Source organism: Pseudarthrobacter woesei, from assembly GCF_055412745.1.
Genome location: NZ_JBVAYU010000003.1, coordinates 343,610 through 431,123, shown reverse-complemented (window position 1 = coordinate 431,123; position 87,514 = coordinate 343,610). Strand labels below are relative to the sequence as shown.

At 66.2% G+C, this 87,514-nt stretch carries 75 protein-coding genes, 1 tRNA gene, 1 other RNA gene, 3 pseudogenes and 1 riboswitch (1 of these 81 only partly in view); of the genes and pseudogenes, 29 read left to right on the top strand and 51 right to left on the bottom strand.

All coding sequences use genetic code 11. From position 1 onward, the window contains the following. Both ACZYZE_RS07405 and rnpB read right to left on the bottom strand, forming a co-directional pair. Positions 1-217, bottom strand: a pseudogene (locus ACZYZE_RS07405) (hypothetical protein); the annotation flags it as partial. Between the two features lie 241 nt (positions 218-458). Next, positions 459-852, bottom strand: an RNA gene (gene rnpB, locus ACZYZE_RS07400) — RNase P RNA component class A. Between the two features lie 131 nt (positions 853-983). Between rnpB and ACZYZE_RS07395 the strand changes: the two genes are divergently transcribed. Genes ACZYZE_RS07395 through ACZYZE_RS07385 form a run of 3 tightly spaced genes read left to right on the top strand, consistent with a single transcriptional unit; the run spans position 984 to position 3,575 of the window. Beyond that, positions 984-1,805 (top strand): slipin family protein, encoded by an 822-nt coding sequence (locus ACZYZE_RS07395; RefSeq protein ID WP_459317624.1) that lies wholly within the window; start codon positions 984-986, stop codon positions 1,803-1,805. Between the two features lie 42 nt (positions 1,806-1,847). Continuing rightward, positions 1,848-2,744: an alpha/beta hydrolase gene (locus ACZYZE_RS07390; protein WP_463907137.1), complete on the top strand. Its 897-nt coding sequence runs from the start codon at positions 1,848-1,850 to the stop codon at positions 2,742-2,744. 48 nt (positions 2,745-2,792) lie between these two features. Beyond that, positions 2,793-3,575 carry a YaaA family protein gene (locus ACZYZE_RS07385; protein ID WP_459317622.1) on the top strand — a complete coding sequence of 261 codons (783 nt, stop codon included), beginning with the start codon at positions 2,793-2,795 and terminating at the stop codon, positions 3,573-3,575. Here ACZYZE_RS07385 and ACZYZE_RS07380 read toward each other — a convergent pair. Together ACZYZE_RS07380 and ACZYZE_RS07375 are read right to left on the bottom strand one after the other, a co-directional pair. Continuing rightward, positions 3,550-4,287: a zinc ribbon domain-containing protein gene (locus ACZYZE_RS07380; RefSeq protein ID WP_463907135.1), complete on the bottom strand. Its 738-nt coding sequence runs from the start codon at positions 4,285-4,287 to the stop codon at positions 3,550-3,552. The two genes, ACZYZE_RS07385 and ACZYZE_RS07380, sit on opposite strands and share 26 nt — an antisense overlap. Before the next feature lie 122 nt (positions 4,288-4,409). Continuing rightward, a complete protein-coding gene (locus tag ACZYZE_RS07375) occupies positions 4,410-5,357 on the bottom strand; it encodes a Nif3-like dinuclear metal center hexameric protein (RefSeq protein WP_459317620.1) in 948 nt (315 codons plus the stop codon). 79 nt (positions 5,358-5,436) lie between these two features. Here ACZYZE_RS07375 and msrA point away from each other — a divergent pair, with 79 nt between their 5' ends. The 3 genes from msrA (at position 5,437) to epsC (ending at position 7,585) form a co-directional block, all read left to right on the top strand. Continuing rightward, on the top strand, positions 5,437-5,961 hold the full coding sequence (gene msrA, locus ACZYZE_RS07370; protein WP_459317619.1) for a peptide-methionine (S)-S-oxide reductase MsrA: 525 nt from the start codon (positions 5,437-5,439) through the stop codon (positions 5,959-5,961). A 67-nt stretch (positions 5,962-6,028) separates the two neighbouring features. Further along, positions 6,029-6,964 carry a cysteine synthase A gene (gene cysK / locus ACZYZE_RS07365; RefSeq protein ID WP_463907132.1) on the top strand — a complete coding sequence of 312 codons (936 nt, stop codon included), beginning with the start codon at positions 6,029-6,031 and terminating at the stop codon, positions 6,962-6,964. Between the two features lie 36 nt (positions 6,965-7,000). Then, the gene (gene epsC / locus ACZYZE_RS07360) at positions 7,001-7,585 is read left to right on the top strand and encodes a serine O-acetyltransferase EpsC (RefSeq protein ID WP_459317617.1); all 585 of its coding nucleotides are present in this window, start codon (positions 7,001-7,003) and stop codon (positions 7,583-7,585) included. A 21-nt stretch (positions 7,586-7,606) separates the two neighbouring features. Here the strand turns inward: epsC and ACZYZE_RS07355 are convergent, their stop codons facing one another. Both ACZYZE_RS07355 and gnd read right to left on the bottom strand, forming a co-directional pair. Then, complete coding sequence (locus ACZYZE_RS07355; RefSeq protein ID WP_459317616.1) at positions 7,607-8,440, bottom strand: oxidoreductase; 834 nt, start codon at positions 8,438-8,440, stop codon at positions 7,607-7,609. Positions 8,441-8,546: 106 nt separating this feature from the next. Further along, positions 8,547-9,983: an NADP-dependent phosphogluconate dehydrogenase gene (gnd, locus tag ACZYZE_RS07350; RefSeq protein ID WP_463907131.1), complete on the bottom strand. Its 1,437-nt coding sequence runs from the start codon at positions 9,981-9,983 to the stop codon at positions 8,547-8,549. 841 nt (positions 9,984-10,824) lie between these two features. On the opposite strand from gnd, the gene ACZYZE_RS07345 reads away from it, so the two are divergent. After that, complete coding sequence (locus ACZYZE_RS07345) at positions 10,825-11,553, top strand: FadR/GntR family transcriptional regulator (protein ID WP_463907129.1); 729 nt, start codon at positions 10,825-10,827, stop codon at positions 11,551-11,553. A gap of 65 nt (positions 11,554-11,618) precedes the next feature. Then, positions 11,619-12,674, top strand: a complete 1,056-nt coding sequence (locus tag ACZYZE_RS07340) for a D-2-hydroxyacid dehydrogenase (protein ID WP_459317613.1) — start codon at positions 11,619-11,621, stop codon at positions 12,672-12,674. 202 nt (positions 12,675-12,876) lie between these two features. Here ACZYZE_RS07340 and ACZYZE_RS07335 read toward each other — a convergent pair whose 3' ends face one another. Together ACZYZE_RS07335 and ACZYZE_RS07330 are read right to left on the bottom strand one after the other, a co-directional pair. Continuing rightward, a complete protein-coding gene (locus tag ACZYZE_RS07335) occupies positions 12,877-13,155 on the bottom strand; it encodes a hypothetical protein (RefSeq protein ID WP_463907127.1) in 279 nt (92 codons plus the stop codon). Between the two features lie 193 nt (positions 13,156-13,348). Then, complete coding sequence (locus ACZYZE_RS07330) at positions 13,349-14,452, bottom strand: tyrosine-type recombinase/integrase (protein ID WP_463907125.1); 1,104 nt, start codon at positions 14,450-14,452, stop codon at positions 13,349-13,351. Positions 14,453-15,307: 855 nt separating this feature from the next. Between ACZYZE_RS07330 and ACZYZE_RS07325 the strand changes: the two genes are divergently transcribed. After that, positions 15,308-15,922, top strand: a complete 615-nt coding sequence (locus ACZYZE_RS07325; RefSeq protein ID WP_463907124.1) for a hypothetical protein — start codon at positions 15,308-15,310, stop codon at positions 15,920-15,922. A 272-nt stretch (positions 15,923-16,194) separates the two neighbouring features. Here the strand turns inward: ACZYZE_RS07325 and ACZYZE_RS07320 are convergent. The 4 genes from ACZYZE_RS07320 to ACZYZE_RS07305 all read right to left on the bottom strand — a co-directional run bounded on the left by ACZYZE_RS07320 (position 16,195) and on the right by ACZYZE_RS07305 (position 18,208). After that, positions 16,195-16,270: transfer RNA gene (locus ACZYZE_RS07320), tRNA-Val, on the bottom strand. A gap of 81 nt (positions 16,271-16,351) precedes the next feature. Then, positions 16,352-17,245: an NAD-dependent protein deacetylase gene (locus ACZYZE_RS07315; RefSeq protein WP_463907122.1), complete on the bottom strand. Its 894-nt coding sequence runs from the start codon at positions 17,243-17,245 to the stop codon at positions 16,352-16,354. 43 nt (positions 17,246-17,288) lie between these two features. Next, positions 17,289-17,795, bottom strand: coding sequence for a peroxiredoxin (locus tag ACZYZE_RS07310; RefSeq protein WP_459317610.1), 507 nt, complete (start codon positions 17,793-17,795; stop codon positions 17,289-17,291). Beyond that, positions 17,792-18,208 (bottom strand): DUF3052 domain-containing protein, encoded by a 417-nt coding sequence (locus tag ACZYZE_RS07305; protein ID WP_459317609.1) that lies wholly within the window; start codon positions 18,206-18,208, stop codon positions 17,792-17,794. The genes ACZYZE_RS07310 and ACZYZE_RS07305 overlap by 4 nt, the downstream gene beginning before the upstream one ends. Positions 18,209-18,634: 426 nt before the next feature. On the opposite strand from ACZYZE_RS07305, the gene aceE reads away from it, so the two are divergent. The 6 genes from aceE to fabF all read left to right on the top strand — a co-directional run bounded on the left by aceE (position 18,635) and on the right by fabF (position 26,681). Beyond that, on the top strand, positions 18,635-21,385 hold the full coding sequence (gene aceE, locus ACZYZE_RS07300) for a pyruvate dehydrogenase (acetyl-transferring), homodimeric type (RefSeq protein WP_463907119.1): 2,751 nt from the start codon (positions 18,635-18,637) through the stop codon (positions 21,383-21,385). Between the two features lie 223 nt (positions 21,386-21,608). Continuing rightward, complete coding sequence (locus ACZYZE_RS07295) at positions 21,609-22,853, top strand: PucR family transcriptional regulator (protein ID WP_463907118.1); 1,245 nt, start codon at positions 21,609-21,611, stop codon at positions 22,851-22,853. A gap of 87 nt (positions 22,854-22,940) precedes the next feature. Continuing rightward, positions 22,941-23,870 carry an ACP S-malonyltransferase gene (locus ACZYZE_RS07290; protein ID WP_463907116.1) on the top strand — a complete coding sequence of 310 codons (930 nt, stop codon included), beginning with the start codon at positions 22,941-22,943 and terminating at the stop codon, positions 23,868-23,870. Continuing rightward, complete coding sequence (locus ACZYZE_RS07285; RefSeq protein WP_463907114.1) at positions 23,867-24,928, top strand: beta-ketoacyl-ACP synthase III; 1,062 nt, start codon at positions 23,867-23,869, stop codon at positions 24,926-24,928. The genes ACZYZE_RS07290 and ACZYZE_RS07285 overlap by 4 nt, the downstream gene beginning before the upstream one ends. A gap of 120 nt (positions 24,929-25,048) precedes the next feature. Continuing rightward, entirely contained in the window at positions 25,049-25,294 is a 246-nt protein-coding gene (locus tag ACZYZE_RS07280) for an acyl carrier protein (RefSeq protein WP_137323090.1), read from the top strand. Between the two features lie 151 nt (positions 25,295-25,445). Beyond that, on the top strand, positions 25,446-26,681 hold the full coding sequence (gene fabF, locus ACZYZE_RS07275; protein ID WP_463907112.1) for a beta-ketoacyl-ACP synthase II: 1,236 nt from the start codon (positions 25,446-25,448) through the stop codon (positions 26,679-26,681). Between the two features lie 135 nt (positions 26,682-26,816). Here the strand turns inward: fabF and ACZYZE_RS07270 are convergent, their stop codons facing one another. The 5 genes from ACZYZE_RS07270 to ACZYZE_RS07250 all read right to left on the bottom strand — a co-directional run bounded on the left by ACZYZE_RS07270 (position 26,817) and on the right by ACZYZE_RS07250 (position 31,816). Next, positions 26,817-27,320: a DUF3145 domain-containing protein gene (locus ACZYZE_RS07270; protein ID WP_024368243.1), complete on the bottom strand. Its 504-nt coding sequence runs from the start codon at positions 27,318-27,320 to the stop codon at positions 26,817-26,819. A gap of 302 nt (positions 27,321-27,622) precedes the next feature. Then, positions 27,623-28,549 carry a tyrosine recombinase XerC gene (locus ACZYZE_RS07265; protein WP_463907111.1) on the bottom strand — a complete coding sequence of 309 codons (927 nt, stop codon included), beginning with the start codon at positions 28,547-28,549 and terminating at the stop codon, positions 27,623-27,625. Between the two features lie 89 nt (positions 28,550-28,638). After that, positions 28,639-29,835: a DNA-processing protein DprA gene (gene dprA / locus ACZYZE_RS07260; protein ID WP_459317602.1), complete on the bottom strand. Its 1,197-nt coding sequence runs from the start codon at positions 29,833-29,835 to the stop codon at positions 28,639-28,641. An 82-nt stretch (positions 29,836-29,917) separates the two neighbouring features. Further along, positions 29,918-31,459 carry a YifB family Mg chelatase-like AAA ATPase gene (locus tag ACZYZE_RS07255; RefSeq protein WP_463907108.1) on the bottom strand — a complete coding sequence of 514 codons (1,542 nt, stop codon included), beginning with the start codon at positions 31,457-31,459 and terminating at the stop codon, positions 29,918-29,920. Continuing rightward, positions 31,460-31,816: a YraN family protein gene (locus ACZYZE_RS07250; RefSeq protein ID WP_463907106.1), complete on the bottom strand. Its 357-nt coding sequence runs from the start codon at positions 31,814-31,816 to the stop codon at positions 31,460-31,462. Between the two features lie 215 nt (positions 31,817-32,031). On the opposite strand from ACZYZE_RS07250, the gene ACZYZE_RS07245 reads away from it, so the two are divergent. Beyond that, the gene (locus ACZYZE_RS07245; protein WP_459317599.1) at positions 32,032-32,244 is read left to right on the top strand and encodes a hypothetical protein; all 213 of its coding nucleotides are present in this window, start codon (positions 32,032-32,034) and stop codon (positions 32,242-32,244) included. 13 nt (positions 32,245-32,257) lie between these two features. Here the strand turns inward: ACZYZE_RS07245 and ACZYZE_RS07240 are convergent, their stop codons facing one another. The 12 genes from ACZYZE_RS07240 to ACZYZE_RS07185 form a co-directional block, all read right to left on the bottom strand. Next, complete coding sequence (locus ACZYZE_RS07240) at positions 32,258-32,584, bottom strand: DUF2469 domain-containing protein (RefSeq protein ID WP_459317598.1); 327 nt, start codon at positions 32,582-32,584, stop codon at positions 32,258-32,260. A gap of 95 nt (positions 32,585-32,679) precedes the next feature. Further along, on the bottom strand, positions 32,680-33,357 hold the full coding sequence (gene rnhB, locus ACZYZE_RS07235) for a ribonuclease HII (protein WP_459317597.1): 678 nt from the start codon (positions 33,355-33,357) through the stop codon (positions 32,680-32,682). Positions 33,358-33,370: 13 nt separating this feature from the next. Continuing rightward, the gene (gene lepB / locus ACZYZE_RS07230; RefSeq protein ID WP_459317596.1) at positions 33,371-34,240 is read right to left on the bottom strand and encodes a signal peptidase I; all 870 of its coding nucleotides are present in this window, start codon (positions 34,238-34,240) and stop codon (positions 33,371-33,373) included. Beyond that, a complete protein-coding gene (lepB, locus tag ACZYZE_RS07225) occupies positions 34,241-34,924 on the bottom strand; it encodes a signal peptidase I (protein WP_459317595.1) in 684 nt (227 codons plus the stop codon). It lies immediately after the preceding gene. Positions 34,925-35,029: 105 nt separating this feature from the next. After that, positions 35,030-35,389: a 50S ribosomal protein L19 gene (rplS, locus tag ACZYZE_RS07220; RefSeq protein ID WP_459317594.1), complete on the bottom strand. Its 360-nt coding sequence runs from the start codon at positions 35,387-35,389 to the stop codon at positions 35,030-35,032. Between the two features lie 232 nt (positions 35,390-35,621). Beyond that, positions 35,622-36,461: a tRNA (guanosine(37)-N1)-methyltransferase TrmD gene (trmD, locus tag ACZYZE_RS07215; RefSeq protein WP_463907101.1), complete on the bottom strand. Its 840-nt coding sequence runs from the start codon at positions 36,459-36,461 to the stop codon at positions 35,622-35,624. Then, a complete protein-coding gene (gene rimM, locus ACZYZE_RS07210) occupies positions 36,462-37,076 on the bottom strand; it encodes a ribosome maturation factor RimM (protein WP_459317592.1) in 615 nt (204 codons plus the stop codon). Between the two features lie 130 nt (positions 37,077-37,206). Beyond that, positions 37,207-37,449: an RNA-binding protein gene (locus ACZYZE_RS07205; RefSeq protein ID WP_326965451.1), complete on the bottom strand. Its 243-nt coding sequence runs from the start codon at positions 37,447-37,449 to the stop codon at positions 37,207-37,209. Between the two features lie 4 nt (positions 37,450-37,453). Further along, positions 37,454-37,873 (bottom strand): 30S ribosomal protein S16, encoded by a 420-nt coding sequence (gene rpsP / locus ACZYZE_RS07200; RefSeq protein ID WP_459317591.1) that lies wholly within the window; start codon positions 37,871-37,873, stop codon positions 37,454-37,456. A gap of 206 nt (positions 37,874-38,079) precedes the next feature. Beyond that, positions 38,080-38,517 carry a hypothetical protein gene (locus ACZYZE_RS07195; RefSeq protein WP_463907100.1) on the bottom strand — a complete coding sequence of 146 codons (438 nt, stop codon included), beginning with the start codon at positions 38,515-38,517 and terminating at the stop codon, positions 38,080-38,082. A 615-nt stretch (positions 38,518-39,132) separates the two neighbouring features. Further along, the gene (locus tag ACZYZE_RS07190) at positions 39,133-40,008 is read right to left on the bottom strand and encodes a VOC family protein (RefSeq protein ID WP_463907097.1); all 876 of its coding nucleotides are present in this window, start codon (positions 40,006-40,008) and stop codon (positions 39,133-39,135) included. 82 nt (positions 40,009-40,090) lie between these two features. Next, the gene (locus tag ACZYZE_RS07185) at positions 40,091-41,194 is read right to left on the bottom strand and encodes an amidohydrolase family protein (RefSeq protein ID WP_463907095.1); all 1,104 of its coding nucleotides are present in this window, start codon (positions 41,192-41,194) and stop codon (positions 40,091-40,093) included. Between the two features lie 75 nt (positions 41,195-41,269). Further along, positions 41,270-41,377: riboswitch (TPP riboswitch) on the top strand. Between ACZYZE_RS07185 and thiC the strand changes: the two genes are divergently transcribed. Further along, positions 41,372-43,207, top strand: coding sequence for a phosphomethylpyrimidine synthase ThiC (thiC, locus tag ACZYZE_RS07180; protein WP_463907093.1), 1,836 nt, complete (start codon positions 41,372-41,374; stop codon positions 43,205-43,207). (Overlaps the previous riboswitch by 6 nt.) Here the strand turns inward: thiC and ACZYZE_RS07175 are convergent. Together ACZYZE_RS07175 and ffh are read right to left on the bottom strand one after the other, a co-directional pair. Continuing rightward, entirely contained in the window at positions 43,204-43,956 is a 753-nt protein-coding gene (locus ACZYZE_RS07175; RefSeq protein WP_463907091.1) for an alpha/beta fold hydrolase, read from the bottom strand. The two genes, thiC and ACZYZE_RS07175, sit on opposite strands and share 4 nt — an antisense overlap. A 60-nt stretch (positions 43,957-44,016) precedes the next feature. Continuing rightward, entirely contained in the window at positions 44,017-45,603 is a 1,587-nt protein-coding gene (gene ffh / locus ACZYZE_RS07170; RefSeq protein ID WP_463907088.1) for a signal recognition particle protein, read from the bottom strand. A gap of 151 nt (positions 45,604-45,754) precedes the next feature. On the opposite strand from ffh, the gene ACZYZE_RS07165 reads away from it, so the two are divergent. After that, positions 45,755-47,143, top strand: coding sequence for a glucose-6-phosphate dehydrogenase (locus ACZYZE_RS07165; protein ID WP_463907086.1), 1,389 nt, complete (start codon positions 45,755-45,757; stop codon positions 47,141-47,143). Between the two features lie 99 nt (positions 47,144-47,242). Here the strand turns inward: ACZYZE_RS07165 and ACZYZE_RS07160 are convergent, their stop codons facing one another. Then, positions 47,243-47,581, bottom strand: coding sequence for a P-II family nitrogen regulator (locus ACZYZE_RS07160; RefSeq protein ID WP_459317583.1), 339 nt, complete (start codon positions 47,579-47,581; stop codon positions 47,243-47,245). Next, positions 47,578-48,939: an ammonium transporter gene (locus ACZYZE_RS07155; protein WP_459317582.1), complete on the bottom strand. Its 1,362-nt coding sequence runs from the start codon at positions 48,937-48,939 to the stop codon at positions 47,578-47,580. The genes ACZYZE_RS07160 and ACZYZE_RS07155 overlap by 4 nt, the downstream gene beginning before the upstream one ends. Before the next feature lie 250 nt (positions 48,940-49,189). Between ACZYZE_RS07155 and ACZYZE_RS07150 the strand changes: the two genes are divergently transcribed. Together ACZYZE_RS07150 and ACZYZE_RS07145 are read left to right on the top strand one after the other, a co-directional pair. Beyond that, on the top strand, positions 49,190-50,446 hold the full coding sequence (locus ACZYZE_RS07150) for an MFS transporter (protein WP_459317581.1): 1,257 nt from the start codon (positions 49,190-49,192) through the stop codon (positions 50,444-50,446). Between the two features lie 154 nt (positions 50,447-50,600). Further along, positions 50,601-52,289: a hypothetical protein gene (locus ACZYZE_RS07145; RefSeq protein ID WP_463907082.1), complete on the top strand. Its 1,689-nt coding sequence runs from the start codon at positions 50,601-50,603 to the stop codon at positions 52,287-52,289. A 119-nt stretch (positions 52,290-52,408) separates the two neighbouring features. Here the strand turns inward: ACZYZE_RS07145 and ftsY are convergent, their stop codons facing one another. The 7 genes from ftsY to coaD all read right to left on the bottom strand — a co-directional run bounded on the left by ftsY (position 52,409) and on the right by coaD (position 60,677). Continuing rightward, a complete protein-coding gene (gene ftsY / locus ACZYZE_RS07140; RefSeq protein ID WP_459317579.1) occupies positions 52,409-53,620 on the bottom strand; it encodes a signal recognition particle-docking protein FtsY in 1,212 nt (403 codons plus the stop codon). 76 nt (positions 53,621-53,696) lie between these two features. Next, positions 53,697-57,293 (bottom strand): chromosome segregation protein SMC, encoded by a 3,597-nt coding sequence (gene smc, locus ACZYZE_RS07135; protein WP_463907080.1) that lies wholly within the window; start codon positions 57,291-57,293, stop codon positions 53,697-53,699. Between the two features lie 184 nt (positions 57,294-57,477). Then, complete coding sequence (gene mutM / locus ACZYZE_RS07130; protein WP_463907079.1) at positions 57,478-58,443, bottom strand: bifunctional DNA-formamidopyrimidine glycosylase/DNA-(apurinic or apyrimidinic site) lyase; 966 nt, start codon at positions 58,441-58,443, stop codon at positions 57,478-57,480. 9 nt (positions 58,444-58,452) lie between these two features. Next, positions 58,453-59,217: a ribonuclease III gene (gene rnc / locus ACZYZE_RS07125; protein WP_463907077.1), complete on the bottom strand. Its 765-nt coding sequence runs from the start codon at positions 59,215-59,217 to the stop codon at positions 58,453-58,455. Positions 59,218-59,238: 21 nt separating this feature from the next. After that, a complete protein-coding gene (gene rpmF, locus ACZYZE_RS07120; protein ID WP_009356569.1) occupies positions 59,239-59,442 on the bottom strand; it encodes a 50S ribosomal protein L32 in 204 nt (67 codons plus the stop codon). Between the two features lie 36 nt (positions 59,443-59,478). Beyond that, entirely contained in the window at positions 59,479-60,003 is a 525-nt protein-coding gene (locus ACZYZE_RS07115; protein ID WP_463907167.1) for a YceD family protein, read from the bottom strand. Between the two features lie 173 nt (positions 60,004-60,176). Further along, positions 60,177-60,677 (bottom strand): pantetheine-phosphate adenylyltransferase, encoded by a 501-nt coding sequence (gene coaD, locus ACZYZE_RS07110; protein WP_459317575.1) that lies wholly within the window; start codon positions 60,675-60,677, stop codon positions 60,177-60,179. 48 nt (positions 60,678-60,725) lie between these two features. Here coaD and ACZYZE_RS07105 point away from each other — a divergent pair, with 48 nt between their 5' ends. The 5 genes and pseudogenes from ACZYZE_RS07105 to ACZYZE_RS07085 form a co-directional block, all read left to right on the top strand. After that, positions 60,726-61,628 carry an SDR family NAD(P)-dependent oxidoreductase gene (locus ACZYZE_RS07105; protein ID WP_463907075.1) on the top strand — a complete coding sequence of 301 codons (903 nt, stop codon included), beginning with the start codon at positions 60,726-60,728 and terminating at the stop codon, positions 61,626-61,628. Further along, positions 61,625-62,833 carry an aminotransferase class I/II-fold pyridoxal phosphate-dependent enzyme gene (locus tag ACZYZE_RS07100; RefSeq protein ID WP_463907072.1) on the top strand — a complete coding sequence of 403 codons (1,209 nt, stop codon included), beginning with the start codon at positions 61,625-61,627 and terminating at the stop codon, positions 62,831-62,833. The genes ACZYZE_RS07105 and ACZYZE_RS07100 overlap by 4 nt, the downstream gene beginning before the upstream one ends. Positions 62,834-62,835: 2 nt before the next feature. Then, positions 62,836-63,621 (top strand): spermidine synthase, encoded by a 786-nt coding sequence (locus tag ACZYZE_RS07095; protein ID WP_463907070.1) that lies wholly within the window; start codon positions 62,836-62,838, stop codon positions 63,619-63,621. A 163-nt stretch (positions 63,622-63,784) separates the two neighbouring features. Then, complete coding sequence (locus ACZYZE_RS07090; protein ID WP_463907068.1) at positions 63,785-65,410, top strand: HNH endonuclease signature motif containing protein; 1,626 nt, start codon at positions 63,785-63,787, stop codon at positions 65,408-65,410. Between the two features lie 213 nt (positions 65,411-65,623). Next, positions 65,624-65,755: pseudogene (locus ACZYZE_RS07085) on the top strand (IS5/IS1182 family transposase); the annotation flags it as partial. 94 nt (positions 65,756-65,849) lie between these two features. On the opposite strand, the gene rsmD reads toward ACZYZE_RS07085, so the two are convergent. Genes rsmD through ACZYZE_RS07065 form a run of 4 tightly spaced genes read right to left on the bottom strand, consistent with a single transcriptional unit; the run spans position 65,850 to position 70,984 of the window. After that, complete coding sequence (gene rsmD, locus ACZYZE_RS07080) at positions 65,850-66,482, bottom strand: 16S rRNA (guanine(966)-N(2))-methyltransferase RsmD (RefSeq protein ID WP_463907066.1); 633 nt, start codon at positions 66,480-66,482, stop codon at positions 65,850-65,852. Positions 66,483-66,512: 30 nt separating this feature from the next. Further along, positions 66,513-68,801, bottom strand: a complete 2,289-nt coding sequence (locus ACZYZE_RS07075) for an ATP-dependent DNA helicase RecG (protein ID WP_463907166.1) — start codon at positions 68,799-68,801, stop codon at positions 66,513-66,515. Positions 68,802-68,832: 31 nt separating this feature from the next. Beyond that, positions 68,833-69,894: a DAK2 domain-containing protein gene (locus ACZYZE_RS07070; protein WP_463907165.1), complete on the bottom strand. Its 1,062-nt coding sequence runs from the start codon at positions 69,892-69,894 to the stop codon at positions 68,833-68,835. A gap of 22 nt (positions 69,895-69,916) precedes the next feature. Continuing rightward, complete coding sequence (locus ACZYZE_RS07065) at positions 69,917-70,984, bottom strand: thiamine-phosphate kinase (protein WP_463907064.1); 1,068 nt, start codon at positions 70,982-70,984, stop codon at positions 69,917-69,919. A gap of 123 nt (positions 70,985-71,107) precedes the next feature. Between ACZYZE_RS07065 and ACZYZE_RS07060 the strand changes: the two genes are divergently transcribed. Continuing rightward, complete coding sequence (locus ACZYZE_RS07060) at positions 71,108-71,695, top strand: YdcF family protein (RefSeq protein ID WP_463907063.1); 588 nt, start codon at positions 71,108-71,110, stop codon at positions 71,693-71,695. A 21-nt stretch (positions 71,696-71,716) separates the two neighbouring features. On the opposite strand, the gene ACZYZE_RS07055 is transcribed toward ACZYZE_RS07060, so the two are convergent. From ACZYZE_RS07055 to ACZYZE_RS07040, 4 genes and pseudogenes are all read right to left on the bottom strand, one after another. After that, on the bottom strand, positions 71,717-72,985 hold the full coding sequence (locus ACZYZE_RS07055) for a glycosyltransferase family 4 protein (RefSeq protein ID WP_463907061.1): 1,269 nt from the start codon (positions 72,983-72,985) through the stop codon (positions 71,717-71,719). A gap of 6 nt (positions 72,986-72,991) precedes the next feature. Then, the gene (locus ACZYZE_RS07050; protein ID WP_463907059.1) at positions 72,992-73,552 is read right to left on the bottom strand and encodes a hypothetical protein; all 561 of its coding nucleotides are present in this window, start codon (positions 73,550-73,552) and stop codon (positions 72,992-72,994) included. Positions 73,553-73,600: 48 nt separating this feature from the next. After that, on the bottom strand, positions 73,601-73,744 hold the full coding sequence (locus ACZYZE_RS07045) for an LCP family glycopolymer transferase (RefSeq protein WP_498049663.1): 144 nt from the start codon (positions 73,742-73,744) through the stop codon (positions 73,601-73,603). Positions 73,745-73,773: 29 nt separating this feature from the next. After that, positions 73,774-74,952: pseudogene (locus ACZYZE_RS07040) on the bottom strand (DDE-type integrase/transposase/recombinase); the annotation flags it as partial. Between the two features lie 530 nt (positions 74,953-75,482). Between ACZYZE_RS07040 and ACZYZE_RS07035 the strand changes: the two are divergent. From ACZYZE_RS07035 to ACZYZE_RS07025, 3 genes are all read left to right on the top strand, one after another. After that, positions 75,483-75,755: a hypothetical protein gene (locus ACZYZE_RS07035; protein WP_463907058.1), complete on the top strand. Its 273-nt coding sequence runs from the start codon at positions 75,483-75,485 to the stop codon at positions 75,753-75,755. Positions 75,756-75,907: 152 nt separating this feature from the next. Continuing rightward, complete coding sequence (gene wecB, locus ACZYZE_RS07030; protein WP_463907057.1) at positions 75,908-77,080, top strand: non-hydrolyzing UDP-N-acetylglucosamine 2-epimerase; 1,173 nt, start codon at positions 75,908-75,910, stop codon at positions 77,078-77,080. A gap of 3 nt (positions 77,081-77,083) precedes the next feature. After that, a complete protein-coding gene (locus tag ACZYZE_RS07025; RefSeq protein ID WP_463907055.1) occupies positions 77,084-78,811 on the top strand; it encodes a DUF6270 domain-containing protein in 1,728 nt (575 codons plus the stop codon). Positions 78,812-79,339: 528 nt separating this feature from the next. On the opposite strand, the gene ACZYZE_RS07020 is transcribed toward ACZYZE_RS07025, so the two are convergent. The 3 genes from ACZYZE_RS07020 to ACZYZE_RS07010 form a co-directional block, all read right to left on the bottom strand. Further along, complete coding sequence (locus ACZYZE_RS07020) at positions 79,340-82,024, bottom strand: FG-GAP repeat domain-containing protein (protein ID WP_463907053.1); 2,685 nt, start codon at positions 82,022-82,024, stop codon at positions 79,340-79,342. Between the two features lie 354 nt (positions 82,025-82,378). Next, positions 82,379-83,818 (bottom strand): hypothetical protein, encoded by a 1,440-nt coding sequence (locus ACZYZE_RS07015; protein ID WP_463907051.1) that lies wholly within the window; start codon positions 83,816-83,818, stop codon positions 82,379-82,381. Next, positions 83,760-87,514, bottom strand: the 3' portion of a protein-coding gene (locus tag ACZYZE_RS07010; protein WP_463907049.1) for a glycosyltransferase. The gene runs 682 nt beyond the window's last position; 3,755 of the gene's 4,437 nt are visible here — the last part of the coding sequence; the start codon falls outside the window, past its right edge — the gene reads right to left on this strand; it ends in the stop codon at positions 83,760-83,762. Before ACZYZE_RS07010 ends, ACZYZE_RS07015 begins: the two co-directional genes overlap by 59 nt.

Genomic DNA, 87,514 nt, shown 5'->3' with positions numbered 1-87,514 from the left:
GGGCCTTGGCGAAGGAGGCATCGAGCTTCACCGCGGTGGACACACCCGTCAGGGCCGGGATGGACGCCAGCGGCTTGGCCTTCTCAGCCGGTGCCGACGACGCGGAGGAGGCCGCCGGTGCCGAGGAAGCGGTGTTGGCCGGGCTGCACGCGGCAAGGGAGAACATCAGCGAACCGGCAGCGGCAACGCTCAGGAAAGTCTTAGTTGATGTACGCATGGCGGTACTCCTTGAAATCAGTGGGGGTGTCCGTTCCCGACGGTGGTGCTTACCGAGTGACTCGGGCGGGGCCGGTGCTTGTCTGTCAGGAGTACTTCGGCAACAGCGACGTCCCGGATGGGTCACCCCGGCACCGTCACCAATCCGTTACCTCGCGCCCCCGGGGCGCGGCCGCATTGCAGCGGGAAGTCAGCATCGCATAGCGCGGCGGGCTCTTCCGGCCAGATGATCCCTGCGTGAATGGATGGGTTGACCGATACGCCGGGTTCTGTGTTCCCGCGCCGTTACCGGCGCGGGAGTAGCGGCCATCCATCTACGAACGCCGTTGCCGACGCCCTCCAGCAGCCTACCCGGACACTCGGGCGAGCAGCCCTCAAACGTGCCCTGTCTGGCCTTGCTCCGGGTGGGGTTTACCTAGCCTTCCCGGTCACCCGGGAAGCTGGTGGTCTCTTACACCACCGTTTCACCCTTACCTGCCCTGCCGCCTGTGCAAGCACACACGGCACGCAGGCGGTCTATTCTCTGTGGCACTGGCCTGCGGGTTACCCCGAGTGGGCGTTACCCACCACCCTGCCCTGCGGAGCCCGGACGTTCCTCGAGCCACTTGCATGACGCGCGGCCGCCTGGTCAACCCATCCGCCGTCCATTCTACGGTCCCCCGCAGGCCCGCTGACACCGGGATCCATTTGCCGCCCCCGGTGGGAGAATTAGAGCAGCGACGGGGCCAATCGGGTACCCGGTTTCCGGCCGGACCAGGAAGTGATCCATGGATCTCACCACCATCATCGTGCTTGTCGTCGTCGTGGTTCTGCTGCTTATGCTGGCAAGGATGGCGGTCCGGATTGTCCGCCAGTACGAACGCGGTGTCCTGTTCCGGCTCGGCCGGGTGGTGGGCGTCCGGATGCCCGGCCTGCGTTTCATCATCCCGTTCATCGACAAGCTCTTCCCCGTCAGCCTGCGGATCGTGACCATGCCGATCCAGTCACAGGGCATCATCACCCAGGACAACGTCAGCGTCGACATCTCCGCGGTGGCCTACTACCGGGTGGTTGACGCCGTGAAGTCCGTCGTCGCGATCGAAAACGTGGCGGTGGCCATCAACCAGATCGCCCAGACGACGCTGCGGAAAGTCGTCGGCCGGCACAGCTTGGACCAGACGCTCTCCGAGACGGAGCGCATCAACACCGACATCCGCGAAATCCTGGACTCGCTCACCCTCGAATGGGGCGTCGAGGTCACCCTCGTGGAGCTCAAGGACATCCAGCTTCCCGAGAGCATGAAGCGCGCCATGGCCCGCCAGGCCGAGGCCGAGCGGGAGAAGCGCGCCAAGATCATCGCCGCCGAGGGCGAGTCGATCGCGGCTTCGGCACTCGGCGACGCATCCGACATCATGATGGCCCACCCGCTGGCGCTGCAGCTGCGGAACCTGCAGTCCCTCATGGAAATCGCGGTGGACAAAAATTCCACGGTCGTCTTCCCGGCGCCGCTGATGAGCACCATCGGAGAGCTGGCTGCTTTCCTCGCCCGCGAGAACCAGGCGGCGCAGGCATTTGCGCCGCCGTCGAGTGCGCCAATCAAGGCGGCCTGAAGGGTTGCCGCCGCGGACCGGGCCAGCGCCTAAGATCGTGGCATGGACCAGTCCGCTCTGACCCGGCGCCGCCTGCTGCGGCTGGCAGGTGTAGGCCTTTGCACAGCCGGGATCGCGGCGTGCTCGAACACGCCGATGCCCTTCCCCGCTTCGGGACCGCCGACGACGGCGGCTGCCGTACCCCCGGCCCCGGCTCTCCCCTCTGCTCCCCTCACGGTCGCCACCACAACAGGCTCGTTCGTCTCCGCCTTCCGGCCGGGAGTTTCCTGCAACTGGTCGCTGGCCGCACCCGAACTGCCGCCCGGCGGTGTACCGCCCCGGCTGCCCGTGGCGGTATTCCTGCACGGACTTGGCGGGGACCATAGTGATCTGCTGGAGGGCATGGCGGCCCGGGAGGCACTCCAGCGGCACCTCGACGCCGGCGGCACGCCGTTTGCCATCGCCGCTGTGGACGGCGGAAACACGTGGTGGCATCCGCGCGCGGACGGAAGCGATGCGCAGTCGATGCTGGTGAAGGAGTTCGTCCCCTTGCTCGGCAGCCAAGGCTTCGACCTCGGGAGGGTCGGGCTCTTCGGCTTCTCGATGGGGGGCTTCGGATCCCTGCTGCTCGCTTCCCAGGGCAGGCTGCCCGGGCTGCGGGCGGTGGCCGCCATGAGCCCTGCGGTCTGGGAACGGTATGAGGATCGGATCGAAGGCGCTTTCGACAGCGCAGCGGACTTCGCCGCCCACGATGTCTTCGCGCTCCGGCCCAGACTCGCCGCGGTACCGAAGCGGGTGGACTGCGGCACCGGGGACGAACTCCTCGCTACGGTCCGGGCTTACGCCGGGGATCTCCCAGGTGACGTCGAGGTCGGCTTCCAGCCCGGCGGCCACGACTACGCCTACCTGCGCTCGATCCTCCCCGCGGTACTGTCCTTCCTGGGCATGCACCTCAGCTGACCCTGTGCGGGAAAGAACGGGACTCCGCGCCGCCGGTAAGATTGGACGGTGCTAATCCTGCTGCCGCCCTCCGAAGGCAAAACCCCCGCCGTCGGCGGTGACGCCGTCGACTGGACCACCCTCAGCTTCCCCGGGCTGAACGGCCACCGGGCGAAAGTACTGGAGGCGCTCGGTACGGTGAGCGCCCACGAAGACGCCCTGGCGCTCCTGGGCGTCGGCGCTACGCTGCGGGCCGACGTCGAACGCAACACGCGGCTGCACGCCGAACCGGCGGCACCGGCACACCAGGTCTATTCCGGGGTGCTCTACGACGCGCTGGACTACAACTCCCTCACCCCGGCGCAGCGGAAGAAAGCGGATGTGTCGGTGCTGGTCGTTTCGGCGCTCTGGGGCGCCATCCGCTTCGCCGACCGCGTGCCTGCCTACCGGCTGTCGATGGCGACGGCGCTGCCCGACGTCGGCCGGCTAGCGACCTTCTGGAAGCCGCAGCTGAAGCAGGCCCTCGCGGCCGCCACGGAAGGTGAGTTGCTGGTGGATTGCCGCTCCAGCACCTACACCGCGGCCTGGACTCCCCCGCCGTCGCAGACCGTCGCAGTGAACGTCTTCACCGAGGTCAACGGTATGCGGAAGGTGGTCAGCCACTTCGCCAAGCACACCCGCGGGGAACTGGCCAGGCATCTGCTGAGCCGCCGGGGCAAGGCACCGCAGACGCCCGCGCAACTGCAGAAGGCGGCGGCCGAGAAGTGGACTGCCGAGCTCGTGGAGTGCACGCCCAAGAGGCCGCACACCCTCAACATCATCCTGCTCAGACCCACTCGGCGGAGCGGATGAGGATGCAGCCGGAATCCGGGCAGAACACAACGTCGTCCTCGGCCGCGGCCTTGATCTCGGCGAGGTCGCCCGGGCTGAGCTGCATGCCCGAGCCCTCGGAGGTTCCGTGGAACAGCCGGGCCGCGCCGACGCCGCGTCTGGCCAGGGTCTTTTCGTAGATCGCGAGCAGGCCGGTGTCCATTCCCTCGGCGAACTCGGCACGCTTTCCGCGCACCACGGTGGCCTCCGCGGCGATCTCGGCCAGCTGCTCGTCCAGTTCGGAGCGGATGGAGCCGAAGGAAGCCTGGATGTCATCGACGATCTGCTGCTGCGTGGCCTGGCGCAGGCGCAGGGAGTCCTGCCGCTCGAGGACTTCCAGCTCGACGTCCTCGAGGTCGGAGCGGCGCTTGTTGAGGGACACGAGATCGCGCTGCAGGGCGACGAGGTCCTTGGACAGGCCGGTGCCGCTGTTGAGCTTCGCTTCGTCACGTTCGATCCGGGAGGCAACCTGCTCGACGTCGGCCTCGGCACGCTTGAGCTCGAGTTCGGCGTCGTGGACGGCCACCTTCGCGGCACCGAGCTCACCGTTGGCAATGCCGAGGGCAGCCTCGAGATCGGTGATCCGGGGGTCGCTTTCAAGGCTTCGGCGGCGGTTGGACAGGGACTTGAGCTTCGCATCAAGACCCTGCAATTCGAGCAACTTCAACTGTTCCGCCGGTGCTGCCTTGGCCACTATTACCTCCGCTTGTTCCCTGCCGGCCGGAGCCGGGCACCTAATCGGCGCTCCCTAGACTCTAGCGCCTAGCGTGCTCCCCAGCCTCGCTACGCTCACCCGGTGCCCCTCGCACGCCAGGCTTAGCCCGGAGTCAGAATGAAGTCCCACGGATCGCTGTTGGTGGTGCTGACCCGGATCTCGACGTCGTGCCCCTGATCGGCCAGCACATTGCCCAGCGCCTCGGCAGCCGCCGGCAGCCAGAGCCACTCGCTGGCGAAGTGCGACACATCGATCAGGTACGGCCGGTCATTGACGGCCGCTTCGCGGGCTTCCGACGCCGGATGGTGCCTCAGATCCGCTGTCAGGTAGACGTCCGCGTTACTGGCCCGCACCTCACCGAAGAGGGAATCGCCGGCGCCGCCGCACAGCGCAACGCGCCGGACGAGGCCGTCCCGGTCCCCGGAAACCCGCACCCCCCCGGCAACCGACGGAAGGATGCCGAAGACGCGGGCGGCGAAGTCGCCCAGGGTGATGACTTCCTCGAGGTCGCCGACCCGTCCGATGCCCTCTTCCGGCAAGCCGTTCACGGCCGGCGTCAGCGGCGCAACATTCTGCAGGCCCAGCGCATCGGCGAGGACATCCGATACACCGCCGACGGCGGAGTCCCCGTTGGTATGAACTGTCAGCAGCCCGGTCCCGGACTCGATGAGACGGTGTACGGCCTTGCCCTTGGCGGTGTTCGCCGCGACCGAGGTGACGCCCTTGAGCAGCAGCGGGTGGTGGGTGATGAGCAGTGCGGCGCCAAACCCGATGGCCTCCTCGATCACTTCCAGGGTCGGATCGACGGCGAAGAGGATCCTGCTCACTTCGGCGGAGGGGTGGCCTGCCACAAGGCCCACTTCGTCCCATTCCTCGGCGAGGGATTCGGGCCAGAGCTCCTCCACGGCGAGCAGGATCATGCCCAGGGTGGGGGCGGCAGCGGCTTCAGCGGGGTCCCCGGCGCCGGGGCCGGCGCCGGTCGCAGCGACGGTCCCGATCCGTCGGTCGTCGTCGGATCCGGCTGAAACGTCGGTGTTTACAGGTTCCATACCCTCATTTTTACCCTATCGGCCGGCCGGTCCCACCGGCCTCGGGAATCATCGGGGCCTCCCGACCATTGAACAGAGCATGAGAACTTTTGTCCTCGGCGGAGGCTGCTTCTGGTGCCTCGACGCCGTTTACCAGAAAACCAAGGGTGTCAGCTCGGTAGTGTCGGGCTACACCGGAGGCCATGACCGCACCCCCGACTACTACTCCGTGTGCTCGGGAACCACCGGCCATGCGGAGGTGGTGGCGGTGACATTCGATGAGGAGGTTGTCCCCCCGGAGATCATCCTGGACATGTTCTTCGCGCTCCACGACCCCACGACCCTCAACCGGCAGGGTTACGACGTCGGAACGCAGTACCGCTCGTCGATGTTCTACCAGACGACGGAGGAGAAGATCCTTTATGAGGAAGCCATCGGCCGGAACCAGGAGCTGTGGGCGCATCCGATCGTGACCGAGGTGAGCCGGCTGCCGGTGTTCCATGCGGCCGAGGAGATCCACCAGGACTTCTACGGCAAGTATCCGGAACAGGGCTACTGTCAGGTGATCATCAACCCCAAGCTGGCGAAGGCCAGGAAATATTACTCTGCATGGCTTAATGCTTAGCTAGGGCCTGCGCGCGCTCGTTAGGCTGACCTCAGCAATCCCTCTTGAGAGACAGGCACAGACACACATGGCACGGATCTATGACGATGTTACCCAGCTGGTTGGCGGCACTCCGCTGGTGCGGCTCAACCGGCTGACCGAGGGTCTGGATGCCACGGTGGCGGTCAAGCTGGAGTTCTACAACCCGGCTAACAGCGTCAAGGACCGGATCGGCGTCGCCATTGTTGATGCGGCCGAGAAGTCCGGTGCACTCCAGCCGGGCGGCACCATCGTCGAAGGCACCTCAGGCAACACCGGAATCGCCCTGGCCATGGTCGGCGCGGCCCGCGGCTACAAGGTCATCCTGACCATGCCGGAAACCATGTCCACCGAACGCCGTGTCATGCTCCGCGCCTACGGCGCCGAGATCGTGCTGACGCCCGGCTCCGAAGGCATGCGCGGCGCCGTGGAGAAGGCCCAGGAGATCGTTGCCAACACGGAGAACTCCATCTGGGCCCAGCAGTTCGCGAACGAGGCCAACCCCGAGATCCACCGCCAGACCACGGCCGAGGAAATCTGGTCCGATACCGACGGCAAGGTCGATATCTTCATCGCCGGCGTTGGCACCGGCGGAACCGTCACCGGCGTCGGGCAGGTCCTTAAGGAGCGCAAGCCCGACGTGCAGATCATCGCCGTCGAACCGAAGGACTCCGCCATCCTCAACGGCGGCGCCCCCGGCCCGCACAAAATCCAGGGCCTCGGCGCGAACTTCGTTCCGGAGATCCTGGACACCAACGTCTACGACGAGGTCATCGACGCCAGCCTGGAAGACTCGGTGCGCGTGGCGCGCGAGCTGGGCGTCAAGGAAGGCATCCTCGGCGGCATTTCCTCCGGCGCGATCGTCTGGGCGGCCCTGGAGCTCGCCAAGCGCCCGGAGAACGCCGGTAAGCTCATTGTTGCCATTGTCTGCGACTTCGGTGAGCGCTACATTTCCACCGTGCTGTACGACGACATCCGCGGCTGAGTCCAGCCTGTCCACGATTTTCGTAGAAAGGTCTTTGTGAGCTTCTTCGCAAGACTGAAGGAAGACCTCGACGCCGCCCGGTCGCACGACCCGGCGGCTCGAGGCTCTTTTGAGAACTTCTTTGCCTACTCCGGGCTGCATGCCATCTGGTACCACCGCGTGACGCACCGGATGTGGCAGAACCCGGCGCTGCGGTTCCCGGCCCGGCTGATCTCCCAGCTGGCCCGGTTCTTCACCGGAATTGAGATCCACCCCGGCGCCACGATCGGCCGCCGCTTCTTCATCGACCACGGCATGGGAGTCGTCATCGGCGAGACCGCCGAGATCGGCGAAGACGTGATGATCTACCACGGTGTCACCCTCGGCGGCCGCTCCCTGGCCAAGGTCAAGCGCCACCCCACCATCGAGGACCGAGTAGTGATCGGCGCCGGCGCCAAAGTCCTGGGCCCCATCACCATCGGGCGGGACAGTGCCATCGGCGCCAACGCCGTCGTCGTCAAGGACGCCCCGGCAGAGTCCATCCTCACCGGCGTGCCTGCCACGTGGCGGCACCGCGACGCGCAGCGCGAGACCAAGCCCGCCGTCGACCCCGCCGAGTATGAGATCGAATACCGGATCTAACGCTCAGCGGTTCCCCGCCAATCAGGCGGGAAACCGCTTGTAGATATTCCAGATCACGACGTCGAACACGCGGTCCGGCAGTAGGCGGCGCAGCAGCAGGATCCCCCGTGCCCCCTTGCCGACCGGATACCGGGTCCTGGGTTTCGGGGAGGTCGCGGCGTGCACGATGGCGTCGGCAATCACGTCCGGATGGGTGGACTTCGACGAGCCGTCGGTGGAAGCCAGCGCCGCCGCCACGATCTTCGCCTGGTCCATGTAGGGTCCGCGGCCGGACGTGGCCAGCAGGCTTTCCCCGGAGATGGCGCCCCACTCGGTCTGGGTGCCGGCGGGTTCAATGATTGAGACCTCGATGCCGTGCGGCTTGAGCTCCAGCCGCAGGGAATCGCTCAGGCCCTCCACCGCGAATTTTGTGGCGTGGTACCAGGCGCCCAGCGGCTCATACATCTGCCCGCCGATGGAGGACACGTTGATGATCCTCCCCCGGCCCGCCGCCCGCATGGCGGGCAGAGCCAGCTGTGTCATCCGGGCCAGGCCGAACACGTTGACGTCGAACTGGCGCCGGCCTTCGGCCAGTTCAACCTCTTCCAGGGAGCCGTAGGAACCGTAGCCGGCGTTGTTGACCAGGACGTCGATCCGCCCGTGCGCGGCCATGACCGCGCCGACGGCGGCGCTCATCGAGTCCTCGTCCGTCACATCCAGCGACACGACGTTGACACCGTGCGCCTTCAACGGCTCCATCTTGTCGACGCGGCGCGCCCCGGCGTAGACCGTGAACCCGCGCGCGGCAAGTTTCTTGGCGGTTTCAAAGCCGATCCCGGTGGACGCACCGGTGACGAATGCTACTGGCTGGGACATCTGCTGCACTCCTGGGACGGATTCTGGGACGGGTTCCGGCCGGATACACGAACGGCCGGCGCTCCCAGCGTATCGGGGAGAGCCGGCCGGCGTCGTCGGGCCGGGACTAGTGGGTGTCCACTGCCTCGATCTCGGACTTGTCCTCGCCCCAGAGGGTGTGGAAGGTGCCCTCGGCGTCGACACGGCCGTAGGTGTGGGCGCCGAAGAGGTCACGCTGTCCCTGGATGACGGCCGCGGGCAGGCGCTTGCGGCGCAGTCCGTCGTAGTAGGCCAGCGAGGAGGAGAACACCGGCACCGGGATGCCGAGCTGGACCGCGGTGGAGACCACGCGGCGCCAGGCCGGAAGGACATCGGCGATCGCCTTGGTGAACGCCGGGGCGAAGAGCAGGTTGGCCGGCTTCTCAGCCGCGGCGTAGGCCTTGGTGATTTCCTTGAGCAGTTCCGCACGGATGATGCAGCCGCCGCGCCACAGCGAGGCGATCTCGTCCAGCTTCAGGTCCCAGCCGTATTCCTTGGCCGCGGAGGTGAGCATGTCCAGTCCCTGGGCGTAGGAGACCAGCTTGGAGGCGTACAGCGCCTGCCGGACATCCTCGACGAAGCTCTCGGGGATCTCGACGGCGGCCTCGCCGCCCGCCAGGAGTTCCTGGGCCAGCACGCGCTGCTCCGTCTGGGAGGACAGGGCCCGGGCAAAGACGGACTCTGCGATGCCCGACGTCGGGGATCCCAGCTCGAGCGCGGAGATGACCGTCCAGCGGCCGGTGCCCTTCTGGCCGGCGGCGTCCACAACGACGTCGACAAACGGCTTGCCGGTCTTCGCGTCAACGTGGCCGAGGACCTCGGCGGAGATTTCGATCAGGAACGAGGCGAGATCGCCCTTGTTCCACTCCGTGAAGATCTTCGCCTGTTCGGCCGGTTCGATTCCCGCGCCGGAGCGCAGCAGGTCGAAGGCTTCGCCGATGACCTGCATGTCGGCGTATTCGATGCCGTTGTGGACCATCTTGACAAAGTGGCCGGCGCCGTCGGTGCCGATCCAGGCGCAGCACGGCCTGCCGTCCACGTGGGCGGCGATCTTTTCCAGGAGCGGTCCGAGGGCGTCGTAGGACTCCCTGGAGCCGCCGGGCATGATCGAGGGGCCGTTGAGAGCGCCTTCCTCGCCTCCCGAGACGCCGATGCCGACAAAGTGCAGGTCCTTCTTGGCCAGCGAGGCTTCGCGGCGGCGGGTGTCCTCGTAGTGCGAGTTGCCGGCGTCGATAATGATGTCGCCCGGTTCCAGGAGCGGCTCGAGCTGCTCGATCACGGAGTCGACCGGTTTGCCGGCTTTCACCATGATCAGCACGCGGCGCGGCTTCTCCAGCGAGTCAACGAGTTCCCGGAGCGTCTCCGTCCGGACAAAGTCGCCGTCGTGGCCGTGCTTGGCCAGAAGTGCGTCGGTCTTTTCGACGGACCGGTTGTGCAGGGCAACGGTGAAGCCGTTCCGGGCCAGGTTGCGGGCAAGGTTGGCCCCCATCACCGCAAGGCCGGTGACACCGATGTGTGCTGACATCAAAACTCCAATTCATTCTGTGCAACGAGTGCAGTTCGTCCCGCGCTTGGCTGCGGAACACGCTTCATGGGAACAGTGGCTGTGAATAAACCATATGTATTTCTGCGGGCTACGGGAAAGCGGTGCCCACGTTGCGGAATCCGGCGCGTCACAAACAGTCTATGATTCCCGGCGACCTCCCCTCCGACCAGGGCTGGTGCAAGGTCGTAGGTAGTGGCTTGATTCTGGCGAGCTTGAGGGTGCTGTTGGCGTTCCGGCCAACGGCCTACTACCACCATCACCGTCTGATGGCTTTGGCGATGCTGGTGGTTTTGGCTATCCGGTAGAGGCTGATGGCGGGCGCCACGTACGCCCATTCGACAGAGATGGCCGGTATGAGGCCGCCATCCCGGCCATCTACGGCGACCCGTTGGCATGGTGGCCGCTCATCTGCCACCATGTCCCGAAGAATCTGCCGGCCCGCAACCACGAAACCCCGCCGCGCAGGCCGCCAAGCCGGAAACTCTACCCGGGGTGGGGCCAAAACAAGCGACGACACCGGGGCCAATCAAGTTCCTATTCCCGCTCCCCCGGGTGACGACGTTCCAGCCCAGTTGCCCGGTTCCGGAACCCGTTCCAGCCCCAGGGAACCGCGGGATTCCTCGGCATTCCGCGGGTGCCGGCCGGCGGGCATGGAAGCAACTGGGCGGGAGCGTCGTGCCGGAGCCCCGGGACAGCGCGGCTTGCCGCCGTCATCTGCCGGACACGCCCACGACTATGCCTCAGCCCTCCCCGCAGTTGTGTCCTGGACCTGGGCGGGCACGGCGGCCGGATGGATGTCCGCCGCATTATGCTTACGACTATGTCAACCAGCCTCCACCACCGCGCCATCGAGCACCTCGGCACCCGCATCGTCGCGGGCGAGCTCCCGGCCGGCCACATCATGCTGGCCGAGCACCTCGAAGACGAACTCAAAGTCTCCCGCTCGGTGGTCCGGGAGGCGGTGCGTGTCCTGCAGTCCCTCGGCCTGGTCGAAACGACCAAGCGCGTCGGCATCCGGGTGCTCCCGGCGAACCGCTGGAACCCCTTTGATCCCCAGGTGATCCGCTGGCGCCTGGCCGGCGAAGGCCGCGGAGCCCAGCTCCGATCCCTCGCCGAGCTGCGCACCGCCGTCGAGCCCGTGGCCGCCGAACTGGCCGCAACCAATGCCCCCGAGGAGCTGCGACGCGAGCTGGTTGAAATCTCCCATGCCATGCGCGACGCCGGCCAGGCCGGGGATGTTCCGCGGTTCCTGGAACTGGACATCCATTTCCACTCGCTGCTGCTGACCGGATCCGGCAACGAAATGTTCGCCAACATGGTGGGACAGGTCGCCGAAACGCTGACCGGGCGCACCGTGCACGGGCTGATGCCCGACCACCCGCGTGAAACAGCCCTGCAATGGCATGTGGACGTGGCCGAGGCGATTGCCGCCGGAAACGCCGCCGCGGCCCGTGAAGCATCCGACAGGATCATGCGCGAGACCATCACCGAGATGGAGCCCGAGTGGCAGAACCAGCCGAGAGTCTTCGTCCCGGTCCAGCACCACTAGCCGGACCGGCGAATACCGGACCGGCGAATACCAGGCAGCTCGGCACCAGTCCATAGGATGGTTCCATGACCCCTGTTGAGACCATCGTCGCGATCGCCGTCCCCCTTGAAGCTGAGCAGGTGGAGCGCATCCGCGCCCTAGATCCATCCGTGACGGTGCTCTACGAGCCCGAGCTGCTCCCGCCGGAACGCTACCCCGCGGACCATACCGGTGACCCGGCCTTCCGCCGCACCCCGGAGCAGGAGGAGCGTTACTGGGAGCTGCTGAACCGGGCGCAGGTACTCTACGGCTTCCCAAACGAGAACCCGGACGGCCTGGCCAGGATCGCCCGCAGCAATCCGCACCTGCAGTGGATCCACGCGATGGCTGCCGGAGCCGGCGGTACCGTTAAGGCATCGGGGCTCGACGCCGAAACCATCGCCGGGCTCAAGATCACCAGCTCCGCGGGCGTGCACGCGCTGCCGCTGGCGGAGTTCTCCGCGCTCGGCATCCTCAACGGCTTCAAGCGAAGCGCCGAACTGGCCCAGGACCAGGCCGCGAAGGTGTGGCCGGAAGTGCGCACCCCCACGAGGCTGGTCAACGGCTCGCATCTGGTCATCACCGGACTCGGAGAGATCGGACTGGAGACGGCCCGGATCGCCCGCGCCCTGGGCATGACGGTCAGCGGCACCAAGCGCACGGTGGAGGCGATCGACGGGATTGAGGCAGTGACGGACAACGCCGGCCTGGCCGGGCTGCTCCCGATGGCGGACGCCGTCGTTAACACCCTGCCCGGGACGCCGTTCACGGAGAAGCTGTTCAACCGCGAGGTCTTCGCTGCCATGAAGCCGGGAACCGTATTCGTGAACGTGGGGCGCGGCACCGTGGTGGATGAGGAGGCCCTGCTGGAGGCGCTGGATAATGGCCAGGTGTCCTACGCCTGCCTGGACGTGTTCGCCGTCGAGCCGCTCCCGGCGGACAGTCCGTTGTGGACCCACCCCAGGGCGATGGTCTCCCCGCACACCTCTGCCCTGAGCGCGGCGGAGAACCGCCTGATCGCGGAACGATTCCGCAGCAATCTGCGGGCGTTCCTCGACGGCGGCGAGCTCCCGCACCTTGTGGACCCGATCCACTTCTACTAGGCACGCCCGGCCGGGGGCCCGCGATTTAGCCATCGATTAGGCCAATTGCCGGCGGTGAAACAGCCCCTGGACGTTTCACATTTCCAAATATTCACGGTATATTCATTACAAGCCTTCCACCGCGGCATCCCCCAATAGTCGCGGTGGAAGGCTTTTCCATTGCCCGATCCGGTCCGGTATTGCCCGATCGGGTCCTGCGCCGCTACGCCGCGTCCGCTACGGCCTCCCGTAGCCGCCAGCCGCCGCCCAGCCCGTCCCGAATGATTTCCATGGTGGTCAGGGCCGAACCCGGGTTTCGGCCTAGCCTCGCCTGGACCTGCCAGACCTCTACATCGACGCGGCTCAGGCCCTTCGGCATCCGCCGCTCGGCTTCCCACCAGCTCACCCGCTCAAACCAGCGGACCGGCTCGGCGCCGACCATCCATTCGCGGCCGCCGCGGACCACCGCCACTGGCCTGCCGTCGGCACCAGTCTTCACCATCACATGTTCCATGACCGCCACATTAGGGCGGGGCTGTGACAGTTTTGATGGAGCCGCGATGCTCCAAGCGACAAAGCAAGACCCCGCCGTGCTGGCTTCTGGGCCGGCACTGACGGGGCTGCGTAACTTGGTGGGTCCTACCGGGATCGAACCGATGACATCCACGGTGTAAACGTGGGAGTATTCGCCTACATCACGCGGACTTTTCAGGGGTCAGGGAGATTTCAGGGAGGGTCAGCTTCCGGTGGGTCTGAATGAGGGAGTCCATGCGGGCGGCGACGTCGGAGAGTTCCTGGTCGAAGAGGCCGGCGTAGACGTCGAGGGTGATCTTCGCTGAGGCGTGGCCGAGCATGCGCTGGACGGACTTCACTGAGGCGCCGGAGTGGATGGCGAGGGACGCGGCGGTGTGCCGGAGGTCGTGGACCCACAGCTCGGACGGTAGCCCGGCGGCGGTGACAGCGGGGTCATAGTCGCGGCGCTTGAAGTTGTTCGAGCGCATGGCCTTCCCTCTCGGCGTCGGGAACACGAGGTCGTCCCGGGCCTTCCCCTGCAGCCGGTTCTGCAACTGCTCGGCGACGAAGGCTGTCATGGGCACGTCGCGCTCCAGTCCGTTCTTCGGTGGGCCGATGATCATGCGGCCGCCGACATCGGTGATGGAGCGGGCCACGCGGAGCCGCTGGCGCCTCAGGTGGATGTCCTTGGTCCGGAGCTCGGCGGCCTCCCCGAACCGGAGTCCGGTGGTGGCGAGGAACCAGACGAGGTCGCGGTAGTGCGGGGCGATGGAGCCGGCCGGCCGCTCGACCTCGGCGACGGTGAGGTAGATGTGTTCCCGCTTCACCCCCTGCGGGAGGTTCACGCCTTTGGCTGGGGACGCGACGATCCTGCCCTCTTCGACGCACCAGTTCAGGAAGGAACGGAACCGGCCGTAGATGGTGTCGACGGTCCGGGCGGCCTTCCCCATCCCGGACACCCACGCCTGGACGTCGGCGCGGCGGATGTCGGCGAGGATCTTGTCACCCCAGTAGGGGCGGATGGTGGCGCGGACGTCGGACTTGGTCGCGGCGAGCGTGGAGGGTTTCAGGTGCGCCTGGGCGTCGACCCATTCGGGGAGGAGGTCCCGGACGAACACCCTTCCCCGGTCTTGGGACACGTAGGTCCCGGCGCGCTGGTTGTGCTCGACCCAGGTGAGGTGCGCTTTCGCGGCGTCCTTGATCTCGAAGGACTTCTTCTGCCGTACCCCCTGACCAGACCTCGGTTCAGGTGTACGACACCCGGGAGTGACCCAGCGAGTAGACACACGAAAGCCCCGCATCATCTCACGGTGGTGCGGGGCTTTTCGGTTGTGTCAGGGGTTGGTACGCGGTTGGCCACTGAAGAATTCACCGAGATGCTGCCCCTGAAAAGAGTCGATCCAGAATTCTGTGGAGCTTGGAATCCCCGGACCGTCTGAACACAGGGTCATGAGTACACCTGGGCTGCTGCCGGTGGTCTGGGACAGGTTGGACGAAGTGATCACAATCGGCAGGTCCGATCCCATGCGGACGGTGTACCCGCCCCCTGTGGTTGAACCGTCTCCAGTCGGTACACCGAAGTCGCCGTCCATGAGCCATTGAGCTCCGCTTTTTACGGCAACATCATGAGCTTGGCACAGCGGAATTTTGAAGGCCTCGTGCTCCGGGTGGGGCAGGAGTGTTGCCGCGGCCTCGCCTGTGCATCGCAAAACTTTACAATTCGTCATTGCCGAGAATACAAGACCCCGGCCGAGGGCGCTGCATCGGCCCTGCAAGCTGGCTCCATAGTGTTGAGACCGTGGAGCCAGCCTGTTGCAGGGACCGGCGTGACGCGCACGCCGTGTGGCCTGCCCCCAACTTTGGTTGCCCGGGCCACACCCCAATTCAGAGTATGTGCAGGTCAGTGAGCTGACAACGCCTTCGGTTGACTTGAAATTCGTACCCAACTATGCTCACCAGGTCCGGTTGCAACCCCCAATAGCGGCCGGACGTCCGGAATCGCCCCCGTGCTGTGGTCCCCCCGACCACGGCACGGGGGCGCTTTGTTGTGTGGACACGATGACCCCATGTCATCGTTTCCTACCGAACGGTTAGGATGCTGTCGGAGCCGCCGCCCGGTGGCCAGCGGATGGGGGAGTCTCATGTCCAGCGTTCAACGTCCACTCACGGCAGTCCTTGGGGAGCCGGGCCAGCGTGATGCGCAGGGCTTCAGCAACAGCAGCGCATACACCCTGACAACGGCGGTGATCCGGCCCATCAGCATCACCGACGCAGCCGGCGCCATCGTCTATCAGAAGCAGACAGCAGACAATCAGAAGGCTGCAGACAGTCACGTCCGGAACGCCGGCTTCCGCCGGGTCGGCGAGTGGTCCAGCGGTGTGGCCACGGTTGAGCGCATCCCGCTCGGCGCGAAACTCAAGAAGCCGCTCATCGCACTCGGCGTCCTTGCCGTGGTCGTTGCAGGGTTCTCAATATCCCAATCCAGATACGAAGCGGCAGGTCCGCAGGCGGCAGAGGACGCCTGCCACCAGGCGGTTAAGACAAAGCTCCCGGCTGAGGCAACCCCGGAGTTCAAGTCCACCGCGGTCCTTAAGAACAGCACACAGGCCTATGGTGGCTCCCTCTACGTTGTCGCCGGCGACCTTCGCTCGCTCGACGTCGGCGGCCAGATCAGGGAGATGACCTACCGGTGCGAGGCCTACGTTGACAGTAGTGGGGGCGTGCACAAGGTCACCGACGGCACGACCTGGAAGTAGGGAAACTGTAGAGGCGCAGCTTGGTCTGCGGGTCCTCATACCCTAATAGGGCCTGCACGACGTGGTCAGGCACTGGCTGCCCGAATTCCTTCCCGCTTGAACGGCCAGGGAGGATTCAGGGAGCATCAGCCCCCGCAGGCCGTTGGATGCCACTGTAATTCTACAGAATTCATCGGAAGAGTAGGCAAGAACTCTACGGAAGTCGACACGCCCGGAACCACGCAAAAGCCCCGCCGTTCCGGGGATCTCCAGAACAACGGGGCTGCGTAACTTGGTGGGTCCTACCGGGATCGAACCGATGACATCCACGGTGTAAACGTGGCGCTCTACCAGCTGAGCTAAAGACCCAAACCGCTGGTTCTGCGCTTCCACGCTTCAACCAACGAACAGTTACTGTACCGGATATACCCGGCTGAACGCCAATCGGACTTAGAGCGGTGGAAGCTCCCCGGCAAGCCAGCCCAGGGACTCGCTGACGCCGGCGTCGAGCTTAATCGTGGCGAGCTCATCCCCGCGGGTCTGGCCCCGGTTGATGATGACCACCGGCTTGCCGTGCTTGGCTGCGTGCCGGACGAACCGCAGTCCGCTCATCACCGTCAGCGAGGAACCCGCCACCAGGAGGGCGCCCGCGTCATCGACCATGGCGTAGGAGCGCTCCACCCGGTCCTTGGGGACGTTCTCGCCGAAGTACACGAAGTCGGGCTTGAGGGTGCCGCTGCAGGCCGGGCAGCGTGCCACCACAAAACTTTCGATCAGCCCGGTGTCCTCGATGGCCGCGTCGGCGTCCGGAGCCATCTCGACGGCGCCGGCGGCCAGGGCGCGCTCTAGGAAGCCGGGGTTGAGTTCTTCCAGCACGCCCGCCAGCAGCGTCCTGCTGTAGCGGCGGTGGCAGGCGAGGCACACCACCTGGTCGAAGCGGCCGTGCAGGTCCACCACGTTGATGCTGCCGGCGTCCTCATGAAGCCGGTCCACGTTTTGGGTGATCAGTCCGGTGAGCAGGCCGCGGTGTTCCAGCCGGGCGGCGGCGGCATGGCCGTCGTTGGGCTCCGCCCGGCGCAGGTGCGACCAGCCGATGTGGTTGCGGGCCCAGTAGCGGCGGCGGTTGTCCGCTTCGCCGATGAATTCCTGGTAGGTCATGGGCGCCCGGAGTGCGGCCCCTAGCCCGCGGTAGTCCGGAATGCCGGAGTCCGTGCTGAGGCCGGCGCCGGTCAGCAGGGCGAAACGCCCGCCGGCCAGCACCGCGTGAATTTCCTGCAGGACCCGGAGTTCATCGCGGGCAGGCTCCGCGGCCGCAACCGGGGGAAGACTGGCGAAGCCAGTCATGCCGATCCCCGGACGCCGCTGCATCACCCTGTCTGTCCCGCCGTCAGTTCCCGGCGAGTCCCGCCAGGGCGGCACGGTATTCGGTGAAGTCCCGGGCCTGGCCGCGGGGATTCACCACCACGAAGCGCACGATGCCGTCCGCGTCGATGATGAACGTACCCCGCCGGGCCATGCCGCTTTCGGGATCAAACACGCCATACTGTTCGGCGACTGCGCCGTGCGGCCAGAAGTCGGCGAGGAGGTCGAAGGCATAGCCTTCCTTCTCCGCGTACGCCCGCTGGGCGAACTTACTGTCCACAGAGATGCTTAGCACGGTGGCGCCGGAGTCCTCGAAGAGTGCCAGGTTGTCCCGGATCTCGCACAGTTCGCCCGTGCAGATGCCGGAGAACGCGAAGGGGAAGAAGACGACGACGACGCTGCGGCCGCGCAATGCGGAGAGCCGCACGGGTTCGCCGTACTGGTTCAGCAGTTCGAAGTCAGGGGCCGGCTCGCCGACGGCGGGCACGCCCGCTTCGACGGCCTGCTGCACCGCTGTGCCCGCTGGGGTCACTTGTTCTTCCGCGTAACTCGGGTGGCGCTCCAGTCCTTGGAGACGCCGGCGGAGGTGGTGTAGTGCAGGCCTGCGGTGGGTGCGGCATCCTGGATGTCCGCCGGTGAAACATAGCCCACCCGGCCGGACTTCGGGGTCAGCACCCAGATAACGCCGCCCTCAGCCAGAGTGGTCAGCGAGTCAACCAGCGTGTCAACGAGGTCACCGTCGCCGGTACGCCACCAAAGAATGACGGCATCGACTACTTCGTGGTCATCCTCATCGAACAGTTCGGAGCCCGTGAGGTCTTCGATGTCGTCGCGCAAGTCGAAGTCGACGTCGTCGTCATAACCGAATTCCTGAATCAGATCCCCGGTTTTGAAACCCAGTTTTTCCGCCACATTTACCGAAGTGGCGGCGTCGGCCTCGCTCACGTGTTGCTCCTATGCTTAGTGTTTTCAATAGCTCTAGTGATTTCCATTACTCCAAGCCAACACCCTTTGAGCCTGCGCTTCAAGCTGTTGGCACCGCGATCCGCCATATTCTGCGTCACACAGGGCGATCCGAACACCACCGGGCGGTTCTTCGTCACACAACCAGTATGCCCGTGAAATACGGCAGTGCCTTCATGCGTCCCGCTACGCATCCTCAAGCTCCCGCGGCTAGAGTGGCTGGTGACGACTACGCCCGCTCGGGCGGCCGCCCTGCCGAAACCGGCAGGCATAGTTGTGATTGGACCTTGCCCGGCACACATGACCGGGCTGTTGTAACCGAAATGTCGCACGCGTCGCGTTCACGCCGGGCAGTTACCCTGCCAGGAGCTGAGGGCGCCGCTGGATGCGCTCAAAGAGAGGTTGGACGTGGCTGCAGGAGATACCTCCCATATCCTCAGCGGGTTGACAAACCAGCTGCCTGATCGTGATCCGGAAGAGACCGCCGAATGGCTGGAGTCCCTGGATGACCTGATTCAGGAACAGGGCACGGAACGTGCCCAGTACATTATGCGCAGCCTGCTCCAGCGGGCCGGGGCGCAGAGCGTGGGCGTACCGATGGTCACCACCACGGACTATGTGAACACGATCCCCGTGGACCAGGAAGCACCGTTCCCCGGGGATGAGGAAATCGAGCGCAAGTACCGCGCCTGGCTGCGCTGGAACGCCGCCATTATGGTGCACCGGGCCCAGCGCGCCGATATAGGCGTCGGCGGGCACATCTCCACCTATGCCGGTGCCGCGACGCTCTACGAGGTCGGCTTCAACCACTTCTTCCGCGGCAAGGACCACCCCGGCGGCGGGGACCAGGTCTTCTTCCAGGGCCACGCCTCCCCCGGCATGTACGCCCGCGCCTTCATGGAAGGCCGGCTGTCCGAAGAGGACCTCGACGGTTTCCGGCAGGAGAAGTCCAAGGAAGGCCACGCCCTTTCCTCGTACCCGCACCCGCGCCTGATGCCGGAGTTCTGGGAATTCCCCACCGTCTCCATGGGCATCGGCCCGATGAACGCCATCTACCAGGCGCAGTCCAACCGGTACCTGGCCAACCGCGGCATCAAGGACACCTCGGACCAGCAGGTCTGGGCGTTCCTGGGCGACGGCGAAATGGACGAGCCCGAGTCCCGCGGCCTGCTCCAGCTCGCCGCGAACGACAAGCTCGACAACCTCAACTTCGTCATCAACTGCAACCTCCAGCGCCTCGACGGACCCGTCCGCGGCAACGGCAAGATCATGCAGGAACTCGAAGCCTTCTTCCGCGGTGCCGGCTGGAACGTCATCAAGGTGGTCTGGGGCCGTGAGTGGGACAAGCTCCTGGCCAAGGACGAGGACGGTTCGCTGGTGAAGATCATGAACGAGACGGTCGACGGCGACTACCAGACGTACAAGGCCGAGTCCGGCGCGTTCGTCCGCGAGCACTTCTTCGGCCAGACCCCGCAGACCAAGGAAATGGTCCAGGACCTCACCGACGACGAGATCTGGAACCTCAAGCGCGGCGGCCACGACTACAACAAGGTCTACGCCGCATACAAGGCCGCCACTGAGTTCAAGGGCAAGCCGACGGTCATCCTGGCGCACACGGTCAAGGGCTACGGCCTGGGCACCCACTTCGAGGGCCGCAACGCCACGCACCAGATGAAGAAGCTCACCATGGCGGACCTCAAGGCCTTCCGCGACCACCTGCGCATCCCGATCACGGACGAGCAGCTCGACGCCGACCTGTACCGGCCCCCGTACTACCACCCCGGCATGGACTCCCCCGAGATCCAATACCTCATGGGCCGCCGCAAGGAACTCGGCGGCTTCGTCCCCGAACGCCGTTCCCGGCACAGCGAGATCACCCTCCCGGAGGACAAGGTCTACGAAGTGGCCAACCGCGGCTCCGGCAAGCAGCAGGCCGCCACCACCATGGCCTTCGTCCGCCTGCTCAAGGACCTCATGCGGGACAAGGAGTTCGGCCAGCGGATTGTGCCGATCATCCCGGATGAGGCACGCACCTTCGGCATGGACGCGTTCTTCCCCACCGCCAAGATCTACAACCCGAACGGCCAGAACTATCTCTCCGTGGACCGCGAACTCGTCCTGGCGTACAAGGAGTCCATCTCCGGGCAGATCGTGCACGCCGGCATCAACGAGGCCGGTTCCGTAGCGGCGTTCACTGCTGCGGGTACGTCCTACGCCACCCACGGCGAACCGCTGATCCCGATCTACGTCTTCTACTCGATGTTCGGTTTCCAGCGCACCGGCGATTCCTTCTGGGCCGCGGCAGACCAGATGACCCGCGGGTTCATCATCGGCGCCACCGCGGGCCGCACCACCCTGACCGGCGAGGGCCTGCAGCACGCCGACGGGCACTCCCCCATCCTGGCCTCCACCAACCCGGCCGTCGTCTCGTACGACCCGGCCTACGGCTATGAGATCGGCGTCATCATGCGCGACGGCCTCAACCGTATGTACGGCCCCGGCCCTGCCGACAACGACCCGTCGCGGAACCTGATGTACTACATCACGGTCTACAACGAGCCGATCGTGCAGCCGCCGGCACCGGCGGAACTCGACGTCGAAGGCATCATCAAGGGCATCTACCTGCTCGCACCGGCCAAGATCGACGGCCCGCGCACGCAGATCCTGGCCTCCGGTGTCTCCGTCCCCTGGGCCCTCGAAGCCCAGCGGGTCCTCGCCGAGGACTGGGGCGTCTCCGCGGACGTCTGGTCCGTGACGTCCTGGACCGAACTGCGCCGCGACGCCATGGCCGCCGAGGAAGACGCCTTCCTCAACCCCGGCCAGCCCGCCCGCGTCCCGTTCGTCACCGAACAACTCGCCGGCGCCACGGGGCCGATCGTGGCCGTCACCGACTATATGAAGGCCGTGCCGGACCAGATCCGCCAGTTCCTCCCGAACGAGTTCGCCTCGCTCGGTGCCGACGGCTTCGGCTTCTCCGACACCCGCGCCGCAGCCCGCCGCTTCTTCAAGAACGACATCCACTCCGTGGTGGTCCGTTCCCTGCAGATGCTGGCCCGCCGCGGCGAGGTGGATGCCCAGGCTCCGGCGCAGGCCATCGAGAAGTACCGCCTGCACAACGTCAACGCCGGCACCACCGGCAACGCGGGCGGCGACTCCTAAGCCCGGTCCCAGACCGGGCCGTGAGGCAAGAACACGGTACGACGGCGGTTCCCTTCCGGAAGGTGGGGGCCGCCGTCTGCGCTTAAGCCCATGGAGGCGCCCGGCGCGGCACTGATCCGGCATTGTGATCCGGCGCCGTGATTTGGGACTGTGATCCAGCCCAAGGCGGGTTGTAGCCTTTGCACAAATGGAGCTTGGGCGGCGGGCACCGTATGCTCGATGCATGTCCGAGCCGATCACCACTCCCGCAAAACGCAGCCCCGCCTCGAGGGCGATGTCCCCGGAAAAGGTCGAGACGCTCAAGAAGCTCCGGGGAAGCGTGGGCCAACTGTCCACCACGACGCTGCGCCAGCTGGAGAAATCGCTGCCGTGGTACAGCCGGCTGAACTCCGACGAACGCTCCGCCCTGGGCATGGTGGCCCAGAACGGCATTGCGGCCTTCGTTACCTGGTACGAGCGTCCCAGCTCGCCGTCGTGGATCCTTTCCGACGTCTTCGGCACCGCGCCGACCGAACTCACCCGCTCCATCAGCCTGCAGAAAGCCCTCCAGCTCATCCGGATCGTCGTGGAAGTGGTTGAGGACCAGGTGCCCATCATCGCCCCGGAGGCGGACCAGTCCGCCCTGCGGGAAGCGGTGCTGCGCTACTCCCGCGAGGTCGCCTTCGCCGCGGCCGACGTCTACGCCCGCGCCGCGGAATCCCGCGGATCCTGGGACACCCGGCTGGAAGCGCTTATTGTTGACGCCATCCTGCGGGGCGAAAACACCGATGCCCTGCGGTCCAGGATCGCCGCCCTGGGCTGGAAGGCACAGGAACGCTTTACCGTGATGGTGGGAAATTCCCCGTCAGAACCGAGTGCCAGCTACGTCAGCGAACTGCGCCGCACGGCGGGGCGCTTCGCCGAGGACGCCCTCGTCGGTATCCAGGGCGACCGCCTCATCCTTATCCTCGGCGGAGTCCATGACCGTGAGACCGCCTACCTCAAACTTGCCGAACTCTTCGCCCCGGGACCGGTTGTTTACGGCGCCGAGGCGGGCTCCCTGCTGGAGGCCAGCAGTTCCGCCCAGTCCGCCTTCGCGGGGCTGACCGCGGCCCGGGCGTGGCCCGCCGCGCCGCGCCCGGTAGCAGCGGACGACCTCCTGCCCGAACGGGTGATCTCCGGCGACGACGCCGCCCGGCGCTCCCTGGTCAAGAACATCTACCGGCCCCTGCTGGCCGCCTCCAACGGACTCGTGGAGACCCTCGGGACCTATCTGGAACTTGGCCATTCGCTCGAGGCGACGGCCCGGGAACTCTTCGTCCACGCCAACACGGTGCGCTACCGGCTCAAGCGGGTCTGCGACGTGACCGGGTGGGATCCGCTCCTGCCCCGGGAGGCCTTCGTACTCCAGACGGCCCTTGTGGTGGGCAGGCTCGCGGCCCCGCCGAAGCCCGCTACGGAACGCCAACCGTCCCGCAACAACTCCTGATCAGTTGTAGACTTCCTACAAAGTGACCCTGTGAGCTTGGTGCATGAATACACCGATAATCACGCAGTAGTTTGGAAAGCTGGATACGTGCTTGCAATCGTTTGCCCTGGACAGGGCTCCCAGACCCCCGGTTTTCTGGCCCCCTGGCTGGAACTGCCTTCCGTCGCAGGCCACTTGGCCTCCCTCAGCGAAATCGCAGGCATCGACCTCACCGCCCACGGCACCACCTCCGATGAGGAGACCATCAAGGACACGGCCGTTGCGCAGCCCCTGATCGTCGCCGCCGGGCTGGTCGCCGCGAAGTCGTTGTTCGACGTCGAACTCGGCACCCTTCCGGTGATCCTCGCCGGCCACTCCGTCGGTGAAATCACGGCCTCGGCCCTGGCCGGCGTCCTGACCGACACCGAAGCCATGACGTTCGTCCGCGAACGCGCCAACAGCATGGCCGCCGCGGCTGCGGCCACCCCCACCGGCATGAGCGCCGTCGTGGGCGGGGACCCGGCCGAGGTCCTGGCCTCGATTGAGGCCTGCGGTGCCACCGCGGCGAACGTCAACGGCGCGGGCCAGACCGTCGCCGCCGGGACACTGGACCAGCTCCGGGCCCTCGCCGGGAACCCGCCGGCGAAGGCCCGGGTGATCCCGCTGAAGGTTGCAGGCGCTTTCCACACCTCGCACATGTCCCCCGCTGCGGCGGCGCTTCGGGCCCTCCGGCCCTCGCTGCACCCGCGGACGCCGCAGGTTCCCCTGCTCTCCAACTTCGACGGCGCGGAAATCACCGACGGCGACGCCGTCGTCGACAGCCTGATCGCCCAGGTGTCCCGCCCGGTCCGCTGGGACCTCTGCATGGAGACCCTGGTGCACCGCGGCGTGACCGGCCTGATCGAACTGGCCCCGGCCGGAACGCTGGCCGGCCTGGCCAAGCGCGCCATGCCCGGCGTAAAGACCGTCACCGTCAAGACCCCGGACGATCTGTCCGCCGCCCTGGCCCTATTCGCAGAACTGGAAGGACAGGCATGAGCGTGCCCACTTTGAAGCAGCTGCCCCTGCACGAGAACACCCGTGTGATGGGAGTCGGCGCCTACCGGCCCAGCGTGATCGTCACGAATGATGATGTGTGCCAGTGGATCGACTCCTCCGATGAGTGGATCCGCCAGCGCACCGGCATCATCACCCGGCACCGCGCCCCCGCCGAGGTCAGCGTCATCGACATGGCCGAGGGCGCCGCCCGCGAGGCCCTGCAGAAGGCCGGAATCGAGGCATCCCAGCTCGGCGCCGTGATCGTCTCCACCGTGACCCACCCGTACGCGACGCCGTCCGCCGCCGCCAGCCTCGCCGACCGCCTCGGCGCGACGCCGGCCCCGGCCTTCGACATCTCCGCCGCCTGCGCCGGCTACTGCTACGGGATCGCCCAGGCCGACTCCCTGGTCCGCTCCGGCGCGGCCGACTACGTCCTGGTGGTCGGCGCGGAGAAACTCTCCGACGTCATCGACAACACCGAGCGCACTATCTCCTTCCTGCTCGGCGACGGCGCCGGCGCCGTCGTGATCGGCCCTTCAGACACCCCGGGCATCGGCCCGTCGGTCTGGGGCTCGGACGGCAGCAAGTGGGATGCGATCGGGATGACCCACTCCATGCTGGACCTCCGCGAGCTCGCCACCACCGGCAAGCACGGCGGCGCGCTCAGCGAAGAAGAGGCCGCCGTGACCGACGCCGCCGTCTGGCCGACGCTGCGCCAGGACGGCCAGACCGTGTTCCGCTGGGCCGTGTGGGAGATGGCCAAGGTTGCCCAGCAGGCCCTGGACGTCGCAGGCATCACCGCCGACGACCTCGCGGCTTTCATCCCGCACCAGGCGAACATGCGCATCATCGACGAGATGGCCAAGAAGCTCAAGCTCCCGGAGTCGGTCATCGTTGCGCGCGATATCGCCGACGCCGGCAACACCTCCGCCGCGTCCATCCCCCTAGCAACCCACCGCCTGCTGCAGGAAAACCCGCAGCTCAGCGGCGGGCTTGCACTGCAGATCGGCTTCGGTGCCGGACTGGTCTTCGGTGCCCAAGTGATCGTGCTTCCCTAGGCGCCCACCGCTTTCCCGTCTTCAAATCCCACACCAAGCCGAACCCTCGGTTTGAATCATTTCCGCCCGAAGCGGCCGGCACACCGGCCGTCCAGGGCATAACAAGAAAAGGAGCCATCAATGGCTAGCAACGAAGAGATCCTGGCCGGCCTGGCCGAAATCGTCAACGAAGAGACCGGCCTCGCCACCGAAGCCGTCGAACTGGACAAGTCCTTCACCGAGGACTTGGACATCGACTCCATCTCCATGATGACGATCGTCGTCAACGCAGAAGAGAAGTTCGGCGTACGCATCCCGGACGAAGAGGTCAAGAACCTCAAGACCGTCGGCGACGCCGTCAGCTTCATCGCCAGCGCACAGGCCTAATCTCGGCCCGGGCCGGTCCGGGGCGCAACTGCACCCCGGACCGCGCCATTTGCAGGAACAGCAAGTACAAGACCCCATAGTTTTCCAAACGCAAGCCCGGCCACCTTCCCAGGTTCCCGATACGGCGGGCGCACCGACAGAGAGTGATCCCATGGCACGCAAAGTAGTCATTACCGGTCTGGGTGCCACCACACCCATCGGCGGCGATGTCCCCACGATGTGGAAGAACGCGCTCAAGGGCGTCTCCGGCGCGCACACCCTTGAAGATGACTGGGTGGCCAAGTACGAACTGCCCGTCCACTTTGCCGCACGCGCTTCCACCCCCGCGACTGAAGTCCTGAGCCGGGTCGAAGCCAAGCGCATGGATCCGTCCACGCAGTTCGCCGTCGTCGCCTCCCGCGAGGCCTGGGCCGACTCCGGCATCACCGACGTTGACCACGACCGGCTCGCCGTGGCCTTCGCCACCGGCATCGGCGGCGTCTGGACCCTCCTGGATGCGTGGGACACACTGCGCGAGAAGGGCCCCCGCCGTGTCCTGCCGATGACCGTCCCCATGCTGATGCCCAACGGCCCGGCAGCGGCGGTAAGCCTTGACCTGGGTGCCCGCGCCGGCGCCCACACCCCCGTCTCCGCCTGCGCCTCCGGCACCGAGGCCGTCCACATGGGCCTGGACCTGATCCGCTCCGGCAAGGCCGACGTGGTCGTCTGCGGCGGCGCGGAAGCCGCCATCCACCCGATGCCGATCGCCGCGTTCGCCGCGATGCAGGCACTCTCGCGCCGGAACGACGATCCCGAGCACGCGTCCCGGCCCTACGACCGTGACCGCGACGGCTTCGTCATGGGTGAAGGCGCAGGTGCTCTGGTGCTCGAAGCCGAGGAACACGCCCTGGCCCGCGGCGCCCGGATCTACGCCGAACTGGCCGGCACCTCGGTCACCGCCGACGCCTACCACATCACCGCCCCGGATCCCCAGGGCCTGGGCGCCACCCGCGCGCTGAAGGCTGCCATGTTCGACGGCCGCATCCAGGCCGAAGACGTGGTGCACGTCAACGCGCACGCCACCTCGACGCCGGTCGGCGACAAGCCGGAGTACGCGGCCCTCAAGGCGGCCCTGGGCAAGCAGGTGGACAACGTGGCAGTCTCGGCTACCAAGTCGCAGATGGGCCACCTGCTGGGCGCCTCCGGTGCGGTGGAAGCGGTGCTGACCGTGCTGGCCGTGTACGAGCGCAAGGCACCGGTGACCATCAACCTGGAGAACCAGGATCCGGAGATCCCGCTCGACGTCGTCACGAGCGCCCGCGACCTGCCCTCCGGCAGCATCGTGGCGCTGAGCAATTCCTTCGGCTTCGGCGGCCACAACGCCGTCATCGCCGTCCGCAGCAACTAGTTTTCCTTGGGGCGCGCCTTTGCCGGCGCGCTCCTCGCCAAATGCCAGATGGCGGCAATGTCCCGTGGACATTGCCGCCATCTGGCATTTTGCGTAGCTATGGAGTGTTGTGGGGGTGAGCCTTGGGCCCGGCGCTTAGCCGACCTGGTGGAGCCAACGGACCGGGGCGCCTTCGGCGGCGTGCCGGAAAGGCTCGAGTTCCTCGTCCCAGGCTTCGCCGAGGGCAAGCGAGAGCTCGTGATAGACCGCGGACGGATCGCCGGCGCCGGATTCGTAGGCGTAGCGGATGCGGTCCTCGGAGACCATGATGTTGCCGTGCACGTCCGTGGCGGCGTGGAAGATGCCAAGCTCCGGCGTATGGGACCAGCGGCCGCCATCAACGCCCTGGCTGGGCTCTTCCGTAACTTCATAGCGCAGGTGCGCCCAGCCGCGGAGTGCGGACGCCAATTGAGCCCCCGTGCCCGGATTTCCGGTCCACGACAGCTCGGCCCGGAACATTCCGGGCGCTGCTGGCTGAGCAGTCCACTCAAGATCCGTCCGCTTGTCCACGACAGAACCTATGGCCCACTCAACGTGGGGGCACAGGGCAGTCGGGGCCGAGTGAACGAACAACACACCGCGGGTCAGTGCAACAGACATTCCATCCTCCATAGCTGTAGGTACGTCTTCCCCAACGACCTCTTGCCTGGATGTCTGTCTGTTGCGCGGGTCCGTAGTGATGCCGGTGGTCCTTGCCAGACTATTAAGTTACTGCCCGGTTCCTGGGTGGGACTTGATGCTCAAGAGCTTCAAGCAACACTTGAAAGTTGCCGGGCGTGAGTCTCATTCTGCCGTACGCCACCTAATTACGCCAGTGCAATTCGGCGCGTCTTTCCCGGCGCGCCGCGCGGGCCCACAGAGTGGCCCGATTCGGGTAGCGGGCACGGCTTGAATCGCTGCTTTCAGGCCCTCGGATGGGCCTGCTGGTAGCTCTGGCGGAGCCTCTCGACGGAAACATGCGTGTAGATCTGGGTGGTGGCCAGGCTGCTGTGGCCCAGGATTTCCTGCACGGCGCGTAGGTCCGCACCGCCGTCGAGCAGGTGCGTGGCGGCAGAGTGCCGCAGGGCGTGCGGGCCGGTGGCGGCGGTGTCCCCGAGCGCCTCCAGCAGATCGTGGACTACGCTCCGGACCTGCCGCTGGTCGACGCGTTTCCCGCGGGCTCCGAGGAACAGCGCGGGGCCGGAGCTGTCCAAGGCGAGGGCGGGCCGCCCGCGGCGGAGCCAGTCGTCGACGGCGAGCGCGGCCGGGAGCCCGTAGGGCACAGTCCGTTCCTTGTTGCCCTTGCCCAGCACACGCAGGGTCCGGCGGTCGGGGTCGAGGTCATCCACGTCCAGGCCGGCCAGTTCGCCGACCCGGATGCCGGTGGCGTAGAGGAGTTCGACCATGGCCCGGTCACGCAGGGGCAGGGGCCCGCCCCCGGCCGCGGCGGATTCCGCGCCCTCAACGAGCCGAAGGACCTGCGCCTGGTGCAGGACGCCGGGCAGGGTCTTCTCCCGCTTCGGTGCCTTCAGCCGCAGGGCGGGGTCCGCGTCGATGAGTTCCTCACGGACGGCCCAGGCCGTGAAGGCCCGGGCGGTGGCGGAGCGGCGGGACAGGGTGGCCCGGGACATGCCCGCTTCACTCTGGGAGCCGAGCCAGCGCCGCAGGGTGCCGAGCTCCAGCCCGTCGAGACCTTCCACACCCTCGGACGCCGCATGGGCCAGCATGCTGCCGACATCCGAAAGGTAGGCGCGCACGGTGTGGGCCGAGCGTCCGCGTTCCGCCTCGAGGTAGCGGCCAAAGCGCTCGGCGGCGGTAGCCAGCGCGGCCGGGATCTGCTGGGTAGACACGCCCCTACTCTCGCAGTAATCGCCCGGCAATCAAGGAGCCCGACGGCGAGCCGCGGGTCTGCCCGCCGCCAGTGGCCCGCAGCCGGACGTCAGCCGGCCTTACCGGACCGCTTCCATCCGCCGCGGTGAGACTCGGCGAGACCCAGCAATCCGAGCCGGCCAAGGCCAGCCCTGACCGAGTCAGCGCTCAGGCCCGCCACGGCAGTGAGCTTCTCGACGGAGCTCGTGGTCCGCAACGGAAGGGCGTCCAGCAGAATGAGGTCCTCAAGCGTCAGACCGTCCTGGACTTCCACCCGGCCGGTCCTGGCCTCGGGCAGCGATTCTCCGCTTGGGGAGGCGAGCTCGGCGATCTCCCCCGCATCGGTGACGCAGACGGCTCCGCCCTCGCGGAGCAGCCGGTGGCAGCCCGCGGAGTTGGCGCTGTGGACCGACCCCGGCACGGCGCCGACGGCCCTGCCCAGGGTTTCGGCGTGGTGGGCGGTATTGAGCGCCCCGGAGCGCCAGCGGGCTTCCACGACGACCGTGACCGATGCCAGCGCGGCGATGAGCCTGTTGCGCTGCAGGAACCTGTACCGCGTCGGCGCGGAGCCCGGCGGCACCTCGGCCAGAACCGCACCCTGGTTCGCGACGGCCCGCAGCAGCTCCTCATTCCCGGAGGGATAGAACCGGTCCACTCCCCCGGCCATCACGGCGATCGTGGGTACGCCACCGGCGCCTCCGGTGCCTCCGGCCAGGGCGGCACGATGGGCATGCGCATCGATTCCATACGCGCCGCCCGAGACGATCGTGAAGCCGCGCTGCGCCAGCGAGTAGGCGAGGTCGCCGGTCACGGCGGAACCGTAGGAGGTGCTGTCGCGGGAGCCGACCAGGGCAATGGACTTGGCGGCAGGGGGCAACTCCTGCTCGAGGCCGCGCCACCAGAGGCACAGTGGTTCCTGCAGGCCAAGATCCGCCAACTGCCGGGGCCACAATTCGTCCGAGGGGATGATCATGCGCCCGCCGAGCCGTTGCAGGGTGGCCAGGTCCCGCTCGGGCGCCAGATCCGGCACGCGCGGGGCCCAGCGTTTCTGGGCGGTGCCCAGTCCTGTCCACCCGCCGCCGGAGGTGTTGTCTTCCAGCAGGCGCGACATTTCGCGTTCCAGCTCCGGTCCGGCGGCAAGCTGACCGGTGGCAATTCTCAGCGCATCCTCCGCCCCGGCGATGTGCACGAGCGCCAGGCCCGCGCCGTCCTGCGGCTCGAACAGCCGGGACAACGCCGCCCGCGCGGTCCTTTCGGTCTCGGTCATGATGGTCCTTTCTTAGGCTGATCGTTCGTATGGCATTCGCTCGGCGCAGTTTTTCAGGGGGGATGGTACGCAACTACGTCTGTTAGGCGGCCGCGGACGCCTGCCGGAGGTTGAGCGCCTGCCCGACGTCGTCGGAATCCGGGGCGTCCCGCCGGGCCAGGTCCGCAAGCGTCCAGGCCAGGCGCAGCACCCGGTCGTAGCCGCGGGCCGTGAGTACGCCGCGTTCCAGGGCATGATCCAGGATCCTTGTCGTGGCGGCGTCGAGCCGCAAGGCACCCCGCAGGAGCCGGCCGGGCACCTGGGAATTCGTCTCCATGCCGAACGGAAGCAGCCGCCCGAGCTGGCGCTCACGTGCTGATTTGACCCTCCCGGCGATGGTGGCCGTGTCCTCCTCGGCGCCGGGCTGCCCGAAGTCGGCGAGCGACACGCGCTCCACCTGCAGCTGGATGTCGACCCTGTCCAGCAACGGTCCGGACAAACGGGCCAGATAGCGCCGTCGCATGGTCGGTGTGCAGATGCAGTCGATGCCCTTTCCCGATGCCTTGCCACAGGGACAGGGGTTGGCCGCGAGGACCAGCTGGAACCTGGCCGGGTAGGCCGCCGTGCCCGCTGACCGGTGGATGACCAGCTCGCCGCTCTCCAGCGGTTGCCGCAATGCGTCGAGGACCCGGCGTTCGTACTCGGGAGCCTCATCCAGGAAGAGCACACCGCGGTGGGCCCGGGACGCGGCCCCCGGACGTGGCAGCCCGGATCCGCCTCCGATGATGGCTGCGGAGGTAGCCGTGTGATGCGGGTTCTCGTAGGGTGGCCGGCGCAGGAGCTGCACTGAGGCCGACGTCAGTGCACAGAGGGAGTGTATTGCGGTCACTTCCATGGCCTCGGTATCGCCGAGATCGGGCAGGAGCCCCGGAAGCCGCTCGGCCAGCATTGTCTTCCCCGCTCCCGGCGGCCCCGTCAGCAGGAGATGGTGGGCACCGGCCGCGGCTACTTCCAGGGCCCGCCGGGCCTCGGCCTGGCCGGAGACATCACACATGTCCGGCGGACTGACGGGGACCGCGCCGGCTCCGGCGTCGCCGGGTTCGGGCTCGGGTTCGAAGTCGAGGGCCAGCCCCTGCGGATCGGCGCCGAAGTCGAAGGCCAGGCGGGCCAGGGTGCTGTAGCCCTGTACCCGTGCGCCGGGCACCAACCCGGCCTCGGCTGCGTTGGCCTGCGCCACCACGATGTCGGGGTAGCCTGCCCGAACCGCGGCCATGACGGCGGGGAGAATACCGCGGACCGGGCGGAGCCTGCCGTCCAGACCCAGTTCTGCGATGAAGACCGTGCGTCCGGTGGAACGGACGTCGTTGGAGGCCAGCAGGGCAGCCATGGCGATGGCGAGATCAAAGCCGGAGCCACGTTTGGGCAGCGATGCCGGTATGAGGTTGGCCGTGATCTTCCGGCGGCTCAGTGGAATGCCGGAGTTCTGGGCGGCGGAGCGGATCCGCTCCTTGGCCTCGTTGAGCGAGGCGTCCGGCAGGCCCAGGATGATGAATGCCGGGAGGGTCTGCCCGATGTCCGCCTCGACTTCGACGATGTAGCCGTTGAGGCCGACGAGGGCAACGGAGTACGTGCGGCCCAGCGCCACTTATCCCACCCCCTTGAGGTGTTCGACAGAAGGCTCACCGATGCCGTCGTCGAGCACGGCAATCACGTCCACCCGGCGCAGCGGCATCCGCAACTCGTGGTGGCGGCACCAGGCGGAAGCCAGGCGGTGGAGCCGGGCAAGTTTGTCGACGCCGACAGCTTCGAAGGGGTGCCCGTAGTCGAGGGATTTCCGGGTCTTCACCTCGGCGATGACCAGCGCGTCGCCATCGAGCGCAACAATGTCTATTTCGCCGTCCGGGCAGCGCCAGTTCCGGTCCACGATCCGCATGCCCTGGGCTTCAAGGTAGCCGGCTGCGAGTTCCTCCCCGCGCCGGCCCAGCACATCCTTAGCTCTCATGACACCAGCCTGCGGCTGCCTGCAGGGACGTCACAGGGGGCCGGCACGCTATGTGGGTAACTCCGGACGATGCCTCGCAGCCGCGGATCCTGGTTACGGTCACGCCGCTGAATGTCGTAGCCGGGATCTAGTCTTCTGTCACAGCCGCCCACGGCTGCCGGCAAACGGCGCTGGACCGACTATCAGGAGGACGCTCATGACAACGAATTCATCGTGTGAACCGTCTGCGGGGCTTCCCGGATCAGGTCGACACTGTCTTCGTCGAACTGAGCTACATCCCGGAAGAGGAAGACCGCCCGGAAACGGTCCTTCGTTTTCCGGACATCAGCAAGGTCGCGGACTCGGCCACTCTCAGCACGACAATCGCTGGCTTGAAAGAGCCGCATTCAAACCTTGGCGGGATTATCCGCGGGCTCGAACAGGCCTAAGGCTTCGCCGGGGTCAGTTGCCCAGGTCTCCGACCTTGGGCAGGGACAGCTCCTCGCTGCGCGGAAGTTCCTCGACGTTGACGTCCTTGAAGGTGATGACGCGGACGCTCTTGACGAACCGGGCGGAGCGGTAGACGTCCCAGACCCAGGCGTCCTGCAGCGTGAGGTCGAAGTACACCTCACCGTCGGCGCTGCGGGCCTGCAGGTCAACGTGGTTGGCCAGATAGAAACGCCGCTCGGTCTCGACCACGTAGCTGAACAGCCCGACAACGTCCCGGTATTCGCGGTAGAGCTGGAGCTCCATGTCGGTTTCATAGTTTTCAAGGTCCTCGGCACTCATGGTTCCATCTTGCACCATCCGGCGCGGCCCGCGCGCCACCACCGCCCCCGTACGGGCCCGCTGCCCTGCCGGACCGGGCCCAGGTTCACAGCGACCTAGAGCAGCTGCCAGCTGACCCGGTGGTAGGGAGTGGGCCCGGCGGCGCGGAGGGCATCCTTATGCGCCGCGGTGCCGTAGCCCTTGTTCTCGTCCCAGCCGAAGGCCGGGTATTCGCTGTGCAGCCCGCGCATCAGCCCGTCGCGCTCCACCTTCGCCAGCACGGACGCCGCGGCGACACTCAGGCACTGCATGTCCGCCTTGACGAGCGTGTGCACCGGGGCGTCACAGCCGGCCTCCGCCGGTCCGTCATGGAACAGCGACGGCTGGGCCTCGGGCGAGAGCCAGTTGTGGCTGCCATCGAGCAGCACCACGTCCGGGGTCACCCCGGCGGCAAGGACGGCGGACCAGGCGCGGGTTCCGGCCAGCCTCAGCGCGCCCACAATGCCCAGTGCATCGATTTCATGGGCCGAGGCATGCCCGACGGCGGAGGCGACACTCCAGCTCCGGACCAGCGGCACCAGGCGTTCCCGTTCCGTCACCTTGAGCAGCTTGCTGTCCCGCACATCCGCGAGGAGATCCTGCCGTTCCAGGTCAATGACTGCTATTCCGACGCTGACCGGTCCTGCCAGGGCTCCGCGGCCCACCTCGTCGATGCCGGCGAGGAGCCGGGCGCCGGAGCCTCGGAAGCGGCGCTCGTAGTCCAGGGTGGGTGCTGCGGACGCCGTGCCGGCCACTACGCGCCAGCCATTACTTGCCGGCCGGCGCAGGCACGCCGCGGAAGACGTCCGGGTAGTTATCCAGCGAGGTGATGCGGTTCAGCGGCCAGGCGATAACCGCGGCTTTGCCCTCGATATCGGCGATATTCACGAAACCGCCGTTGCTCTCCATATGGGCGCGGGAATCGGCGGAGTGGTTGCGGTTGTCCCCCATCACCCAGACTTTACCTTCGGGTACGACGACGTCGAAGTCGCGGATCTGGGGTACTTCGGCGGGGTTGATGTACTTCTCGGACAGCGGCACACCGTTGACCGTGAGCTGGCCGCCGCCGTCGCAGCAGGCGACGCGGTCGCCGGGCAGCCCGATGACGCGCTTGACCAGGTGCTGCTCCGAGTTGTCCGGCAGCAGGCCAACGAACGTCAGCCCGTCCTGCACCCAGGTGAACGGCCCCACCGGCTTCTCGGCGGCCGGAACCAGCCAGCCCTGGGTGTCACGGAACACGACGACGTCTCCGTGCTCCAGCGCGAAGGGTTCCGGGACCAGGAGGTTCACGAAGATGCGGTCGTTCACGTCCAGGGTGTTGACCATGGATTCGGACGGGATGTAGAACGCCCGGAACAGAAAAGTCTTGATGAGGAAGGACAGCACGATGGCAACAATCACCACAGTGGCGATTTCCTTCATCCAGAGGAAGAAGGGGCTGTGCCGTTCCCGGGCCTTCGCCCTCCTCGCACGTCCCGAGGATGCGCCGGCATGCGCGGGACCGCCGTCCGGACGATGGGCAGGCTCGGCCGGGTACCCGGCGGCCACGGGGTCTTCCGTGGCGGGGATCGCCGAGGAGGTAACCCGGGGCTGGTCCTGCCCCCGCGGATCGGGAGTCCGGGGTCCGGTCTCGGGCATCTACTGTCCGTTCTTGTTCATCGTTGTAGCGGCGGCCGCGGCGGGCCGTGGTAGTGCTGCAAATCTATCAAGCGGCCAGATGATCTGTACCGGCCGGCCGATTACCCGGTCCAGCGGAACCATGCCGCCGCCGGGGGCGCCCAGGAGGCTGCGGGAATCCGCCGACATGGAGCGGTGGTCCCCCATCAGCCAGAGTCGTCCGGCCGGCACGATCACACTGAATTTCAGTTCGCTGGGGGTGTCTCCCCCGTACAGGTACGGTTCCGCAACCGGCTGGCCGTTGACTGTCAGCCGTCCGCCGGCGTCGCAGCACAGAACGTGGTCCCCGGGGAGCCCGATGACGCGCTTGACGTAGGTATCCTCTGCTCCGGCCAGCCCAAGCCAGTGCCCGAGGCCGGCCAGGGTATCCAGCACGGGCCCTTTGCCGCTGTTCAGCGGGGCGAAGGAGCCGCGGCCGTCAAACACGACGATGTCGCCGCGGCGCACCGGCTGGGCCTGGTAGTCGGTGCGGGAGACGAGGATCCTGTCGCCGTCCCGGAACAGCGGTTCCATCGAAGCGGACGGGATGAAGTAGACGTCGAGCCACAGGGAACGGACCACTCCGCTGATGAGGACGGCCAGCACGAGGGCCAGCAACACAAAACGCCAGCCTAGTTTCCTGGGCTGGCGTCTTGTCTGTTCCATGATCCGCATCTTCTAGCGCTTTTCTGAATGTAACGGCGCTGTTGCGGATGCTCCGGCAACAAGCCGGCTACGTCCGTAGACCCGCGGTGGAAGTCCGGAAGGGACTTACTTTCCGGTCTGGAAGTCGCGCTTTTCCTTGATCTTCGCAGCCTTGCCGCGGAGATCACGCATGTAATACAGCTTGGCGCGGCGTACGTCACCCTTGGAGACCAGCTCGATCTTGTCGATGATCGGGGAGTGCACCGGGAAGGTACGCTCCACGCCGACGCCGAAGGAAACCTTGCGGACAGTGAACGTCTCGCGGAGTCCGTCGCCGTGGCGTCCCAGGACGAAGCCCTGGAAGACCTGGACACGGGAGTTCTTGCCTTCGATGATGTTCACGTGAACCTTGAGGGTGTCACCCGCGCGGAAGACCGGAACATCGGTGCGCAGCGAGGCTGCATCTACGGAATCGAGAATATGCATTGATTCACTCCTGGTGAACGCCACAGGTCCTTCACGTCGGGTCACGGCAGCCAAACCCGGGTGCCTGAAGCAGCCGGAGATTCCCGCCGAAAATTTGTCGATCCGGCTCCCGTCAGGAGTTGACGGCGCCGGGGTGCCAGGCTGTTGGTGACGCTCCCCCTGTGGCAGGTTCGCAACCCAGCAGGCACAAGCACTAATTTTGCCACATCCGGGGCCTTCCGGCCAATCCCGACTAGGCTGATTCCCCGCCATCCGCCGGGCGGCGCCTGAGCCGGCCGTCGACGACGTCGTACCCGAGGTCCGCGAAGGCCGTGCGGTCCGCGCGGGGCAGCTTGCCGGCGTCGAACTCCGCGAGCAGGTCCGGACGGCGTTCGGCGGTGCGCCGGTACTGCTCGTGGCGGCGCCACTGCGCGATTTTGCCGTGGTTGCCGCTCAGCAGCACGGCCGGAACGTCGCGGTCCCGCCAGCTGGACGGCTTGGTGTACACGGGGTACTCCAGCAGCCCGTCCGAGTGGGATTCCTCCACGAGCGATTCGGGATTGCCGACTACGCCGGGCAGCAGGCGCCCGATGGCCTCCACCATGGCCAACACGGCCACCTCGCCGCCGTTGAGGACGTAGTCGCCCAGGCTCATGGGCCGCACGGTGAAGTGGCCGGCGGCCCATTCCATCACACGTTCGTCGATGCCTTCGTAGCGTCCGCAGGCGAACACCAGCCGGTCCTCGCCGGCGAGTTCGTGGGCCGTGGCCTGGGTGAACCGCTCCCCCGCCGGTGACGGCACAATGAGGACCGGTTTGGCCGCCGTTTCGGGTCCGGCATCGGCCGGCCGGGCAGTCTCCGGCCCGGTTGCGGCCACGGCGGCCAGGGCCTGGGCCCAGGGCTCGGGCTTCATGACCATGCCGGCGCCGCCGCCGTACGGGGTGTCATCCACGGTCCGGTGCCGGTCCGTGGTGAAGTCCCGGAGGTCGTGCACCTTCAGCTGCAGCAGCCCGTCCAGGCGGGCCTTGCCGATCAGCGAGAGCTCCAGGGGTGCCAGATACTCCGGAAAGATACTGACGACGTCGATCCTCATTTAGGCGTTGCCCACGGTGCCGGCGCCTTCTTCGGCCGTGCTGTCGCCCGCGGACTTCGCGGCCTCTGCGGACTTCGCCTTACCCTCGGACGTCGCCTCGTCGTCGGCGTTGACCTCAAAGAGTCCCGGGGGCGGGGTCACGAGGACAAATCCTTCGCCGACGTTGACCTCGGGGACGATCTGCTCCACAAAGGGGATCAGGACTTCCGTGCCGTCGTTCGCGGTGACCACGAGCAGGTCCTGGACCGGGAGGGTGTTCAGGCCGGAGACCTTGCCCACCACCGTGCCGCCGACGCGGACGTCCAGGCCGACCAGCTCGTGCTCGTACCAGCCCTCGTCGTCGTCATCGTCATCGAGGTCTTCGGTTTCCACAAACAGCTTCGCGCCGCGGATCGTCTCCGCTTCGTTACGGGTCTCGATCTCCTCGAAGGCCAGCAGCAGGATGTCCTTGTTCCAGCGGGCGCTGATGATGGTGAGCGGGCCGGCCGAGGCGGGCTCCACCACGAACTGGGTGCCCGGGACGAAGCGGTCACCGGGCGCATCGGTGAGCACCTGGACGGTCACTTCGCCGCGGATGCCGTGGGGCTTGCCGATTCGTGCCACCTGAAGCTGCATCTGTTCCTCTGTTCGGGGTTGGTGATTCTGCGCTGGTCTGTTGCCGGCTGGATGTGCGGGGAAAACAGTCCGGCCCCTCCACCGTTAGCTGGTGAAGGGGCCGGACTCAAGACAAGTATTGCTGGAAGCGTTACCGGCGGCGGTCGGTGTCGACGACGTCGACCCTGACCGGCTCGCCATCCGCAAGTGCTGCAACCACAGTGCGCAATGCGCGTGCGGTGCGGCCCTGGCGTCCGATCACCCGTCCGAGGTCGTCCTCGTGAACGCGCACTTCGAGGGTGTCCCCGCGGCGGTTGTTCTTCGCACTGACCTTGACATCCTCAGGGCTGTCAACGATCCCGCGGACCAGGTGTTCGAGCGCTTCTGCCAGCAATTTACTAAGCCTCGGTGGTCTCTGCTGCGGCGTCGGCGGGGGCCTCGGCTGCGTCGTCCTTCTTGGCCTTCTTGGTGATGGCTTCCGGGATGATCACGGAACCCTTTTCCGGGGTAACGAAGGCAACCTTGGGAGCCTTGGTCTTCAAGGTCCCCTCCTGGCCCGGGAGACCCTTGAACTTCTGCCAGTCACCGGTGATCTTGAGGATCGCGGCAACCTGCTCGGACGGCTGTGCGCCGACGCCGAGCCAGTACTGGGCACGGTCCGTGTCGACCTCGATGTATGAGGGCTCTTCGGTCGGGTGGTACTTGCCGATCTCTTCGATGGCACGGCCGTCACGCTTGGAGCGTGCGTCCATGACGACGATGCGGTAGTACGGTGCGCGCATCTTGCCGAAGCGCTTAAGGCGAATCTTTACGGCCACTTTTGTGGTCACTCCTGTTTCTGAAACGGGGTCGAGCCCGGCGTTCTGCACCCGTGGGGCGGGCCGTACTAGGGGGTTCTAAAAGGACAAGATCCGGACGCGGAGAGAGGGGCCACGCAGATCAAGTACCTGTTCATTGTGCCAGATCAGCGCGGGGATTTCGACTTGACACCCGAAGCCTCACCATTTTGCCGCCGTACAGCCCGTCAGGACGTCCAGACGAACAGCCCGGATCTCGTGGCGGGATCGACGCCGGCAGCCAACTCGGCGAGTTGCCGGACGTAGGAGACGGCCTGCTCCGCGCCGAAAGGCATGTCCTCCTCGGCGGCCCAGCCTTCGGCGACGTCGTCCAGGACGTTACCCTCGCCCTCGGTCTCGTAGCTGAGGAGCTCGGCGAGTGCCCGGACCATTGCCGGCGGGACGCCGAGCAGGGACTCGCTCGCCACGTCCACCATAGCCAACTCGTAGTCGGCGCCGGCGGCATGGACTGCGGTCCCGGCCAGGTCGCCGAGGCGCTCGACTTCGAAATCGCTGATGTCAGGGATCCGGACGGCTCCCGGCGCAGCGGCACCGCCGCCGTCGAGGGCGGCGGCGCGCCTGAGAGCTTCATCGTGGGTGGAGACAAAGATTTCGGTGAATCCCATGGAGCTCGTCCTTTTGTGTGCTCGGCGGCATGTGTGTTCGGCGGCGCTGGTCCGCTGTTTTCGGCGTCGCTTCAGCCTAGCCGCTCCGGCCCGGCCACGCCCGGACCGGACATGCCCGGACGGGACATGCCCTCCCCTGACCGTGACCAATGGACATATTGCCGCTATGTCCATTGCTGGCGGCGCCAAATGGATGTGCCCGGCGCTCGCGTCAATCAAAAGTGGACATGTCCTCCCCCGGCCCGACCAAGCCTCCCCCTCCCAGCCCAGCCCGGCCACCCCCAACCGGCCTCGCCCGGACTGGACATGCCCTCCCCTGACCGCCACCAATGGACATATTGCCGCTATGTCCAGTGCTGGCCGCCTGCGCTGGACATGTCCCTTGGGCCACGTCGGCGGACCTGGGGCATGTCCCGCGGGGGCTGTGAACGCTGGACATGTCCAGTGGCCATGAGATCAATGTGGCCCGTTCCGGGGATGTTGACCTCGGACTCCCTCACGGAACCCGTCCCCTCGCAGCCAGGACAATGCCACGCCATGCGCTCGAAGATGGACTGCGCTTGCGGGACGATCCTGGCCACCTTCCCGTGTTCCCACGCCGTTAATGGCGGACACTCAGCGGACGGCGACGCGGATCCGGTTGCGCCACGGGTCCTCGAAGCGCAGTTCGGCTCCGGTGTGGTGCGAGGGGACCCCTGCGGTCTTGAGTCGGTCAGCAAGGGCGCCGACGTCGTCGCCGGCCGGTACTTCGATCAGCACCTCGCCGAGGCCCAGGGTGTCCCGGCGGGGTCCGGCGCCGCGGCTGTTCCAGACGTTCATGGCCATGTGGTGGTGGTAGCCGCCGGCCGAGACGAACAGCGCCTGGCCGTGCCAGCCCGCCGTCTTTTCGAAGCCGAGGGTTCCGACGTAGAAGTCCTGGGCTGACTCGACGTCGCCGACCTGCAGGTGGACATGTCCGATGCCGGCCTCGGCCTCGCGCTGCCCGGTCACGGATTCCTCGGTGAGGAACTCGTCGAGGTAGCGCTGCGGCGGGAGGGCCAGGCTGTCCATGACCACGTTCGTGCCGTCCCAGGCCCAGGCCTCGCGGGGACGGTCCCAGTAGAGCTCGATGCCGTTACCTTCGGGATCATTGAAGTAGAAGGCCTCGCTCACGAGGTGGTCCGCACTGCCGGTGAAGGACTGGGGCTCGTACCGGGCGGCGGTGGCGACAGTCGCGGCCAGGGAGGGCTGATCCTCGAACAGCAGGGCCGTGTGGAAGAGGCCGGCCTCGCCGCGGGACGGGACGCTGAGCCCCGGCGCCGGGGCGAGGTGGACCAGCGGCTTCAGCCGGCGTCCGAGGTAGAGTCCGCCATCCTGCTCGGCCACGATGTCCAGGCCGAGGGCGCGCTGGTAGTAGTCCGTCATGACCGTCATGTCGCCGACCTTGAGCATCACGGTGCCCATGGTGAGTTCGGCGGGAAGAAGATCCTGGGTGCTGGCTTCTGCAGTCATGTGATCGCTCCGGTGCTTGTGGCGGCCACCGTCCTTCGATGACCTTTCATAGAGCTAAATTACTTGAAGCTTCAATTTATTCCTAATAAACCGGGGTTTGTTCCCGGCGGACCAGTTCTCCGCCCAGCACGATGTGCTTGAGCTCGTGCAGCGTGGCCAGATTGCTGCGCGGGTCTTCGGCGCAGACCAGGACGTCTGCGCCGGCACCTTCGCTGATGGCGTCCGCACCAAGCCATGCCCGCGCACCCCAGGCGCCGGCGTCGAGAGCGGCACTGGCAGGCAGGCCGGCGTCGTGCAGTGCCTGGATCTCGTCCACGATCCGCCCGTGCCTGATGACGCTGCCGGCGTCCGTTCCGGCATAGATGGTGACGCCGGCCTCGAAGGCCTCAAGGACCCGTTCGGCGCGGCGCTCCCAGAGTGAACGCATATGGGCGGCGTAGCGGGGGAATTTCGCGCCGGCCTGGTCTGCGATGTCCGGGAAGGTGGCGATGTTGATCAGGGTGGGGACGATCGGCACGCCCTGCTCGACGAAGCGGGGCACATGCCGGGGCAGGAGGCCGGTCGCGTGCTCGATGCAGTCGATCCCGGCGTCGAGCATGTCATCAAGGGTGTCCTCGGCGAAGCAGTGCGCCGTCACCCGGGCACCTTCATCGTGGGCGGCCCGGACGGCGTCCTGGAGCACGGCGGCGGGGAAACAGGGGGTGAGGTCGCCGGCGCCGCGGTCGATCCAGTCCCCCACGAGCTTGACCCAGCCATCGCCGGCGCGGGCCTGCTTGCGCACCGCCTCCACGAGGCCGTCCGGTTCCACCTCGACGGCGAAGCCGCGGAGGTAGCGCCCGGTGCGGGCAATGTGCCGGCCCGAGCGGATGATGCGCGGCAGCTCCGGCCGCTGCTGGAGCCAGCGCGTGTCGTGCACTGCCCCGGCGTCGCGCACGAGCAGGGTTCCGGCGTTCCGGTCCGTGATGGCCTGCTGTTCGGCCAGCTCTGCCGGGACATCACCGCCGGGGCCCAGTCCGATGTGGCAGTGGGCATCCACGAGCCCGGGAATGACCCAGCCATTCAGCACAACGTCCGGCGCGGCGGCCGGACGGTCGAAGGTCAGCAGGCCGTCCACGGACCAGAGTCCGCGGCGTTCCTGGTCCGCGGCGGTGAGGATGGGGCCGCTGAACTCGATGATGCTGATCATGGCTTAGAGCCTAATCCCAGGATTGACGGGCGCCGTCACACGCGGAGACGTTCCGGACCCCTGTGGTAGCTTCGTGTACGACCACACGGGTGCCCCTGCAGGGGCTGAGATCGGGCTGACGCAGCCTGCGACCGTTGAACCTGCCCGGGTAATGCCGGCGAAGGAAGTGAGTATTCCGTGAATACGCAATTGACACAGCACAGCCCTGCCCACAACCAGGGGCTCCAGGACCTGCCCGTCCACGTCCGGTCCGCGGCCCCCGCACAATCGCTTGAGTCCCACTCGCTGGCGTTCACCACGGATGACCAACACGGCCTCCGTGTCCCGGTGACCGAAATCGCGCTCGCGGATTCGCCCGGCGGCGCAGCCAACGCCCCGTTCCGGGTGTACCGCACCGCCGGTCCGGGCAGCGATCCGGTCCGGGGGCTGGAGCCGTTCCGCGCCCCGTGGATTGAGGCCAGGGCGGACACCGCACCCTACGCCGGCCGGGAACGGGAGCTGCTCGACGACGGCAAGTCCGCTGTCCGCCGGGGAGCGGCGTCGGCCGAGTGGCGGGGCGGACGGCCGATGCCGCGCCGCGCCGTCGACGGCCGGACGGTGACGCAGATGCGCTACGCCCGGGACGGTTTTATTACCCAGGAGATGCGGTTCGTGGCCCTGCGCGAGAACTGCGACGTGGAGCTGGTCCGCTCCGAAGTGGCGGCGGGGCGCGCCATCATTCCCAACAACGTCAACCACCCCGAATCGGAGCCGATGATCATCGGCAAGGCCTTCCTGGTGAAAATCAACGCCAACATCGGCAACTCGGCCGTGACCAGCTCCATCGCGGAGGAAGTCGACAAACTCCAGTGGGCCACCCAATGGGGCGCGGACACCGTCATGGACCTCTCCACCGGGGACGACATCCACACCACGCGGGAATGGCTCATCCGCAACGCCCCCGTGCCCATCGGCACGGTACCGATCTACCAGGCGCTGGAGAAGGTCAACGGCGAGGCCAATGCCCTGACGTGGGAAATCTTCCGGGACACCGTGATCGAACAATGCGAGCAGGGGGTGGACTACATGACTATCCACGCCGGAGTGCTGCTGCGCTATGTGCCCCTGACGGCCAACCGGGTCACCGGCATCGTGTCCCGCGGCGGCGCGATCATGGCCGGCTGGTGCCTGGCGCACCACGAGGAGAACTTCCTCTACACCCACTTCAATGAGCTGTGCGAAATCTTCGCCCGCTACGACGTCGCCTTCTCCCTCGGTGACGGGCTACGGCCCGGCGCGACGGCGGACGCGAATGACGCCGCCCAGTTCGCCGAGCTGGACACCCTTGCCGAGCTCACGCAGCGGGCCTGGGAGTTCGATGTGCAGGTCATGGTGGAGGGCCCGGGGCATGTACCGTTCCACCTCGTCCGGGAAAACGTGGAGCGGCAGCAGGATCTCTGCAAGGGCGCCCCGTTCTACACACTGGGGCCGCTGGTCACCGACATCGCGCCCGGCTATGACCACATCACCTCGGCGATCGGGGCGACGGAGATTGCCCGCTACGGCACCGCAATGCTTTGCTACGTGACGCCCAAGGAACACCTCGGGCTGCCGAACAAGGACGACGTCAAGACCGGCGTGATCACGTACAAGATTGCCGCCCATGCCGCCGATCTCGCCAAGGGCCACCCTGGTGCCCACGAACGCGACGATGCCCTGTCCAAGGCGCGCTTTGAATTCCGCTGGCGGGACCAGTTCGCGCTGTCCCTGGATCCCGTCACGGCCGAGGCCTTCCACGATGAGACCCTGCCGGCGGAACCGGCCAAGACCGCGCATTTCTGCTCGATGTGCGGGCCGAAGTTCTGTTCGATGCGGATCAGCCAGGACATCCGGGACGAGTACGGCTCCGCGGACTCGCAGGCCGCACTGGCCGAACTCGCGGCCGGAATGCGCGCCAAGAGCACCGAGTTCCTGGCATCCGGCGGCAAGGTCTATCTGCCGGAGCCTTCCGTGGGCGGACCCGCAGCTGTCTAGGAAGCCTGTGAGTGCTGGCTGCGGCTGACCCCGGCAATGAAGGACCGGATGGCGCGGTCGCCGTCAGCAGAGTCCTGGGGCCGGTGCCCTCCCGCAGCGGTGCGGTGCAGGGCGCCGGTCTCGCGCAGGTAACCCGCGATCTCTTCGTATAGCGGCTCCCAGCCGCCGGTCAGGACCAGGGTGGGCACGCCGGGGACAATCTGCAGCGGGGCTTCCCACGGCGGGGCCTGCAGGCGCAGCCGGCGGGTTTCGCGCGGGTCCGCCGGCGCGGCGCCTGCGGTGCCGGGGACTTGTGCGGGATCCGAGACGGCAAAGGCCCGGCGGACGAATTCGCGGTGGAAGTCCTCATCGCTGAGGTGGTGGCGGACCTCGAAGAGCGGCTGCATCAGGGCACGGTGCGCGGCCGTCGCCGGGAGTTCGGCGGTGAGCGAGAGGCAGAACGGTTCCACCAGGGTGAGGGACTGCACAAGTTCGGGGCGTTGGACGGCGGCCATCATCGCCGCGATGGCACCCTGCGAATGGGCCACGACGTGGCCGCCGGCCTCGCCGCGGCCGTCGTTGGCCAGGGCACCCAGCACGATGGCGGCGTCGGCGGCGAAGTCCGTTTCAAGCGGCTCCGCGACGGCGTCAAAACCGTGCCGGCGCAGGAACAGCGCGTCGTAGTTCAAGGCCATCCCGTGCTGTTTCGGCCACGCGGCAGCACCGAAACTGCCAGCCCCGTGGACGAAGACTACGCGCTGCTTGAACATGCTCTAACCCTATGACACCGGCCCGACATTACGGCCGGCGACATAGCGGCGGGAGGCTGTCTACTTGCTGCCGCCGAGGAACTTGTCAAAGCCCTTCGGGAGGTTCAGCTGGGAGGGATCGAAGTCTGCGCCCGGCTGGCCGAAGGCTGCCCCGGTGGGCAGGGCCTTGGGTCCTGCGGCACGCCGCGCATCGGCATCCTTGAGTTCCTGTGCAGCCTTGGCCGGGTTGCCGGAGCGGGCCTTCTTCTTGGGTGCGTTCTTGGCTCCCTTGCGGGCGCCGCCGCCGCCCATGCCTGGCATTCCCGGCATTCCCGGCATGCCGCCGCCGGCCGCCATTTTCTTCATCATCTTCTGGGCCTGAAGAAAGCGCTCCAGCAGGCCGTTGACCTCGGAGACGTGCACGCCGGAACCACGGGCAATACGGGCGCGGCGGGAGCCGTTGATGATTTTCGGGGCAACACGTTCGTGCGGCGTCATGGAGCGGACAATAGCCTCGACGCGGTCGATTTCGCGTTCGTCGAACTGTTCGAGCTGCTGCCGGATGTTCTGCGCACCGGGCATCATCATGAGCATTTTCTTCATGGAGCCCATGTTGCGGATCTGCTGCATCTGGGCCAGGAAGTCGTCCAGGGTGAAGTCTTCCTGGTCGGCGAACTTCTTCGCCATCCGGGCCGCTTCGTCCTTGTCCCAGGACTTCTCTGCCTGCTCGATCAGGGTGAGCACGTCACCGAGGTCGAGGATTCGCGAGGCCATGCGGTCCGGGTGGAAGAGCTCGAAGTCGTCCAGGCCTTCGCCGGTGGACGCAAACATCACGGGTTTGCCGGTCACCGACGCGACGGAGAGCGCGGCGCCGCCGCGGGCGTCGCCGTCGAGCTTGGAGAGCACGATGCCGGTGAAGTTGACGCCTTCATCGAAGGCCAGTGCCGTGTTGACGGCGTCCTGGCCGATCATCGAGTCGATCACGAACAGGACCTCGTTCGGGACGATGGCCTGGCGGATCTGGCGGGCCTGTTCCATCATTTCGGCGTCGACGCCGGTACGGCCGGCGGTGTCAACGATTACGACGTCGTGCAGCGTGCGGCGGGCTTCCTCAACTCCGGCGCGGGCGACGGACACCGGGTCGCCGGCGGGGTGATCCAGCTCGGTGGAGGTGGCGCCCGGGTGCGGGGCGAACACCGGAACTCCGGCGCGCTGGCCAACGATTTGAAGCTGGGTGACCGCGTTGGGGCGCTGCAGGTCGCAGGCGACCAGCATGGGGCTGTGGCCCTGGGCCTTGAGGTACTTTGAGAGCTTTCCGGCGAGGGTGGTCTTACCGGCGCCCTGGAGGCCGGCGAGCATGATGATGGTGGGACCGGTCTTGGCGAGGCGGATCCGGCGGGTTTCGCCGCCGAGGATCTCGACGAGTTCCTCGTTGACGATCTTCACGATCTGCTGGCCCGGGTTCAGCGCGGCAGAGACCTCTTCGCCGAGGGCCCGCTCACGCACGCGCCCGGTGAATTCGCGGACCACGGGCACGGCAACGTCGGCGTCCAGGAGGGCACGCCGGATCTCGCGGACCGTAGCGTCAACGTCCGCCTCGGTCAGGCGGCCTTTGCCACGGAGGTTCTTGAAGGTTGCTGTCAACCGGTCAGAGAGTGAATTGAACACGCGCCGTGCACTTCTTTCAGTGGATCTACAGATGGCGGCCGGTCCGGCACGCCAGCGTCGCGGCTGATGTTCGCCTGAACGAACCGCCTCGACAACGGGACTCGACTATCTAGGGTACCAAGACGCGCCTTCAAGATGGCATGCTGGCTGGGTGACCAGCCAAACAACTGTGAAAACACTGCTCATTCTGGGCGCCTCGGGCGATCTGGCCGGCCGGCTGCTGCTCCCCGGGCTGGCCAGGCTCGTGGCCCGCGGGCACGCCGAAGGGCTGACGCTGGTCGGCGCGGGATCCGATCCGTGGGCGCCGGAACAGTGGCTGGACCGCGTCGAGGCGTCCTTCGCCGACGCCAATTCCCAGGCCGAGGCCTACGGCCGGCGGGAACTGAAGCGGATCCGTGATAGCACCAGCTACCACCGGCTGGATGTCACGGCGGACGGACAGCTGGCAGCGCTGCTGGCGCGGCTCGAGGGTCCCGTGGCGGTGTACTTCGCCCTGCCGCCGAGGATCAGCCAACTGGCGTGCGAGTCGCTGACGCCCGGGCAGGTCCCTGCGGGGACGCGGCTGGTGATGGAGAAACCGTTCGGCTCGGGGGAGGACTCCGCCCGGCACCTCAACAAGACCCTGGCCGCGCTGGTCCCGGAGGACCACATCCACCGGGTGGACCATTTCCTGGGCAAGGCGACGGTCCTGAACATCCTGGGGCTGCGGTTCGCGAACGCCTTCCTGGAACCCGTCTGGAACCGCCAACACATCGAAAAGGTGGAGATCATCTTCGACGAGGACCTAGCCCTGGAGGGGCGTGCCCGCTACTACGACGGCGCCGGGGCCCTGCGCGACATGATCCAAAGCCACCTGCTGCAGATCATGGCCCTGATGGCGATCGAGCCCCCGGCATCGGTGGGCGAGCGGGATCTCCGCGACGCCGTAGCCACCGTGCTGCGGGCCAGCAGCATCAAAGCGCCCTATGCGAAGAGCACCCGCCGGGCCCGCTACACCGCCGGCTCCAGCGACGGCCGGAAGGTTCCGGACTATGCCGAGGAGGACGGCGTGGACGCCGCCCGGGCCACCGAGACGCTGGCCGAGGTCCGGGTGGGGATCGATAACTGGCGCTGGCAGGGCGTCCCGTTCATCCTGCGCTCCGGCAAGGCGCTGGGCGTCAAACGCAAGGAAGCCGTGGTCACCTTCCGGCCGGTACCGCACCTGCCCAGGGGTTTCACCGGCGTGGACTCCCCCAACCAGCTCAGGATTGGCTTCGGCCCGGACACACTGCAGCTCGACGTCGATGTGAACGGCCCCGGCGATGTCCTCAGCCTGGACCGGACCACGCTCCAGGCCGAGCTGAGCGCCTCCGAACTGCTCCCGTACGGCGAAGTCCTGGAAGGTGTCCTCACCGGCGACCCGCTGCTCTCCGTCCGCGCCGACACCGCGGAGGACTGCTGGCGGATCATCGAACCCGTCCTCAAGGCCTGGGCCCGCGGCAGCGTACCGCTGGAGGAATACGCCGCCGGGAGTACCGGGCCGGAGGGCTGGCCTGCCTGAGCGCCGTCGTTGCCCCGTTAAAGGCGGCGGGACGCGCAAAAACGGGCCGGGCACCTTCCCAGGTACCCGGCCCGCTCTTCCTGCGGTGAAAATTTGTGGCTAGATGGCAGCCGATCCGCGTTCTCCGGTGCGGACCCGTACTGCCTCGAACACATCCATCGTCCAGACCTTGCCGTCACCGGCCCTGCCGGTGTTCGAGCTGGCGATGATGACATCCAGGATGTCGTCCGCCTGTTCGTCGGTGGCCAGCACCTCGACCCGGATCTTGGGCAGCAGGTCCACGTTGTACTCGGCTCCGCGGTACACCTCGGTGTAGCCGCGCTGCCGGCCGTAGCCGCTTGCCGCGCTGACCGTGAGGCCCTGCACGCCGTACGATTCGAGTCCTTCACGGATGGCGTCGAGCTTTTCCGGCCGGACGATTGCTGTGATCAGTTTCATGCCCCCACACTTTCCTTGCCTGCTGCTGCGGTCTTCTTGCCGTTGGACTTGGGGTCCGCCGGGCCGGCTGCGCCGTCGTCGCCGGGCTTGCCGGTGATCAGTTCATGCAGCGGCTTGAAGCTTCCACCGTGGCCGCCGACGCCAAACTCGTAGGCCGTTTCGGCGTGCAGGCTGAGGTCCACGCCCACGACTTCCTGCTCCTGGGAAACCCGGAAGCCCATGGTCTTGTGGATGGCCAGGGCGATCACGGCGGTCAGGATTGCCGAGTAGGCGATCGCGATGCCGGCTACTGCGAGCTGGGCCCAGAGCTGGGTGAAGCCGCCGCCGTAGAAGAGGCCGCCGCCGGCGCCTTCGACCGGGAGGGCGATGAAGCCCAGCGCCACGGTGCCGATGATGCCCGAGACCAGGTGGACACCGACGACGTCGAGCGAGTCATCAAAGCCAAAGCGGAACTTGAGTCCGACGGCGAGTGCGGAGGCCACACCGGCGACGACTCCGAGGCACAGGGCGCCGACCGGGCTGACGTTGGCGCAGGCCGGGGTGATGGCGACGAGGCCTGCCACTACACCGGAGGCCGCGCCGAGCGAGGTCGGGTGCCCGTCGCGGATGCGCTCCGTGACAAGCCAGCCGAGCATGGCTGCGGCCGGGGCGGCCAGGGTGTTGACCCAGATCAGGCCGCCCTGCTCCGCCGTCGTGGCTGCGCCGCCGTTGAAGCCGAACCAGCCGAACCACAGGATGGCTGCACCGAGCATCACGAACGGAATGTTGTGCGGGCGGTGGTTGGGGTCCTTGCCGAAGCCCTTGCGGTTGCCGATGATCAGCACGAGGATCAGCGCGGCAACACCGGCGTTGATGTGGACCACCGTACCGCCGGCGAAGTCAATCGCGGGGCCCAGGGCCTGGCCGATGGCGCCTTCCGGGCCGAACAGCCCGCCGCCCCAGACCATGTAGGCCAGCGGGCAATACACCAGCGTGACCCAGACCGGGACGAAGACCGTCCAGGCGCCGAACTTGGCGCGGTCTGCGATCGCGCCGCTGATCAGTGCCACGGTGATGATGGCGAAGGTGGCTGCGTAGCCGACCTTAATGAGTCCGTCAGGGGTGGTGATACCCTCCAGCCCGAAGGTGGCGAAGGGGTTGCCGACAATCTGCATAAAACCTTCGCCGGAGCTCATCGAGGCGCCCCAAAGCACCCAGACCACACCAACCATGCCGATGGAGATGAAGCTCATCATCATCATGTTCAGTGCAGCCTTGGCGCGTGTCATGCCGCCGTAGAAAAATGCGAGTCCTGGTGTCATGAACAGCACGAGTGCCGCTGCCACCATCAGCCATACGTGACCTGCGGTAAGTTCCATGGTGCACGTCCTCCCTTGCTTGGATGCGATCTAAGAGTTGTTCCTGCGGAGTTCTCCGCGTGCCTCAACGCGGTTTGCGTTCTAAGAAGAGTCTGTCCGGGCCGTGTTTCGCCGGCAGAGGATTTAGATTGCCGGGGTGTTACAAGAACCTCCCGGAAGTAAATGGTGCAAATCGTCCTTGTTACGGTTATGTTTCACGCTTTCCATCGCGCCGCTTCGCCCGGCTCCCCCACCGCCAGGAAAACCGCCCATGAGTAAGACACCCCAACCCGCCGCTGCCCGGCCCCAGGCGGGCTCCGGTCAACCCGGCAGGGCCCGGCTGCCGCGAGACATCAAGGTGATGTTGGTCGCGGCCTTCCTCATCGCCCTCGGCTTCGGCCTCGTGGCCCCGGTACTCCCCCAGTTCGCCACCACATTCGACGTCGGCGCGACGGCGGCTGCCGTGATCGTGAGCATCTTCGCGTTCATGCGGCTCGTGTTCGCCCCGGCCGGCGGCGCGCTGATCGTGCGGCTCGGGGAGCGGCCGGTGTATGTGGCCGGCCTGCTGATTGTTGCCGCGTCGACGGCGGCCTGCGCCTTCGCGCAGGACTACTGGCAGCTGCTGGTCTTCCGCGGCCTCGGCGGCGCGGGTTCGGTGATGTTCACGGTGGCATCGATGGCGCTGGTGGTCCGGCTGGCGCCGCCCGAAAGCCGGGGACGGGTTTCCGGGGCCTACGCCTCGGCCTTCCTGATCGGCAACGTCTGCGGGCCGATTGTGGGCGGGCTGCTCGCGAGCTTCGGCCTGCGGGTGCCGTTCCTTGTCTACGCGGCCGCCCTGGTGCTGGCGGCGGTTGTGGTGCAGACCCAGCTCAGCCACGTTCCGGCGGCCTCGCGCCCGGCGGGCGGGACGGCGCCGGCCATGGAACTGCGCGAAGCGCTGCGGGACAGCGCCTACCGCGCGGGGCTGTTCTCCAGCTTCGCCAACGGCTGGGCGACGTTCGGGGTGCGGATGGCCACGGTGCCGCTCTTCGCCGCCGCCGCCCTGAACGCCGGGCCGGAATCGGCCGGCTGGGCGCTGGCGGTGTTCGCCGCGGCGAATGCGGCTGCCCTGACGTTCTCCGGCCGCCTCGCGGACAGGCTGGGCCGGAAGCCGATGATGATTGCCGGCCTGCTGGTGACCGGATCGGCCACTGCAGCCATCGGCTTCACCCACGAACTGGCCTGGTTCCTCCTGGCCACCGCCGTGGCAGGCATCGGTTCAGGCCTGCTCGGGCCAGCCCAGCAGGCCGCTATCGCCGATGTGGTCGGAAACCAACGCTCCGGCGGCCGGGTCCTCGCGGTCTTCCAGATGACGGCGGACAGCGGCGCCATTGTCGGGCCGGTGCTGGCCGGGCTGCTGGCGGACCGGCTCGGCTACGGCTGGGCCTTCGGCGTCACCGGCGGAATCCTGATCGCGGCGGCTGCGGGCTGGTTCATGGCGAGGGAAACGTTCCGACGCCCGGCGGGCCACGCGGCTAAACCCGACTAGCTCGCAGCAGGGGACGTTGGGTTAGTTCAGCACCGCGTCGACAAAGCTTTCGGCGTCGAACGGCGCGAGGTGGTCCGAGCCCTCGCGTCAACCGTCATCGAAGGATTTCGTTAGGCTGTTGGGAGTCCCCACCCAGAAGCTGGAGAAGTTTGCCATGTCGCCCCAAGAAGGTTCGCCCGAGCACGCCCCCGATGACAGACCCGAGGCCAGAACCCGGAGCAAGCGCAAGAAACTCCGGCCCGTCGTCGTGGTCTCAGCGCTGGCAGCGATCGCCGTGCCGGCGTCGCTGATATTCTTCCTCGCGCCGAAGACAGCAGGAGAAACGGCGGCGCCCCCCGCACCGGCAGCGAGCCCGGCTCCTACATCGACGAAGGCGCTGCCGTCAGCTCCGGCGGTCACCTACTACGAACAGCTGGGCCCACCGGCGGGCTCACCCCTCGCGTCAGTCGATCCCCTCCAGATTAACGTCTCGGCGGCGAAAACAGGGACCTCCCTGCCCGAGGGGATTGTCGGTTTATCCCTCGAAGCAACGGATTTGGCGGACAAGAGCCTGAGCGGCGACAACCCTGAAGTCATCTCCGTCCTTGGCGGACTCGGCAAGCCGCTGCTCCGCTTTGGCGGAAGTTCGGTGGACCGGAGGATGTTCTGGACGTCAACCGGCGAATCTGTGCCGGGCGGTTACGTGGGAGACAAGCCCCGCCCGGTCAAAGCGGTCACTCCCGCTGATCTGGAAAGAGTTAACAGCCTTCTGACGGCTGCCGATGCCACCATCAGTCTTACCGTGGACCTCGGCCACTATGATCCGGCCAGGGCCGCCGACATGGCCAAGCATGCGGCACGGATCTTCGGTGCAAGACTGGTCAGCGTCACGGTCGGCAATGAGCCCAACGGCTTTCCCACCAGCGATGTCCGGGATAGCTCCTGGACGATCACCAGCTTCCTGGATGAGCTGAAGAACTATGCCGGGGCTATCCATGCTGCAGCTCCGGATGTCCCGCTTCTTGGACCCGGAGCGTACGCAGAGTCATGGTGGGAGCCTTTCGCGCAGACGAAGCTGCCGCAGAAGAAGATTCTGTCGCTCCACCACTATCCGCTGACTAGCTGCGACGCCAAAGATCCGCAGAGTGCTCCGACGATGGCCAACCTCGTGAGCGCCCGCATGCATGACCGAACCATCGAATACCAGCAGGCCGCGCTTAGCGTCGGCAAAAAGGCGGGACTTCCCGTCTGGATTCCCGAGACCGGGATCAGTGCCTGTGACGGTTCCAACGCCACGAGCGGGACCCATGCGTCAGCCATGTGGAGCACGGACTACGTTCTGAGCGCCGCCCAGCAGGGTATCCAGCGACTGGGGTTCCACAGTTCCCTTCTCACCTGCAAGGGCGGGCCGCCGATGTCACCCATCTGCTCCGGCGGCCCATATTTGAAGCCCGACGGCACGATCGCCGAGAAGCCCCCATATTTCGGTCTCTCCATGGCCGCTGAGCTCGGCAGCGGCAATTTCCTCAAGCTGGACAAGTCCGGTGGCGGCCTAGCCTATGCCTACGCCCTGCAGCAGGCGGACGGCAGCACCAGCGTGGTTGTCGTCAACGAAAATGACCCCGAGAAAAGCGCACCGACCCAGGTCAGTCTCAAACTGCCCGACCAGCCGGTCACCGGGACTATGACCCAGCTCACGGGGTCCAGCTACTCGGGGAAGGACAACACACTCATCGATGGAGCCAAGGCCCCTCCCCGTCCCGTAGCCGAGCGTGCAACCGTGCCGGGCTTCGCCTACGGGTCAGAAACCCAGAAATTCAAGCTGACGGCGGGCACCGTCACCGTCCTGAACTTCACGTACTAGGCAACCGACCGCACGTAGCGGCCTGAATACGACAAAGCGCCTCCATCCCGGGATAGGGATGGAGGCGCTTTTTTGACGTCGCCGCGAACTATGCGGGGACCGGCGGGCCCCGCAGCAGGTCAGTTCAGCAGCGCGTCGACGAAGCTTTCGGCGTCGAACGGCGCGAGGTCGTCCGCGCCCTCGCCAAGGCCGATCAGCTTGACCGGGACGCCGAGGGACCTCTGGATGGCGACGACGATACCGCCCTTGGCCGTGCCGTCCAGCTTGGTCAGGACGATGCCGGTGACATTTACGACCTCGGCGAAGACCCGGGCCTGGTTCAGTCCGTTCTGCCCCGTCGTGGCGTCCAGGACCAGGAGCACCTCGTCCACCTCGGCGAGTTTTTCGATGACTCGCTTGACCTTGCCGAGCTCGTCCATCAGTCCGACCTTGTTCTGCAGGCGGCCCGCGGTGTCGATCATCACGACGTCGACTTCCTGGTCAATGCCGGCCTGCACCGCTTCGTAGGCGACCGACGCCGGGTCGGCGCCGTGGACGTCAGACGTGACGGTGGGGACCCCGACGCGCTGCCCCCAGGTGGCAAGCTGCTCGGCGGCGGCGGCGCGGAAGGTGTCGGCGGCGCCCAGCAGTACGTCCTTGTTCTCGGCCACCAGCACGCGGGCGAGCTTGCCCACCGTGGTAGTCTTGCCGACGCCGTTGACGCCGACCACCAGCACGACGGCGGGCTTGTCGCCGTGGCGCTCCACCCGCAGGGTGCGGTCCATCGTGGGGTCAACGAGCTTGATGAGCTCCTCGCGCAGGAGGGCCTTGACCTGCTCGGGGGAACGTGTGCCGAGGACCTTGACTCGTTCGCGGAGCGCGTCCACCAACTGCAGGGTCGGTTCGGTGCCGAGGTCCGCGAGCAGGAGGGTCTCCTCCACCTCGTCCCAGACGTTCTCGTCGATCTTGTCCGCAGACAGCAGCGCCAGCAGGCCCTTGCCGAAGATGTTGTTGGATTTGACGAGGCGTTCGCGCAGCCGGGTCAGGCGGCCGGCCACCGGCAGCGGCGTCTCCACCGGGACGGTTTCCAGGCCGGCGACGTTGTCCGGCACCTCGACGGTTTCGAGCTCTTCAAGGCCCACGCCGGCCGGGGCGTTGCGTTCGGGCACCGGAGCGGGGCGGTCCTCGACGAGGGTTCCGCCGCCCGCGCCCGGCGTCACCGGATCGTTCTCGTCGCGCTTTCCGGGGTAGCTGGTGATGTTCCGCCGGGTCTTCATAAGGACCGGGATGAGCGCACCGAGGACCACCAGGGCAGCGAGAATGGGCAGGAGAATGGGGAGGATGTCGTTCACTCCCCTAGCTTCTCACAAACGCCAAACGCGCCGCGGACGGCGCAGGGCGAGCGGGCGGCGGAGTGTCAGTCCCGCGTCAGACCTCGGCGCCGAGCCGCTGGCTGATGACGGTGGAGACGCCGTCGCCGCGCATGGTGACGCCGTAGAGGGCATCGGCCACCTCCATGGTGCGTTTCTGGTGGGTGATGATAATCAGCTGGCTGGACTCGCGCAGCTCCTCGAAGATGGTGATCAGCCGGCTCAGGTTGGTGTCGTCCAGCGCCGCTTCCACCTCGTCCATAACGTAGAACGGGGACGGCCGGGCCTTGAAGATCGCCACGAGCAGGGCCACCGCGGTCAGTGAGCGTTCCCCGCCGGAGAGCAGCGAGAGCCGCTTGATCTTCTTGCCGGCGGGCCGGGCCTCAACCTCGATGCCGGTGGTGAGCATATCGGAGGGGTCCGTCAGGACCAGCCGGCCCTCTCCGCCCGGGAACAACCGGGCGAAAATCCGGACGAACTGGGCGGCGGTGTCCTCGAACGCCTCGGCGAACACCTTCTGCACCCGCTCATCGACTTCCTTGATGATGTCCAGCAGGTCCTTGCGGCTGGACCTCAGGTCTTCCAGCTGGGTGCTGAGGAACTGGTGGCGTTCCTCGAGGGCAGCGAATTCCTCGAGCGCCAGGGGGTTGACGCGGCCCAGGGCGGACAAATCTCGTTGGGCCCGCTTGAGCCGTTTCTCCTGCTCCTCGCGGACAAAGGGCTTGCCCGCCACGATCTCGCGGCCCTCCTCATCCACCGCGGCACGCAGGGCGGCCCACTTGTCCCCCGATTCGGCGGCCGGCACCGGCACGGGCCGGTCCGGGCCGAAATCCGCGACGAGCTGGTCCGCGGTCAGCCCCAGCTCCTCAACGCTTCTCAGTTCAAGGGCTTCGATCCTGAGGCGCTGCTGCGCCCGGGCCAGTTCGTCGCGGTGTACGGAGTCGGTGAGCTCGGCCAGTTCGCGGGCGAAGGCATCGTTGGCGCCGCGCACCGCGGCCAGCCCGCGGTCCATCTGCTCCTTGCGCTCCTCGGCACCGTCCCGCTCCCGACGTGCCAGCTCCACGGACACGTCGATGAAGCCGATCACGCGTTCGACGGCGGCGGAGACGGCGGCGGCGCGCCTGGCCTGGAGCCGTCGACGGCGGGCACGTTCGGCGGCGTCCTCGCGTGCGCGGCGTTCGGTGGCTGCGGCGCGTTCGAGCGAGGCCGCCCGGTTGGTGGTTGCCGTGAGCTGCTCCTCAGCGCTGCGCAGGGCGAGCCGGGCCTCCATTTCGGCGCTGCGGGCCAGCGACGCGGCCACGGCGAGGCCATCGCGGTGCTCCGGGGACGGCTCCTCCTCCGTGGGCATCTCCTGGGCTGCGGCGAGCCTGGTTGCCACCGCTTCGAGGGACTCCTGTTCGCTAGCGATGTTTGCCTCTGCCCTGGCGAGGGACGCGGCGAGGCGGTCGCTTTCGCCGACGGCGCTGCGCAGCACGGAGTTGAGGTGGCCCAGCCGCTCCGCCACGGCGGCCAGCCGGGCGTCCGAATCGTGGAGCTTATCCAGCGCGGCATCGGCCCGTTCCTGGGCCTCGGTCTTCCGGGCCCGTGCGGCGGACAGGGCGAAGCGGTTGCGCTCGAGCGCGGCGGTCACCGTGCCCAGTTTTTCGGCGGCGTCGTCGACGGCGGCCTGGATTTCGAGCAGGGAGGGCGCCTTCGCGGAGCCGCCGGTGACGGTCAGGGCGGTGAGGACGTCCCCGGCCCGGGTGACGGCGGTCAGGTCCGGGCGTGCGGCAATCAGCCGCGCCGCGGCGTCCAGGTCTTCGACGACGGCGACTCCCGCGAGCAGCCCGGTCAACGGCAGCAGGAGGGCCGGATCGCCGGACCCCGAAGGCGTGACAAGGAGGGAAGCCCAGCGTGCCCCCTCCGGGAGTTCGGTGTCCGCCGGTTGCCCGGGCCGGGCGGAGGCGCCGGCCAGCAGCAGCGAGGCGCGGCCGGCGTCGTCGTTCTTCAACCGCTGGACGGCTGCGGCGGCAGCCCCGGCGTCCTGCACCACGACGGCGTCCGAGGCACTGCCGAGCGCAGCGGCGATGGCGGCCTCGAAGCCGGGCTCCACGGTGATCATGGAGGCCAGGGACCCAAGCACGCCCGGCAGTCCGGCGCCGAGCACGTGGCCTGGGCCGTCCTTCCGGTCCAAGCCGAGCTGCAGGGCGTCGCGGCGGGCCACGAGAGCGCCGCGTTCCCGCTCGGCCTCGCGTTCTGAAACCGTCAGGTCTTCGATTTCGGCGGCAACCGCGTCGAGGGCGGCGCTGGCGTCCTCGTAGTCGGCGTCGAGGGTTTCCTCGCCGTCCTCGACGCCGGCCACCTGGGATTCCAGCGCGGTGAACTCGCTTTGGGCGAGCCGGCGGCGCTCCTCCCCTGCCTTCCGGGATTCGCGGAGCCGGCCGATTTCGGCCTGGGCCGACTCGACCCGTGACCGTGCCGCGCCCACCTGGCCGGCAAGCCTGGCCAGCCCTTCACGCCGGTCCGCGGCGGCGCGGAGCAGGGCAGCGAGCCGCTTGTCCTCGGCGGCCGCCGCGTTTTCCGCGTCCTGCTTCGCGGCTGCCGCCGCCTCCAGGGCGCTGCGGCGGTCAAGGATCCGGCGCTCCAGCCCGGCCTGTTCCTCGCGGACCCGGGCGGCCTGCTTGTCGAGCTGATCGGGGTCCCGGCCGGTGTCCGGGGCCGCATCGGCGGCCCCAAGCAGGCGGCGTCGTTCCTCGGCGAGGGAGCCGAGGGACCGCAGCCGCTCGCGCCCTGCGGAGAGTAAGTACCAGGTGTCCCGTGCGGCGTTCAGCGTGGGCGTCGCCTTCGCGGCGAGTTGTTCCAGGCTGGCCTGGCGCTGCCGGCCGCGTTCGAGTTCCTGTTCGACGACGGCGCGGCGGGCCTTGAGTTCGGACTCGTCCGCGACGTCCTGTGCCAGTGCCGACTGGAGGAGGACGAGGTCGTCGGCGAGGAGCCGGGATCGTGCGTCGCGGACCTCGAACTGCACGGTCTGGGCACGGCGGGCCACCTCGGCCTGCTTGCCGAGCGGGGTCAGCTGCCGCCGGATTTCGCCGGTGAGGTCACTGAGCCGGGCGAGGTTGGCCTGCATCGCTTCGAGCTTGCGGACCGTTTTTTCCTTGCGCCGGCGGTGTTTGAGGATGCCGGCGGCTTCCTCGATGAAGCCGCGCCGGTCCTCGGGAGTGGCGTGCAGGATCTTGTCCAGCTGCCCCTGGCCGACGATCACGTGCATTTCGCGGCCCAGGCCGGAATCCGAGAGGAGCTCCTGGATGTCCAGCAGCCGGCAGCTGGCGCCGTTGATCGCGTATTCCGAGCCGCCGGTGCGGAACAGGGTGCGGGCGATGGTGACTTCGCTGTAGTCGATCGGCAGGGCGCCGTCGGAATTGTCGATGGTCAGCGAGACGTGGGCGCGGCCCAGCGGCGGGCGCCCGGAGGTTCCCGCGAAGATGACGTCCTCCATCTTGCCGCCGCGGAGGGTCTTGGCCCCCTGCTCGCCCATGACCCAGGCCAGGGCGTCCACCACGTTGGACTTGCCCGAACCGTTGGGGCCCACCACGGCGGTGACGCCGGGTTCGAATTCGAACGTCGTCGCCGACGCGAACGACTTGAATCCCCGGACGGTCAGGCTTTTGAGGTGCACGGTGTGTCGGATCTCCTGTGTGGCGGCGGGGCGGCTTTTTGCCCCGGACTGTGCGGCCGGACTGCCGTGGTGGCAACCCTAGCGATTACCTATGACTATTGTGCTGAATCTACCGCGTTGACCGCGCTATTCCGCGGATATGCGGTGCTGCGGAACCTGCCCGGCTACGCACCCGGCAGCCTGCTCACCAGCGGCCGTTCCGTGGCCGGGGCTGGCAGACGGGGCAGCTGTAGGAGGAGCGGTTCATGAACTGATCCCGCCGCAGCGTGCTCACCATGCCGGCGGCCGCGCACCGTTGGCATTCCTCGCCCTCGCGGCCGTAGGCGTTGAGGGAGCGGTCGAAGTAGCCGGAGGCACCGTTGACGTTGACGTAGAGGGAATCGAAGCTGGTGCCGCCGGCGGCCAGGGCGTTTGTCATGACCTCCCGGGCGGCGTGGAGCACCCGCTCGGCATCCGCCTTGCGCAGCGTGTCCGTGGGCCGGGCGTAGTGGAGCCGGGCCTCCCAGAGGGCCTCGTCGGCATAGATATTGCCGATTCCCGAGACCAGCCCCTGGTCCAGTAAGGCCCGTTTGAGGCCGGTCTTCCGGGCGCGGAGACGGCGGTAGAACTCGTCGAAGGAGAAGTACGGGTCCAGCGGGTCCCGGGCGATGTGGGCGGCTTCCTTTGGGATCAGCGGCAGCGGCGTTTCCGCGAGGCCGCCCGGACCGCCGTCGGCCGTGGGGATCAGGGAGGTCAGGAAGAGTCCGCCGAAGATCCGTTGGTCCACAAACCGTAGCTGTTCGGGCATGCCCTCCGCCGGGCTGAGGCGCAGGCGTACTTTGAGGTGCTTTTCATCCGGAACGTCGGCGTCCTGCATCAGGAGCTGGCCGGACATGCCCAGGTGGGCCATCAGCGCAACGGAGGGCATGTCCTGCGCTGATGTGTCGGGATTACCGGCGGCCGTGTCCGCCAGCGGCATCCAAAGGAACTTTCCGCGCCGGACCACGTCCAGGACGCGGGCGCCGTCGAGGTTGCCGGCGAAGTCCTCCGGGCCGAGCGCGTGCCGGCGGACGGAGCGCGGATCCAGCACCTCGACGGCGGTGATGGTCCGTCCCCGTACCCAGCTCACGAGGCCGCGGCGGACAACTTCCACCTCGGGCAGTTCAGGCACAGTCCGTGCCTAGCTGCCGGTCTGGGTCTGCAGCTGCTGCGTTTCGGGCTGCTGCGTTTCGGCAGCCGGCGCCGACGGCGAGGGAGCTGGAGCCGACGGCGCGGACAGTCTGCGCCAGGCGTCCGCGGCAGCTTCCTGCTCGGCCTCCTTCTTCGAGTTTCCCGCTCCGGTGCCGTAGTCGTTGCCGCCGATGCGCAGGACCGCTTCGAAGGTCCGGGCGTGGTCCGGGCCCGAGCCCTGCACGGCATAGTTGATGGTTCCGAGCTGGCGGCTCGCCGCAAGTTCCTGGATGCTGGTCTTCCAGTCCGTGCCGGCGCCAAGCGCGGCAGCGTCCTTGAGCAGCGGCCCGATGAGCCGCATGACCAGCTGGCGTGCCGTCTCGATGTCATTGGAAATGTAGGTGGCGCCGATCAGCGCCTCCATGGTATCTGCGAGGATGGAGGCCTTGTTTTTGCCTTCGGTGAGCTTTTCGCCCTGTCCCAGGAAGATGAACTCGCCAAGACCGATGCTGCGGCCGATGCCCGCGAGGGCCCGGGTGCTGACGACGGCCGAGCGGCGCTTGGCCAGGTCGCCTTCGGGCAGCGTGGGGTTGTCACGGTACAGCGCGTCGGTCACCGAGAACCCCAGAATGGAGTCACCGAGGAACTCGAGCCGTTCGTTGGTGGGTATGCCGCCGTTTTCGTAGGCGTAGGAACGGTGTGTGAGCGCAAGACGAAGCGTCCCGGCGTCAATAGTGACACCGAGACGCTTCAGAAGCTCTTCAGTTGAAGACATCCTAGTCAGCCAGTTGGCGGATTAGACGTCTGCGACCTTGCGGCCCTTGTATTCAAGGAACAGCGCGGTGCCAGCCGAGTCGGTAACGACCTTTGCCTGGTGCGGCAGGCTGTAGGTAACCTGGCCGTTTTCGACAGTCTTCACCAGGTGGGGGGCAGTTGCCTTCCACTGGGAGCGGCGGGCGCGGGTATTTGAGCGAGACATTTTCCGCTTCGGAACAGCCACGGCTAACTCATTTCTCTCTAGTCCAACACTTACAAATCAGTTTTGCCGGTCAGGCTTAGCCAAGTCGGCTAGGGCAGCCCAGCGAGGATCTACGATCGCGTGGTGATGCCCCGGCTCGTCTTCCAGGCGTACTCCACATTCGGAGCAAAGGCCCTGGCAGTCTTCCCGGCACACCGGCTGGAACGGCAGCATGGTTACAACTGCGTCCCGCAACACCGGCTCAAGATCGATCAGATCGTGCTCGACTCGACGTTGCTCTTCTTCTTCCTCTTCATCCGAGAACACAGCGTCCCCGTAGAAGAAAAGTTCTTGCACTTCGACCTCTTGGTCATACGCAAGGGGATCCAGGCATCGGCCGCATTCGCCGGTTACTTTGACGGTTGCGGTTCCTGATACCAGAATTCCTTCGTGTACGGCCTCAAGCCGCAGATCCAGCTCGATATCCGAGCCTTCCTGCACGCCGATGAGCGCCACACCAAGATCAGGTGGTGCGGGTACATGTTCCGTCAGCGTCCGCATGCTTCCCGGACTGCGTCCGACATCCTTGACGTCGAACGCCAGGGGCGAACTAGCATCTCGTTTAATGAGAACTCCTGTTGAACATTTGACCGACGTACTATCTTAGCCTGATCTTCCGGACGGACTCAAACCGGGGGCACACCTGCGGTTCACACCGCACGCAGCTCCAGATTCGGGCCGACAACCGGCAGCAGGCCGCCGAGTACCGATCAAGCTTACCCTCTGCGCGGCTGGTCCTGGACCGCCTCGCCGGAGTGGAGCCGTTTGAGCACCGACCGCGGAACAAACTCCGAGACATTCCCGCCGAGGGTGAAGACTTCCTTGATCAGTGTGGAGGACAAATGGAGGTAATGGCTTTCCGCCGGCAGGAAGACCGTTTCGACGCCGGTGAGCTGGCGGTTCATGGTGGCCATCGGCAGTTCGTAGTCGAAGTCCGAGGATGACCGGAGGCCCTTGACGATCGCGGAGACACCCCGCTTGCGGCAGTACTCGGCCAGTAGTCCCTCCCCTACCGGCTCCACCACGATGCCGCGCAGGGAGGCCAGGGTCTCCCTGGCCATGTCGATCCGTTCCTCAAGGGTGAAACGGTATTTCTTGGCGTAGTTGGTGGAGACGCCCACGATGACCTCGTCGAAGAGGCCCGCGGCCCTGGCGATGACTTCCAGGTGTCCATTGTGGATGGGGTCAAAGGAGCCAGGGCAGATAGCGCGTCTCATGCTCCGAACCTACCGTATCCGTGCCGCCGGCCGGGATACCATGACTGGATGTCAGCATCTAGCACTCCCTTCACTGTGGCCGACGGCGTGGTCCTCGTGACCGGCGCCGCCATGGGCATGGGCCGCCTGTACGCCCTCCGCGCAGCCCGCGAGGGCGCCGCCACCGTCATTCTCTGGGACGTGGACGCGGAGGGACTGGCGGCGACCGCCGGTGAGGTGACCGCCCTCGGGGCCCGCGCCGTCGTCCGCATGGTGGACCTCGCGGACCGCCGGTCGATCGCCGAAGCCGCCTCGGAAGCGAACGCGGAGGGGCCGCTGGCCCTGCTGGTCAACAACGCGGGAATCGTCCGCGGCGCGCTGTTCTGGGAGCACAGCCCGGAACGGGACATCGCCCTGACGATGAATGTCAACGCGCTGGCCCCCATGTACGTCACGCACGCCTTCCTGCCGGCCATGATGGCCGACGGCGGCCGGCAGCGCCGGATCCTGAACGTTGCGTCCGCTGCCGGGACCGTCTCCAATCCGCGGATGAGCGTCTACGCCGCCTCCAAGTGGGCCGTGATCGGCTGGAGCGACTCGTTGCGGCTGGAACTCGAGCAGCAGGACCACCATCACCTGAAGGTCACCACGTTCTGCCCCAGCTACATCTCCACCGGCATGTTCGACGGCGCCCGCGGCCCGCTGATGACACCGCTGATGACCCCTGATGACGCCGTGGACCGGGCCTGGCGGGCCACGGCCGCCGGGCAGCCCCAATTGATCGCCCCCGGCATGGCGAAGCTGGGCAAGGTCCTGAAGGGAGTCCTGCCGGTACGGGCCTGGGACTTCGTGGGCGGAAAGGTGTTCGGAATCTACTCCACCATGGACAAATTCACGGGGCGGACTGCCCGCACGGCAGATCCGGGGGTGCCTGCCGGCACGGACACCGCCGATCAGGCAGGCACCCGGTGACCGCTCCTCTGCAGTTCCCGTGGCAGCGTGCCGCGACCGGCGCCAACCTGCTCTCCGCCGAGGGCACCCTGGGTGTCACCATCTTCGAGGAAATGACCACCCTCGCGCTGCAGTCCGGCGCCATCAACCTCGGCCAGGGCTTCCCGGACGAGGACGGCCCGGCCGAAATCAAGGCGGCCGCGCAGGCCGCCATCGCCGCGGGCTACAACCAGTACGCCCCGGGCAAGGGCATCATTGAGCTGCGCGAGGCGATCTCCGTCCACCAGGAGCGGTTCTACGGCCTGACCCCGGACCCGCAGAGCGAAATCATCGTCACCACCGGCGCCACCGAGGCCATTGCCGCCTCGCTTCTCGCCCTCGTGGGCCCCGGCGACGAAGTCCTCACCTTCGAGCCGTTCTACGACTCCTACGGCGCCATCATCGGCCTCTCCGGCGCACGCCACGTCACCGCGCCGCTGCTGGCACCGGATTTCATGCCGGACCTGGACGCCCTCGAAGCGGCGTTCAGCAACCGCACCAGGGTGGTCCTGATCAACAACCCGCACAACCCCACCGGGGCGGTGTTCCCCCGCGGGGTGCTGGAGCGCGTGGTGGAACTCGCCGCCAGGTACGACGCCGTCATCATCACCGATGAGGTCTACGAGCACCTCACCTTCGGCGTCCGGCACATCCCCATCGCCACCCTGCCGGGAGCGGCCGAGCGTACCCTCACCATCTCCTCGGCCGGTAAAACGTTCTCCTTCACCGGCTGGAAGATCGGCTGGCTCAGCGGCCCGGAGCACCTCGTCGCCGCCGCCCGGACGGTCAAGCAGTTCCTCAGCTACAGCTCCGGCACCCCGTTCCAGGGCGCCATCGCCGTGGGCCTGGGCCTGCCGGACGAGTTCTACACCGGAATCGCCGAGACCCTCCGGTTCAAACGCGACATCCTCAGCGAGGGCCTCCGGGCGGCCGGACTGGACGTCTTCACACCGCAGGGCACGTACTTCGTCAACGTCGACACCGCTCCGCTGGGGATCTCGGACTCCGTGGACCTGGCACGCCGCCTGCCGGCACTGGTCGGCGTCGCGGCCATCCCGGTTCCGGTGTTCTGCCATCCGGAAGGGGCCGAGCGCACCCGCAGCCTGCTGCGCTTCGCATTCTGCAAGAAGATCGATGTCCTCGAAGAGGCCGCCGAACGGCTCGCGACCCTGCGCGACAGGCTCTAGGGATGGCGGAGACACCCTCTACGGCATCGAAGTTCCTGCGCACCACCGGCCAGCACGCCACGATCGAGCCCGATGCCTTCACCGGGGGCGGGTTTGTGCTCAGCATCGGCGGGGCGGAACAGTCGCACGTCAACCTCGAGGATCCCTCGGACATCTTCTACGAGTACCTGCGCCGGATCGGCCATGTAGTGGACCTCGCGGCACCGTGGGGCGAACCCATCACCGCCCTGCATCTCGGGGCCGGGGCGCTGACGCTGGCCCGCTACGTCCAGGCCACCCGGCCGGGCTCCGTGCAGTACGCGGTCGAGCTCGAGCGGGAACTGCTGGACTTCGTGCTGCAGCAGCTGCCCCTGCCCGGCGGCACCGAGCTGCACACCCTCATCGGCGACGCGCGGGACGCCCTGGCCGAGCTCCCCCCGGAACTGCTTTTCGACGTCGTGATCCTGGACATCTTTTCCGGCCCGGACGCGCCGGCGCATATTGCCTGCACGGAGTTCTACCGCGAGGCCGCGGCGAGGCTGGGTCCGCGCGGAGTGCTGATTGTCAACGTGGGCGACGAACCCGGGCTGACCCTGGTCCGCAGCCAGGTGGCCGCGCTGCGCCGGGCCATGGCGGACGTATCGGCGTTCGCCGAGTCGGGCATGTTCACCGGACGGTGGCCCGGCAACATCATCCTGACCGGAACGCAGGGGCCCTGGCCCGAGGTATGGACCGCGGCGCTCACCGCCCGCGGGCCCCACCCTGCCACGGTGCTGTCCGGCGTCGGCCTGGACGTCCTCTCGGACTAAGCGGAATGACGTCTTGTGGTTGCGATTCTCCTGACCGGATTGCCCGGCGTCGGGAGGGCCGCCGCGCTTTTGAAGACAAAACCGGTTCAGGGGCGTTAACCGGTACCAGGGTCCTGCTGCAGCGCAGCCGCTAATTGTCAGTGCGTCCTGTTGTAATTGGGGTATGGATAGCCGGACAGTGTGGAGCGCGGACAGCAGGGCAGCCCTGGCGGCCGTCGCGGCGTCCGCTGCCGTGCTGGCTGGCCTCACCGGCGCCGCCGCTGACCACTCGGATCCGCCAGGCGCCGTCCCGCTGCGGGACGTCGATCCGCCCGACGCCGATCCGCTGCGGGATCTGGCCGACAGTTGCCTGGACGGTCTCGCCGAGGTGGCCCGGCTGGAGGCCCGGACCGCCGCGCTGAAGGTGCGGCTCGCCGCGGACTACGTGCAGGCCACCAGGGCCCTGGCGCCACCGGCGGCGTCCCCGCAGGAACACACCATGCAGGAGATGGCCCTGACCGCCGAGGTCGCCTGTGTCCTGACCGTCAGCGAACGAACCTCCCGAACCCTCCTGGCCGGCTGCCAGGCCCTGGTCACGGGACTGACGCTGACCCTGGGAGCACTGCAGGCCGGGACGATCTCCTGGGCCCACGCCCGGATCATCATCGAGGAAACCAGCACCCTGGACGCGGCCGGGGCGGCCGCACTGGAAGCACACTTCCTGGACCCCGAAGCACCGGACCCCGCCCGCGGATGCCCGGCCGGGGACCTCGTCCCGTCCCGGTTCCGGGCCAAAGCACGCACCTGGCGCGAACGCCACCACCCGGCCAGCATCGAAGAACGCCACACCACAAGCACCGAAGACCGGCGGGTCGACTACACCCCGGACCGGGACGGCATGGCCTGGCTCTCGGCCTACCTCCCGGCCGATACCGCCGCAGGAATCTGGGAACGGACCACCGCCGCCGCCCGCGCCCTCCAAAACCCCCACGAGGCCCGGACCCTCACCCAACTCCGCGCCGACATCACCGCCATCTGGCTCCTCACCAGCGGAACGGCCGGCACCGGCATGGCCGGCGGCGTCCCCTCCCCCAGGGCGCAGGTCCTGATCACCGTCCCGGTCCTGTCCCTCCTCGGCGCCACCAACGAACCGGCCGTCCTGGACGGATACGGTCCCATCCCGGCCTCCATGGCCCGCCGCCTGATCGCCGACGGCGCCGGCTCATTCCACCGCGTCCTGACCGACCCCCGGGACGGCGCACCCCTGGAAATCGGACGCACCAACTACCGCCTCACGAAAGCCCAGCGTCAATGGCTCCGCCTCCGCGACGGCAAATGCCCCTTCCCCGGCTGCAACAACCTCTCCCTGGACAACGAAGCAGACCACCTCCTGGCCTGGGCCGACGGCGGCACCACCGGCATCTCCAACCTCGGCCAAACCTGCCCCAGACACCACCGCCTCAAACACGGCTCCGCCTGGACACCCACCGGAGCCAGCAAAGACCACCCGCCAGGGTGGACCTCACCGTCAGGACGGCACTACCCCAGCGAACACCAGGACTGGGAACCACCCCACTGGCCACACCACCTCCCGGCCACAGACACGGACGCGGACACAGACACAGACATAGACACAGGCCCGGACACGCTCCTGGACCAGGGCCCGCCCCCGGACCCCCTCCCGGACTGGCACCAGTTCACGGCCGGGCACCCCTGGCCCGCCGCAGACACCGACGCCCCAGGCCGGCCAGCACACCTCGACGACCCCTTCCCGGAACTCTTCGCGACCGCACTGAACCACGGTATCTGATCGATCAGTTGCAGGCCGTTCAGCGGGCGTCCAGCCAAGTTGTTGACACGGGCACGAGGGCGCGCCGCCCAATTTGAGGGCTGGGTTCTTGAAATGGTGGACGGGTGCCACGTACTGCCGTTTTGACCGATGATCAATGGGCGCTGATGGAGGAACAGATGGAGGAACTGATGCCGGACTCGTCCGGCATCAGGGCCGTCCGCACTGCTGTAAGACCCCGTTGACCACGCGATCGGAAGGTCCCGCGGCGGACTGACCGCGAAGATCCACCAGCTCTGCTACGGCAAGATGCGACGCAAGACGCGCCCGTTGGTCATCCTGCTCGGTCCCGGCCAAGGTGGTGATTCCCGGTGTTCCCGAACCTCGCCCTCACCTACCGCGGCGGCGTCGTCGTCCTTCGAACCATCATCATCTGGCCCAAAGAATTCGGGGACACGCCCTAGACGCCGTCGGGTTTCTCTGCCTCGTCCGGGCCCTCGTCCGGACCCTCCTCAGCGCCCTCCTCGACGCCCGGCTCGGCGAACCAGAGCCTGGTCTCCCCGTATTTTCGTTCGGCAAAGCGCTCCATACGGTCGGGCCACGTCGGCTCGGGCGTCCGCGACGAGCGTTCGACCACAACGACGGCGCCCTCGGCCAGGTGCGGTGCGAGCCTAGCCAGCACCTCGGCCAGCGCAGGCTCCTCCAGCGGGTAGGGCGGGTCAAGGAAAACGAGGTCCCAGCGGACGGCTTCCATGGTGCGGTCCAGGAATGATTCGACCTTGGAACGGTGCACGGAGACCACTTTGCGGCGCGCGACGGTGTTGACGAGGTCCGCGTTGCGCTGGCAGACTTCGCTGGCCTTGGCATCGAACTCCACGAGGTCCACCGAGGCTGCTCCGCGGCTGGCGCTTTCGACGCCGAGGGATCCCGAGCCGGCGTACAGATCCAGCACGCGGGCGTCCGCCACCACTTCGAAGGCATCCAGCCGGGAGAAGAGCGCCTCCTTGACCCGGTCCGTGGTGGGGCGGGTCAGGGATCCTGGCACGCTGACCAGCGTGGTTCCGCCCGCCGCGCCGGAGATGATGCGGCTCATGGGCGGGCCCCGGTTGATGCGTGGATTTTGTTAGCCGCGTTCAAGGAACGCCTCCTTCTCGGGGTTCAGGTAATCGTCGATCGCCTCGGCAAGTCCGGGGTGCGCCGCCAGCGACGGGTCGGCCGCCACAATCCGCTGGGCGTCCTGCCGGGCCAGGGCAATGATGTCCTCGTGTTCGAGCACCCGCAACAGCTTCAGCGTGGACCGGCCGCCCGACTGCGAGGCACCCAGGATGTCGCCCTCGCGGCGCAGCTTGAGATCCTCCTGGGAAAGGACGAAGCCGTCAGTGGTGGCCGCGACGGCGTCGAGCCGGCGGCGGCTGGGATGGCCGGGCTCCAGGGTGGTGACCAGCAGGCAGGTGCCGGGCAGCCCGCCGCGGCCCACCCGGCCGCGGAGCTGGTGGAGCTGCGAGATGCCGAACCGGTCGGCGTCGAGGATCACCATAAGCGTGGCGTTGTGCACGTCCACCCCGACCTCGATCACCGTGGTGGAGACGAGGAGTTTGGTCTGGTTGGCGGTGAACGATGCCATGGTATCGGTCTTGAGCACGGGGTCCTGCCGGCCGTGCAGCGGCGCCACCGGCACCCCGGCCAGGGCGGGTTCGTCCCGTAGCTGTTCGACGACGCCGGTCACCGACGCCAGTTCGCGCGCGGCGTTGTCGCCGTCGAGGTCCGCTGCGGACGGTTCGGCCTCTCCTGGACTGAAGTCGCCGTCGTCGTCGGTGCCGATCTTGGGGCAGACGACGTAGACCTGGTGGCCGGCGTCGATCTCCTCCCGGGAGCGGGTCCACAGCCGGCCGAGCCAGGCGGGGTGCTCGGCGAGCCCCACCACATGCGTGGTGATCGGCGCGCGGCCCGCCGGGAGCTCGTCCAGGATGGAGGTTTCGAGGTCGCCGAACACGGTCATGGCCACGGTCCTGGGAATGGGGGTGGCGGTCATGACCAGCAGGTGCGGGGGTTTGCGGGCCTTGGACCGGAGCACGTCGCGTTGTTCGACGCCGAAGCGGTGCTGTTCGTCGACGACGATGAGGCCCAGGTCGTAGAAGGAGACGTTGTCGCTCAGCAGGGCGTGTGTGCCGATCACGATTCCGGCCGTTCCGGAGGCGGCATCGAGCATCGCCTGCTTCCGTGCCGCGGTGGGCATGGAGCCGGTCAGCAGGGTGACCTGGACGGCGTCGGGGCCGAAGCCGCCGAGCATACCGTCGCGGGAGAGCGGTCCGAGCGTGCGCCGGATCGATTCGTAGTGCTGGGCGGCCAGGACCTCGGTGGGGGCCAGCAGGGCCGCCTGTCCCCCGACGTCCACCACCTGCAGCATGGCGCGCAGGGCCACGATCGTTTTGCCGGAGCCCACCTCGCCCTGGAGCAGCCGGTTCATCGGCGAGTCCTGGGCAAGCTCACCGGCGAGGGTCTTGCCGACGGCGGACTGGCCGGCGGTCAGCGTGAACGGCAGCTGCCGGTCGAAGGACGTCAGCAGGCCGTCCGGCACCGGGCGGCGGGCCGTAGCTTCCTCGGCAGCGAGCTGCGCGCGCCGCCGGGCGAGGGCGGACTGGAGCACCAGGGCCTCCTGGTAGCGGAAGCGGTCGCGGGCGCGCTGCCAGTCCGGCGGCGTCTGCGGGGCATGGATCAGCCGGTAGGCGTCCGCCACGGGCAGGAACTTCTCCCGGGCGGCGATCCCGGCCGGCAGCGGGTCGCCGAGGACTTCCAGGTCCACGGTGTCCAGGAGTGTGGCGATGACCTTCTGGATGGACCAGCTGGTGAGCTTGGCGGTGGCCGGATAGACCGGGATGGGCATGGCCGCGAGCTTTTCCGGATCCATGTCCGGGGTCTCGGGGTCCTCGTCGAGGAGCAGGAAGTCGGGGTTGGTGAGCCCCAGCGAGCCTCCGTAGCGCGTGACCTTGCCGGAGAACATGGCCCGCCGGCCGGGCTGGAGTTCTGCTTTGGCCCGGAAGCCGTTGAAGAAGCTCACCTTCAGGGTGCCCGGCAGCCCGGTTCCCGGGGCCCGCGCGGCACCGGCTCCGCCGGTTCCCGGGGCTCCGGCGTCGTCCGAAATTACGACGTCGGTCAGGGAACCGCGGCGGGCGCGCATGGGCCGCGTGCTGTTCGAGACCACCCGGGCGATGAGCGTCACTTCCTCATCGAGCGGGACCTCGCTGATGGGGGTCAGCTCGCCGCGGCTCAGGTAGCGGCGCGGGAAGTAGTTCAGCAGCCCGCCCACCGTGGTGATGCCGAGGTGTTTTTCGATGACCGCCGCGGAGCGCTTGCCGATCCGCCGTTCGAGGCCGAGACCCAATTCGGCATTGTTCACTTCAGCGTTGCTCATTTCAGCGGTGTCCGCTGTGGCCCGGCGCAGTTCAGCGTTCATGTCCGTCGGGGACCTGTACCGCGGGTTCGGGGACTTGGCGGGGTTCGGCGTCCGGCAGGGCGAGCTCGCTCACCGAGATGTCCGAGGGCTCGCCGAGGGAACGGATCAGGGCCACGGCGGGTTCGGCGTGGGGCACATGGACGTGGACGCGCCAACGGTAGGCACCTGACGCGTCGGCCGCGCCGCCCACCTGGCTCATGATCACCGAGTCGCCCATTTCGTCGAGCCGTTGGCGCATCATGGCGGCGTCCAGCGGCGACAGCGTGATGGTGCACATGACTTCCACACCCTCGTCCCGCGGCATGCCGGCGTGGATGTGCGGGTCCTGGACGTCGTAGCCGTGCAGGCCGTCGAAGAGCTCGCCCTGGAGTTCTTCGCCAAGGATCGCGGAGCGCAGGCAGTCCAGGATCAGCAGCATGCCGACGCCGCCCGCGTCCACCACATGGGCGGCGTGCAGGGCAGGGAGCTGGTCCTCGGTGCGGATCACGGCTTGCAGGGCGGCCTCGACGGTGGCGTCCAGCGCCAGCCCCAGCGTGTGGTTGCTGTCGTCGCCGTCGTGCGCGGAATCAACGGCGGCCGCAGCGCGGGCGGCCGCCTCCATCACCGAGAGCATGGTTCCCGGCACCGGGTCGCTCAGCGCGGACCAGGCCCGGATCTGTGCCCGGTTCAGCGCGGCGGCCAGCAGCGGCGCGCTCAGCCGGTGGTGGCCGGCCAGCGGCTCGGCGGCGGCACAGAGGAAGACGGCGAACAGGGTGCCAGAGTTGCCGCGGGCCTGTTCCATCGCCGCCTGGCCGGCGCGTGCCAGGACGGCGCCGACGTCGTTCTTGGCCGGATCCGTCGGGCCGACCAAATGCAGGGCCGGATCCGCGCTGACCTGCGGTATCGCGGCGGTGTCCGTGGCTGCGTCGTGGAGGGCGCGGACCGCGGCGCGGACCGTCAGGTAAAGGTTTGTGCCGGTGTCGCCATCGGCGACGGGGAAGATGTTGATGGCGTTCAGGCGGTCGCTGTGGTTCCCTAGCGTAATTTCCGCCTTGCCCAACCACCGCTTCATCGCTTGCGCGTTGGCGGCAATCTTAGTCTGCAAAGTGATCCCATCCCCCAGTGTCAGCGGGCCGGCCCGCGATCTTGACGCCCGTGCTGTCCGTTGGTGCAGGGGCTTCTACCGAGCCTATCCCAGTGAAACCGGGAGGCAGCTGAATACCTGCGGGGAATGTGGCGAGCAGCCCGTGGTCCTCCCCGCCGCCGAGGACCCAGGCCATGGGATCGGCGCCGAGCAGTTCCGCGGCGGGCAGCAGCGGCTCTGCCAGGTCCTTGAGCGCCGCGGTGTCCAGGTTCAGCACGGCGTGGCTGGCCGCGGCCAGCCGGTTACCGTCCCGGACGAGGCCGTCGGAGATGTCCATCATGGCCGTGGCGCCGGCGTTACGGGCCTGCGGACCGGCCGCAAGCGGCGGCTGCGGCCTGCACTGGGTGTCCAGCAGGGCCCGTTGTTCCGTTGTCAGGGCGTGGACGGGAACGGCCGACTCGAGCAGGGCCAGGCCGGCGGCGGCGCGGCCGACGGTGCCGGCGAGCGCCAGGGTATCCCCCGGGCGGGCGCCGGAACGCAGCACCGGGGCCATCCCGTCGAGGGTGCCGAGGATGGCCACGCTGACGGCCAGTTCCCGTCCCCGGCCGAGATCCCCGCCGGCCACGGCGCAGTCCGGGGCGCCCAGTTCGCGGATGCCGGCGCTTAGCCCGTCGGCGAAGTCTTCCACCCAGGACACCAGGGTGTGCGGGGGCATGGTCAGGCTCACCACCAGGGACGTGGCGCGGGCTCCCATGGCGTTGATGTCGCTGAGGTTCTGCGCCGCGGCCTTCCATCCGACGTCGTAGCCGGAGGTGCGGTAGCCGTTGTTCCACTCGAGCCGGAAGTCCTGGTCCGCCACCTGCGTGTCGATGCTGACCACCGTCCGCCCGTCCGGTGCGGCCACGATCGCGGCGTCGTCCCCGGGGCCGAGGATGAGCGAGGGGTTTTCGGCCGGGCCGCGGTGCAGGCGCGGGAAGATGCGTTCGAGGAGTTCCGACTCGGAGAGCTCGGCGACGGTCAGGGGTGGGGCAGTCTGTGGCGGAGGGTTCAGGGGCGGTTCATTCAGGCGATCGGGCACAGCCCTACGCTACCGCGAGGGAGTGACGGCGAAGCCTCGCGCCGGTTTGCGGGCGCCGCCGCCGGCCGCCCGTCCCGGTGGTGGTTTTCCCCGCAACACATGCTGCATGCGAGACTCATACGCATGCCCCCGCCGTTGCCCGCCTTGAATCCCCTGGGTGCTCGGATTCTTGCCTGGATTTCCGGTGCCGTCCTTCTCTGGCTGGTTTGCGCCTTCCAGCTCTTTGTCAATGTGGATCCCCTGAGCGTCCACCGGACCGATGCCGTCATCATGCTCGGCGGCTCGGCGGCCGAACGGCTGCCGGTCGCGCAGCAGATTCAACGTGACTACAACATCCCCGTCCTGGTCCTGTCCCACACGGACACTCCCGGCAACAAAGCGGCCGATTCTGCCTGCAACTCCGCCGCTTTCCCGAGTGCCCAGCTCCTGTGCTTCCGGCCCGACGAGTACGACACCCGCGGCGAGGCGCGCGCCATCGGAAGAATCGCCGAGGCGAACGGCTGGAAGTCCGTCACGGTGGTGACGTCCAGCTATCACGTTTCCAGGGCGCAGCGCCTGATGGAGCAATGCACGACGGCGGACGTGCAGATGGTGAACTCCCACCCCAAGCTGAGCTTGGCGCAGTGGTTGCGGCGGTTCGTGATCGAGACGGGCGGACTGTTGGACGTGTCACTGCGGCCGGAATGCACGGTTCAGCGGGCAGCACCGTAACCAATGATACGACGAGCCGCGTTACCGCTGAGTGGCTGGCGCTTTGCTCAGGAGTTCTGAAATGAGCTCCATGTACTTTTCCGCCAACTGCGTGTAGTCGGCGTGCTCCTTGACCCATTGGCGGCTGGCATCGGAACGGATCAGCCTCGAGCGGTCCGCGGCCAGTTCGCGCCACAGCGCGGCAACGTCCTCCGGGGTGCTGGGCACAATATCGCCAGCCTCCGCATCCTCGATAATACGGGCGGCCTCGCCCTTGACGACTGCCGTGACATGGCGGCCGACGGCCAGGACCTCATAGGTCTTGGATGGAATGGTGGTCTCGAACGACTTCCAGTCATCCCGTAGCGAGACAATGCAGGTGTCCGCCGAGGCATAGCGGTCCATAACGTCCTGGCCATGCAGCGACGGATGGAACGTCACGGGAGCTCCAAGCTCGGCTGCCAGTTTTTCCAGAGCAGGGCTCTGGGTGCCATGGCCCACGAGATGCAGGTGCATGGCATCGCCCACCAGCGCACTGGCCCGGATTACCACGTCCAAACGCTGGCTTTCGCCGTGGTTTCCAAGGTAGAGGGCCTCGAAAACATCCCGCTCCGGCTCCGGGGATCCCAGGAACGGAATGGTGTCAACATGCAGGCCGTTGCTCACAGTAGTGACATTCTTCAGTCCCCGGGACCGCAAGGTGTCGGCGAAGCCTTCAGTCACCGTGACCACAAGATCGGCCCGCTTCTGGACGAACTCCACCGCCATTTCGACGATGCTCTTCACGCGGCCACGCACCATCCGGGAATCCCTGGCCAGGTCCGGCCAGGCGTCGCGCATTTCCACGATCAGGGGAACCCCCCGCAGCCTGGCCAGCACATAGCCGGCGGCGAGGATCGGCAGACTTGGGGCCGTGGCGATCACCACGTCCGGCCGGCGCGTCAAGAGACCCAGAGGCACCGACAGCGCGGCCGAGAAACACTGATCCAGCAATCTGGCCAGGTGCGAGTTGCCGTGAGGCAAATACGGTACCCGTCGGATCAGCTCAGTGAACTGTCCTTTTTGCCGCCGGAAGGCACGTCCGGCAAGTTCGCGGGGCAGCTCACGCCTGCCAACCGGGAAATGCGCCACCGGAGTAACCACATCGAACTCCCAGCCGAAGGCACAGAATTCCCGCAGCAGGGCCGTCCATCGGCGCTGGGGCGGGCTGTTCTCAGGCCAGTAGGAATGTGCGAGCAGTGTCACCCGGGTGGCTCGGAGCTCGGCGGTGGTGCCTTCTTTTTCGGTGCTGGGTGCTTGACGCTGCGGCATGTGGGTCTACCTACCGTTCTTGGCAGCAGTGGGCCGGAGGCCCTTGGAGCCGAGGACACGGAAGTACGCAACGCCGCCCAGCAGGGCAAGAAAGGCCAGTAGTTGGATCATGAATGGGCTAAATGTCGCCGCGGCTGCCGCAGCCTGGTTCTCGGTGGCAGCTTCGGGCAGCGCGGAAAACGGGATCAGGCCAGTTGTACCTAAGAGCCGCGGGCATGCCGGATGTGGTGTTTCCAAGGTCTCCCCCCAAAGGCAAATCCAGTTCGGTACGTCGTGGTGTTCGTCGTAGAACTCTGCGCAAGCATCGCCTGGGCATAGCAACACCAACGTGTAATCATACCCGTCCACCCTAATGCCCTCTCGTGTGTCCGGATTCCGCAAGTAGGAACGGAGCGAATCGTCGGCAGGAGCCTTGCTGATGCCGTCAATGGCCGCGTCGTCGCGAAGAGAGATTGCGCGGGCACCGGCGGCAGCGCCATGCAAGGAACTCTCCGCGCTGATGTAGGGCGAGACGGTATCCACGAGGCTGCTGATTTTCCCCGGGTTGGCCGTGAGGAAAATGGTCATGAGCGCCTTCAGAAAGAGCTGCTGGATCTTGACACGCTGGTAGTCGCCTTAGCTGAACGCTTTGCGTTCCCGGACGAAGGTGAGTGTCTCTTCGCCGGTCAGCTGTTGCTTGCCCGCGGGGAACGAAAACTGTTTTGTGTTGAACGCCACGGGCACGTTGACGTTGACCCCGCCCAAGGCAGGCTCGACCACTTTGCTGTTATCGAAATTGAAGGCTTCAAAGCCATGAAGGCCCTCGCGTCAGGCAGGGAACCGAAGCGTTCGGGGAATGTGGGGGCGAACTTCAGCGATTTGAACCAGGCCTCGCTGTACGGATTATCGTTGCTGACCCGAGGCCGGGAATGGGACCGGGTCACCTCCGGGTCCGAGAGCAGCGCGGCGACTGTTTTGGACGTCATGGCGGTGCCACGGTCGGTGTGGACGATCTGTGGGATGCCATGGATACCGAAGATTTCCTTCATCATTTCCACGGCCAGTTCGCCGGACTCGTGGCATGGACATAGGCGCCGACAATGTAGCGGGAATTGATGTCGATCATGACGTAGCAATCGTAGTATTTGCCCTTGATCGGGCCAGCTAATTTGGTGATGTCCCAGCTGTTATGCCGACGTCGGCATAACAGCTGTAAACCTGTCCGGGCCCGGACGCAGCCAGTTCGGGAATGGCCCGGGCGGATGGCGTGCCTGTCGACGACGATCCTTGACCCGCCGGTTCTCCTCCAGGACGCGGTAGAACGTGGAGATTGAGCACAAATAGATGCCTTCATCCAGGAGCCGGGCATAGATCTGCACCGGCGGCAGGTCGATGAAATCCTTCGAGTTCACGATCGCCAGGATGTGGGCACGCTCTGCCGCTGAGAGCTTATTTTGCCGGTGCCGGGGCAGGCAGGGGGTCTTCCGCCGGGGTTCGGACTTTGCGGGTCGCCGTGGCCCTGGGGACGCCCGCAATCACGGCCGCTTCCCTGGTTGAGATGTCCGCCTGGGTGAGAGCGGCGTAGGCGGACATCAGGGTTTCTTGTACCAGGGCTGCTGCTCCGCGCTTTCGGAGATATCCTCCAAAAGCAGTCGTGCTTTTTCCATTATCGACAACGCAGCTTCAGTCCGTGCCAGCTTGCGTACACTCACCTCAAGCTGCCGACGTAGACGCCCGATTTCTGCCTGTTCAGCAGTGGGTTTGCCGATCTTTTCCCCAAGCTTCTTGCCGTCCAGGACGCCGGCGTCGCGGAGCTTGCGCCATTCGGTGATTTGGGATGAATACAGGCCCTCGCGGCGCAGGTAAGCCCCGCCGCCGGTGCCGTCGTCGCAGGCCCGTTGATACGCATCCAAGTACGCCAATTTTTGTGCCGGCGTGAACGACCTTCGAGAGGACGGCCCACCGGCGCGGGAGCCAGCATTGCTCATGGACCGATCTTCCCGCACCGGGGAAATCGTGGAGACAGACATTGGTGATGTTCCTGATTCTCGCCCTACGGATTAGCGAAGTTGCTACGAGCCGCTGGCCTCATCCAACCCTGACGTAGGGAACCCTTGTTCAATCGTCTGGGACTCGGTGTTGAAGCTACTGGCCAGGTTGAAGGCGTGTATCCCTGCACCGACACCTGCGACGAGAACTCACGCCACGACGGCGAGGAGCACGTTGAGCGCGGTTTTCTTCTTCTTCGTCCGGGACCGCTGGAGCTCGTGGGAAGGAGCCAGATATTCGGCGACAAAGACCATGTGCTGTATTCTCAACGTTTTCCACTAGCGGACAAAAATTGCTCGGCCTAGAAATGTCACTGCCACTTAGACGTCCAGGTTGAGGCGTCCGTGTGGACGGAGTACACGCCCAAGGGGCAGTGGTGCAAGAATTGAAGCGGACGCTGTGGACGTTTCGACAGCTTGCCCACGCCAGCACAACCGACGTAGCCCGATCAGATGAGGAGGAGAACGCCGTGGACGAAACACCAGCTACTCCCCCGCTGGTCGCGGCTCCGCGCCATTTGCGCAGGCGTTACTTTCACGAGGAGATTGCAGACGAACTCCTCGTCCCGGGCACCAACCCCATGGCCTTTCCCGCCAGTCCGCCGTCGAGGAAGGCTGATAGCCGCCCTCCCAAGCCGCCGCAGTCCAGGTACCAGCGGAAGCGTCTTATGGCCTTAATCCTTGTGGTGGTGGTGACACTGAGCATTCCGGCTCTTATCCTCGCACTGTTCCTGGCAGGCTGAATTTGACGGCCGTCGACCAACCAACCCGCGGCCACAGTGATGGGGCGGACCCTGCCCGAGGTAACTTCAGCGGCGCCAGGGATTCACTATTCGGAGTGCGGGTCACGTAGTCTTCATAGGTCCGCGGCCTAAATCTTTCGGGGGGAACCTTCATGCCCACAGTCATGCCGATTTTCGGCACCCGTCCCGAGGCAATTAAGATGGCTCCCATCGTTGCCGCTCTTCAGGAGTCCGATCTCTTCGATTGTGTCGTGACCGTCACAGGACAGCATCGCGAGATGCTGGACCAGGTCAATGACCTTTTCGGCATTGTCCCCGATCACGACCTCAATATCCTCCAGCAGCGGCAATCACTCTCCGCCATCATGACCCGGACCATTGACGGGCTGGACAAGCTCTTCGCCGAGAACAAGCCCGACGCCGTGATCGTCCAAGGCGACACAACGACGTCTACTGCCGGTGCCATCGCTGCGTTTTACCATGGAATCCCGGTGGTGCATGTGGAGGCCGGGCTTCGCAGCGGCGACCTCTTCTCTCCCTTCCCCGAGGAAGCCAACCGCAAGATCACGAGCCAAATCGCGAGCCTCCACCTTGCGCCCACGAGCGTCAGCCGTGCCAATCTCCTCGCCGAGGGCATCAATGCCAGCGATATCGTTGTCACCGGCAACTCGGTCATCGATGCCCTGCTAACCACTGTCGGCAAGCAGGTTCCCTTCACCGACCCCCAGCTCGAGGAACTCGCAGCCAGCGGCCGGAAGATCCTGCTGGTGACCACCCACCGGCGTGAGAACCAGGGCGATGCCATGCGCGGAGTTGGCAGGGCTCTGGCAAGGATCGCCGACGCCGAGCCTGATATGGTAATCGTCCTGCCGGCACACAAGAACCCCGTAGTCCGCGAAGCAGTGCTTCCCGCCCTCAAAGGCAAGCCCAACGTTATTGTCACGGAACCCCTGGCCTACGGCGAATTCACGCGCATGCTCTCGCTGTCGCACATCGTCCTCACAGATTCAGGCGGAGTGCAGGAAGAGGCCCCGAGCTTGGGCAAACCTGTCCTCGTGATGAGGGACAACACCGAACGCCCCGAGGCAGTGGACGCCGGAACCGTGACCCTGATCGGTACCGACGAAGAGCGCATCGTGAAGGAAGTCGACCGGCTCCTGCATGACCAGGATCACTTTGATTCGATGGCGAACGCGGTAAATCCTTACGGAGACGGCAGGGCCGCGGCACGTACGGTGGCGGCCATCGCCCAGATGCTCGATCTCGGTAGCCGCCTGTCTGAATTCGGCGATGGCCAGCCGAGCGATCTAGCCCTGCACATCTGATTTATGCGCCCTCTTAACGTCTTCGTCTACGGCGGGGGCCCCGCTGCAGCTCTAACAAACGAGCCCGCAAAAGGTTCGATGCGACGAAGCGGTTTCGTTTCACGCCAGTCCCTGATCAGCGCCTTTAGTGGACCCAGTGCGGCCACCATCGGACCCGCGTCATCGCTGCGACCCGCGGAAGTGCGCCTACTGAACGCCGACATCCGGGGGTCCCTCTGCGGCGATATTGCGGCCGCGGCCCACCAAACCGATGTTGTGCTGGTCGATCTTTTTGATGAGCGCTTTGGCGTGGAACTTCTCGGGGACGGAACCTACATCACCCGTTCCCCTGAGCGTGTGAACCGCGTTGCCACGGCCGGCGGCCCGTCCCGTCGGGTTGCGTTCGGAAACGATGTGCACTTCGAGCTCTGGCGTGCGGCGGCCGACCGTTTCGTTTCTTTTCTTGCCGGGATGAATCTCCTTCCGCACACGTATTTGCTTGATATCGCGTGGGCACATTCCGACGAGAGCGGACTCGACGCAGAACTACCCTTCGGTCTGACGTCTGCCGAAGCGAACACGGCCTTCGCGCGCTACGTCGACCATTTGCGGCACGCGGGGGTGCGCGTTGTCAGCCACTCGAATACGTGGACGTCGCGCGGACACAAGTGGGGGCCGACTCCCTACAACTTCCACGATGACGTCTATGCGGCCGTTGCCGCCAAACTCAACCTGGCGCTGCGAGCTGCAAGTCACAGCGACCCTCATGATACGAACGCTCGTCGCCGCACTCCCGAGCGGGACGACCGCCACCACGCAGCGGTGGTCAGGTGGAACACGGTTGACCAGTTCGACGCGCGCCACGAGGGCCGAGTTCAGCACGTCGTGGCGCCCGCCCCAGATCAGCTTCATCCCCTGCGCTGCTTCATCCAGAACAACAACTCCGACACGTTGTTGGTCATCAGCCATGGGGCCCTGCCACGGGAGAAATACAGCCTACCGAGATTCGAGTGGCTCGCCAGTCTGGAGAATCGAGCCGAGAACTTGATGTTCCTGGCCGACACTGCTCTTGAACCCCACGACGACCTGGAACTTGCCTGGTTCACTGGTAGCGCAAAGGACGATCTCACCAGCCGATATGCCGGGCTGGTATCTCAAGCTGCCCGGCAGCTGGGGGCAACGAAAGTCCTCTTCATGGGTGGTTCGGGCGGCGGGTTCGCTTCGCTCGCCCTCGCCGCCAAGACTCCTGGCAGCCGGGCCCTGGTATTCAATCCGCAGACAAATATTCGAAAGTACTGGGCCAAATCGGTTCGACTCTATCTCAGCCGCCTTTTCCCCGAGTTCGACTCCGCCGGCCAGCTCGGCATGTTGGGCGTCAGGGTTGACCTCGCCACCCGACAGGCGGCCGAAATCGCGGCCGACCATCAGATCCTCTATGTCCAGAACGACGACGACGGCCACCATTTGGTGCGCCACCTGGCACCCTTCGCCGCATCTCGGGGCATGGAGCCGTGCACGGGGATTTCAGACGACGGAAATATCAGGCTAATTATCGAGCACTTCGCCACAGGCCATAACATGCCCTACCGCGTGGTCCTGAATCCTTTTGTAGACCTTGCCCTGGCCAATTGGGGCTGCCCGCTCGGAAAAGATCCCCGTTCACCGGAGAACGTTGCCGTTTCAAAGCTTTGGGACGATCCGGTCTCTGACCGCGAAGCGTCAGCCGCGATCCCGGAACACGCACACAAGTAGAGTTGGTCTGGCTGGACACGATCTTTTGTGACGCCGAAACCGACGCGGTATACAAGCTGCGTTCAACAGCTTCACCAACGGAATGCGAGCTACCTTCACTATCCACTTCTATGAGCACCCGGCCCAAGGTTATGGTGTCCTTGAAGGCTCGCACATCGATCGTGTGAAGAACCCCAACAAACAACCCGGTAGGCGAGAGCGGCTCTTCGCAGATTCAAGTCGAAGTTTGGACTTTGGCGATTGTGCAGCAGTTGTCCGCATTTCCATGGGCGACGACGATCTCTACCTGCCAGGCCATCTGGACCAGATCTCATCTCTTGCCAATGTTGTCCTCCAGGAGACCCCAAATTCCCCGTCCACGGTGGGGATGTACCACTGCTATTTGGCCCATGTCGGTGACGGTGTCAGCCGGATGGAGCAGGTGAGGCTGTGCGGCTCGCTCCGAGTATTCGTGCGGAAGAACGGAAATATCATCGACCGGACACCCACTCTCGAGCTCGTCTGGGAGCGCGGTCGCTATCCACTCGGTCAGGTGCTCGCGAGCTTGTGGCTCTTGAGGAGGAATGGGTAACTGAGATTCCGACCCACTGAACTCGGGGCGACGTCCGTGTACTTCACATTTCCCAATGCATCCAGCCAGGCGATGCCGTTAAGATCCGGCCGGTGCGCGTATACGGGGCTGAAAGCCGTCATTTCGGAGAAACCTCCCGAGCTGAGCCGGACCGGACTGGTTGTTACTCTTCCTCCGGACGTCCGGGAGTATCGGTACAGCGAGCCGGCCTGGTTGACGATCAGCGCCGCCGCGCTCGACCGTGAGGGAACGAGGAGCACCATTTTTCTTCCCTTCCAGCCGGACCCGATTGTAGTGGGTGACCCCAAGGCGCCGGCGCTGAGTACGGGCCACGCCTTGAGGAGCCCGCTGGCATCTGCAGCGATGACGGACAGGGCCGTGCCCCACATTCCTACGGTCAGATTAACCGCGTCCCAACCGGTGTTCACCAGAACCGTCGGAGGCAAGAATCCGCCCTCCGGCAAGCCGCGATGGAGTTGGAGGGACCCGTCAGCACGGTTCGTCAGCACGTCCAGGGTTCCATCGCCGTTCCAGTCCACAACATGCGCGGATCGCACGAAACCGCCAAATCCGGAGTCGGCTCGAATCGGGCCGCCGTATGCTCCATTGCCTGAGGACCGGCAAACGTACAGCCATCCGTTCGGGCCGACCGAGACCAGGTCCGCGGTCGAACGTATCGTGGGCTTTTGCACCGCATCGATTTCAACCACATTGGTACCGTTTTCAGCAAAAAACAGCCGGCTTTGCTTGTTGACGACCATTTCGGTGTAGGCGCCGCGGAGGATTTCCTTCCGGGTATTCCGGGAGGTACTCAGCAATGTCACCGTGCCGCCGCAGAGATGGGCGATACCGTTTGCCTTGGGGAGGTAAGCGATGGTGCTCGTCTTGTACCCGGCAGGTGCGGAGCGGTCGAGGAGCCGGTAGGTCGCAACTACCGAGCCGCTGCCCTTGTTGAGCCTTAAGATTCCGTTATTCGTGCTGACGTAAAGCACGCCTCGAACAAGTATTGGGCTGTTGATCTCGACCTCGCCCGTTAGAGCCCGTTTCCAGAGGAGTCTCCCCTGCGGTACGTTCCAGGCAAACACATGGGCGGGTTTGGTGTCGTCCGGGGCGCCGTAACCGCCCTTGATTCCGGTTGTTCCGTAGACAATGTCCCCTTCGCCCACAAGGCCCAGCACGGATTGTCCCGGGACAGGGCCACTGACCACCTTGATGTCTGCATCATTTGCAGGGTTCAGGAATGCAAGGGCACCACCTGTATGCCCGTACTCGGGAATGGTTCCGGCCACCACCCTGTTTCCTGCATAGGCCCATGCGATGGGGCGGGACTGATTATAGACGTCCCGCAGTTCGATGAGTTTCGTGGCAGTCCTGGTTTGAGGATTGAACCTAAAGAGCACCCCGCCGGTGTAGGAACCCACGTAGGTCGTGCTGGCGTCGTATTCAAACATGCCTTCAATTTGCCCGATGCCTGTCCCGTGGGCCGATCTCCATGTTGTACGGGCCGAGATTTCAACGCTGCCGATTCCATCGCCGGTATAACCGCCGAAGTAGATTTTGTTCTCGGATGCCGAGGCCAGCAGGCCCTGCAGCTTGAAGGTCTGGGCTGCGAAATCCACTCTTACGTCTCGCAGGACAGATTGCCCACCGACGGAAACCCTAACGGATCGGTACTGGCCTTCTCCCCCGCAAAGAATGTTCACCAGGGTGTCTGCGCCCGAGACCTCCAGATCCATAGCCCTGGCCGTGTCCGGAACCAGGCACACAAATGATGCTTCCAGGGTTCCCGCGCTGATACGCATGAGCTTGTGTACGCCGACTGTGTTCCACACGGCGTAGACATCCGGTCTGCCGTGTGATGATGCGCTGGTCATTCCGGAGGGCATCCACGCCCAAGGTACAGACATCCAGGTGTCTGTTGATGTTTTGTAGACCCTGAACTTGACCTGTCCGTCGCCCCCGTCGAAATACACAAAAAGGAGGTCGCCGTGCGCACGCAGTCGCTGCACAAACCCCTTCGCTGCAGCATCCGGTATCCGGATTTCACGTACCTTATCCGGACTGTCCGTGTGCCAAGTGAAGATGGACGGTGCTTGTACGCCGGTGCCTGCGAATACGTTGTCGGCGGCATCGATGGCCAGAGCTCGAACGTATTGCGTGTCAGCGCGAAGACGTGCCGTATGCAGGGTTGCCTCGGTGACGGGATCGAATCGTGTGGCGTTCCCCGTTGGGTAATTACCGTTCCAGACTCGCCCCTTGGAATCGGTAGCAACGGCAAACGATGCATTCGTCGACTGCGGAGCCACGGCATAGGCATCAACAAATGTCCCGGACAGTGCCACCCGCTTCACGGTGCTGTCCGCTCCGAACGCCAACAAGGAGCCCGTGACCGCTTCGTACGAGGCATTACCGACGCCGCCGCCCTGGCCGGGAAAAGGCGTGAGCGATTTCTCCCGAATTCCAGTGGCCGCGTCAACAATTTGGAGCTGGTCGGCAAGTCCGGTGCACCCGCCGGCGATCTTGAGGCTTCCCCCGCCTGTTCGGAAGAAACTGGCCGTCGGGTCCGGAACGCTCGAGAACACGTTGCCGTAGCGCCTGAGGACAACCGACGGTTCTATTCCGATCGTGGTCAGGGAAATCACGGGTCCATTGGCGGTGTCTAGGGACTGCAATCCGACGGCGGCGCTCGCACCTGTGGCCGGGCGTCCGAGTGCCGCGCCGGTTCCGGCCGCAAGGGCAAGGGTCAGTACCGTTCTTCGTCCGAGGACGGGGTAAGTGGACGCCGGCCGGCTCTGAGCCTCATGCATTGCTGTCGATCCCTAATGGACTGAGTTGCGAACGGTTAAACCTCACCGGTTTCACTGTGCGCCTGTTGGTAGTGCCGAGTGAAGCTTCCCATTGAAGTTCCTTCTAGAGACTAGTTGCCGTGACTGGGATACGACGCCGAATCCTGGCGGCAGAAGACGCAATTTCAGCTCAGGATTAACAACGGATTTTCAGACCCAGTGCGTGGTGAAGGCCTGGACGGAGTCCGAGGCGTCGCGGCGGAAGACCCTCGCCCGCACGTGGCCTTCGTTCGGAGGCAGCACAAACGAATACTGAACGTCCTCAGAGTACTGACGCTTCTCAAGGACAGACGTCTTTCCAACAAGATGAACGGCTAGTTTCTCCCCCTGCGCGGGCCAACAGCGCAGAGTCACAGTCTCATTGCTCCGGTTAAATGCATACGGCAGTGGGTCCTGCCGGGTGCCGAGTTCGAAATCCAGGGCCTCCGCCGCCAACAGGTGCTTGAAGACCCACCCGATCTTGCTATGCGGGACGCCGGGGAGGACGAGGCTGGAGACGTTGTAGCCTGCGTCCCGGGCGTCGTCCGTCAGCGGTCCCACATGGGAGGCCAGATGGTGATCGCCTGAACCAACGGCCACTCGGATCGCTGTCCGTCGCTGTCCCCGGAGCAGAATCCCCCGTGCCCATTCGTTCAGGGACTGCCTGGATTCTTCAGAGGCTTCCCCCGTCATGAAGTTCAGGATCCGGGGCGCCGCATTGAACAGATAGTCGCCGACCCTGTACTGGGGAGCTCCAAGTAATACTCGCCCTACCCCCAGCGTGACGCCGTGCAACAGGGCAGCCGTCCCGCCCTTCGATGAACCTGCAAACATGACGTCACTCAAATCGACATCCAGTTCATTTACCAACTGGGTCAGGAAGTTTTGCGTCTCAAGAAATATCGAGTCGTCCCCGTGATCCACCCAGTAGTAGGAACCCTGGCGCCCAAAATCATCCAAAACGAACGCCTTAGACAAATTGTTACCTTCGACCGTAGCGCGGTAGTTGAAGGTAAAGTCATATTCGGCTCCGATGGCTGAAAATACAACGAGGAGCTTTTTTGGTGACTGCTCGGAAACAGGGCCTTCCAGAATGTAGTTGAGCGACCGTCCAGACTCATGCCGACGCCAGCCCCGACCCGCCCTGCCCACTCCGCGATCCTTCAGCAGGAACCCGTCGAACCTCAAGGAAATCCTGATTTCGCCGCCGTGTCCGCCGAGGACCACGCGCTGATTCTGCGACGAAGGTTGTGAAACAGAGACGGCGGCAGCCGACGTGGATTCGACGTGCAATTCAGCGAGCTGCACGTCCTCTAACCAGAACGCGACACTATGACCATGCGCAACAACCCTGGCCCCCTGGGGCACGGAAATTTTCAGCCCCCAGGTATTGTCCGCAGCCACCTGGCACTCAACAGAAAGGGCATCACTGACCTCAGGTGGCTGCTCCAACTGCCCGCTAGTATTTCCCCGACGGACTGATGGCCCCAATTCCGCTTCAACTGCCGCCCGGAAGGATTCAGCCAAGTAGTCCTGAGCAACGACGAACGAGTTAGCGTCCACGATCAGTTCCAGCGGCCGCACCCAATATCTGGTCGCAAAGAACAGCAAGTACGTCCCTATTATTGAACCGCTCGTCAACAAACGCCCTGGCCAGCGAAGCGGCTTCACGCCAGCTCTCCGCAGAGCTATTGGCCGTTATGATCTTCTCAACCATTTCCGGGACGCTGGCGGCCAGCCATGAGGTGGGATAAATCTGGTCCGATCCTGGCCAAGCCAGGCTGACGGGCACGGCGCCCGCAACTGCACCGTCAGCCAGGGTCAGATGGAATGACTCGAAGTCACTCACGGAGAGCACAATGCCGATCTTTTCGTACCACTCCGCCATGTCGTCACCGTGCGGATCGAAGGTGACAGCGCCTGCCAAATCGGGGTCGGAGACAATCCGCGCGTATTGCTGCTCGTAATACTGCATTTCCTCAGGGCGGCCCGCCATCCAGGCGAAATCCTCCGGCCGTTTGCCCTTCAGGAACAGCCGGTAACGGGGCTCCACCGTGCGCAGAGCCTTGAGCACATCCAGAGCCCGATCAAGATGTTTCTGCGCTGGTACTATCCCCACCAGTCCAATACAGAAGCGAGCGCCATCGGACTTAGTGGCAGGGCGTGTGTCAGTGTCGACCGGGTTCGGCACGACTATCAACTTGTTTCGCGGCACATTGTGGTCCCGCATCGCTATGTCTGCAATGTGCTGCCCGACAAAAATCACGGAGTTGATGTTCCGGAACCGAAGGTCCTTCAAGAACGGTCTGAAAAGTTCCTGCGAGTGCACCCTTGTCACCAGCCGTTGATGCGGCAGTTTGTTGGAGGAGTACCACAAGGCATTTCCAAGTGCCCACTCGCAAAAGATAACGTCAGCATCCTGAAGCAGCGCCTGGCTCTGCTCCACATCATGCTTGTTGTGGTCTAGCCAGCGATCAAGAAGGACTTTGTGTCCGCGCTGCGTGAGTTCATCGACTATTCCTGTTGCGAACTTCAAGTCGTGTCCTGCGATGACCACCGTCTTGGCGGCGGTGTCACTTTCAGCCCGAAGGTTCGGTTCGTGCCCGCGGACCAGCGGACGGCGCATGGCGAGGTCTGTCGACGGAGTGACCTGGTGGACGGCTTCGAGCCGGGGCAGCCCGATGTCAGGGCGCACAGGCTGGGCAAGTCCCAGACCGCTGACATTCAGTTCGGCCTCGGTGAAGCCGATGCTGTTCCAGGTGCCAAAAGTCGCGGCCGTGAGGAGATCTTCGAAGACCGTCCGGTCACCAAGGTTCGAGGGTAGGGTGCCGAGGAAATCCACGCCGGCATCTGCTGCCTGCTGACGTGCGTGGGCGAAGTCGTCAGATCTCCTCGTGTTCCCTGGACCGCCCTGGCCCGGACTGAAGATGAGGTGTGGTTGCACGGTTTGCAGTCGAAGAGTGGCGAGTCTCTCCGGGCTGGCCTCGTCCAGGAACACGGCGTAAGACGGGGGTTCCGGCGCTCGAACAACCAATCCTGCGGTTCGGAGCATATATGCGAGCCGGTGGGCCGCCGTGTGACCACGGTGGATGAGCCTGTAGGCCAGCCAGGCGTCGCGTGCCCGGATGTCCTCGTTGGCCATCCACTCGCCCATAAGCAGTTCGGCTTCGTCCGTTCCTTTGATGACGGGGACCAGACCGTTCAGGACTTCCCGCACTCCTCGACCAGTGCCGCTGACAACAGCACCGCCTGAAGCCGCGATTTCCATTACTCTGCGCGAGAACATCGTAGGAGATGCGTCCACGGAGTTAACGTTCACGTGGACCGGGTAAGCCTTGTAGGCGTCCACCATGTCCGGATAGCTCAGCCCACCCCTAACAAATCTGTCGAGTTCGGGCGGGAACCGATACGGACTGTCGGGGTTCAAGTGCTGCCGGTCATAGACCGCGAGTCCGAAGTCTCGGGCGGCGGTCAAGAGTCGGGAAAGTTCGGCTGAACGTTTGGGGTATTTGTCTCCGTAGTACGAACCGGCATAAGTAACGGCATGCTCGTACGGCCGTTTTGAGGGCAGGATGTTGTGAAGCCGGGGCTGAGCATAAAACGGCAGTGACGCAACTGTCCTCAGCCTGGAGCCTGCGCCCAACAAGTACTTTCGGATGGAGTCGGCATCCGTTGTGAATACGTGATCAAAGTGTTTCGCCGTAACCCTGAACCTGTTGAAGTGGACGGGGTCTTCCTTGTTCCAGAAAATTGTCGGCACACGCTGTGCGTTGCAATGCGAGAGCAGTGACTTCAGGACAGCGAACGACTCCTCTCCGTAGTAGCCCACTTTCTGGCGCCAGAGTCCTTCCACACCTTCCCACGCTGACTCGACGAGCAAGGCATCAATCGGCTGGGATTCCAGCTGATCACGCCACGTCTCGGGCCGAAGAACGACAAACTTCGCTTCCGGGAGAAGACCCTCGAGAGTGAACTGGTCAGCAATGATGCCAATCGTCTGGGTCTTGAGTCCCTGAGCGGGATCCGCTGACGAGACAACCTGGACGGCACGGTGAGCCCGGGCCGCTGCCCGGGCCGTCATCGTCCAGGTCCGCTCTTCAATGGTCCAGAGCCGCGCGCGGCGACCTATTAAGGTGCGAAGGTCGGGGTCGGCCACCAGCCGCTCGAGGGCGTCCGCCAAGGAGTCCGGGTCACCCGGCCGACACAGCAAAGCCCGTTGCTCGCTGTCCCCAGCGAGATCCCGTGAGGGACCCAGATCACTGAGGACAACGGCCTTGCCGCTGGCCATAGCTTCGAGGGGTTTAAGCGGGGAGACCATTTCCGTCACGGGAAACCGGCGCCGCGGACAGGGCATGACGTCGAAGAGGCTCAGGTAGTCGGCGACGGACTTCGCGGGCACCCTGCCGGTGAAGGTTACACGTTCGTCAATTCCCAAGTCGACGGCGGACTTCTTCAACTCGGGCAGTTGCTTGCCGTCTCCAACGATCACCAGCCGCACATCCAGGTTCCGATCCAGAAGGATTTTCGTGGCCGCCAAGAGATCGCCAAGACCTTCATAAGCGACTAGGCTTCCGGCATACCCCATCACAATCGATTCTTCTGGCAAGCCCAGCTTGTCGCGGAGCGAACGGACCGGCGGCATGGGCTTGAACTTGTCCGGGTCAACGGAATTGGGCAGCAGCCCAATCTTCGAGCTGTCCGCGCCCCGACGAACCAGTTCGTCTCGAACCTGGGTGGTGATCGCCAGAATCCGGTCAGCCTGTTGGACCACAAAGGTTTCGAGCTGCACGGCCAAGCGGTAGCGATCGCTCTGCGCCCACCACGGTTTGTTGGAAAGTTCCGTGATCTCCCAGATCCCTCGGACCTCGTAAACAAAGGGCAGCCCCAGTCGGCGGGCCGCGAGCAGCGCTGGAAGTGCCGTTACGTAGTTGGACGCGGCGTGGATGACGGCTACCCGGTTGCGCTGGGCTTCCCGGACAAAAACATCAGCTGCGTCCATCAGGTAGTGGTCCAGACGGTCAGCGCTCAGATCCGGGCCGGGGTTGAAGATGTGTGACACGCCGGCGACGTCACGCTCAAACCGCTGCTGCCCCGGGGCCGGCACATCAGTCACCGAATCCCAGGGATAGCCGGGCCGCGCCACCACCACGACGTCCTCGCCGCTGGCGCGAAGTCCGGCCACGAGTCCGGCTGTCCGGGTCGAATAACCGTTGCTGTTGAAGTGTCCGGTGCTGTGCGCGCAATACATTACCCGGCCTTGCTCAACCAAGTACCCGGGGTTGGGCTGGCGAGGAGACAAAAACAGTC

Bases quoted from the DNA above. Each gene is read 5' to 3' on its own strand.
- ACZYZE_RS07070 (WP_463907165.1), bottom strand. From the start codon at position 69,894: ATGAAGCGGTGGTTGGGCAAGGCGGAAATTACGCTAGGGAACCACAGC.
- ACZYZE_RS07155 (WP_459317582.1), bottom strand. From the start codon at position 48,939: ATGGAACTTACCGCAGGTCACGTATGGCTGATGGTGGCAGCGGCACTC.
- ACZYZE_RS07355 (WP_459317616.1), bottom strand. From the start codon at position 8,440: ATGTCCCAGCCAGTAGCATTCGTCACCGGTGCGTCCACCGGGATCGGC.
- ACZYZE_RS07105 (WP_463907075.1), top strand. From the start codon at position 60,726: ATGTCAGCATCTAGCACTCCCTTCACTGTGGCCGACGGCGTGGTCCTC.
- ACZYZE_RS07190 (WP_463907097.1), bottom strand. From the start codon at position 40,008: ATGACTGCAGAAGCCAGCACCCAGGATCTTCTTCCCGCCGAACTCACC.
- cysK (WP_463907132.1), top strand. From the start codon at position 6,029: ATGGCACGGATCTATGACGATGTTACCCAGCTGGTTGGCGGCACTCCG.
- ACZYZE_RS07335 (WP_463907127.1), bottom strand. From the start codon at position 13,155: ATGGTGAAGACTGGTGCCGACGGCAGGCCAGTGGCGGTGGTCCGCGGC.
- gnd (WP_463907131.1), bottom strand. From the start codon at position 9,983: ATGTCAGCACACATCGGTGTCACCGGCCTTGCGGTGATGGGGGCCAAC.
- ACZYZE_RS07375 (WP_459317620.1), bottom strand. From the start codon at position 5,357: ATGGAACCTGTAAACACCGACGTTTCAGCCGGATCCGACGACGACCGA.
- ACZYZE_RS07250 (WP_463907106.1), bottom strand. From the start codon at position 31,816: ATGAGAGCTAAGGATGTGCTGGGCCGGCGCGGGGAGGAACTCGCAGCC.
- ACZYZE_RS07340 (WP_459317613.1), top strand. From the start codon at position 11,619: ATGACCCCTGTTGAGACCATCGTCGCGATCGCCGTCCCCCTTGAAGCT.
- dprA (WP_459317602.1), bottom strand. From the start codon at position 29,835: ATGACCGAGACCGAAAGGACCGCGCGGGCGGCGTTGTCCCGGCTGTTC.
- ACZYZE_RS07345 (WP_463907129.1), top strand. From the start codon at position 10,825: ATGTCAACCAGCCTCCACCACCGCGCCATCGAGCACCTCGGCACCCGC.
- ACZYZE_RS07315 (WP_463907122.1), bottom strand. From the start codon at position 17,245: ATGACTGGCTTCGCCAGTCTTCCCCCGGTTGCGGCCGCGGAGCCTGCC.
- ACZYZE_RS07150 (WP_459317581.1), top strand. From the start codon at position 49,190: ATGAGTAAGACACCCCAACCCGCCGCTGCCCGGCCCCAGGCGGGCTCC.
- ACZYZE_RS07240 (WP_459317598.1), bottom strand. From the start codon at position 32,584: ATGAGTGCCGAGGACCTTGAAAACTATGAAACCGACATGGAGCTCCAG.
- ACZYZE_RS07090 (WP_463907068.1), top strand. From the start codon at position 63,785: ATGGATAGCCGGACAGTGTGGAGCGCGGACAGCAGGGCAGCCCTGGCG.
- ACZYZE_RS07185 (WP_463907095.1), bottom strand. From the start codon at position 41,194: ATGATCAGCATCATCGAGTTCAGCGGCCCCATCCTCACCGCCGCGGAC.
- ACZYZE_RS07280 (WP_137323090.1), top strand. From the start codon at position 25,049: ATGGCTAGCAACGAAGAGATCCTGGCCGGCCTGGCCGAAATCGTCAAC.
- ACZYZE_RS07095 (WP_463907070.1), top strand. From the start codon at position 62,836: ATGGCGGAGACACCCTCTACGGCATCGAAGTTCCTGCGCACCACCGGC.
- ACZYZE_RS07390 (WP_463907137.1), top strand. From the start codon at position 1,848: ATGGACCAGTCCGCTCTGACCCGGCGCCGCCTGCTGCGGCTGGCAGGT.
- ACZYZE_RS07285 (WP_463907114.1), top strand. From the start codon at position 23,867: ATGAGCGTGCCCACTTTGAAGCAGCTGCCCCTGCACGAGAACACCCGT.
- ACZYZE_RS07175 (WP_463907091.1), bottom strand. From the start codon at position 43,956: ATGTTCAAGCAGCGCGTAGTCTTCGTCCACGGGGCTGGCAGTTTCGGT.
- ACZYZE_RS07075 (WP_463907166.1), bottom strand. From the start codon at position 68,801: ATGAGCAACGCTGAAGTGAACAATGCCGAATTGGGTCTCGGCCTCGAA.
- ACZYZE_RS07295 (WP_463907118.1), top strand. From the start codon at position 21,609: ATGTCCGAGCCGATCACCACTCCCGCAAAACGCAGCCCCGCCTCGAGG.
- ACZYZE_RS07270 (WP_024368243.1), bottom strand. From the start codon at position 27,320: ATGTCTGTTGCACTGACCCGCGGTGTGTTGTTCGTTCACTCGGCCCCG.
- rplS (WP_459317594.1), bottom strand. From the start codon at position 35,389: ATGCATATTCTCGATTCCGTAGATGCAGCCTCGCTGCGCACCGATGTT.
- ACZYZE_RS07395 (WP_459317624.1), top strand. From the start codon at position 984: ATGGATCTCACCACCATCATCGTGCTTGTCGTCGTCGTGGTTCTGCTG.
- fabF (WP_463907112.1), top strand. From the start codon at position 25,446: ATGGCACGCAAAGTAGTCATTACCGGTCTGGGTGCCACCACACCCATC.
- coaD (WP_459317575.1), bottom strand. From the start codon at position 60,677: ATGAGACGCGCTATCTGCCCTGGCTCCTTTGACCCCATCCACAATGGA.
- ACZYZE_RS07145 (WP_463907082.1), top strand. From the start codon at position 50,601: ATGTCGCCCCAAGAAGGTTCGCCCGAGCACGCCCCCGATGACAGACCC.
- wecB (WP_463907057.1), top strand. From the start codon at position 75,908: ATGCCCACAGTCATGCCGATTTTCGGCACCCGTCCCGAGGCAATTAAG.
- ACZYZE_RS07050 (WP_463907059.1), bottom strand. From the start codon at position 73,552: ATGACCATTTTCCTCACGGCCAACCCGGGGAAAATCAGCAGCCTCGTG.
- ACZYZE_RS07025 (WP_463907055.1), top strand. From the start codon at position 77,084: ATGCGCCCTCTTAACGTCTTCGTCTACGGCGGGGGCCCCGCTGCAGCT.
- ACZYZE_RS07325 (WP_463907124.1), top strand. From the start codon at position 15,308: ATGTCCAGCGTTCAACGTCCACTCACGGCAGTCCTTGGGGAGCCGGGC.
- msrA (WP_459317619.1), top strand. From the start codon at position 5,437: ATGAGAACTTTTGTCCTCGGCGGAGGCTGCTTCTGGTGCCTCGACGCC.
- rsmD (WP_463907066.1), bottom strand. From the start codon at position 66,482: ATGAGCCGCATCATCTCCGGCGCGGCGGGCGGAACCACGCTGGTCAGC.
- lepB (WP_459317596.1), bottom strand. From the start codon at position 34,240: ATGCCCGAGACCGGACCCCGGACTCCCGATCCGCGGGGGCAGGACCAG.
- rnc (WP_463907077.1), bottom strand. From the start codon at position 59,217: ATGTCTTCAACTGAAGAGCTTCTGAAGCGTCTCGGTGTCACTATTGAC.
- ACZYZE_RS07195 (WP_463907100.1), bottom strand. From the start codon at position 38,517: ATGGGATTCACCGAAATCTTTGTCTCCACCCACGATGAAGCTCTCAGG.
- ACZYZE_RS07160 (WP_459317583.1), bottom strand. From the start codon at position 47,581: ATGAAACTGATCACAGCAATCGTCCGGCCGGAAAAGCTCGACGCCATC.
- trmD (WP_463907101.1), bottom strand. From the start codon at position 36,461: ATGAGGATCGACGTCGTCAGTATCTTTCCGGAGTATCTGGCACCCCTG.
- lepB (WP_459317595.1), bottom strand. From the start codon at position 34,924: ATGGAACAGACAAGACGCCAGCCCAGGAAACTAGGCTGGCGTTTTGTG.
- rimM (WP_459317592.1), bottom strand. From the start codon at position 37,076: ATGCAGCTTCAGGTGGCACGAATCGGCAAGCCCCACGGCATCCGCGGC.
- ACZYZE_RS07060 (WP_463907063.1), top strand. From the start codon at position 71,108: ATGCCCCCGCCGTTGCCCGCCTTGAATCCCCTGGGTGCTCGGATTCTT.
- ACZYZE_RS07055 (WP_463907061.1), bottom strand. From the start codon at position 72,985: ATGCCGCAGCGTCAAGCACCCAGCACCGAAAAAGAAGGCACCACCGCC.